The organism is Thermococcus sp. MV11 (assembly GCF_012027285.1).
Classification (GTDB): domain Archaea; phylum Methanobacteriota_B; class Thermococci; order Thermococcales; family Thermococcaceae; genus Thermococcus; species Thermococcus cleftensis.
Genome location: NZ_SNUD01000001.1, coordinates 1 through 106,068, shown reverse-complemented (window position 1 = coordinate 106,068; position 106,068 = coordinate 1). Strand labels below are relative to the sequence as shown.

Genomic DNA, 106,068 nt, shown 5'->3' with positions numbered 1-106,068 from the left:
TCGCCCTTCTTGAGGTTGCAGAGCTCGCTTACCCTCAGCCCGGCCCCGTAGAGGAGGAGAACGATAAGCCTGTCACGTCTCCTCGTCGGCGGAATCACCGAGAGGAGTCTCTTGACCTCCTCACGCGTTAGGGCCTTCGGCAGACTCTTCGGCACCTTCGGCGGCTTGAGCTTCTCGGCCTCCTCGTCGTAGCCCTCAAAGCGGAAGTAGGACCGGAGGGCCTGGACGACGAGGTTTAGGCTCCTGCTAGAGTACCCCTCCCTCCTGAGCCTCGCCAGAAAGCGGAGGGCGGAGCGGGCGTTTAGCCTCCCGCCCCACTCGAGATAGCGCCGCACGTAATAGGAGTACATTCTAATCGTGTTAGGGCTCTTGCCCTCGAGGTCCAGGTAGGTCTCGAACTCCTCTATGATTTCCTGGGCTTCCATTTTACTGGCCCTTTAGGAGATTCTCCAGATCTTCGGGCTTGACCTCAGTACTTTCAATGACTTCCAGATCCTCCTCAACCTCCGACGTCGGCTGTTCAGGTCTTGGAGGCTCCGGCTCTTCCGCTATGCTGAGGCTAAGGTAGACCGTCCTAAGGAGCTCGTCCACCAGGTTTCTGTCCTCGGCGAAGATGTACCCCTGGCCGACTATGACCTTGCCGGCCAGACCGAGCTTCTCGACGGCCCTTCCAATGTATGCCTCGTCTGGAACCGGCTCGGCCGGGAAGAGGGACTTCCAGGCCTCGTCGATACGGTAGACGTTTCTGCTGTTCTCCAGGAGGGCCTTAAGACTCTCGTTCTCCTCCCTGAGCCTCTCGTTCTCGGCCCTCAGCTCCTCGTTGGTCTGAATCAGATTCTCGTGCTCCTCCTTGAGCCTCCTGTGCTCCTCGGCAAGTCCATCATAGCGCCCCTTGAGGTCAAGAAGCTGGTTCCTGAGGGCCATGTACTCGGGGAGTACCTGAAGACTCTTCAGTCCCGCCCTGACGAGTGTGTTCTTGAGCTCCTTCTTCACAAGCTCCACATCAACGTGCTCCAGATCGTGGCCGAGGGGAAGCTTCATTCTCTCGACATGGCCAACCATCTCGCTCAGCTCGCCGTAGAGCCTCTCGGCGAGGTCCCTTCCAACCCTATCCGCGTCGGTTGCTATGATGAGCAAATCGGCTCCGGCGGCCGCGCTCTTTGCTATCTCCACGTTAGTCGTTGGGATTATCGCGGAGATCGTGATGTTGTACTCGCTCCCCAGGGCCAGCCCCTGGAGGGCCTTGCTTACGACCTCAACGTCGCTCGCACCTTCCACGAGGATTCTAACATCGACTATCGCCATACCCATCACCGTAAACTCTCACCATCTCGACCTTAAAACGGTTCCCATCGGGAGGCTTATAAGATCAAACTCCCAAATACTATTAGGGGAGAACGGTGCAGGTCTCTGGGTGGCTAGTGGAGCCGTTGCTTGGAATCCTGGAGATCGTGTGGGTACTCACTGTCATCGTGATATACCCCATCTTCACTTACTACATCGTTCTGACCCTCGAGGGTCTCAGGTACAATTCGAAGTTCAACCCCCCAGACGTTCCAAAGGATCTCCCATCTGTTACGGTTCTCATTCCAGCGAGAAACGAGGGTGTGGTGATAAGGGACACGCTCCTGGCGATGGCAAACCTCGACTATCCCAAGGACAAACTGGAGGTTCTCCTGCTCGACGACGGTTCCACGGACGAGACTGTGAGGATAGCGGAGGAGGTGGCGAGGGGGCACCCCTTCATCAGGGTGATCCGCGTTGAGGGCGGTGGAAGGGGGAAGAGCTACGTCCTGAACTACGGCCTTAAACTGGCGAGGGGAGAGGTCATAGCGGTCTACGACGCCGACAACAGGCCGGAGCCGGGGGCGCTCAAGGGGCTGGTGGCAATGCTGAGCGACGAGACGCCTGCAGTAACCGGAAAAGTCCGAACAATAAACTGGAACCGGAACGTACTCACGCGCTTCATATGCATGGAGTACCTCTACTTCCAGCTGGCCGGCCAGAGCGGAAAGAGCAAGCTGTACAAAACCGCCATACTTCCTGGGACGAACTTCGTAATAAGGAGGGACCTGCTCGAAGAGCTGGGCGGCTGGGACGAGAATGCCCTCGCGGAGGACCTGGAGCTTTCCTTCAGGGTAATAGCCCTGGGAAAGAGGATAGCCTACAACCCACTCGCGGTCACCTGGGAGCAGGAGCCGGAGAGCTGGCGCGTGTGGTTCAGGCAGCGGACCCGCTGGGCGGCCGGAAACGTCTACACCGTGAGGGAGCACGTAAAGAGGTTCCGCGAGATAAAGGGCTGGGGCCTGCGCTTTGACCTGCTCCTCACGCTGATGGTGTACTACCTCCTGGCGATAGCCGTCATAGTTGCGGACGTGGCCTTTGTGGCACTAATGATGGCTTCAGGAAACGTTACATGGTTCACGGGACTTATCCTGAGCTTTGTGTACCTTTCGTTCCTGCTGGAGATTTTCGCCGGCCTTTACGACGGGAAGATAAGGAGCATCGGCTGCTGGCTCCTCGCACCGTTCATGTACTACACATACTCTCAGATGTGGATATTAATCTCCCTCGCCGGTCTGTGGGAGGCGAGAAAGGCCAAGAAGGTGTGGTACAAGACGCCTAGAACGGCGGTTTAGAGCTCCACCCTAAGAACAGGTCTCTCCAGGATCACCTCGCCGGTGGGAAGGAGGGAGATGCTGAGCGCCCGGATTTCAACGCCCGCTTTGCTGGCTTTCTTCAAAAGCCTCGCTATCTCAGGGTCGCCCCCCTCGTAGGGCCTGAACTTCTCTACACCGGGCATCGCTCCGACGAAGAAAATCATCGCCTTTTTCCCTGCCCTTGCGAGCCCTATCAGCTCCCTGACGTGCTTCTGACCCCTGACGCTTGGGCAGTCGGGGTACATCGCGTACTCGCCGCTCTCACCGCCCCTGAGAACGGCGCTCTTCATCTCGGCGTATATCTCTCCCTCGGGACACTCGAAGAGGTAGTCGAGGCGAGATTTGCCGACGCGGACTTCCTTCCTTTTTATTGAGCAGTCCCTCAGCCAGGGGATAAGGTTGAGCTCAACGGCCCTCTCGAAGGCCTTCGCCTGAGTCCTCGTGTCTATCACCGCTCCCTTTCCGCCCCGGTCCTCGAAAGCGAGCAGGACGAAATCGGTCTTGCCCCCGCTCTTCGGGAGGCAGAAAACCCTCCTTCCGGGAACCATGAACTCCTCCAGACGACCGGTGTTGGTTACGAGGGCTTTTCTAATTTCTCCATTGACCTCAACCAGCGCCACGAAGCGGTTGAGCCTCTCGAGGAAGACGCAGGGAACGACATTCAGTTTCAGCAGGACCTCCCTCATGGGAGTGTTCTATGGGTGCGGGGAATATAAACCTTGGCCGTCACCCTTTATCCAGAACTGGGCAATCTATCAGTTGGAGGATAATGAGGTTTACGACAGGAATGACGGGATAACTAATCGCCAGGGGCTTCCGGCGGAAGTGCGACGACTGCATGGCCATTGAGGAACTTTTGCTCACCTAAACCCTTAAAAGCCCATTATGATGACTGTCTAAACGGTGGTGCCGATGGTGGACTTTGAACTGCTCAAGAGGATTGTAGAGGCGCCGGGCGTTTCCGGCTACGAGTTTCTTGGCGTCAGGGACGTCGTCATCGAGGCCTTCAAGCCCTACGTTGATGAGATTAAGGTTGACAAGCTGGGCAACGTCATAGCCCACAAGGAGGGCAAGGGCCCAAAGGTCATGCTCGCCGGGCATATGGACCAGATTGGCCTCATGGTGACACACATCGAGAAGAACGGCTTCCTCCGCGTTGCACCGGTTGGAGGGGTGGACCCTAGGACGCTCATCGCTCAGCGCTTCAAGGTCTGGGTTGGGCCGAACGAGTTCGTCTACGGCGTCGGTGGAAGCGTTCCGCCCCACATTCAGAAGCCGGAGCAGAGGAACAAGGCCCCGACCTGGGAGCAGATCTTCATTGACATCGGTGCCGAGAGCAAGGAAGAGGCAGAGGAGATGGGGGTTAAGATAGGCACAGTCATCACCTGGGACGGAAGGCTTGAGAGACTCGGCAAGCACCGCCTAGTCAGCATCGCCCACGACGACAGGATAGCGGTCTACACCCTCGTTGAGGCCGCGAGACAGTTGAGTAAGACCGATGCCGATGTCTACTTCGTGGCAACGGTTCAGGAGGAGGTAGGGCTTCGCGGTGCAAAGGTTTCAGCCTTCGGCATCGACCCCGACTACGGCTTCGCCCTCGACGTAACCATAGCGGCCGACGTTCCCGGAACGCCGGAGCACAAGCAGATAACCCAGCTCGGGAAGGGCGTCGCGATCAAGATAATGGACCGCTCGGTAATCTGCCACCCGACGATAGTGAGGTGGATGGAAGAGCTTGCCAAGAAGCACGAGATACCCTACCAGTGGGACATTCTCACCGGCGGAGGAACAGATGCAGGAGCGATACACCTCAACAAGGCCGGCGTCCCGAGCGGCGGAATAAGCATTCCGGCGCGCTACATACACTCCAACACCGAGGTCGTGGACGAGAGGGACGTCGATGCCGCCGTCAAGCTGACCGTCAAGGTCCTCGAGGAGATCCAGGGGCTGAAGCTCTGAGCCCTTCTCCGTTTTTCATCGTTTTCCATCGCCAAATTTAAAAACCTGCTTGAGTACATTCCGGGGACGAGTGCACAAGGGTGTGCCCCATGGAGTCAAGGACGGCAGAGGTGCCCTTCTCGGCCGGGTGGGAGGCACTCGTAGGAGTGGCCTCGAGGCCGGAGGGAGTGTTTCCAACGTTTCCGTACGAGGCCAAGGTCGTTAGAATGGGCGAGAAAGTCATAGCCCGACTCTCGGTCAGGAAGTTTCTGTTCAAGTTCGAGTTCGAGGGCGTCCTCGAGTTCACCTTTAACGAGCCCCACGTCACCTACGTTATGAAGGGAAGCAGGGGGCTCCTCATACTCTCCTTCGCCGCCCTTGAAGGAAAACTTGTGGCCAGAGCTTCCGCCGACGTTCCAGGGGAGAGAATGCTGGGCAAGAAGCTGGCCTACCTCGCCGAAGGGGCGGGGCTCAGTTTGGCGAAGATGGCCGAGAGCCACGGCATCATAGCGGCGAGGGCCTTCGGATCACCCAGGGACTTTATAATCAGGAACTTCGAGCCGTCCCTTCTTGCCCACGTGGTAAGGTACGTCCGTCTAAACACGGGAATGAAAAGCTTCACGCTCACCGGGGAGAACGGGAGCGAGAGGTTCACGGTGAAGGTGAAGGACGGGATAGTCGAGAAGGTGGAATACGAGTCCAGCTCAGGAAGCTCCATAATAGAGGTCGGCAGGAGCATTCTGGAAGTCGATGGGCGGGACTTCGCGGGAATAGACACGAGGGGAGAGTACGTCATGAAGGTCAGGGACTGAAATCGCTTTCTTCTGCTGGAGCACTCGTCCCACTCCCGTGCTCTTCTGATTCCACTGGGGCAACGCTCTTCTCCTCCATCTGGAACTTGTTCCACTCGTACCAGAAGAGCAGGGCCCCGACGAGAACGCCCGCGAGGAAGAACGGCCACTTGGAGGGGAGCGGCAAGCCGCGGTGCCAGCGATAGAGCAGGTAGTTCTGGTAGAAGAATAGATAGCTCAGCCAGGCTACCAGGAGCGCCTCGACCGTGTACTCGATGAGTCTTCTAGTTCTCTCTTCCATTACCCTTCACCTGGGGAAAAGTTAAAAGCGGCCCGTTAAAACTCTTTCTCATGAGTGATACCAGCGAGCAGTTCGAATACTTTCCCTACGAGAGCCTGAGGCCCAACCAGCGCGAGTTCATTGAGCTGGTAGCTGAAACCGTCAGGAACGGAGAGAACGCCATAATCGAAGCCCCCACTGGCTTCGGAAAGACCGTGAGCGTCCTGGCGGGAATACTGCCCCAAGCGAAGGAGATGGGATACAAGGTTCTCTACCTCGCGAGAACCCACAGGCAGATGGATAGAGTTATAGAGGAGCTGAAGGTCATAAACCGGAAGGCCAAGGTTTCCGGCGTTGAGCTGAGGAGCAGGAAGGAGTTGTGCCTCCACACCTACCTCACCCAGTTCACGAGCGACGCCTACACGGCCATGGTCGTCTGCAAGAACCTCAAAAAGCTCGGGAAGTGCGAGTTCTACGAGAACGAGAAGAAGAAAAAGGCCGAGTTCGACGAGCTGGTGCACTTCTTCCTCGACGAGCCGAGCCACCCAGTTGAGATCCTGAGCTACGCGGAAACTCTCGAGCTGTGCCCCTACGATCTGACCAAGAGAATGGCGGAGAAGGCCGACGTGATAGTGGCCAGCTACCTCTACCTTCTCAGTCCTTCGATAAGGGAGAACTTCATAAGCTCGCTCGACGTCGATTACTCTGACCTCATAGTGGTCTTCGACGAGGCCCACAACCTACCGGATCAGGCCATCTCCGCCCTTAGCGACAGGATAAGCATCAACACCGTGAACAGGGCAATAAAGGAGGCCGACGAGTACAACGAGCACGAGATAGCCAACTTCCTCAGCATCTTTGGCAGGGGACTTGAGATTCTCTTCCAGGAGAAGCTCGCGAGCAGGGACGTCCAGGAGACACCGGTTCAGCCCGAGCTGGTCTTCTCTCACGTCGTAGATGTGCTAGGCCTGGACACGAGGTGGCTCGTCAAGACCCTCAACGACATGGTGGCCGTTGGCGACGCGATAAGGGAGGACAGGATAGAGAAGGGCAAGCCCCCAAGGAGCTACATCGGCCGCGTTGGAGAGTTCCTCCTCCTGTGGCTCTCGCTCATAGGCAGGGAAGATTACCTCTTCCTCCTCAGCAGGGAACGGGGGCTGAGCCTCGAGCTTGTGGCCCTGGACCCCTCCAAGGCGCTGGGATTCCTGAGGGAAGTTCAGAGCGCGATATTCATGTCCGGAACGCTCACCCCGCTCGAAGCTTTCCGCGACGTGATGGGCATCGAGAGGGCAAGGTTGAAGAAGTTCCCGAGAATGGTAAGGCGGGAGAACGCTCAGGTCTTGGTGGCTAAAGACGTCTCAACGCGCGGTGAGGAGCGCTCCCTTCAGGTTTACAGGAAGATGGTGGACTACATAGTCGAAGCGGCAAAGCTTATCCCCAGGAACGTCGGCGTTTTCGCGGCATCTTACGAGGTTCTCCAGGGCCTGCTCTCGGCCAACCTCCAAGTCAGGCTTGAGGAGACCGGAAAAGCCGTGTTCATCGAAAAGCAGGGGGCCAGCTCGGCGGAGAACGACGCGATGGTGGCGAGCTTTAAAGCCCACGCAAAGGGCAAGGGCGCGGTTCTGCTGGGAGTCATGGGAGGGAGGAACAGCGAGGGGCAGGATTACAGCGGGAACGAGATGAACGGTGTAGTCCTCGTGGGAATCCCCTACGCGAGGCCGACCCCGAGGGTTCAGGCCCAGGTAAGGTACTTCGAGCGGAAGTTCCCCGATAAGGGGCGCTACTACGGGTATTACTTGCCTGCCCACCGGAAGCTCGTCCAGGCCGCGGGGAGGGTGCATCGCTCGGCAGAGGAGAAGGGGAGCATAATAATACTCGACTACCGCGTCCTCTGGAGGGGAATAAGAAAGGACCTGCCCGACTGGATCGTCGAGACGATGAGGCCCGTCGATCTGGCCAGAATGAGGCTCTACCTAAGGAGGTTCTGGTCAGGGGGCGAAAGATTTAAAAAGACCCTGCGGGAGGTATAGGTCGGGCGCTCGGGCAGTGCCGGGGTAGCTTAGCCTGGTCAGAGCGCTCGGCTCATAGGGCCGCTCCCCCTCGGGGGAGCCTGAGAAACCGAGAGGTCCGGGGTTCAAAGCCCCGCCCCGGCACCACAGAAACTTTTGACAGACAAAAGTTCCACCAAAGCTCGTGGCTCTTTTTGGAAAGCCGAATTTTAAAGTGATTTTCCTACCAATCGGCCGTTTGAGTTGAGAACTTTTTGACTTATTTCTTGGGTGTGGGTTTGCTTTTAAATCGACGCCCGAAGGGCGTCAAGGAGAGAGTAACCCCGTTTTGAGGCTTATTCTCAACGTGTTCTCTCTTAGAAACGAGCACTGGGGGTAAAAATCCTCGCATTGGAACCTTTTTAAGAGGGGCTACGTGCTTTTGGTGAAGCCTTTCCAAAAGTTTCAGCGCTGGCGAAAGATCAGGTGCCTTATCTAAGAGTCTCCGTTTAACGCGGGTTTATTCTCGAGTTGCCCTTGGGGAGTGCTTCACTCTAAAAACGGCTCCATCGAACGTCAATAACGAATTTTCTCCTTGGATTCAAGTTTCAAGTATGGTTTCAGAACCCCTCCCAGCGGGAATCAAAAACATAGAAAAGGCTACCAGTAGCCATACATCTGCGCCATCAGGCGGCGCTTTATCCGTTTTCCGTAGTAGTAGCCTATCGCCATTCCGACGAGAAGCCCTCCCAGGTGGGCGTAGACGTTGACGCTCGGCATGATGCTGTTTATTAGGAAGAGGACGAAGGCGTTCACCAGGGCCGCCTGCATGTTGCCACCAACGACGCCGGTTATGATTATCAGCGTTCCAACTATGCCGAAGAGGGCCCCGCTCGCGCCTGCGCTCACCGAGTTGGCCGGAAGCAGGAAGAGCGTCAGCAGATTGCCGGCCAGACCAGAGACAAAGTAGACCATGACGAGCCTTTTCGGCCCGAGGATTCCCTCGAGCTGCCTGCCCATCATAAGGAGGAAGTACATGTTGAAGGCTATGTGGAGTATCCCGACGTGGACGAACATCGCCGTGACGAGCTGCCACCAGTAGCCGTAGTTGAGGACGGCGTAGTTCCACTGGCCGAACCTCGCCAGGACGTCGATGCTTATACTAAAGGGGTTCCCGCTGAGGATTGCCTCGACTATGTAAACGGCCACGTTTATCAGGAAGAGTGTGAAGGTTGCCTTCCCGTAGCGGCGGAAAGAAGCATCAAGGCCCATTTTCCAGTTCCTCCAGGATTATATCGAGCAGGTAGCGGTCGTTAACGGCTATGACGTTCGTCTTGGTCGTCGCGTCGAGCCTCAGCTCCAGCTCCTTCCCCCTCTCGTCCACAACTATGGCTCCGGCTTCCCTGGCTATGAGCACCCCCGCCGCTATGTCCGTCGTCCTCACGTAGTTCCTTATGTCCAGGACGCCGTCGAGGGCACCCTTGGCGAGGTACGTCAGCTCCACGGCTATCGCGCCCAGGACGCGAACCCGTTTGACCCTCCTTATTAATCCAAGACACCTGCCGCGCGTGTAGAAGCTCAGCGCCTCCTTCCCTCGCTCGGGTTTTCTGACCTTTATAGGTTTTCCATTCATGTAGGCGCCCCCTCCCGGAAGGGCCTCGTAGAAAGTTCTCGTAACGAACTCGTATATCGCGCCGTAAACGGGCCTGTTCTTCCTGAACACAGCGAAGCTAAAGGCGAATATTGGTATCCCCGCGGCGAAGTTGTAGGAACCGTCTATCGGGTCAACGATGACCGTGTAGTCGCTCCCGTTGTCTATGAAGCCTATCTCCTCGCTGACGATGTTGATCCCAAGAGGCTGGAGCCTGGCAAGGACGACATCCTCGGCGACCCTGTCAACGTACTTCGTAACGTCTCCGCTGACGTTTTCTCCTATGGTCTCCCCCGCCCTGGGGGTGCCGAAGAGGGGCATCACTTCCTTCTCAACCTCCCTCGCGGTTTCGAGGGCAATCTCGTTCCATGGAATCTCCATATCAACCACCCATGAGCATTATCAGCAGGTTTCTCGTTCCCGGCCCAAAGCCGAGTATGAATATCGTGAGCTTCACAAAGTTTATTAAATCGGGATCCTCTTCCTTCATCTCCCGGTCGAGTATCCAGACTACGGGGAGGAGGATAAGGAACTTCTCGAGGTACATCACCGCCGCGGTCCCAAAGGCGTCTATGAGCCACCTCGCGAGGACGTGCTGCTCCCAGAAGCCGAGGAACTGGATTCCAACGAAAGTGGTCGTGGCATCGTAGAAGTGCGTGTAGAAGAGGATCGAGTTATCACTGACGAGGGCGAACTTCCTTGAGAGAAGCCATATGAAGGCCTCGGAAACCAGTAACGCGGGGATAAAGTACCTGAACACCGCGGGGTTGAAGCTCACGTTGTCGAGGTTTATCACGAGCACGAACAGCAGCCCACCAACGAGTATCCAGCCGAAGTCCCGGTAGAGGGGATAGAGCCTCTCGCCGGGGCAGTGCTTCCAGACCGCAAAGAGGGAAGCTATAGCAAAGGCCGCTATGACGAAGTAGCCGCCGGGGCTGACGGTTAAATAGGTCCTTGGCAGTATTCCCACGTCCGTCATGCTCCTCATCAGCGGGCCGAGGATTATGTACGGAATGAGGGCCCTGAAGAAGCGGTTGTCAACCTTTATTTCCATTCGCTTGAGCATTCTGTACAGCAGGAGTACTGCTATGCCAAGGATTATCGCGTAGGCAATAGTGTTCACGGGATTGTAGCCTTGATTCTCCTTGATGGGAAGCACGAAGTACTCGTAAAAAAACTCGTAAAGCCCCATTCGACCACCATAGACGGTTGTTCCGATAGCCTTAAAGCTTTTCCCACCTTAAGGTTAAGGGTGGTGAGAAAAGTGCACCTGATGCAGCTCCCGCGAGAGGTTTTGCTCGGCGAGAACCTCAAGAGAGAGGTCGTGAACGTTGCAAAGAGGCTCGGTTTGGGGAGAAAAGCGCTCGTGCTCTATGGAAAACACACGAAAAAGATAGCGGGAAGGGAGGTCGAGGAGAACCTCTCGGCGGAGTACGAGGTGGAGGGTCTCACCGTCAAGGGCGCCACGATGGAGGAGGTGACCCGAGCCCTCAATAAAATCAGAAGCGGGAGCTTTGACTGGCTCATAGCGGTCGGCGGCGGGAGCATAATAGACGTCGCCAAGCTCGCCTCCTTCAAGGCGGGAGTTCCCTTCATCAGCTTTCCGACAACGGCCTCCCACGACGGCATAGCTAGCGCCAACGCCTCCATCAGAGACCTCGGAACCAAAACCTCGGTCAAAGCAGTGCCGCCGGTGGCTGTCATAGCGGACGTCCAGGTGATCAAGACCGCCCCCTACCGCTACCTCGCGGCGGGCGTGGGCGACATGATAAGCAACCTGACGGCGGTGAAGGACTGGCAGCTGGCACACAGGATAAAGGGCGAGTATTACAGCGAGTACGCCGCCTCGCTCAGCCTGATGAGCGCCAAGATGGTTATGAAGAACGCGGACATAATAAGGTTGGGCAACGAGGAGAGCGTGAGGAAGGTGGTGAAGGGCCTCATCTCCTGCGGCGTTGCGATGAGCATAGCGGGCTCTTCGAGACCTGCCAGCGGGGCGGAGCATCTCTTCAGCCACGCACTTGACGCAATAGCGCCAAAGCCAGCCCTCCACGGCGAGCAGGTGGGCGTTGGGACGATAATAATGGCCTACCTCCACGGCCTCAAGTGGGAGAGGATTAGGGAAACCTTAAAGAGGGTGGGGGCGCCAACTAACGCATACGAGCTGGGAATCGATCCCGAGCTGATCATTGAGGCACTCACCATAGCCCACACAATAAGGCCCGAGCGCTACACGATCCTCGGGAAGGACGGCCTCACGCGAGAAGCGGCTGAAAAGGCCGCTAAAATCACGGGAGTCATCTGACTATCATCACTCATGGAGGTGTTTGGAATGGCGATAATCACGTTAGTTGGGGAAAAGCTGGCAAGACCAGGGGTTGAGTTCATATTCTACGGGCCTGCAGAGCCGTGCAGAACCTGCAAACTGGCCGGGGTCTGCGTCGGAAACCTGGAGCAAGGAAGGCGTTACAAGATACTAAGGGTAAGGAGTATGCCCTCCCACTCATGTCCGCTCCACGAGGGGAAAGTAAGGGTCGTCGAAGTCGTCGAGCCGAGCATAGAGGTGGCGATAGAGCCCAGGCTCGCTGTGGCGGGCTCGGTGATAAGGCTCAGGTTCGAGAACTGCAACGATCCCGAGAAGGCCGAACTCTTCAGGCCCGAGGGCCTCTTCGAGGGCGACCACGTGAAAATAATCGAGGTAACCGGAGAAGTCGAGTGCGACGGAAAGACCTACAAGGTAGTCAAGGTAATGCGCAAGAAGGATTAACCTTCTTTTTCCACTTTTGCAAACGTTACGATTTCTTCTCCCGCAATCCTAACCCGGTATGCCCTCATATTCCCCTCGAGGAAGAGCCTTATTGCCCTCAGCGTTCTCTCCCGCCTCAACAGCTCTTCTCTGGCCTCCTCAACGTTTACCTCCCTGAACCTGACTCTGAAGCCGGGCCTCATCTGGGCCAGCATGGACAGGTGGGCGCTGATAACGACGCCGATCCTCGCGTAGCCACCCGTCGTCTGCGCGTCCTTCATCATGACGATGGGCCTCCCGCTGGCGGGAACCTGCACCGTGCCCGGGACTAGGGGGCCCGTCACTATCCCCGCACCCTTTCCCGAGTGCTCTATCTCCTTTCCGTCGAGGCGGTAGCCCATTCTATCGGACTCGGGCGTTACGGTGTAGGTCTCGCTGAGGAAAGTCCTAATTCCTTCCTCCGTGAAGTGATCCAGGTCGGGACCGGGAATGACGCCAACTGCTATCTCCTCAGCCGAGTAGTCAGGCCTCAGTTCCTCGGGCAGGTACCTACCATCTTTCTCCGTCAGGATCGCGTGGCCGAGGTTCAGCCTATCGCCCGCCTTCAAGGGCCTTCCGAGGCCTGCCCTCGCGTAGGTCGAGCAGCTCCCGAGGAGCTTCTCGCATTTCACGCCCCCGGCGAATGCGATGTAGCCGTAGAGGCCATTGTTGAGGGTTCCAACTTCAAGGACGTCGCCCCTCTTCGCCCAGTGGCTCGTCCAGGGTTCGATTGGGACTCCGTTGAGCATTAAGTCAACGTCTCCTGCAACCGCAAAGACCGCCGAGGCGTTGAACTTCAGCGTCGGCCCGCCGAGGAGGAACTCGAGGAGCGGAGAGTTTCCGGGGTTTCCAACGAGGTAGTTGGCTATTCTAGCTGAGAAGTCGTCCATGTAGCCAGATACAGGAACGCCGAGCTTTCTGTAACCTTTCCTCCCGCCGTCCTGAACCGTCAGAAGGGAGGGAACGCGGAGGAGCTCAATCATCGCCCCATTCCTCCCGATAGAGTCTCAAAAACTCCCCCTCATCAATCGGCACAAACTTGACCCTGTCGCCGGGTTTGAATAACGTCGGTGGCTCTTTCTCCGGGTTGAAGAGCCTCAGCGGGGTTCTGCCTATGAGACGCCAGCCGCCGGGGCTTTCGAGGGGGTAAATCCCGGTCTGCTTTCCCGCTATCCCGACTGAGCCAGCGGGAACCCTCAGGCGGGGCTTCTCCAGGCGTGGTACGGCTATCCTCTCGTCCATTCCACCGAGGTAGGCGAAACCCGGCAGAAAGCCGAGGAAGTAGACGCGGTAAACCGGTTTGGAGTGGATCTCTATGACGTCATCGACGCTCAGGCCGCTGTGCTTCGCCACGAACTCCAGGTCCGGGCCGTACTCACCGCCGTAAACGACCGGAATCTCCACGAGCTCTCCCTCAAAGCTCTCAGCCGAGGCCTCAACGCCTTCAACGGCCCGCTTGACGCCCTCGAAGTCTATCAAGGTCGGGTCGTAGATCACCGCGAGGGAGGAGTAGGCCGGAACTACCTCCACGAGCCACTCAAAGCCCGCTTTCTCTATCGCCCTAGCGAGGGCGTGAACGCGGTCGTTTATTCCCTCGTTTATGACTTCCCCAAAGGAAATCAGAAGGGCCGAATCGCCGAGGGGTTTGACCTTCATGCTCTCACCGGACAACATCTTTCATTGGCACTATTCTCACTCCTTCCTCCTCGAGAACCTTCCTGATGTGGCTCGCTATCTCCACCGCCTTGGGGTTGTCGCCGTGAACGCAGATGGTATCAGCTTTCAGCTCGACCCACTCGCCGTTTATCGCCCTAACGCCACCGTCCTTGACCATTGAGATAACGCGCTCGGCTATCTCTTCCTTGTCGTGTATGACCGCTCCCGGCCTCGACCGGGAAACTAGAGTGCCGTCAGGGTTGTAAGCCCTGTCTGCAAAGACCTCGTGGGCGACCTTAACCCCCATCTCCTCCGCCATCTCCGCCGGCCTTGAACCGGAGAGGGTAACGAATATCAGGTTCCTATCGAAGTCCGCTATCCCCTCGATGACGGCCCTCGCGAGCTCTTCCTCCTTGACGAGGGCGTTGTAAAGTGCCCCGTGGGGCTTGACGTGCTGGAGCTCGATCCCTTCAGCCCTGGCGAAGGCGTAAAGGGCACCTACCTGGTAGAGGATGTAGGTCCTCGCCTCTTCCGGCGAAAGCTTCATGTAGCGTCTTCCAAAACCAAGCAGGTCCGGATAACCCGGGTGTGCCCCAACGGCAACGCCTTTCTCCCCCGCGAGCCTCACCGTCTTCCTCATGACCAAAGGATCACCCGCGTGCCAGCCCGTCGCTACGTTCGCGCTCGTGATGTGGTTCATGACCTCCTCGTCGAGGCCGAGCCTGTACCTCCCAAAGCTCTCGCCGAGGTCGGAGTTCAAATCGACCTTCATGCTCCCACCGATGTCATTTCGACGGAAATCTAAAAAAGGGTTTCCCCGAGTTTAGGCCATGAAGGTCCAGGTCATAGACACCGCGATATTCATTCAGGGGGCTGACGTTGAGGGGGTTACAACGCCCAGGGTCGTCGATGAGGTCAAGGACCCCGAGTCGAGGCTCTTCCTTGAGGGCCTGATTGGCGCGGGCAAGGTCAGGGTTCTCCAGCCGTCAAGGGAGAGCATTGAGGCCGTTAAGGAAGCGGCGAGGAGAACCGGTGAGCTCGGCGAGCTGAGTGAAGCCGATATCGAGATTCTTGCCCTGGCGTATGAGCTCAAGGGAGTCCTCTTCACCGACGACTATAACCTGCAGAACATTGCAAAAACCCTGGGGATAGAGTTCAAAACACTCAAGCGCGGGATAAAGCGCGTAATCCGCTGGAACTACGTCTGCATCGGCTGCGGGAAGCGTTTCTCAGAGATGCCGCCGGAAGGCGTCTGTCCGGACTGCGGCAGCCCGGTGAGGCTGATACCGAGGAAAAGACGAAAAAAGCGGGGAAGGCGTCAGCCGTAGACGTCGACCACTATTCTGTCGGGGTTGCTGAGTGTGAAGGAGTTGTAGGGCAGGTACGGCGTGTTGAGAACGAGGACGATGAAGACGTAGCCGTTACTCTCGGTGGCGTAGATGTAGGGAGCCGTTGGGGAGCCGGTGTATGTGTACTGCCAGTCGCCGTAGACCGGCCAGCCCAGGTCTGAAAGCCGGGCGTTGTCGAGCTGGATAACCAGGTGATAACCGCTTGAGTACGAGGTGTAGTAGACGTGGTAAGCAACCGGCTGGCTCAGGTCGAGGACGACGCGGAAGTAACCGTCGTGCTGGGCGAATCTTATACCCGTGACAGTCGGGACGGGGTCATGCACGGGAACACCGAAGTAGCGCTGGACACCGTAGAGGATCGCGTATGCGTAGCGCCACTGGTAGTTCTCGTCGGTCATTATGCTCACGTCGTAGGTGTTCGTGACAAAGCCCGTCTCGATGAGTATGGCGGGCATGGAGGTGTACTTGAGGACGTAGAAACCGGCCTCCTTAACGCCCCTGTTCTTTAGGGGGATAACCTTGGCCATCTCCGCATCAACGTAGGTCGCGAGGAGATTACCTTTGGTGGAACCGTAGTAGTGGTAGACCTCAAAGCCGCTCGCTGAGGTGTCGCTCGCGGCGTTGGCGTGTATGCTGATGAAGATGTCGCAACCGGCGGAGTTGGCTATGCTGACCCTGTCGGAGAGGGAAACGTAGTAGTCGCCGTCCCTCGTGAGGACAACCTTTGCTCCATCGTCTTCCAGAAGCTTTGCAACCTTAAGGGCTATGGCGAGGTTGATGTCCTTCTCCTCAACGCCGTTCGCAACCGCTCCCGGGTCGGTACCGCCGTGGCCCGCATCGACGCAGATGGTATAGCCGCCGAGGTCGGTTCCGGCGGAGGACACCGGGGCCGCTGAAAACATCGCCAGCACAACTAAGATGATTACCAGGGCACCTATCCTTTTCATGGTGCACACCCCCGGCCTTTAAGGTAAAGAAACGTGCATTTGCTTTATAAATTTTTCCAGAATTTGCGGTTTATCCAACGCCCCGGACGGGCTCGGCGCTCATAGGGTACGTCACAACCGCAAAGCGGTTCAGCCCGTCTTGGAATCGTCACGGCCCGCCCGGGACGGCGTCAGGGCCAGTCCTCGTCATCACGATGCTCGGTGCAATTCGCTGTCATCATCCGCGGTTCAACCTTGCAGGTAGTAGGATATAAGCTTTCTCAGCTCGATGTTGCGCTCGGGCTTCCTCCCCAGGAACCTCTTAAGCCCGCTGTTCTCGGCCATCAGGCCAGACAGCTCAATGGCCAAGATTTTATTGTCCTCGCTCAGGCCGTAGGCCTTGAAGCGTAGGGAAGAGTACTTCTTCTCAAGCGCCCACGTTTTCTCCTCGAGCTCCTTCACCTTCTCCTCAAGCTCCTCAAGCTTCCCTTTCGGCTCACGGAACTCGCCGGTTAAAGCTATCTCAACGACCTTCTCGGGAGAAACGCCGTAGCGCTCGGCAAGCTCCTCAATCTTCTTCCACAGGCTCTCATCGAGCTCAACCTCGATTTTCCCGAAGCCCTTCTCGGGCCTGATGATGAGCCTCATTTCGTTCACACTCCATGAACGGCTTGTTCACGATCCGTGAACTTTCTCAAGCTCCCGCGTTCTCTCCTCAACGGCCTTCTTCAGCTCCTCGTTCTCCTTTCTCAGCCTGTCGCGCTCGGCGGTCATGAACTCCTTGTCCCTCAAAGCCTTCTCGTAGAACTCCTTAAGCTCTTCAATCTCCCCCTCCATCTCGCGGAGCTTCTCCTCAAGCTTCCCCATCTTCTCGCGCAGAAACTCCTCGCGCTCCGCTTTGAGCGTTTCTTCAACCCTTGAAAGGTTCCCCTCGATGATGGCTTTAACGTCCCTCCCCTTCAGGGATTTGAACTTCTCTTTGGGGAGAATTATCACAATCTCGTTCATCTCTTCTTCCTCTCCAGCTCGGTTTTCCTGTCGTAGCAGAGGACGTAAAACGCCAGAAGCCCCTTCCACTTCCCGTAGGGTTCAATGACCTCGCGGACGTCCTTTTCCTTAACCTCTTTAACGCTCTTCCCAAAAATCTTTGCTATTCCTCTCCTCAGCCCTAAGTCTCCGGCAGGATAGACGTTCTTCCTGAGGCCGTAGGCCAAGAAAAGCTCCGCCGTCCACTTACCTATTCCCCGGAACTTTGTGAGATACTTAACAGCCTCTTCGGCGCCCCAGTCCCAGAGCTCAAGGTCGAGCTTTCCGCTCAGGTATAGCTCCGTGAGGCCCTTTATGTAGCCGGCGCGGTAGCCGAGCTTCACTTTTTTGAGCCCCTCTTCGCTCAGAGACACTATTCTCTCGGGGCGCGGAAAGGCGTAGATGCCCCCAACGGGCTCCCCCGCCAGTTTAACCAGGTTTCTAATCGTCCTCTGGGCAAACTCGAAGCTGACCTGTTGCTGGGCCACCACTTCAACCAGGGCCTGGTACGGGCTCGGCGCTGCTGGAACCGTCAGGCCGTAGAACTCGTCAATGAGAAAAGCAAAGGGGGAGTCGCCTATCTCGGCGTAGAATGAATCTAGGTCCGTATCGAGGCCGAGAACAAAGGGCAGCATATCCCTCGCTTCTTTTCGCTCCCTCCTCCCCCAATCCCCGGGAAAGTGGAAGTCCCCGTCGTAGGCAACGATTCCGACCCTTCCGGTGCTCAGCCAGATGGCCTGATAGAACGTCCCGTCCTTAAATACCCACGTGCCGTTGCGTATCATCTCGCGGGCCGTTTTTTCGAGATCGATCTCAGCCATCGGTCGAGCCTAACGGGGTTTTCCCTTATATCCTTTAGGGTCGAGACGTACAGCCTCTTCCCATCGACGGAGCGCTTTATCTGAACCTCGCCCGCCTCCTCGAGGAAGCGAAGGGCGTCTTTGATGTCCTCGGCGCGGACGTCGAAGCTCCGCCTGAGGAACTCCCAGTAAGGCTCGCGGCTGGAATATCTCGCTGCCTCCCTCACGAGCTCCCAGGCCCTCGCGACCTTTTCTTCACCCTTAGCAACCCGGTAGAGCTTGGCAAGGGTTTTCAGCCTCATATTGGTGAGTTCTCGGGACAGTATAAATCACTTTTGGCCGGCAGGCAAAAGGTTTAAACCCTCGAGTGGTATTAGTATTTGGCGGTGGATATGAGGCCCAGGCTCGCGCTGATTGCTCTGCTACTCGCCGTGCTCATTCTCCAGCAGGGGGTGAGCGGGAAGGAAAACGTCGTCTACGTCGCCAGAGTGGACGGCATGATAACCGGCTACACGGTGGACCAGTTCGACCGCTACATAAGCGAGGCCGAAAGGGCGAACGCCTCCGCCATAATCATAGAGCTGAACACACCCGGCGGAAGGGGCGATGCTATGCAGGAGATCGTCACGAGGATTCAAAACGCTAAGGTTCCCGTTATAATCTACGTCCACCCCTCCGGGGGAATGGCCGCCTCCGCCGGGACGTACATAGCACTAAGCTCCCACCTCATAGCGATGACCCCCGGGACTGTCATAGGGGCCTGCAGGCCGATACTGGGTTACTCCACCAACGGGAGCATAGTTGAAGCCCCTCCCAAGATAACAAACTTCTACGTCGCCTACATTCGCGAGCTAGCGAGGGTGAGCGGGAGGAACGAAACACTGGCGGAAGAGTTCATAACCGAGGACAGGAGCGTAACGCCCGAGGAGGCGTTGAAGTACGGCGTCATCGAGGTCATTGCGAGCGACGTTGAGGAGCTCCTCCAGAAGGCGGACGGAATGGAGACAAAAGTCCCCGTGGCCGGAAAGGGAAAGGTGACTCTTCACCTCAGGGACGCGGAGCTCATGTACATCGAGCCGTCCTTCAGAGACACGGTCGTCAAGTACATAACAGACCCCACGATAGCCTACCTCCTCCTGAACCTGGGGTTCATAGGCCTCATCTTCGGTTTTCTAACTCCGGGCTGGCACGTTCCCGAGACGGTGGGCGCGATAATGCTTGTTCTTGGCCTCCTAGGCCTGGGCTACTTTGGATACGAGAGCGCAGGACTGTTGCTGGTAGTGCTGGCGATGATATTCTTCATAGCCGAGGCCCTGACGCCGACCTTTGGCCTGTTCACAGTCGCGGGGGTTGTGACCTTCGTCATAGGGGGCATTCTGCTCTTCAGCGGAACCGGAGCCGGAGGTGAGTACCTGGTGACGAGTGAGACGTACTCAGTACTGCGTATAGCGATACTGGTCATGGCAATACTGCTCGGGCTGTTTTTCCTCTTCGGTGCAGCCACTGTGGTCAGAGCCCACCGGAAAAAGCCCGAGGCCGGGAAAGAGGAGCTCATAGGGGAAGTCGGAAAGGTCGTGGAAGACGTAGACCCTGAGGGCGTCGTCAAGCTTCGTGGGGAACTCTGGAAGGCGGAGAGCAGGGACGGGAGGAGAATCCCGGTCGGGGAGAAGGTCAAAGTTGTTGAAGTCAGGGGGTTGACCCTCATCGTCGAAAAAGTTGATGGAGTGAAGGAGGGAGAATGAATGGCCATAACGGCAAGTACCGTGGTTATTTCGATTGTTTTGTTGTTTGTTTTGATTATCCTGGCGACGGCAATAAAGATAGTCAAGGAGTACGAGAGGGCCGTCATCTTCCGCCTTGGAAGGGTCGTGGGAGCCAGAGGGCCTGGACTGTTCTTCATAATCCCGATCTTCGAGAAGGCCGTCATAGTGGACCTCAGGACCAGGGTCCTCGACGTGCCCGTTCAGGAGACCATAACCAAGGACAACGTGCCCGTCAGGGTGAACGCCGTGGTCTACTTCCGCGTCGTCGATCCGGTGAAGGCCGTGACGCAGGTGGCGAACTACATAATGGCCACCAGCCAGATAGCTCAGACCACGCTGAGGAGCGTCATAGGCCAGGCCCACCTCGACGAGCTGCTCAGCGAGAGGGAGAAGCTCAACCTCCAGCTCCAGAAGATAATCGACGAGGCAACCGACCCATGGGGCATAAAGGTCAGCACGGTCGAGATAAAGGACGTTGAGCTGCCGAGTGGAATGCAGAGGGCGATGGCCAGGCAGGCCGAGGCCGAGAGGGAGAGGAGGGCCAGGATAACCCTGGCGGAGGCAGAGAGGCAGGCGGCTGAAAAGCTCCGCGAGGCGGCGGAGATAATCAGCGAGCACCCGATGGCGCTGCAGCTGAGGACGCTCCAGACGATCAGCGACGTCGCCAGCGACAAGAGCAACGTAATCGTTTTGACCCTGCCGATGGAGATGCTCAAGCTCTTCAGGAGCCTCGCCGATACCGCCGAAGTGGCCAGGATAAAGCTCGAGAAGGAAGTGCTCGGGGAGGGAGAGTCAAAGGGCGAAGGGAAGGCCCAGGAAGAGTAAACTGAAGACGGTCTTTTCTCTACCTTTTTCTCCTGTCACTAGATGAACCGCAAAAAATAAAAGCATTGCCTGCATAGTTCATACACGCAAATTGAACACTCCGTATAAAATCGAAAGGCCGCGGAGATCACTGCAAAAAGGCGGTACCGCTTACGCTGGAGGTGTGAACTTTGGAAGGCCGTTCAATTGTTTTTGCATCTGGAAAGGGTGGAACCGGTAAAACAACGACGGTTGCAAACCTGGGTGTCGCATTGGCCCAGTTCGGAAAGGAGGTAATACTGCTGGACGCGGATATAACCATGGCCAACCTGAGCCTCGTCCTTGGAATGGAGGACATTCCAATAACCCTCCACGACGTCCTGGCAGGCGAGGCAGACCTCAAGGACGCAATATACGAGGGACCCGCTGGAGTCAAGGTCATACCGGGAGGACTCAGCCTGGAGAAGATCAAGAAGGCCAAGCCCGAGAGGCTCAGGCAGCTCATCAGGGAAATCGGCCAGATGGCTGACTTCGTTCTCATTGACGCCCCCGCAGGTCTTGAGATGACATCTGTTACAGCCCTCCTCATCGGTAAGGAACTGATAATCGTCACCAACCCCGAGATATCTGCCATCACGGACTCCCTCAAGACCAAGCTCATAGCAGAGAAGCTTGGAACCCTGCCGCTCGGAGCGATACTCAACAGGGTCACCAACGAGAAGACCGAACTCACCCAGGAAGAGATTGAGGCGATCCTTGAGGTTCCTGTCTTGGCAATGATACCGGAGGACCCAGAGGTCAAGCGCGCCTCCGCCTACGGTGTGCCGCTCGTCATCAAGAACCCGACCAGTCCGGCGGCCATAGCCATCAAGCAGCTCGCGGCCAAGCTCGCAGGAATCAAGTGGCAGGCTCCCGAGCCGGAGAGCCCGATTAAGAGGGTCTTCAAAGCGCTCTTCGGAGGGAAGAAATGATGGCCGACGCCCTCGTGTACGGAATAGTGATCATACTGATACTGCTCAACGTGATACTGCTGATGCTCTACTTCTCCGCCAAGAGCAACCCCTACTACGTCGTCTACGACGAGGAGACCAAGAGCGCCCTCAAGAGGCGCGTCTCCAGCCTCAAGGAGGATCTCGAGAGCGAGCTGGTGGACTTCGACGTCGAGGAGTGGGAGAAGACCCTCGAGGAGTCCATAGACGAGGAAGTCAGGAACCTCTGAGCTTTTCAACCCTTTTGTTATTAAACATTTCTGGGGCGTTAAATTTTAAAACTCCTTTTCTGCCAACTTTATATGGGGGGTGAGGGATAATGAAGATTCGACTCGGCTATCCGGACAGGATAGTCGAGGTTAAGGATAGAACCGTTTACGTCTTCAAGGGACGTCTCGTGAGTGCCCCCCTCAACGAGCTCGTGAGCTACTACCTTAAGGGCGATGGACTGCTTCCCCCTGCAATCAGGGAAGTCGCCCGGGACGTGGTGGACGTTCTCCTCAGAACCGGCGAGCTCGAGATGGACTACCAGACAGGAACCCAGTACATTCACGGCCTCAGCGGCTGATTTTTACACCTTTTCTGCAAGGAGCCGGCCCCAGAGGAGGGGGTTTTTCCAGTCCATCAGTTAAAAAAGTTTAAGTATTCTTCGATGCAATAGAGTGAACCAAATCCACCGGAGGGATCAGAGATGAAGGCAAGGGTCAGGATACTGGACGTGTACAGCGGGAGGTACTCGGTTTTTATCAACGAGAGCGAAGCCAAAAAGGCTAAGCTCCACCCGGACGACCTCGTCAAGATTGAGGCGGGCAAAAAGACGGTCTACGGAAGCGTTGTTATAAGCAGCCTCGTCGGGGAAGGCGAGATAGGTGTAAGCAGGGACGTTCTCCAGCTGCACAGCTTCTCCGAGGGGGAGACCGTCACGGTCGTCCCAAGCGGAACCCCCGAGAGCGTCCGCTACATAAAGAAGAAGATGAACGGAGAGAAGCTCAGGAAGGTTGAGATAGAGACGATAATCAAGGACATAGTCGATAGAAAGCTCCGCGACATCGAGATAAGCTCCTTCGTCACCTCACTGGAGATAAACGGCCTGGACATGGACGAAATAGCTGCCCTCACCATTGCAATGGCTGAAACCGGAGACATGCTCGACATCGACAGGAAGCCCATAATGGACGTCCACAGCATCGGCGGCGTTCCGGGCAACAAGACCAACATACTCGTCGTGCCCATAGTTGCCGCGGCCGGCCTGACGATACCCAAGACCAGCTCAAGGGCAATAACCAGCGCCGCTGGAACCGCCGATGTGGTCGAGGTCTTCGCGGAGGTCAGCTTCTCCCTGGACGAGATAAAGCGCATAGTTGAGAAGATCGGCGCCTGTATGGTGTGGGGAGGAGCTCTGAACCTCGCCCCGGCCGATGACATAACCATCAAGGCCGAGCGCGCGCTCAGCATCGATCCGACCGGGCTTATGCTCGCGAGCATAATGTCCAAGAAGTACGCCATGGGAAGCCAGTACGTGCTCATCGACATTCCGACTGGGAAGGGCGTCAAGGTCGAGACGGTCGATCAGGCGAGAGCCTTGGCCAGGGACTTCATAGAGCTCGGCAAGAGGCTCGGCCAGTACGTCGAGGTAGCGATAACCTACGGCGGCCAGCCGATTGGACACACCGTCGGCCCGGCCCTTGAGGCAAGGGAGGCCCTTTCGGCTTTGATGACCGGCAAAGGCCCTGGAAGCCTCATAGAGAAGGCCACCGGCCTGGCAGGAATACTCCTCGAGATGGGCGGCGTTGCCCCGGCCGGAATGGGCAAGAAGATGGCGAGGGAAATACTCGAGAGCGGAAAGGCCTGGGAGAAGATGAAGGAGATAATCGAGGAGCAGGGCGGCGATCCAAACATAAAACCCGAGGAGATACCAATCGGCGACAAGACCTACACCTTCACCGCCCCGACGAGCGGCTACGTAACGGCCATAGACAACAGGGCGATAACGGCCATAGCCAGGGCCGCGGGAGCGCCGGAGGACAAGGGTGCGGGACTCGAGCTATACGTCAAGGTCGGCGAGAAGGTCAAAGAAGGAGACCCGCTCTTCACGATCCACGCCGAGAGCGAGGCCAGGCTCGACCAGGCCATAGTGTTCGCCCGCAGAGCAGAGCCGATAAGGATAGAGGGAATGGTTCTCCAGCGAATCGGGAACATCTGAAGGGTTCCGTTTCCCTTTTCCCTTTCGTTAGCCGAAGTCAGCCGCGCTTCCCGTGTCTCTCGTACCAGCCCCACTCCTTCTTGGGGCCGAAGGCCCTGACGCCTTTCTTTACGAGGGTTATCCTCAGGTCCTTGGCCATCTCGGGCGTTATCTCACCGCGCTCCTCGAGCCAGTTTATTATCTCAAGCGCCTCATCGTCCGTCTCGCACCGCCTGAGGAAGTCTATCACCGTTGGGTTGTAGCCGGAGAAGTCCGTCGGCTCCTCCACCCTCTCCTCGCTGGTTCTGTAGGCCTCTATCGAAATGCCCTCTCCCTCGAGCTCCCTGGCGAGGGCCGGGAAGGTCTGCTCGAACTCCTCCCTGTCGTACTCCTGCCAGGCGAAGTCGTCCACGGGGCGCTTCTTCTTCCGCTCGTCCATTCCACACACCGGAAGGATTTGGAATCAAGGGTTTATAAATGGTGACCAGAACCGGATATCATGAGGGGCTCTTACTTCCTGGTTATCAGGCTGGACGGGGACAAGGAAATACGAACGAAGGGCAGAACGTTCCGGCTCAGGGCGGGCCACTACGTCTACGTCGGCTCTGCCATGAACTCCCTCGAAAAGCGGGTCGCGAGGCACTTCAAAAGGGAAAAGAGGCTCCACTGGCACATCGACTTTCTCCTGAAGGAAGCGGAGCTTCTGAGGGCCTACCTCATTCCAAGCGACGAGAGGCTGGAGGAGAGGCTCTCCCTGGAGGTGGCCAGGCGTGGCGAACCGGTGCCGGGGTTCGGGGCGGGGGACGTGAGGGTAAAGACTAACCTCTACCGCTTTGAAGAAGAACCGGACGAAACCTTGACGGAAATCCTCGAGAACCTCGGCCTCAACTGGAAAATCGTTAAAAGCGAGGCCGACGTAAAGGATATGCGGTGGTAGTATGGGGACGATTATCGAGGCGGCCTATGACGGCGAGACGTTCAGACCTCTCAGGCGAGTGAACATACCAAAGGGGACGAAGGTCAGAATTATCGTTGGCGAGACCATCTGGGACCTGCTTGATGAGATTGAGGGGATTCCCGTCGATGTCAGCGTGGAGGAAGTGCTGGAAGATGTTAGGCAGAGCGTCCAGTAAAGCCCCAAACGGTGCAGTTCCCCCCCGTTCCGCTAGCCGTCCCCCAGTTTTTAGATTCAAAGGCGACACCGCCCACTTTCCTATCAACCTGGCCAACCAAGAGTTTGGAGATTAGAAGCTTTATGGGGGTGTGAAAGATGCTGGAAATTGGAAAGGTCGAGCGCTACATTCACGAGAAGCTCGAAAGGGAGAAGCTCCACTTCGTTCTTCTCGACCCGGACGACGTTACGCCGGAGGAAGCGGCCAAAATAGCGGAGATGAGCGAGGAAACCGGCGTCGATGCGATTATGATAGGCGGCTCCACGGGGGCAGAAGGGGAAGTTCTCGACGGCGTGGTGAGGGCGATAAAGGAATCCTCCGACCTGCCCACGATACTCTTCCCGGGCTCCCACGGCGGGATAAGCAAGTACGCCGACGCGATATTCTTCATGAGCCTTCTCAACTCGACCAACCCGTTCTTCATAACCGGGGCTCAGGCCTTAGGAGCCTTCCAGGTCAAGCGCTACGGGCTGGAGCCGATACCGATGGCCTACCTCATAATCGAGCCGGGGGAAACCGTCGGCTGGGTCGGCGATGCAAAGCCGATTCCCAGGCACAAGCCCAAGATAGCGGCGGCCTACGCTTTGGCCGGCCAGTACCTCGGCATGAGGCTCGTCTACCTTGAGGCCGGAAGCGGGGCGTCCCAGCCGGTTCCTCCGGAGATGATAGCCCTCGTCAAGCACGTCATAGACGTGCCCCTCATCGTCGGCGGCGGCATAAGGACGGCCGAGCAGGCGAGGGCGGCCGTGAAGGCAGGGGCTGACATAATAGTGACGGGGACTGCAATAGAAAAGGCAGGTTCGCTTGAAAAGGCAGGGAAAAAACTCCGCGAGCTGAACAGGGGGATAAAGGGGCGGGATTAAGCCTCGGACAGGACCCTGAGGCTGACCTTACCGTTTTTGATTATCTTCCTGAGTTCTGAGAGAAGCCCCCTGGTGTCGTCCTCGACTACCTCCATCTTTATCTCGCTGAAGCCCTCCGCGTCGGGCGGGAAGAAGTGTATGTCCCTAATCCTGCCCCTAACCGTGGCAAACAAACGGCCCAGAATTTTTCCCCTACCTTCATAGGGCAATTTTATATCGAGTTCGACAATTTGCATACCTATCACCGCTTTGTTTTATGAAAAAAGGCCTATATAACCATTTTCATGAGCGGGAATTATCGAATTTCCGAACCGATATTCCTGAGGGTTATTCCGGTTCCGCAAGACTTATCTTTTATCGCTTCGATTTTTATCTCGGTGATGCAGATGCGCGCATTCATATCCCTTGACCTTGAGGGCCTACCGTACATCGTCAGCAGGGAGCACCTCTTCGTGAAAGGCGCCCTCTACGGGGAGGCCCGGAGGATAGCGACCGAGGTGGTGAAGGTTACGGCCGAGACGCTCCACGAACTCGGCTTTGAGGAGGTCATCATAGCCGACAGCCATGGTCCGATGGTCAATATCCTTCCCGGAGAGATGCCCGAATACGTTGAGCTGGTGAGGGGCTTTCCGAGGCCGCTCAGCATGGTAGCCTTCGCCAGGGGAAGCGACGCCGCGCTCTTCCTCGGCTACCACGCCAAGGCCGGCACGAGCTACGCCACCTTCGACCACACCTACAGCGGGGCGAGCATAGACAGGCTGGAGATAAACGGGGTTGAGGTGAGCGAGTTCCTGCTCAACGCCTACATTTTGGGAAGCTGGGGAATCCCCGTGATCCTCGTGGGAGGGGATAGAAGGCTCCTCGAAACGGACGTTAAGACATTCACTCCCTGGGTAGTTGGCGTTCCCTTCAAGGAGTCTCCCTCACGCTACGCCGCCAAGAGCCCTGGAATGAGGAGAATAAAGACCATGCTGCGGGAGGGCGTGATAGAGGCCGTCGAGCGGCTGAAGATAGGGGAGGCAAAGCCCCTCGTTACCAGAGAGCCAGTCCACGTAAAAGTCCGCTTCCTGAGGAGCGATATGGCAGACACCGCCGAGCTGCTGCCGTTCGTGAATCGCATAGACGGGAAGACGGTCGAGTTCAAGGCGAAGACCGTTGAGGAAGCCTACAAGGTCTTCGAGCTGCTGACCCTGGCGGCAGCTGGAGTGAGCGCGATAGTAACGAGGTAAAAGCTTAAGTCCAACGCTAACTAAAAGGTAACGCCCCCGGGAAACCGCGGGGAATGAGCGCTCGGCGAGCGATGATTTCCCTTCGCTCCCCGGGGGCACAGTTTATAAGACCTACGCTCTATTTTGAGGTATGAGGAGAGCCATCTTAGCGACCCTCCTGGTGCTCATAGTGTTCTCATCGGGGTGCATTGCCCCGTTACATGACACTGGTGAGAGCGAGACCCCTCATTCGTGGGAAACTTCTGAAGTCACGTCTTCTTCCCCTTCGTACACGACACTCCCTGCAACCTGGACAAATCCTCTCGTGAAATGGGAGAACGCAACGATATCCCTGCCAAGCCAGGACGCCGAGCTCAACTGTCCGGGAATTCTCTGGCGCTATCTCCTGAAGGATGCCCTCGAATGCATACTGAGCGGAAAGGAGCTCGATGTGATTTCACCCCTGGCAGAGCAACTGAAGGGCAAATACTTGGTCCAAAGCGCCTGGAACGTTCTGGAGTGGGAGGGGGAGTGGCTGAGCTACGACTGGGAGAAGGCCAGCCAGCCCCTTGCGAAGGCCATAATATACCCCGACGGCAGGCAGGAGGTCGTTGAGGGGCAGAACAACACCATTCAGACCCCCTACGAGACGATAATGCGGAGAAAGGGAGTGTGCACCGACTACACGGTTCTAACCGATGCCCTCCTTCTTGCGATGAACCACTCGCCGGTATATGCGATGGCGATAAACCTCACCGACCTCGGGCATGCAACGGCGCTGGTGAAGATAGGTGGCTGGTACTTTGCCCTTGACCAGCACCTTCCCCCGATGGACCTTGGCGCCTACTACCGCTACTGGGAGAGACAGGGAAGTACGATAATCAACGCCACGCTCTACGAGATAACGCCCAGGGAAAACCAGGCGAACGTGAAAAACCTGGGAACGATCAGAGGGGAGGAGTTCCTCAAGCAGGACTACACGATGACTGACGCTGACGCCAGGAAACTGGCATACTCAATGATGAACGTTTTCTACGGCGATTTTGGCCTGAAAGCCGATGAATCCCTGACCAGTCTCTCGGACGGAAAGCTTCCCGGAGGCTACAAGGCGGGCTGGACGTGGGGAGTCACGTACTATCACCTGGCCGACTACTACCACCCCATATTCCACAAACAGTATGCGGAGTGGCTTACCGGTGAAATGCTATCTGATTCAGGGTTCTTAGGCTACCTAAAAAAGAGCGACACGGTTTGGGTAGAAATTGGGATAGCGGGTGACGATCTCGTCGTCACCGTTTACCTCGGGGAGCTTCAGTAGCGTCTCGAGTAGCCGCGGGAATAGTTTCTCCTTCCCTTTCTGTTGTTTCTGTAGTTCCTCGGACGTTCCTCGCGCTCATACCTCTCCCTGTACTCCTTCGGTATCTCCTCGCTCAGCTCAGACTTCCTTATCTCCACCCCTGCGACCTGGGCGATGTAGCGCAGCCTCTTGAACTCACCGGGCATTATGAAGGTCACCGCCCTTCCGCGCTTGCCCATTCTGCCCGTTCTCCCTATCCTGTGTACGTAGTCCTCAGCCGTCATGGGCAGTGAATAGTTCACTATGTGGCTCACGTCCTGAACGTCCAGGCCGCGCGCGGCGACGTCGGTGGCGACGAGAATTCTCGTCCGCTTTGTCTTGAAGCGCCAGAAGGTTCTCTCGCGCGCTGCCTGGCTCATGTCGCCGTTCAAGGCCTCGGCGCTGTAGCCCTGCCTCCTGAGTTTCTCACTCAGCTCCCTGGTTTCCCTCTTGGTGGCGCAGAAGATTATGCCGTAGAAGTCCCCATCGAGTATCTTCTTTAGCACGGTGAACTTCCTCGCGGGAACGACCTCAACGTACTCCTGATCTACCATTTCGGGGACCAGCTCGTCGCTGCTCACGCTCACGACCTCGTAGTCCCCCATGTAGCGCCTCGCGAGCCTTCTTATCTCCCGCGGCATCGTGGCCGAGAACATCAGCACCCTCTTCCTCCTCGGAGTCTCACGGAAGATCGCCTCTATGTCGTCTATGAAGCCCATGTCGAGCATCCTGTCGGCCTCGTCAAGGATGAAGAACCTGACGGAGCTCAGGTCAAGGGTGCCGCGCCTTATGTGGTCGAGAACCCTTCCGGGGGTTCCGACAACGACGTGCGTGCCCCGCTCGAGGGCCCTTATCTGCGGCCCTATCGGCTGGCCGCCGTAGACGGCGTAAACGTAAACCCTCTTCCTCCCGCGGAGGCTCTTGATTTCATCGGCCACCTGGAGGGCCAGCTCCCTTGTGGGCGTCAGTATTATCGCCTGAACCGCCTTGACCTTCGGGTCGATGGCTTCGATTATAGGGAGTGCAAATGCCGCTGTTTTCCCCGTCCCTGTCTGGGACTGGCCTATTATATCCACGTCGCCCGATAGAAGACGAGGAATGACCTCCCTCTGAATGTCCGTTGGGGTCTCAAAACCCTTCTGCCTGACGGCCACTAACGTGGCCTCGGATAAGCCCAAGCTTTCAAAACTCATTTTCCTAACTCCTTACGTTACTCAAACGCATCCCTTCTCAAACGGAACGCGTCGAGAAGAAACGCGGTCTGGCGGGCCGGGGGGGATTCGAACCCCCGACCACGGGATTAAGAGTCCCGCGCTCTAACCATGCTGAGCTACCGGCCCTCAACCCGAAGTCATAGACGGGAGGTTGCTTTATAAATCTTTCGGTTCCCCCGGGGCAGAGAGGGGATAGAAAAATTTATAAAGGCTCCCCGAGCCTTATAGTTTGGCAACGCGGGGGTTGCCGAGCCTGGTCAAAGGCGCGGGATTGAGGGTCCCGTCCCGTAGGGGTTCCGGGGTTCAAATCCCCGCCCCCGCACCAGAAACGTTTCTGAGCAAAGTTTCATCAAAGCTAGCATGCCTTGTCAGAACATGCAAGTTAGTTAGGGGTTTGTCATTAACTCGCTTGTTTTGGTTGGGGTTTTCTTCTCCTTAGCGCCCTTCGGGCGCTGTTCTTAGATAAAACCCCTTCAATAGGTCTCTAATCAATACAAACCCTCGATAAAATGCCCACTAACGAGGCATGCAACTACCTTCTCCCTAGCATGCAGTCAGAGCCTTTTGGTCAAACTTTGCAAAGCAAAGTTTGTTCGCCTGCGCGACGTCGAGCCTCGCTCGACGCGAGGGACGCCAGTCCCGAAGAGTTTGACCAAGGTTTGTAGCTCCTTCTTGAAGTACCCATCTCCAAGTGGTTTCCCCCATTTTGGAGCGTTTAACACGGAGAACAACTCCAGAATACTCTAATACAGGGGTTTGCTTTCTTTTGACGCCCTTCGGGCGTCTTTTGGAGTTAAACCCCCTCAACAGGAACCCAAAGTGGTTCTCACTTGAAACATCAACCTCAAGTTTGGAAACCACATTTCCAGGTTACAACATAGAGAAGAGCTACAAACTTCCAGCGAAGCTTTCTAAGACAGAAAAATGCTTATCAGGTAAGTTGTTTCCAGGTTTTACTCTCCCAAAGAACGCACAGGCCAAACATATTTAAACCTTCAGTGCGTAAAACCCATCGGTGGCGCAGATGAAAGGAATCTCCCGAGATCTCGTGGTTGGGATTCTCGTGGGAATGGCGATTGGAGCGGTTTTCTCCTACGCTCTCGCCGTCCACGATGACACCTCCGGCGGATCCGCACCTGTCCGGTAGTCAATCACGAAACCCTGATGGGATACCTGGTGAGGGCCAGCCCGACCATCGGTGGGAAGACAACCGCCAGGGCGGTGGAGAGGGCCTATCTCGAGCAGCGCAGTCCTAACTATCCCTTAGAGCTCTTCAGGGAGATGTACCGTGACGTTCCTGGGAGAAAGAAGTTCATCGGACTTTCATACGTTTTCGCCAACGACACCCTTCTCTACGGCCGATTCGCCATCACCAACGAAACGCCCTCGGAGTTCGAGTTCGAGAGTCCGGCTCCGGACATGAGCCAGAGGATAGACGGGGCCGGGATAATTACCCCCAGGTGGGCCGTCATCTTCGTGAGCCTCTACGACCTCGGGGGAAGAAACGACGTTGAGGGGCTCAGCCTCACAGTGCCCGCGGACTGGAAGCTCGAGTACTACGGGGGAACCGGGGAGATTACGACCGGGAGCGCGCTCCGCGTGAGGTTCCCTGACAAAAAGAGGGACAACTATGTGGTTCTGGCCTTCGAGACCAGCGGTATACCCGATTCGCTCGACATTGAGGTCACCGTGGCAGGGGACGACTACCGGCTGATGGGCTACTCCTCCACATAAGGAGCCGTGATGACCTTCCTAATCTCCCTCGCCTTCTTCTCGCCTATTCCTTCAACCTCCTTGAGTTCCTCCTCCGTCGCGGTGAAAACTCTCTCCACGTTGCCGAAGTGCTTCAGCAGTCTCTTGGCGAGCGTTGCTGAAACGTTTGGCAGGCCCTCAACGATTAGCCTCTGCCTCTCCGCCAGGGTTAGGGCCTTCTTCTCGCTCCTAAGGCGGACCTCCTTCTTCCTCTCCTCCTGCTCGCGCTTGGCCAGGAGGTAGATGAAGCTCGCGGTTTCCTCCTTGCCCGAGGAGAAGAGTATCGGCACTCCCCAGTCGAGGGTTACAGCGGCTATGGCACCGCGAATGGCGTTGGGGTGAACGTTCCTTACCCCGTAGAGCTCGCCCTCGATGATTATCATCGGCTTCTCGTAGGCCCTCTTAAGCCTCTCCACCTGGTCAAAGAGCCTGCCGTCTATGATTGACTGTATGAAGTCGTTGGCGCTCTTCCTCTCTATCCCGACCTCCTCGCTGACGACGTAGTCGGCAACGTCGAGCGTCCTGACCTCAACCTCCGCCCCGAGTTCCTTCAACAGCTTCGGAACCCCGCTCCTCAGCTCGCGGGAATCGACGTAAACGACTATTCCCTTCGGTTTCCTCACGAAAACGGGCTTTATCGGGAGTTCCTTCCGCTCCTCGGCCGGTTTCTCCGGCTTCTCTTTTGGCTCACGTCCGGATTTATCGGTCCTTTCAACTCTCTTCGGCTTCAAAAACTGGTCGAGGGAAGTTATCCTACCCCTCGCGGACATCTCAACACTCCCCTTCCGCCCTTCCGGTCTATCTCCTCCGTTACGTGCGCGCTTAAGCTCACCCGCCACCTTCCTTATCGCTTCGAACATTCCCCTCTCCTTCCTCCTGGAGCTCCAGTAGTAGGCCTCATCGCGCGTCCCCTTTGCCATAAGGATTACTACCTTCCCGGGCCTGTGCCTACCGGTTCTACCACGACGCTGTATGCTCCTTATCGCCGAAGGCACTGGTTCATAGAAGACCACCAGATCAACCTCGGGAACGTCTAGACCCTCCTCGCCGACGCTCGTGGCGACGAGAACGTTAAATTCACCCCTGGAAAAGCGCTCAAGAGTTTCCTTCTGCTTCCTCTGGCTCATTCCCTTATCCTTTCCCCTGCTGGCCTGTCCGATGAAGCGCTCGGCGCTTATACCAAGTCCCCCAAGCTCCTCGACGATTTTCCTTCCCGTGTCGCGGTAGTTGGTGAAAACGATTATTTTTGAGTTGGGCTTTCTCTCGAGCTGCCGCGTCACGAGCTCCTTGAGCTTCTCCATCTTGGGGTGGTCCATTCCCATCTCCTTCGCCTGAACGAGGAGGTAAATCACCTTCCTCATGCGGGGGTCTTCCATCAGCTCCCTGCTGGACTTGGTTCTCTTATCCTCGCGGAGCTTCTTCAGGTAGGCCCTCAACGCGGTCAGCCCTTGGGTTTCGAGGAGTTCTATCGCGTGCTGAAGCTTCACCGCCTTCGCCTGGTACATTCTAAGCCGGCCCAGCTCGTAGTTGCCCATGGCAACCTCGCGGTTGATTTTAGAGCCCGCCTGGAGGACTTCCCTCTTGGAGATATCGGGGGAATAGGTCGAGACGAGCTTGAACTGGGCCAGGGGCTTGAGACTCTCCTTCAGCATCTCCCTGAGGAGCGAGCGAACCTCCTTGTAGATACCTGGGAGTTCAACCTTGACCCACTCGAAGGCTATCCTCTGGACGTAAGGCTTGACGTCAGGCGAGTTCTCGGTTCTAACTTCTATGCGCCTTATCCCGAGGTTCCTCACTATCTCGCGTATCTTCTCCTCGTCGCTCCCCGGGGAGGCAGTCAATCCCAGAACGAGCGGGTGTTTGGCAGTTTTAAGGTACTCCTTCGCTATGAAGACGTAGGCGTAGTTTCCAACCGCGCGGTGGGCCTCGTCTACAACCAGCAGAACGACGTCCTCGAGCGAAATTCTGCCCGTCAATACGTCGTTCTCGACGGTTTGAGGCGTGGCGGTTATCACGACGCTCTCCCTCCACACCTCGGCCCTCTTTTCGGGCGAAAGCTCGCCGGTGAGGACGTTGATTTTCTCCGGCGGGAGGTTGAAGATCTTTCTAAAGCTCTCGGCGTGCTGGAGCGCTAGGGGCTTCGTTGGGGCGAGGAAGAGGACTTTTCCACCGTACCTGGAGAGGCGGTAGTCTGCTATGAGCATCGCTATGAGCGTCTTTCCTAATCCAGTCGGCAGAACGACAAGGCAGTTGGTTTCCTTGCACCGGGCGTAGATGACCTCCTGGTAAACGCGAGGCTCGATTATATCGCGACGAAGGTACATATGCCTATATCCTCGGCGAAGTTTATAAATTATGAGACCAACTCAGACCATGCTCCTCACGAGACACGCCAGGGAGAGGCTCGTCAAGAGGCTCGCAAAGAGAAGAAAGCTTGAGAGGATTTACTCGGAGCTGTGGGCCTTCCTCGACCGTTCGCGGAGGATTGACGTGAACGAAAGGGTCGTGATCTTCACAGACGGGAGAAAGAGCCTGGTCTGTGCTAAGCTCGAATGCGAGAGGCTTTCCCTGGAAGAAATCAAAGAAAGGGTTTCGGGTATTTCCAGGGCCTACGAGTGCGTTTTCTTCGACGGGAGAACCGCCAGGGAAACAGTTCCCGGAAAATTCCTGGAGGAAATTCCCGACGGGACGTACTGCTTCTACCTGAACAAGGAAAAGAAAAGCCTCTACCTCGGGAGCGAGGAGCCCCTGCTGGTCATAACGATAAGGCCGGCGAAGAGGGAAGAAAGAAACCTGAGCTAAGCTTCCTCACCTACTGGCACGACCAGTATCTCCCCAAAGGGTTCCTCCTGAATGAGGTCCACCTTCCCCATGTTGGAGAGGAAGAGGAGGTAGAGAAAGGTTCTGGCTATTATCTTCGGCGTCGGGTCAAAAACCAAGTCCCAGAACTTTATGGGCTCCCCCGTTTCCCTGTACATCTCAACGACTATCTCATGGAGACGATAGACATGCTTCTCGATGTCCACGCGGAAGTCATCGACGACGAAGACCTCTTCCTCTATCTCGACCTTCTTTTTCTTCCTGGGCTTTCTCTTCTCCGCCTCCTCGAGGGCGTCCATAAGGGCATCTAAGAGGTCGTCGAAGGTGTAGTAGCGCTCGACCCTCCTGAGCGGCGGGGCCAAAGGTTCGACCTCGACGTGGAGCCTCTCCTCCTTCCGCTCCTCCTCTTCCTCCTCGTCCGCGTGGAGCAAAGCCTCGCTCTTCATTCTCACGAGGATTGATGCAGCCAGGATTGCTCTGGCTGAAACCCTGAGGTCAAGCTCCTTCATCTCCCTGAGCCGTTCGATGTACTTCTCGGTCAGGTCAACGATGTCGATGTTCCAGGGATCGACCTTGCCCATCTGAACGAGCTGGAGGAGAATGTCAACGGGCGTTATCTCCTCCTCGCGACGGGATTCCATCACCATCACCCGCCCAGGTGGCCGAACATCTCGGCGTGCTCGGCCTCGCTCCTCTTCCTTGCTTCTTCCAGTATCTTCATGGCCTTCTCAAGGCTCAGTGCAACGACGCGGGAGACGCCGTTCCTCATGCTGACCCCGATTATCTTGTCCGCGTTCGCCATCATGACGTCCCTGAGTGTAATCACGATGAACTGGCTGTTCTGGGAGGCCTCCTTGATGAGGTCGGCGACGCGCTTGACGTTGGCGTCGTCGAGGTGTGCATCGATCTCGTCGAAGAGGTAGAAGGGAGCCGGCTTGTAGCGCTGTATGGCGAAGACGAAGGCTAAAGCCGTTAGAGCTTTCTCGCCGCCGCTCATGGCCTCTATCCTCTTGACGTCCTTTCCAGCGGGCTTGGCCTCTATCTCAAGACCCCCGGCGAAGGGGTCGTCGGGGTTCTCGAGGATAAGCCTGGCGCTTCCTCCCGGCGAGAGCTTGGCGAACAGCTCCGAGAAGTTCCTGGCTATCTCGTTGAGGGTCTGGAGGAAGACCTGCTTCTTTTGGCCCTCTATCTCCTCGATGAACTCCTCTATGCTCTCCTTCTCAGCCAGAACCTGCTCGCGCTTGCTCTTCAGCTCGAGGTAGCGTCTCTCGACGACTTCGAAGTCCTCTATGGCCTTCATGTTCACGGGCTCGAGGGAGCGTATCTCTTCCTCCATCTTCTCTATCTGCCCCCTCAGGGCTTCGAGCTCGAGCGGCACTTCCTTGATGCTCTTTATGAGCTTGGGGTCAAAGTGCTTCAGCTCGTCCCTCTTCTCCTTCAGCGCGGCCTCGTACTGTGCGAGCTTTATCTTGAGGGTGTTTGCCTCTATGCGAAGCTCCTGAAGCTTGGAGTTCAGCTCGTCCTTCTCGGCGCGGAGGTCTATTATATCGTTCCTGACCTTCTCGCGCCTTTCACGTAGCTCCTTGAGTTCGTCCTTGACGCTCTCCTCCGCCTTCCTGAGCTCCTTAAGCTCAGCCTCGAACTCCTTAATTGCGCTCTCATTCTCCTCGATGTTTGCCTTGAGGGCGTTTATCCTGTTCACCAGCCCCTCGATTTCCTCCTCCAGATCAGCTTTCCTCGGCAGCAGCTCCTCGTTTATCCTCACATCGAGGTTCTCGAGCTTGCTCTCGACCTTGCTCAGCTCCTCGCGGAGCTTGCTTATCTCTGCCTCGACCTCCCGTATGCGCTGGTTCAGCTCCCGGGCCTCAGGGTTCTCGAGGGCCCTCTTGAGCTTCTCCCTCTTCTTCTCCAGCCTCTCTATTCTCCCCCTGAGCCTCGCCATCTCGCCCTTAGCCTCGTGAATCCTCTTTTCCAGCTCCTCGATGAGCCTCTCGCTCTCTTCGATCTCCTCCTTGAGCGCCCTGTCCTCCACAAGGAGGCGATCCATCTCACGCTGGACCACCTGCAGGTCCTTGGCCAGCTCGCTCTTCCTCATACGGAGCTCGAACAGCTCGTTCTCCAGCCCCTTGACCTCGAGCCTGAGGGCATTGACGGTAGATTCCAAAGCTTCCTTCTCATGTTCGAGCTTCTCCACCCTTTTCCTTATCTCGTCCACGTTTACTCCGAGCTTCCCCCTCGGCCGGTAGTGGCCGCCGGTTATCGCTCCGCTCCTCTCCAAAAGCTCGCCGCCGAGGGTCACCATTCTGACCTTTCCTATTCCCACCGTTCTCGCCTCGTCCATGTCGCTCACTATCAGCGTGTCCCCGAGGGCGTAGGCTACGGCGTTCTTGAAGCGCGGGTCGTACTGGACGACGTCCATCGCGGGAATTCCGAGGGAAGGCTTCTCGCGCATCGAGCGGGGCTTTATCTTGTTCAACGGGAGGAAGGTGAGCCTTCCGAGCCTCTTCTCCTTGAGGAGCTTTATCGCCTTCTCCGCAACCCTGTCGTCCTCGACGACGACGTGGTCGTAGCTCCCGCCGAGGGCAACCTCTATGGCCAGCGCGTAGTCCTCGCTCGCAACCGTTATCAGCTCGCCGAGCGGCCCGTAGAGGCCGGGGATGTTCTGGCCCTTGAGGAACTCAACCGCGCGGTTCCCGCGAACCTCGCGCTGGGCCTCGGCCTTTATCAGCTCCTCTCTGGCCTTTGCAAGCTCGCCCTCGACCTTCCTGAGGGCCTTGCTCTTTTCCTCCAGCTCCTTTTCGGCCTTCCTGAGCCTCGCCTCTGCCTTGGACATCTTCCCGTCGATTTCGCCGAGCTCGGAGCGCTTCGCCTCCAGGGACTTTTTGGCCTCCTCGATCTGGGCCTTGAGGGAAATCCTTCTGGCGTTGTTCTGGGCTATCCTGGCCCTGGCCCTCTCTATCTCCTCTTTAAACTTCTTAATATCGCTCTCCTTCATGTAGAGCTCCTTCTTGGCCTCCTCCAGCTCGTCAACGACCTTGTCGAAGTCCTGCTTGGCTATGGCAAAATCCCTGTCTATCTCGCCGAGCTTGACAACCAGCTCGTTCTTGACAACCTCCCTCTCCTTTATCTCGGCGATGAGCTTCTCACGTCTCTTGCTCCAGCGGTTTATTGCGTTCCGCCCTTTCTCTATTTCCTCCGAAACCTTTCTAAGCTCCTCTTTCGCCTTCATCAGACGGTGCTGGCTGTCCTCTATCCCCTTTTGAGCCAGTTCTATGTTCTTCCTGGCCATCTCTATCCTCGACTGAACCTCGCTTATCTTCCTCGTGACCTCCAGGATACCGTCCTCGCTCTTCTCCTCAAGCTCCTTCTCGATGGCGTTCAGTTCCCTCTCCTTCGCCACTATCTCCCTGGCAACCTCCTTGAGCCTGGCCCCCATCGCCGCTATCTCGGCCTCTATCTCCTTGTCGCGCAGGTTGCTTTCCTCTATCAGGCTTTCCAGCTTCCTTATCTCACCCAAAAGAAGCGTTACTTTGGCCCTCTCAACGCGCTCCTTGAGGTCGAGGTAGCGAAGGGCATCGTTGCGCTCCTTCTCGAGCTTGTCGAGCTGGGCCTTCACTTCCCTGATGAGAAGATCAACACGAGCGAGGTTCTCTTCGGCCTGCTTTAATTCCTTCAACGCCTTCTCCTTCTTTGCGTCGTACTCGGCTATGCCGGAGATCTCATCGATTAGCATTCTCCTCTCGGTAGGGCTCATCTTGATGAACTTGGTGATGTCCCCCTGGAGGACGAGGTTGTAGCCCTCCGGCGAGATCATCGCCGCGCTGAGCACGTCAAGTATGTCGCTCCTGCTCGTCCTCTTTCCGTTGAGCCAGTAGGTGCTCCTGCCGTCGGGGTAAACTCTTCTCTTTATCACGACCTCGTCCTCGTCTATCGGAAAACCCCTGTCCTCGTTGTTGAAGTACATCGCCACTTCCGCGTACTTGGCCGGAGGCTCGGTCTTAGTGCCCGCGAAGATGAGGTCGCTTATCCTCGTGGCACGCATGGCCTTGGCGGACAGGCCGCCGAGGACGAAGAGAACGGCGTCGCCAATGTTGCTCTTCCCAGAACCGTTGGCACCGACGATGGCGGTGAAGCCTTTAGAAAGGGGAACGACGACCTTCCTGTTACCGTAGGATTTGAAGCCCTTCATTTCAATTTTCTCGATGTACGGCATGCCCTTACACCTAAACAGGGGAATGGCAAAGATGGTTATATAAGTTTACCCGTGTCACTCAACTATCCTGCGGAGTATGTTCCTGACCCTGTCATCGATGCCGTCGCTGATGGTGACGTAGAAGTCAGAGTTCGCCAGAAGGGCCATGTCCCGGAGCTTGCTGACAAACCTCAGCGTTGGCTCGACGCCGTTCTCTATCATCAAGTATTCGATGGCGTCCAGTATGACGTCCGCCTCACCCTGCTGGAGCTGCTCCCACACCATCTGCTCGATGGCGTGAAGCCTGGAGGGAGAAACGGCGTTGGGGTGGGGGATCTTGGCCACCCATATCGGGTGGACGTTATGCTTATCAAGTTCCACCGGCGGCTTTCGGGTTATGAGAAGCTTCCTTCGGCGCTTATTTCTTTGGAGGAGCTCATTGAGGCGCCTATAATCCACCACTCGCGACCCCTCGTACGTGGGTCGGATCCTCAACATCATACCCACCACTTCTTCACCATTTGGATTGGAGGACGCACTGAACTGTTTCCTCGCCAACCCAACTTCGTATCCAACTTTATAAGTGTTACTGTGTAAAATTGGAAGATTAGCAACATACCAAAAATACCACATGAAACTGAAAGGAAATACAAAATGTTGGAAACTTATGGAAATTAAACCGGCTATTCTGCCTTCCTTTCGCAAAGTTCGAGGAGAACACCGGTCACTGCCTTCGGGTGCACGAAGGCTATCTTGGCCCCGCCGGCACCTATGCGTGGCTCCTCGTCTATGAGCCTGTAGCCGGCTTCCTTGAGCTTCTCCAGGTGCGTCTCGATGTCATCGACGCCGAGGGCTATGTGGTGTATGCCCTCCCCCCTCTTCGCTATGAACTTGGCTATCGGTGAGTCCTCCGCCGTCGGCTCGAGGAGCTCAATCCTGCTCTCACCGACGTGGATTATCGCGGTTCTCACCTTCTGGTCCGGTACCTCTTCAATCTCCTCGACCTTGAGACCGAGGCCCTCCCAGACCTTTATGGCCTCTTCCAGGTTCTTGACGGCTATACCAACGTGGTCTATCTTCTTTATCATACCTTCACCCCCAGTGCTTTCTCCAACACCTTATCCGCGGCAGAGTAGGGGTCGATTTCACGCCTCACAACTCCGTCGATCAGGGAAGCTACCTCCCCCTCGTTGAGCTTCTCGCCGACGATGCGGGATATTCTGCCGGAGACTATGGTCTTAACCTCTTCCTCCGCCCGGAAGCGCCTCTTGCGCTCTATCTCGCCGCTCTCCACGAGGAACTTCCTGTGGTCGTTGATGGCCTTCCACAGCTCCCGGATTCCCTTCATCGTCGTGGCGACGGTCTCGACTATCGGCGGCCTCCAGCCTCTCCTTTCCCAGCGCTCCTTCTCGAGGTCGAGCATGAGGTTGAGCTCGAAGTACGTCGCGTCCGTCCCCTCCTTGTCCGCCTTGTTTATGACGAAGACGTCCGCTATCTCCATCAGGCCAGCCTTTATGGCCTGTATGTCGTCTCCCAGGCCAGGAACCGTGACGAGGACGACGGTGTCAGCAGTCTTGACGATGTCTATCTCTATCTGCCCAACGCCGACGGTCTCGACGAAGATAACGTCGCAGCCGTAGGCGTCGAGAACCTTTATGGCGTCGTTCGTGGCCTTGGCGAGGCCGCCGAGGGAGCCGCGCGTGGCCATGCTCCTTATGAAAACCCCGGGGTCGGTGGAGTGACGCTGCATTCTTATCCTGTCACCGAGCAAAGCTCCGCCAGTGAAGGGGGAGGTTGGGTCGATGGCTATGACGCCTACAACCTTCCCCTCCTCCCTGGCGACCCTGATGAGCTTGTCGAGGAGCGTGGACTTACCCGCTCCCGGCGGCCCGGTTATCCCGACAATGTAGGCGTTGCCGGTGTGAGGGTAAATCCTGGATATTATCTCCCTCGCTTTCTCCTCGTCGTTCTCAACGAGGGTTATGAGCCTGGCAGTTGCCCGCTTGTCCCCACGGAGCATTCTCTCTATGAGGCCCTCTAGCATCGTCACCACTCGGACAAATTATCCAAAAACAGGTTAATAAAGTTAAGCCTCTTTGAAGCGCTTGAGTTTTTCAACCGCGCGGTCTATGAATTCAATGGTCTCTTGGAGTGGTGTTCCAGGGCCAAAGACTTCAGCAACACCCATTTTCTTGAGCTCCTCGGCGTCATCGGGCGGTATGATTCCTCCCGCAAAAACAACCACGTCCTCGTTCAATTTAAGGCCCTTATCCTCCAGTAACTTTAGTATCTTTGGTATCAGCACCATATGAGCGCCGGACAAGATGCTTACGCCCAAGACCGCAGCGTCCTCCTGTATCACGGTTTCAACTATCTGCTCGGGAGTCTGCCTTATTCCAGTGTATATAACCTCGTATCCTGCATCTCTCAAAGCTCTGGCAACGACCTTGGCTCCCCTGTCGTGACCGTCAAGTCCGGGCTTTGCAATGACGACCCTAACCTTGGAGCGCTCGACCATCTCCATCACCGCTTTCTTTTCTCCCCTGCGGTATTTAAAGGTTTGTCAAAACTCAAGGTTGGGCTTTACTTTGGATATTTTGTCCAGAAAGGGTTTTTAACCCCTCGCCGGGAGGTTGAACCATGCCCAAGTTCGCACACGACGCCCACACCCACACCGTTTACTCGGACGGCATCGGGGGGATAGCCGAGAACATAGCGGCCGCCGAAGAGAAGGGGCTTAGACTGCTCGGAATAACCGACCACGTCCACTACCTCTCAGAGAGAACCCTCAGCAGATACGTCAGGGAAATAAAGCGGTGGGGAGGGGAGGCCGAGATAACGGTACTGGCCGGAATCGAAGGGAACTTAACCTTTAACGGCGTGGACGTGCCGGATTTCATGGCCAGAAAGCTCGACTACGTGATAGCCAGCGTCCACGAGTGGCTGGAGAGCCCGAGCCAGTACATCGAGCTGGTGAAGTTGGCCCTCATCGATGAGAACGTGACGGTTATAGGGCACTTCGGGGCGAACTTTCCCCACATCGGATATCCAACTCTGGAGGAGCTCGAGGAGGTTCTCGAGCTGGCCGAGGCCAACGGAAAGGCCTTCGAGATAAGCTCCCGCTACCGCGTCCCCGATTTGGAGTTCGTGAGGGAGTGCATAAGGCGGGGAATAAAGCTCACCTTCGCGAGCGACGCCCATTATCCCCCCGCCGTCGGGAGCGTCTCCTGGAGCGAGAAGATCTTCAGGAAAGCGGGAGGGAGAAAGGAGGACCTGCTCTTCGGGGAGTTCCTGTAGGTTTTCGTTATTTCAGCCCTCCCCGAGGCCGAGTTCAATTTTGAGATCACCAAGGACAAAGAGGCCCAAAATCGCGGGACGTCCTTGTTTCCCTTCCAGATTTAAGCATCTCATGGCCAGAGAACCGAGCCAGTTCAGCGCGACAAGACCTCAAATCCAAGCTCCCGGAGCTTCCAGATTATCTCTATGGGGAAGCCCACGACGTTGTAGTAGTCGCCCCTGATCCACTCTACCAGGAGCCCTCCCAGTCCCTGAATTCCATACGCCCCCGCCTTGTCCATCGGTTCACCCGTTGCCACGTACGCCCGTATCAGTTCCTCGTCCAGTTCGCGGAACTTCACGTCCGTCGTCACGGCACCGCAGAGCTCCTTCCCCCCGTGGATTATGCAGTATCCCGTGGTGACCTGGTGAACCCTGCCGCTCAGCAGTTTCAGCATTCTGACCGCGTGCCCCTCGTCCCTTGGCTTTCCCAGTATCTGACCGTCCACGCTCACCACGGTGTCGGCGCCGATGACAGTGCCGCCAACCCTGGAGTAAACCTCCCTGGCCTTCCTCCTGGCGAGTTCGACGGAATAATCTCCTGGCTCCCTGAGCCGGCACTCCTCGCTGGCGTTGCTTGGCACCACCTTGAACTCATGGACGAACCTCGACAGTATCTCCCTCCTCCGTGGACTGGCGGAAGCTAGCACGAGCATGGTCAATGCTCCGGTGGAGGGTTAAAAACGTTGCGAGGATTAAGTAATCTCCTGATGCTCGAGATTAAAAGGTAGACAAAGGCCATGATCCACAGGAAGTTGCCTGCGATGATACCCCTTGTGCCAACCCACAGCGCGGAGAGGTGAGCCAGCAGGCCACCGATGGCAAGACTCCAGAAAAGTCTATCCCTCCAGAGCACGGGCATCTTCACCACTCCCCGATTCTCCGGGACACGCCTCCATCTCCCTTCTAAGCGATTCGATTTCCCCTCTAAGCTCCCTCCGAACCTCGCCCATCTTCCAGATGACGATACCAAAGACAATCACAAGGAGGCCAAACCCCAGGACACGTCCTTCGGTTACTATAATACCCGCCAGCCCGAGGGCGCTCAGGATCGCCCCGAGGGTTTCCATGGGGTCATAGCGGCTTTCCATCTTCTTTCTCCCTCCTGAGCGACTCGAGTTCCTTCCTCAAAACCTCGACCTCATCACTGAGCTGCCACACTTTGACTAGAAGGACTACCAGAATCGCAAGGGGTAGGAGCCCGAGCAGGAGGAGCATCAGCGCTGGGCCGCCAGGAACGAAAGGGGCAAGTATGAGGGCGAGGAAGAACACCGCCACTAGGGTGGCCAGGACGTCGGCCGCTCCCAAGCTTACCACCATAGAAAAGAAGAAAACAAACTATAAAAGATTTTCTCAAGCGCTTGCCCAGATGGGTATCCCAGCCTCAAGGAGCCTCTTGAGTTCCTTGCCTATCGGTGTGCTCTTGCTGACCTTGACGAGGCCCTTCTTGCTCGGCGTTGCCGTGAAGACGTACTGCTCGCCACCGTAGAACTTGAGGGGTTTTTTGGCGTAGTCTGGGGAAACGCGGAGCACTATCGTTTTCTTCTTCTCCTCGACTTCCACCGGTATCTTTTCCTTGGGTTTCTCTGCTTCCCTCTCGGCGAAGCTCTTGACGTCTATGCTTATCCCTATCCTCTTCTCCAGCTCGGTTATGCGCTTGCCCTTCTTGCCGATTATGGCCGGAATGTCGAACTCGTCCGCGTAGATCACCGCCTTGTGCGGGCTGACTATCTCGACCTCGGCGTAGACATCTGGTAGGAACTTCTTGATCTCCTGCTTGAGCCTCTTCTCGGCGAGCCTCAGCGCGGGGGCCTTCTCCTCCCTCTTCACCGGGACGACGCTTATCTCCTCGCCGTAGGTGTAAATCTCGTACTCAAGCTCGCCCGTCTCGAAGTCCCTGACCTCTATGACTGGCCTCGCTAAGTCCTCCTCCTTCATTCCGCTCGGCACCTTGACGAGGTACTCGAGCGTCAGAACCTTGGCAACCCTTCCGGCCTTGATGAATATCACCGTATCAACTATCTGGGAAATCATTCCCAGCTCGACCCTTCCGATGAAGCGCTGGATTGCATCTATCGGCTTCGTTGCGTGCACGACACCGACCATTCCAACGCCGGCAAGCCTTAAATCCGAGTAGATCTTGAAGTCGCTCGTCTTCCTCATCTCGTCGAATATCGTGTAGTCCGGCCTGACGAGGAGCAGTATATCGCCGGTCAGCTCCATTCTACCTTTTAAAGCTGTGTACTGCGTTATCTCCTCACCCACCTGAAGGTCGCGGGGCTTTTCCATCGTCTTGACGATCCTTCCCATTCCGGCGTACCACTCGGCCAAGGCTTGAGCAAAAGTTGTCTTTCCCTCTCCGGGGGCTCCTGCAATGAGCACGCCAGCCGCTTTGTTCCTGAGCCTCTCCAACAGCTTCTCACTCAGCTCGTAGTCCTCTATGCTGAGCTTTTTGACCGGCCTCACGGCGGTGATCTCAATCCTGTCGGCGAAGGGCGGCTTTGCTATGACGATACGGTAGTTCCTGAGCTGGACCACCGTTGCTCCGGGCTCGTCCAACTCTATGAAGCTCTCCGGATCACGCCTTGCGCGCTCGACGATGTCATCTGCAATCTCCTCGAGCTCCTCATCACTGAGCGGTTCGTCCCTAACGGGAACGAGCCGCCACTCTCCCGGGCGGCCTTTCTTCGCTAGGGGCCGGAGGCCAGCCTTCAGGTGGACACTCATGGTGGTCTCGTCGAAGAAGTCCTCGAGACGGTGCCTGACCTCCTTCTTAGCGGTCAGGTAAATGACGTCGATGCCTTTAGCTATCGCGATGTCCCTCTGCACCTGGTCGCCGGTGATGAGGGTCGCCCCAAGGACCCGAGCCGTCTCACGGACGAGGTTGTCTATCTCACCCGACTTGGCAGTTCTTATCTGCCATAGCTCCGGCCTCTCCCCGTGGAACTCGAGGAGAATCCTGTCTCTGTCAGCCATCTCCCGGAGCTTTTTAAGCTCTTCCAGGCCGGTGTGGCCTATCGCCTTCCCCTCGTTGGCCTGGTGCTCTATCTCCGCTATGACCGCCTCCGGAATCACAACCTTGACCTTCTCGTCGAACGCTGAAAGGAACTGCGTGAGCCTCCCATCGACGATAACGCTCGTATCAGCTACGAACACCTTCATCTCTCCCACCTCTTTCCCTCTTAACGTCGGTGTGGCTAAAGGTTCATAAAGGTTTAGCCAGAAATAGAATGGGTGGGAAGATGGGAAGGCTCATCTCCATAGCGAGCGGCAAAGGGGGCACCGGAAAGACCACCACCGCCGCGAACCTCTCCATAGCCCTCGGGAAGATGGGTTACAAGGTGTGCGCCGTCGATGCAGACCTGACGATGGCCAACCTGAGCCTCGTGATGGGAATAGACGACGCCTACACGACCATTCACGACGTCCTCGCCGGACGGGCGGACATAAACGACGCAATATACGCGACCGCCTACGAGAACGTTCACGTTATCCCGGCCGCCATCGACTGGGAGCACGTCATAAGGGCCGACCCGAGGAGGCTTCCCGAGACCATAAAACCCCTCAAGGGCAAGTTCGACTTCGTTATAATCGACTCTCCAGCCGGCCTCCAGATGGACGCGATGAACGCGATGCTGAGCGGTGAGGAGGTTCTCCTAGTCACCAATCCCGAGATTTCCTGCCTAACCGATACAATGAAGGTCGGAATGGTTCTCAGGAAAGCCGGCTTAGCTGTTCTTGGCTTCGTCCTCAACCGCTACGGCAGGAGCGATAACGACATACCTCCTGACGTCGCTGAGGAAGTTATGGAGATTCCTCTCCTCGCGGTTATTCCTGAGGATCCGCCGGTCAGGGAGGCAACGCTTGAGGGGGTTCCTGTGGTAGAGTACAAGCCCAACTCGCCGGGCGCAAAGGCCTTCATGGAGCTGGCCGAGAGGATAACGAGGATAGCGGGGTTCAAGGCGAGGGTGATGCGATGATACTGGTGTTCATAGGCACCGCTGGAAGCGGGAAGACTACCCTCAGCGCGGCCTTCGGAAGGTACCTAGAGGAGAACGGATACTCGGTGGGGTACGTGAACCTGGACACCGGGGTCAAGAGCCTCCCCTACCGGCCGGACGTCGACGTGAGGGAGAGCGTCACCGCATGGGAGCTTATGGAGGAGGGCCTCGGTCCGAACGGGGCCATAGTGGAGAGCTACGACAGACTTCTGCCGGAGGTGGACGAGTACGCTTCCAGAATAGCCAGGCTGGACGGGGAGAGGGACTACATCATGGTGGACACGCCGGGGCAGATGGAGACGTTTCTCTTCCACGAGTTCGGCGTGAGGCTGATGGAGAGCCTCCCGGAGCCGCTCGCGGTCTACCTCTTCGGCCCGGAGATACTGAAGGAGCCCCACGACTTCTGCTTCGTCCGGTTCTTCAGCCTCATGATAGACCTCCGCCTGGGCACGACGACGGTTCCGGCCCTCAGCAAGGTGGACACCGTGGAGGACCTTGAGGGATACAGAAAGTTCCTAGACGATATCGAGTACCTGACCGCAAGGCTAAAGCTGGAACCTTCGACACAGGGGCTTCTAGCTCACAAGATGTGCTCCGCCCTGCCGGAGCTGGCGCCGCCGACGAGGGTGGTCTACCTCTCGGCAAGAACGGGGGAGGGCTTCGACGAGCTTGAAACCCTCGCCCACGAGCACCGCTGCACCTGCGGCGACCTCACATAATTCCAGGTTCAGTTTTTCGTCCCTTTTCTGGACGAACGTTCAGCGTTTCCGGTTCCGTTTCATCACTACACCACATCGAAAGCGGGAAGCCTTATCTCGGCGACTGTGTATTTAACGCGGTGGGAGAGATGTGCCTGATTGCCGGCGGAGTGGGTTCAAATCTGAGGGAAAGGTTCGTCACGATGATACTCGCAGGAAAGCACAGGGGAGAAGACAGCTTCGGCGTCTGGACCGACGGAGGAGTGTTCAAATCAGGCGACTTCTCCAGAGTCTCGGAGATTCCGGACGGAAGGATAGGTCTCCTCCAGTGCAGGCTTGCCATGACCGGCTCCAAGGCCTTCACCCAGCCCTTCGTGAACGAGCTGGCCCTGGTCCACAACGGCGAGATATACAACCACCGTGAGCTGAGGGCCTGGCTGGAGGGAAAGGGCGTCTCCTTCGAGAGCGACGTGGACAGCGAGGTTATTTTGAGGCTCATCGAGTTCTTCCTCGATGGGGGAATGAGCGTTTCTGAGGCCGTCGGAAGGGCGATGGGAATGCTTGAAGGGGACTACGCGGTTGCCTTCTCCAACGGGGAGAGGATATACCTCTTCCGCGACCCCATTGGGATAAGGCCCCTATACTTCTCGCCCAGGGGTTTCTTCGCCAGCGAGAGGAAGGTTCTATGGTCGATAGGCGAGGAGGCGATTCCCGTTAGGCCCGGGGAGCTGGTCATCATCGACAGAAATACCATCAAGCGGGAGACAGTTTTTTCCCTAGCCCGGCTGAGGAGAAAGCCCCTCGACCCGAAAAGGGCCGTCGAAGCGGTTGCCAGAGCCCTTACCTGCGCCACCAGGCACCGGGTTGGGAAGAGAACCGGGATCCTGTTCTCCGGCGGGCTGGACAGCTCGACCATCGCCCTCATCGCTTCGGAGTACTCGGACGTCGTCCTCTACACCGCCGGGGCCGAGGGGAGCCAGGACCTCGAGTGGGCGAGGAAGGTCGCCGACCTTCTGGGGCTTCCCTTGAGGGAGAGGGTCTTCGACATCGACGACGTGAGAGATGCCGTCCCCAGGGTCGCCTTCGCCATTGAGGAGCCGAACCCGATGAACCTGGCCATAGGGGTTCCCCTCTACTTCGCCACGGAGCTGGCCAGGAAAGACGGGGCCAGGGTGCTCCTCAGCGGGCAGGGGGCGGACGAGCTCTTCGGCGGCTACGCCAAGTACCTCGAGAGGCCCGAGCTGATGGAGCGCGACCTGGAGGAAATAGGTGAGAAGAACCTCGCGCGCGACGACAAGATAGCGATGCTCAACTCGGTCGAGGGCCGCTTCCCCTTCCTCTCCCTGCCGGTTGTCTCGGCGGCGCTGAACACGCCACTGGAGGCCAAGATTTCCGGCGGGAGGAGGAAGGTCGTCCTCAGAAAGGCGGCGTTAAAGCTCGGACTCCCAGAGGAAGTGGCATGGAGGGAGAAGAAAGCCGCCCAGTACGGCAGCGGTTCGCAGAAAATCCTCGAGAGGCTCGCAAAAAGCGAAGGGCTGAGGCTGAGAGAATACGCTGAGAAACTTTTCATTGAGACGTTTAAACGGGGATAAACGTTCCTGAACGTTCTTTAATGTTTCCGCCCCAAAGGGGGCATCTCAACGTTTTTTCCCGCTCGCAGAGCTAACCGGGGCAAACGGTTTCGTGAAAAAGGCTTAAATAGGCCCTTTTCGATGGATAGAGTGGTGAGAGAAGGTGAAGGGAAAGGCAACTGGGGTCATTCTCATAGGGTTCATCGTGCTGTCACTGCTCCCCCTGCCGGGCGCATCTGGCGCGGAGAGCGGGATAGTGATACTCGTCACGGACAACGAGGCCGACCTGGCGGTGGCCAAGGGTGCGGCGGAACTTCTCGGGGCGGAGGTTGTGGTAAGTCCCTGGGGAACGTACAGCCCCGAGGTGAGCGCCGAGATACTCAGCGCCGCACCGGGAATGGTGATAATCATCGGCGGTCCCGTGGCCCTTCCGGAGGACTACACGGGCGACCTGAAGGACTTCGGAATACCCTACGAGCGCTGGTACGGTGAGACCAGGTACGGCACGAACCTCGCCGTCATACAAGGACTCGCCAGGGAGTTCCCAGAGGTTCTGAGGGACGTGAGCACGGTGGTCGTGGCCAACGGGAGAGACGCCCTCGCCCTCAGGGAGTACGCAAATTCCATCACCGCTGGCACGGGAGAGAAGCCGCTCCTCGTTCTCACGGACGAGGGGAAGACCAATGAGACCCTCGAAGCCCTATCACGGCTGACAGAAATTAGAAAAATCCGCTACATAGCGACGGAGGACGATGGAAGGCCGATGTTCCCCCTCAACAAGGGGGCAATTCAGGGGTTCGTTAGGGAACACTTCGGTGGAAACGTCAGCGTGGAGGAGAGGACATCTCCTCCTGGACCGAGAGATGCCCTAATACAGCTGGCCGTTGCCGAGAACCGAACCACGAGGGCGGAGGAGCTTCTTGACGGCCTCCAGATACCCCAAGCAAGGGAGAGGCTTGAGAAGGCAAGGGGGCTCCTCCAGAAAGCGAGGGAAGCCTACAGCGCCGGGGACTACGTGGAAGCCTACGCTCTATCCGTCAGGGCAAGTGGTGAAGCGGATTTCGTGATAGCGAGGGCCTACAGCGAGGTCAGGACGATATACCAAGGCTCCGCCAAGATAAAGCTCCAGGTTCAGCTCTCCCAGCTCGAGGCTATGCTCAAAGTTTTAAAAGCCAGGGGCTACGACGTGAGCGAGGCCGAGGAGCTCCTCCAAGAGGCAAGGGGGGCCCTGGAGAGGGGCGACTACTCGTACCTCATCAACGACCTCATACCGATGATCAAGGAGAAGATAGCCGAGGAGACCGTCTGGAAGGGAGGCATTCCGAGGCCTCCGGGGCCGCCATCTGGAAGGGATAAGGGGAAACCATAAGCCTTTTTAAAACCCTTCCCAATTTTTTCCGGTCACAATGAGGATTCTAATGGTCGGCCACTACCCGCCGCACGGGGGAGGAGTCGCTAACCACCTCGACGGCCTCGTGAGGGAGCTGAGGAAGAGGCACGAGGTCCACGTTCTCACATACGGCCCAATCAAGCCGAGGGAGTTCGAGAGGGATTTGGTTCACCAGGTGAAGGTTCCCCGGGTTTACGGTCTCAGGGGGACGAGCTTCGCGTTCCTGGGAGCAGGGAGGATAACGAGGCTCCAGGGGAAGTTCGAATTTGATTTAATCCACGCCCACTTCGTTGGAACAACGAGCTTCGCCGGAGTTCTAGCGAAGGAAAGGCTAAACCTCCCGCTCGTCGTGACCGCCCATGGGAGCGACCTGGAGCACACGGCAAAGCTGAGACTCGGGAGGTTCTACGTGAAAAGAACCCTGGCCGCGGCGGACGAGATAATAGCGGTCAGCCACTGGCTGGCGAGGAAAGCGCTCGACCTCGGAGCTGAGAGGGTCAGGGTCATTCCGAACGGCGTGAGGGAGCTGAGAAGTGTTCCTGGAGCCAGGAGGTACGTAACCTTCATCGGTGCGCTCAGAGAGTACAAATCCCCGGAAACCTTCATCGAGCTTGCCAGACACTTCCCGAGCGAGGAGTTCCTGGTGGTGGGCGACGGCCCGCTGAGGGAGAGGCTTGAGAGGGAAGCGCCGGAAAACGTCCGCTTCCTCGGCTACCGGGAGGACGTTGATAGAATCCTCTCGGAGAGCAGGCTCCTGGTTCTCCCCTCGAGGAGGGAGGGCTTCGGACTCGTTATTATCGAGGCTAACAGCCTTGGGGTTCCGGCAGTTGGAAGGAGGGTGAGCGCGGTTCCTGAGCTGATACGCGAGGGCAAGAACGGACTGACCTTCCAAAGCTTCGACGAACTCATGGAGGCTGTGGGAAAGCTCCTCGAACCAAAGGCAAACAGGAAAGCCGGCTCAACCGGAAGGCACGTTTCAAAGCTCTACTCCTGGGAGAAGGTTGCGAGGGAAGTTGAGAAGGTTTACGAGTCCGTCCTGGGATAGGTTTTTAACCGCTTTTTCTCGCCCTCTCCAGGGTGAGAGAATGACGGTAATAATCAACATGCGAGACGGGATCGATGAGAGAAAGATAAGGGTCGCCGCGAGGTTCATACTGGAGGGCAAGCTGGTGGCCTTCCCGACCGAGACGGTTTACGGACTGGGAGCCGATGCCCTCAACGAGGAAGCCGTGAGGAGAATTTTTGAGGCGAAGGGCAGGCCGGCAGACAATCCCCTAATAATCCACATAGCGGACTTCAGCGACCTGAAAAAGCTCGCGTCAGAGGTTCCGAAGGAGGCGAAACTTCTGGCCGAGGAGTTTTGGCCTGGCCCCCTGACATTCGTTCTTCCCAGGAAGGAAGAAGTCCCGCTCGTGACCACCGGGGGCCTTGACACGGTCGCGGTTAGAATGCCCTCCCACCCGATAGCACTCTCCCTAATAAGGGCCAGCACGCCGATTGCTGCCCCTTCCGCCAACATAAGTGGGAAACCTAGCCCAACACTTGCGGAGCACGTGATTGACGACTTCTACGGAAAAATCGAGGCCATAATAGACGGGGGAGAGACGAGGATAGGCGTGGAATCGACGGTGATAGACCTCAGCTCCGAGAAACCCACCCTCCTGAGACCAGGAGGCCTGCCACTGGAGGAGATCGAGAGGGTGATAGGTCCAGTGGAGATACACCCGGCGGTGAGGGGGAAGCTGATAGACGTCGCCCGCGCCCCGGGAATGAAGTACAGGCACTACTCACCGAACGCCCAGGTCATAGTGGTGGAAGGGCGCAGGGAACGGGTGAGGGCAAAGATCGAGGAGCTGGTGAGGGAGTACCGCTCAAAAAGCTATCGCGTTGGGGTCATGGCGACGGAGGAGTTCGAGGCCGACGAGTTCTTCCACCTCGGGAGGAGCGAGGAAGAAGTCGCGAGAAACCTCTTCAAGGCCCTGAGGGAGCTCGACAGGCGAGGGGTAGACGTCATAATCGCGGAGGGCGTTGAGGAGAAAGGCCTGGGCTTCGCGGTCATGAACAGGCTGAGGAAGGCGGCCGGATACAGGATAGTCTGGGCATAGACAACGCTTAAATATTGTGATTGCCAAGATTTAGGCAACATTCGCGGACTCGAATCATGTGAGGTGAGAGATTTGGTGGGCAATATGGGACTGGAGGGGCCGGAGGACCTCGAGCAGCTCGCCATCAAGAAAATCAACAGCGGCGAGTTAAAAGAGGGCCTCAAGCTCATGCTCCGAGCCGCAAAGGGCTACGAGGAGGAGGGAAAGGCTGAGGACGCCGCCAGGCTTTTCAAATACCTGGGCTACGTGCTCCTCGAGAGAACAGGGTCCATCGAAAAGGCCCGCCCCTCCCTTCTAAAGAGCGCTTACCTTTACTTGGATTTAATCGATAGGGAGATATCCAAGCCGGACGTGGACATAGACACCCTCGACGAGTACTGCTTCAGCGTTCTTGAGATATTCGCCACCCTGAACGACCAGAAGAACCTTGAGAAGTATGCCGAGGAGTTTGCGGGCATATACGAGGAGCTTGGCAACTCCTACCAGGAGAACGACGATCTAGAAATTGCCATACGGGCCTACGAGACGGCCTACAGGTACTACAAGTTGATGGGCAACGAGGAGGCGTACAAGAGGATAGCGGAGACACTTATAACCCTCTACGGCCAGGTGGCCGAGAGCAGGCTGGAGAGCGGAGACACGAAAGGGGCAGCCAAAGCCTTCTACCACCTGGCAGGATTCACAAGGGCGATCTTCGGCTACGACATACACTTCATAGAAATGATGGACACCGCCGCCAAGAACTTCGAGAAGGCCAGCAAAACCGCCTACTCCAACGGCGACCTCGATGGGACGACGAGCTGTCTCGTGAAGGCCCAATATGCGTACCTCCTAGCCAGAAACTTCAACAGGGCCAAGCTCATTGGCCTCAACACGGCAAGAATGCTCTACCAGGTCATAAGCTCCCACCGCTCGAGGGGAGACTATGAAAAGGCGGCGGAGAAGCTCGTGGAGCTGAGCGAGGCGCTGATAGGTATCGGGAAGCTAGAGGAGGCAATGGGAGCATATAAGAGCGCCCTCGAGACGAGGAGCACAATGCCGGCAAGGGTTCGCGTTAGAATAGCCGTCCTCAAGAAGTTCGCCGCCGAGAACAGCAGGGAGGACGTCCTCGACGACATCGAGAACATTGAATACTACCTCGGCAGGAACAAACACACCAAGGCGCTGGAGCTGGCGGAAAAGGCCATGAGAAGGGACGGGCTCGTGGAGGTGCTGGAGAAGATACACGCGGCCGAGGGGTACGGCTGAAAAAGGAGAATCAGGGAGAGGACTTGACCTCAACCCTCGGAATGGGTATGTGGTACGGAAGGCGCATCTCCTTCGCGAGGAGCATAAGCATCGGGGAAACTTCCTTGGTTATGAAGTTCACGACCTCCGCGAAGGTGACGGAGTCTATCTTCTTTTCATCTTCCCACAGGCCAAGTATCTCATCTATCTTGTCCTTCTGCGGCGGAAGGTATAGTATGGCGCCCTCTATGGCACCTTGGGCGATTCTAGGGTTGTAGTCAATCTCGTACCTGAAGAGGACCTCGATGCCGTTCATCTTTCCGGTCGGGGTGCGTATCTCCCCGAGGCGCATCTCCTTAACTTTGGGGGAGAGCCTGACCTCTATCTGGCCCGACGGAGCGGAGACACCGAGCTTTTCCATTTCAACCTTGGTTATGTTGAACCCGAGTACTGGCATTTTCTTTCACCACCCCGAAGTCGATCGGTTTATATAAAACGCTATCGGTAGGGCTTTAAACTTTCCCCCCAACTTCCAGCGATGGCCAGGGAAAAAGTCGTTAGGATCTGGGACGAGAGGGAGGTAATCTACACCCCAAAGAGGTGGCACTACCTCCGGGAGAAGCGCGAGAAGGCGCTCAAGATAATGGAGAGGCTTAGCCAGTTCGACCCCCTCCTCTACGGCAGCGTGGCAAGGGGCGACGTGAGAAAGGACAGCGACGTGGACATCTTCATACCCTACAGGGTCCCGAGCTACCTGGTGGAGCTAGCCCTTGAGGGGCTCGTGAGGAGAAGGAAGATAGTCATGGCGACGCCCTGGCACCTCATCAAGGGGGTCATCGAGATAGACGAGGAAACGACCGTAACGTTCCCGTTAATAGAGCCTACCGACAGGGAGCTCGACTTCTACCGCTGGGGTGGAGCGATAGACCTGTGGGGGCTGAAAACGAAAGAGCGCGTTCCCGGCGTGAATAAAAAGCTCATCTTGATAATTCCGACGGAGAAAGGCCACATCGAGAGGGAAGTGGTCGGAAGGGAAAGTGAAGTTGCCAGAACCCTCGGCGTGAGCGTGGACATCGTCACCGAGCGCGTCCACGTTCTAACGAGGAGGGACGCGATTGGGAGGACTGGCATCTATCTGAACGAAGAGGTCCCAGACTGGCTGACCTTTGAGGAGGCCCTGAAAATCATCGCCGACCGCGACCCCAACGTGAGGAGGAAGGTGAGGGAGCGGGGAGGGGTTTAGCGAAGAAGCCAATCCTGGAGGGGAACGACATCGATTTTTTTGCCCCTCAGCTCAACCCTCTCCCGGTCGGCGAACGTAATCACTGTAAGCCTCTCCGCACCAATCCGCTCCGAGGCACTAACAAGGGCTTTAAGCTCGCGCTCCCGGTTGAGGGGGTGGAGCTCGTAGCTGACCTGAATCAGCTCGTCTCCAGCAAGGAAATCTACCTCCCAGTCATCGCCGGGAACGTAGAACAAATCCTCTCCCGGCTCAAAGCCCCGCCTCAGAAGTTCAACCATGACGAGGTTTTCAAGCAGTCTTCCCCTGTCCTTAACCCCAGTAATCCTCAGCAGGCCGTTATCAACGAGGTAGGGCTTGAAGCCGAGCAGTTCCGCCTTTTTGTAGGACTTCACATAGGGAGGGAGACGGTGCAGAATGAACGCATCGCTCAGGTATTCGAGGTAATCGGCGAGGGTTCCCTTGCCTATCGAAACTCCAAGGCTCTTCATCGTCGAATACGCCTTGGTAAGTGTGAGATGGCTTGAACGGGCCAGGATTTTCAAAAGAAGCCTCAAAGCCGAGACGTTCCTGACCCCCCATCGCTCCACGATGTCGCGATAGATTGCGAGGTCGAGGATTCCCCTGAGGACTTCAATCCTCATGTGGGGGTTGAGCACGACCTCTGGATAGCCCCCCCATTCAAGGTACTCCCGCAGAAGACTTCTAAGCTCCGCTTTCTCAGCACTTGAGAGGTAGCGCTTAACCGCAAATCCCCTCGCCTTCAAAAACTCCCCGAAGGAAAAGGGAAAGACGCGAACCGATACCGAGCGCCCCCTCAACTGGGTCGCTATCTCCTTCGAGAGGAGCTTCGAAGACGAGCCTGAAACAAAAACCCGGTGGCCCGTGTCGAGGAGGTAGCGGACGAAGCGCTCCCAGCCATCAACGGCCTGGACCTCGTCGAGGAAGAGGTGGAGTTTCTCCCCACCCATCTCCCTCAGGACTTCCAGGAGTGTCATCAGATCCTCAAGGGAAGCCCCCACAAGCCTCGGGTCCTCAAGGTTCACGTAGGCGACCTTCTCCTCCGGAACACCCTCCGACCTTAGTTTCTCGATGATTTGACGCATTAGGTAGGTCTTCCCGGCCCTCCTCGGTCCGATTATCGCCAGTGCCATCTGGGTGTTGGGGATTCTCACGTCGATTTCCCGCTCCACCCCATCGAAGGGCAGTGAACGGTAATCGAGAATCACCTCGGCCCAAGTTTCCCTTTCAATCATGGCCCATCATGGACTACATACAGTACAACCCTTTATAAATTCTTGTACTCCGTACAGTACAAGATGCAGAGAAAAGGAAAGGGGAGTCTCAGCCCTCGCAACAGCGCTCCTTCATGCTCGCGGGCAGGATCTCCTTGAAGCCCGTGTACTTCCACAGGGCTCTTGGAAGCTTCACGACGCCCTCTTCCGTCTGGTGGTTCTCGAGGATTGCCACGATGGCCCTCGAGGTGGCTATGGCCGTCGAGTTGAGGGTGTGGACGAAGCGCGGCTTCTCGTGGGTCTTGTCGCGGAAGCGTATGTTTAACCTTCTAGCCTGCCACTCGGTGCAGTTGCTCGCGCTCACAACCTCCCTGAACTTGCCCTGGCCGGCCATCCAGGCCTCTATGTCGTACTTCTTGGCAGCCACGTAGCCCAGGTCGCCGGTGCAGATGTTCACGACGCGATAAGGAATCTCAAGCTCCTGGAAAATCTCCTCTGCGTTAGCTATGAGCTTCTCGTGCCACTCCCAGCTCTCCTCGGGCCTCGAATAGACGAACTGCTCGACCTTGTGGAACTGGTGGACGCGGAATATCCCCTTGGTGTCCTTTCCAGCGGTTCCTGCCTCTTTCCTGAAGCACGGGCTCACTCCGACGTAGAGGAGCGGGAGATCCTTCCCCTCGATTATCTCGTTGGCGTGCATTCCAGCGAGGGGGTGCTCGGCAGTCGGGATCAGGTAGAGATCCTCGCCTTCAACCTTGTAGATGACGTCCTCGAAGTCGCCGAAGCTGGTGACTCCCTCCTCTACAAACCTGCGCACCATGTAGGGCGGTATGACCGGGACGAAGCCCTTCTCGATGAGCTTGTCGAGGGCGAAGCGTATCAACGCCAGATCAAGGATAACGAGCTCGTTCATGAGGTAGTAGAACCTTGAACCGCTCACCTTCGCGGCCCTCTCAAGGTCAGCACCGCGGAGGAGCTCCAGCATGTCCACGTGGAGCCTCGGCCTCCAGCTTAAAACCTCGTAGTCCATCTTTCCACGGCTCTGCTCTTTAAAGCTCTCCAAAAAGCCCTCCCAGACCTTGGCTTTGCCCCAGAACCTTATGGGAACGTTGTCCTCGTCGCTCTCCCCGACAGGGACGCTCTCGTGGGTGATGTTCGGCAGGCGCCAGAGGTAGTAGTCTATCTTCTTCCTGAGCTCTTCAACTTCCTTCTCAAGGGCTTCGATTTCCTTCACTATCTCGTTGCTCCTCGCTAGGAGGTCATCTATCGGCTCGCCGGCCTTCTTGCGCTTGCCTATCTGAACCGCCAACTGGTTGCGTTCCTTCCTGAGGGCGTTTATCTTCCTCAGGTTCTCACGCCACTTCCTGTCAAGCTCAAGGATTTCGTCTATCCACTTGAGCTTTTCAATCTCCCCGCGCTTTATGAGGTCGCCCTTGACCAGGTCTGGATTTTCACGAATGAGCTTTATGTCCAGCATCGCCAACACCTGGGAGAAGAAGGAACGGGAGTTTAAAAAAGGTTTTGATGAGGGATTTGGAAGAACGACAGCCTCAGCCGAAGAACGTAACCTCTACCTCTTCTCCAGCCTCGAGTATCTCGACGTTCTCCGGAACCTCGATGAAGCCGTCGGCATCGATGAAGCTCGTGACCGCCCCGCTCCCCTTGAGTATCGGCACTGCCTTCCCCCCATCTATCCTGACGGGGAGGAACTGACGCCTGCCTTTAACGGAAAAGACCTTGTGGGCGAGCCTTTTTTTCACCTTCCTGACCTCGCTCTCCCTACCGAGGAGCTTCCTGAGGAGCGGTGCAACGAGCAGGGTGAAGTTGGTGAGACAGCTCGTAGGATAACCAGGCAGGCCAAAGACCGGCTTTCCGTTGATTAGGCCTATTATCGTCGGCTTTCCTGGCTGAATCGCTATGCCGTGTACCTTCACCTCTCCGAGCTCCTCGATTATCGAGCTGGTGAGGTCCCTTATCCCACCACTCGCGCCACCGCTGAGGAGGACGATGTCACAGCACTCAACTCCCTTCTCGATGAGGGCCTTGAGGCTCTCGCGGTCGTCCCTTGCTATGCCGAGGAAAACTGCCTCACCTCCAAGCTCCCTCACGGCGTCGGCTATTGCTCTGCCGTTGATGTCGTAGATCTGGCCAGGTTTTAGCTCCTCCCCCGGGAGGACGAGCTCGTTGCCGGTGCTTATCACCGCTACCTTGGGCTTCCTGAAAACGGGGACCTCAAAAATCCCAACGGCGGAGAGGAGGGCGGTTTCCTTGAAGCCAAGCTTTGTCCCCTTCCTTAGGAGGGGCCTGCCCTTCGGAATGTCCGCTCCGGCCTTCATGACGCCGAGACCAGGATAAGCCGGCTTGTAAATGATTACCTCGTCCCCTTCCCTGTCCACGTCCTCGAACTGTATAACCGCATCTGCTCCCCTCGGAATGGGTGCACCGGTGGAGATGTAGACGCTCTCGCCCGGCTTGAGCTCGAAGTCGGGGAAGTCACCGGCGTTCACCTCACCGACGACCCTCAGCCGCACCGGCTCGCCCTCGCTCGCCATGAAGGTATCCTCTGCCCTAAGGGCGTAGCCGTCCACAGTCGCCCTATCGAAGGGCGGGACATCTACTGGGGAAACTACCTCCTCAGCAAGAACCCTGCCGAGGGCTTCGCTCAGGGGGACCTTCTCGGTTTCCGGCTCTAAGGGAAATGAGTCGATTACCTCCAAAGCCTTCTCGAGGGGAACGACCTTCAGGAACGCCATTCTATCACCCGGAGAAAAGAAAACGCGTCTCTATAAATGGGTTGCGTAAGCGGGAGTGTTTAACGGGAAAAGGAAAGCTCACCACTCCTCGTCCTCTTCCCAATCTTCCTCCTCCCACTCCTCCTCCCAGTCCTCAAGCTCGTCCTCCTCGAGCTCCCACTCCTCTTCCTCTTCGAAGAGCTCCTCGTCGAACTCCTCAACGTCCTTCTTTTTCTTGGGAGGCTGCATCACTATCCCCGTTCCCACATTCCGATAATGGCTTATAAACTTTTTTCTATCGAATCAAAGCCTTTCGTCTCCAAATTTTCTGATTGGGACGGTTAGAAAGGTTTTTAATTGGTCAGACTAAGTGAAGACCATGAGGGTTGCTATTGTAACAAGCGATGCTAGGGTTTACTACACCGCCGCGCGGGTGCTGAAGGAGTATGGCATTCCCTTCCACAGCCTCAGGGTTGGTGAGAGGATACCCTTTGACGTCGAGGTTGTTCTCACCGGCGAGAGGGACCGGGATAGTGTTCGCTTTCCTGTCAAGGTCGTCGTGAAGGACGAGAACTTCATAGACGAGCTCTTAGCAAAGCTCGAGGGAAGGGAGAGGTTTAAGAGGATTTACATCGCCATAGACCCCGGGGAGAGGCCCGGGCTGAGCGTCGTCGCCGACAACCGCGTGCTTGAGGTTCACCACCTCAAAAGTCCCCGGGACGTTGGAATAATACTCGACCTGCTGGAGAAGTATCCAGGCGCTAAAATCAAGATTGGCCACGGGGCGAAGAGGCAGAGGGTGCTCATGCTGAAGGCCCTCGCCGACCTGCTGGGTTACGATTATCCCGTCATAGTGGTGAACGAGTACCGGACGACCCCCAAGGTGGGGGGAGTCGAGGTTTCGCAGGTTCAGGACATAGTGGCGGCCATAAACATCGGCCTGCGCGAGGGAAGAACCGTTCCAATCGGCGAGCTGCTCGATGTCAGGGAGCCGACCAAGAGGGAGATAGAGGACATAAAGAGGCGCAGTCGGGAGCTGAGCGGGAACATCACGATATCCTCCAGACTGGCGCGGGAGGTTGCCCTGGGCAACATCACGCTGGAGGAGGCAATAGAAAGGCACAAAAAGGGGATCGGGAGGAGGTCACGATGATATTTGGAAAAGATGAGGAGAGGTACGAGAAGATTAAGCTCCGCGTCGCCGAGGCCCTGAAGAGGGACGTAGGAAGGGGGATAGTACGCTTCGATAGAAAGTACCAGAAGCAGCTTGGAGTCGAGCCTGGAGATATCGTCGAACTGATCGGGGAGAGGACCACAGCAGCGATAGTTGCAAACCCGCACCCGGACGACCGCGGGCTGGACATCATCAGAATGGACGGCTACATCAGGCGGAACGCTGGAGTGAGCATAGGAGACTACGTCACCGTCGCCAAGGCCGAGGTGCAGGAGGCGAAGAAGGTTGTCTTAGCCCCGGCCCAGAAGGGGGTCTTCATTCAGATACCCGGCGACATGGTGAAGCAGAACCTCCTCGGAAGGCCGGTCGTTAAGGGCGACCTCATAGTGGCCAGCAGCAGGAGCGAGACCTACTACGGCGGCTCGCCCTTCGACGAACTGTTGAGAGGGCTCTTCGAGACGATGCCCCTCGGCTTCGGCGAGCTGAAGTTCGTGGTCGTGAACACGAACCCCAAGGGCATAGTCCAGATAACCTACAACACGGAGGTTGAAGTCCTCCCCCAAGCGGTTGAAGTCCGCGAGGAAGCTATCCCCGAGGTCACCTACGAGGACATCGGAGGTCTAAGCGACGCGATTCAAAAAATCCGTGAGATGGTCGAGCTTCCGCTCAAGCACCCCGAGCTCTTCGAGCGCCTTGGAATAGAGCCGCCAAAGGGAGTTCTCCTCTACGGTCCTCCGGGAACGGGTAAGACGCTCCTCGCCAAGGCGGTGGCCAACGAAGCCAACGCCCACTTCATAGCCATCAACGGGCCGGAGATAATGAGCAAGTTTTACGGCGAGAGCGAGGAGCGCCTGAGGGAGATATTCAAAGAAGCCGAGGAGAACGCGCCGAGCATCATCTTCATAGACGAAATTGACGCGATAGCGCCAAAGAGAGAGGAGGTTGTCGGGGAGGTCGAGAAGCGCGTTGTGAGCCAGCTGCTCACGCTCATGGACGGCCTGAAGAGCAGGGGCAAGGTCATAGTCATAGCCGCCACCAACAGGCCCGACGCCCTCGACCCGGCCCTGAGAAGGCCCGGGCGCTTTGACAGGGAGATCGAGGTCGGCGTTCCGGACAAGCAGGGAAGGAAGGAGATACTCCAGATACACACGAGGAGCATGCCGCTCGAGCCGGACTACGACAGGGAGACCGTGCTGAGGGTGCTGAGGGAGCTCGCCAGGAGGAAGGCTTTCGACGAAAAGGCCCTCAGAAAGCTGATGGAGCGCGTCGAGAGGGCCAGGAGCGAGGAGGAAATCAAGGAGATACTCAAGAGCGAGAGCGAGATTTACCCCGAGGTCAGGGCGAGGCTCATCGACAGAATGCTGGAGGAGATAGCGGACAAGACCCACGGCTTCGTTGGGGCCGACCTCGCGGCTCTGGCAAGGGAAGCCGCTATGGTCGTGCTCAGGAGGCTCATCAACGAGGGCAAGATAAGCCCGGAGCAGGAGAGGATTCCTCCCGAAGTTCTTCAGGAGCTCCGCGTTAGGAAGGCGGACTTCTACGAGGCCCTCAAGATGGTGGACCCAAGTGCGCTCAGGGAAGTGCTCATCGAGATGCCCAACGTCCGCTGGGAGGACATAGGCGGCCTTGATGAGGTCAAGCAGGAGCTGAAGGAGGCGGTAGAGTGGCCGCTCAAGTATCCAAAGGCCTTCCAGAGGCTCGGAATTGAGCCGCCCAGGGGGGTTCTCCTCTACGGCCCGCCTGGAACCGGTAAGACGCTCCTCGCCAAGGCAGTGGCGACGGAGAGCGAGGCCAACTTCATCGGCATTCGTGGGCCGGAGGTTCTGAGCAAGTGGGTGGGTGAGAGCGAGAAGAGGATAAGGGAGATATTCAGGAAGGCTCGCCAGGCGGCTCCGACGGTGATATTCATCGACGAGATCGACGCAATAGCCCCAGCGAGAGGAATGGAAGGCGACCGCGTCACCGACAGGCTCATTAACCAGCTCCTCACCGAGATGGACGGCATAGAGAGGAACAGTGGTGTCGTTGTGATAGCGGCAACGAACAGACCTGACATACTAGACCCGGCTTTACTGAGGCCTGGAAGGTTCGACAGGCTCATACTCGTTCCGGCACCCGATGAGAAAGCGAGGCTGGAGATACTCAGGGTCCACACCAGGCGCGTGCCTCTGGCCAAGGACGTAAACCTCCGCGAGCTGGCGAAGAAGACCGAGGGATACTCCGGTGCAGACCTGGAAGCCCTTGTAAGGGAAGCCGCCCTGCTGGCGATGCGCAGGGCGATAGCGGAGCTTCCGGAGGAGCTGGTCGAAGAGGAGAGCGAGGAGTTCCTGGAGATGCTGAAGGTCTCGCGGAGGGACTTCGAGGAGGCCCTCAAGAAGGTCCGCCCGAGCATAACCCCCTACATGGTGGAGTACTACCGCAGCTTCGAGGAGAACAGAAAGAGGGTGGAGGGAAGGAAGGGAGGGCCAGACTACTACACCTTCTGACTTTCCTCACCTTTTGGAAAAAGTTTTATACGTTGGTGCCCAAGAGGCTACACGATTAAACCGAGGGGTGGCGAAGATGGTCAAGATAATGGCTTCCAAGCTTAGGGACGTCGAGCTCATAACCGACACTGGTGTAAGGCTCGGCTGGGTCTACGACCTCAGCTTTGACGAAGAAACCGGCGACATTCTCGTCATAGTTGCCGAACCGGACGAAGACCTCGACACGAGCGAGTTCGTCACCGACCACGAGGGACTCCTCCTCGTCCCGATCAGTGCGGTCAAGAGCATAGGCGAGGTAATAATAATTGACTCCACCAAGCTCGCGGTCAAGTCCAAGCTGAGAAGGCCGCCCTCACCGAAGCCCTCCGAGTGATTCCGGCTCCCCGTTAATATCCTTCGTAGAGCCTCTCCGCAAGGAAGCGGGGAAGTCCCGCCTCCAGTATCTTTCTGGCGGCATCATCAACGTCATACTCAACGCGGTGGAATTCAAGATTGTCGGGGGTCTCTTCTTCCGTGTTGATAAGTGCATAGGCGGCCCTCCAATCCCCATCGCGGGGCTGGCCGACGCCGCCGGGGTTTATTATCCTCCTTCCGTCGATTATCTTGAGCATCGGGACGTGAGTGTGGCCGACCAGGAGATCGTCCTGTTTAACGTAGCTCAGAACGGCGCGGAACTCCCCTTCCGGGAGCCAGGGAAAGAGGTACTCGTCCAGAGGGGCCCGGGGGGAGCCGTGGATCAGGAGGTAGCTCCTCCCGGCATCGTCGGTGAAGAGTTGCCTTACCGGAAGGCGCCTGAGGAACTCGAGGTTCTCGCTCGTCATCATGCGCTGATGCCACCTTACAGCCTGCCTCGCGTAGGGGTTGAAGCCCCACTCTGCGCCGAAGGCTACCGCGTTGTCGTGGTTGCCGCGGACGCAGAGGAAAGTTCTTTTTTCCATCTGCTTCCTTACGAACTCCACAACCTCGTTCGGACTGGCTCCATATCCGACGAGGTCGCCCATGCAGAGGACCGCGTCGGCCCTTCTGACTTCCCGCCAAACGGCTTTCAGCGCTTCAAGGTTGGAGTGAATGTCGCTTACGAGGGCGATGAGCATGACACTTCCCCCGTTTACATGGGAGACGCACGTTAAAAACACTTACCGAATACAGAAGAGAACCGAGAAGAGATGGGAAGGAATGGAAAATCACTCCCTCCTCTGCTTGGCCTTCCACCTGCTCCAGCGGTAGAGCGCTGCCAGAGCCTTTATCGCCCTCTCCGGCTCCGGGTAGGCCGGAATGCCCTCCTCGTTGAGCATGTCTATTGCCTCTTTGGCCTCTATGCCGCCGACGATGGCAACGACGAGGGGCTTCTTCCTGCCGCTCTCGTTGTACTCGCGGATAACTATCTTCGCAAGGTCGCGGGGGTCAAGCACGGCCGTCTGGCAGTAGAGGACGGCTATGCTGTGCATGTTCGGGTTGGCAAGGGCGTCCCTGACGGCACCCTCGTAGCTCTCCGCGCCGGCCATTCCTGTGAGATCGACGGGGTTCTTGTAGGAGCCGAAGGGCGGCATGTGATTGGCGAAGACCTTGAGGTCCTCGAGGTCGTCGTAGAGGTGAAGTCCCTCTTCCTCGGCTGCGTCGGTGGCCATAACTCCGATTCCACCGCCGTTGGTGAGTATGACGAGGTTCTCGCCTTCCGGCTCCGGAAGGTTGCTGAGCGTTCTGGCCCAGTCGAAGGCCTCGCCGATGGTGAGGGCGCGGAGAACGCCGCTCTGCTTGAAGGCCGCCTCGTATATCTTGTCGGCACCGGCGAGGGAACCGGTGTGGGAAGCGGCAGCCTTGGCCCCGCGCTCGCTCCTTCCTGCCTTGATGATGATTATCGGCTTCTCCATGCTGACTTCCTTGGCAACTTCCATGAAGCGCCTTCCGTCCTTGACGCCCTCCATGTAGATGAGTATCGCCTTGGTGTTCTCGTCCTCCTTGAAGAACTCGAGTAAATCAGCGTCGTCAATGTCGCTCTTGTTTCCGACGCTGACAACCGCTGAAAGGCCGACCTTCTCGAGGATAGTCCAGCCCATGAGGGCTATTCCCAGTGCACCGCTCTGGCTGATGAGGGCCAGGTTTCCGGGCATGACGTCGGTCGGACCGAAGGTGGCGTTCATCTTGGCCGGGGTGTAGACGACGCCGAAGATGTTGGGGCCGAGGATCCTCATGCCGTACTTGTGAGCGGTCTCGACTATCTGCCTTTCGACCTTCTTGCCCTCCTCGCCAAGCTCGCCGAAGCCCGAGCTGATGATCGGGAGAACCTTGACGCCCTTCTTGCCGGCCTCCTCAACGACTTGCGGGACGAACTTGGCCGGCACGACGATGACGGCCATGTCCACCTCGTCCGGAACGTCAAGAATGCTCCTGTAGGACTTGAACTTCTTCCCGTTTATCTCTATCTCGACGCCCTTGATGTTCACGGGGTAGATCTTGCCCTCGTAGCCGTACTCCACGAGGTTCTTCATGACGGCGTAGCCAATCTTGCCTGGCTTCTCAGAAGCGCCGATGACGGCGATGCTCTTCGGCCTGAAAAGTGCCTCAAGGTTCCTGTCCATCTCAATCACCTCACTTCGATGAGAGTCACATTTTCCGGTCAGTAAAAGCGGTTATAACTTTTCTCTTCTCGTTTTGACGATAGCCGAATCGACGGACGTTAAAAGAACCGAAGGTTGAGCACCGAAGATTCAGAACCTCTCCAAAATTCTTATTAGCCCGGCCTTCGAATCAAGGAGAGGTGATAACGTGAAAGCGCTTGAAGGCCGAACTGAGAAGAGGGCCCTGCACGTCCTCAGCATTCTCTTCGACTTCGTGGTCATAGCGCTGGGAACGCTCACTATGGTGTACGTCATTCGAATGATCATCGACCTCGCGATAAGTTCCTTCAGGCACTTCGTTCCAGAGGACGCGCTCCAGGGGATCGTGCTGATTCTGATATTCCTGGAGGTTTTCGAGATAATCGTGATGTACATCGCTTACCACCACGTGCCCATGAAGAGCGTCGTCGAGATAGGCGTCCTAGCGCTGGTGAAGGAACTTCTCGTGAACATTGACCTGGCGGAGCTCGGCTGGCAGATGCTCTTCGGGATTGCCGCGCTTATAGCGGCTATGGGCTGGGTCTACACCAGAGAGCGGCAGAGGGAGGACGCCCACACGGAGTTCATGATAGAACACGGGATCGAGGAGAATACGTGAGGGGTGGTGGTATGGGGGTTCAGATTGGCGAGCTGGTTCCGAGGAAGGAGATAGAGCTAGAAGGACTGTACGGGAGGAAAGTGGCGATAGATGCCTTCAACGCGATGTACCAGTTCCTCTCAACGATAAGGCAGCGCGACGGGACGCCGCTCATGGACTCCAGAGGGAGGATAACCTCCCACCTGAGCGGCTTCTTCTACCGGACCATCAATCTCATGGAGGCTGGTATAAAACCGGCTTACGTTTTCGACGGAAAGCCACCAGAATTCAAGCGAAAGGAGATTGAAAAACGCCGTGAAGCGAGGGAAAAGGCCGAGGAGAGGTGGCACGAGGCCCTCGAAAGGGGCGACCTTGAGGAGGCCAAGAAGTACGCGATGCGCGCAACCCGCGTAAACGAGGGGCTCATAAACGACGCCAAGAAACTGCTCGAGCTGATGGGGATTCCGGTGATCCAGGCACCGAGCGAGGGAGAGGCCCAGGCAGCTTACATGGCCGCCAAAAAGAAGGTTTACGCCTCGGCCAGCCAGGACTACGATTCGCTCCTCTTCGGCGCGCCGAGGCTGGTTAGAAACCTAACCATAACCGGTAGGAGGAAGCTCCCTGGAAAGAACGCCTACGTCGAAGTTAAGCCCGAGCTCGTGGTTCTGGAGGAAGTTCTCAAGGAGCTCGGGGTAGACAGGGAAAAGCTTATCGAGATGGCCATACTCGTTGGAACCGACTACAACCCCGGCGGAATTAAGGGTATCGGTCCGAAGAAGGCTTTGACCATAGTCAAAAGAACCAAGGACCCGCTCAGGAAGTACCAGAAGGACAGCGACGTTGATTTGTACGCCATAAAGGAGTTCTTCCTCAACCCCCCGGTCACCGATGAATACGAGCTTAAGTGGCGCGAGCCGGACGAGGAGGGTATCATCAGGTTCCTCTGCGACGAGCACGACTTCAGTGAAGAGCGCGTTAAGAACGGCATTGAAAGGCTGAAGAAGGCGGTGAAGGCAGGAAAGCAGGCAACGCTGGAAAGCTGGTTCGGGAAGCGCTGACCTTTTCTTTTCCTCAAACCGGTATCTTCAGGTTGAGCTTGTCCACTAGCTCCTTGTATCTGTTCCTGACGGTGACCTCGGTGACGCGCGCCACCTCGGCCACCTCGCGCTGGGTCCTCTTCTCGTCCTCCAGGAGGCCGGCTATGTAGAGCGCCGCGGCAACCAAACCTGCAGGACTCTTTCCGCTGGTGAGGCCCTTCTCGTAGGCCTCCTCGAGTATCGCGATGGCCCTTCTCCTCACCCTCTCACTCAGGCCCAGCTCGTCCGCGAACTTGTTCACGTAGTCGGTCGGCTTGACGAAGAGCTTCTTCGGCGTGAGGTTGAGGTTCCTCGCGATAAAGCGGAAGCTCCTGCCTATCTCCTTCTTGTCAACGCGGGAGATGTCGGCTATCTCGTCGAGCGTCCTGGGAACCTTCAAGAGCCTGCAGGAGGCGTAGACGCAGGCCGCTATAACGCTCTCAATCGAGCGGCCCCTTATCAGGCCTTTCCTGACGGCTTCACGGTAGAGCCTTGCCGCTTCCTCCTCCACATGCCTCGGGAGCTTGAGCTGGCTCGCTATTCTATCCAGCTCGCTGAGGGCAAAGGCGAGGTTACGCTCGGCGGCATCGCTCACCCTGAGCCTGCTCTGCCACTTCCTGAGCCTGTACATCTTCTCACGCATCAGCCCGGAGAGATTCCTGTCGATTCCAATGTCGGTTGAAAGGCCCTTATCGTGAAGAAGAATGCTCTCGGGGGCGCCAACACGGGCCCTCTTTTCCCTCTGGCTCGCGTCAAATGCGCGCCACTCCGGCCCCATATCAACGACGTTCTCCTCTATAACGTACCCGCAGACCTTACAGATTATCTCGCCCCTACCCGGATCGTAGATGAACTCCGTCGAGCCGCAGACCGGGCAAACCCTACGATTGCTCACTCCAACACCCCCAACCGGCCGGCTATTTTATATGGCCCTTATAAACCTTCGCCTTTTTTAACCACATAGCGGAGTAACCAGGCAAGGTCCTCACGCTTGAAGGTTATCCTCTCCAGGACACGGACGTCCCAGTCCTCCTCAACGATGTTGGCATAGATCCACAGAAACACTGGGTCGTCATCACTCCCAACGTGAAGGTTGCGGTAGAGCAGATCGACCGTTCCGTCCTTGTTCTTCTTAACCGAGACGGCCTTCCAAGTGTCCAGACTAACCTCTCCCTTCTCGTCGAGAATCTCCACTATCTGCCTGGCGTCCATGGAGTCACCTTCTGGTTACCACTTAATCTTGTAGTCCCTGCGCGTCCTCTCGTCTATCTGGGCCAGAATCCTTTTGAGCTTGGCGTCGTCGATGGGCTCCCTTATCTGGCCCGCCTGGTATAGCTGGACCAGAACTAGCTCAACCTGTCTCGCGAGCTCTGGCTTGACGAGTTTAACCCTGCCAAGCCTCTCCCTGGCCTCAGGAGTAAGGATCCTCCTCATTATGGCATCGAGCTGGGCCTCAAGCTCCATCTCCTGCCTCAAAGCTTCCTCCTGGGCCTTCTGCTGTTCGAGGTACTTCCTCTGGAGCTCCATGAGCTTGCGCTTCCTGATCTCCTCTATGTCCTCGGCCATGGCCCTCACCTCCGGGGTTAAGATTGGGGAGGGGGTTAAAAGGCTTTGCGTTTCAGGGCTTCACCTTCTCCCCAGGACCAGGACGAGAGCCATTACCCCAAGGACCGCCACGATGAGCCACACCGCCGTTGTGAAATCTTCAGAGGGTTCAGGGCCGCTGGGACATAAGGAATAATTGAAACTGACCAATCCGGGCCAAGAAGCCGATAACCCCGTATAAGCGGGTTCTATGAAGGTGTACACCGCGAGAGTTCCGCCGCGATAAAAGAGCAGTGGAACTTCGGAGGAGGTCTCAATGGGAATCGAACTGTTGTCCGGGTGATGACCGGGAACGTAGTAGATGAGCACTCCGCCGGCGACCGGAACCGCCGCGAGATGCTCGAGGTCCTGCCTGGAGTAGTATTCCTCCAGCTCCGCGATGGGTATCTCGTACCGTTCTCCACCGCCCTCAACCACGAGGCTCTGACCGGAGATGCTGACGTTGAACCCGGGTGGAACGTAAGAGACGTGCTCCCCGGCGGGCTCGTTTACCCTGAAGAAAGCGTCTTCGGTAACGCGGTAAACCTCAAACGTCCCGTTGCGGTGGGCAACGTAAACGTCCGGTGGGCTGAGCCTCACGCTTCCGAAACCCGGGCGGAGTTCACCCAGCGTGCGAACGCATTTCTCTTCAGGCATAAACCAGAACAGATGGGTGCCGTTGAAGACGAGCCATGCGTTGGAGGGCAGATCTGGGAAACCCGGAGGTACAAAGGCGACCGGCAAGTCCCCTGCGTATCCCGATCTTCCAACGTAGCTCAGGGAGGTGCCGTTGAAGTGGTAGATGTCAACCCAGGCGGAGACCGGTGCGGGGGAACAGCACGGCTCGGTTCCCGGGCACTGGCACTGATAGTCATAGAGCCACCAGGTGGCCAGCAGGAAAGCGTCCTCGCCGTTGGAGATGACCGTTATGGAGCTCAGACGGAACTCTCCGGCACTCTCAAGAGGGAGGATGAGCAGATACAGCACAGCAAGGACCGTGAGGGTTTTTCTCAGCGACATGTCCTCACCTTAGGTAGCGTTCGGGGTATCAATCGAAATCCATAGAAAAATTCGAGGTGGCCCTAAAAACATTTCCTGGCACAGAAAGCCGGCAGAAGGGGGCAGAGGTTTGAAAAAAGGCCGAGCTCAGTACTTCTTGAGCTCGGGTATCTGCTCCTCGAGCTCCTTCTTGAGCTCGGTGGCAATCTTGTCAAGGAAGCTCTGTCCCTGCGGGGTAACGACCCTTCCCTCGCCCGGAACCTTCTGGACGAAGCCAGCCGCTTCGAGCTGCTGGAGGGCCTTCCTAATGATGCTCCCACCGGCCTTGTAGAAGTGCTCCGGGGCGTGGCCGCGGTTCTTCCTGCCGCCGTACCAGGTCCTGAGCCTCTCGATGCCGACCGGCCCATCGATGTAGACCTTCCTGAGTATGCTGGCAACGCGGTAGTACCACCAGTCCTCCTGCTCGGGAAGCCTCTCCTTGTGCCTCCCGGTCTTGACGAACGGGGCCCACTCGGGCGGCTTTATGGCCTCTATCTCCTTGAGCTTCTGAGCAACCCTCTCAACGAGCAAATCACCGGGAACGTCGTAAACGGTCGCCACTTTCAATCCCTCCCCTTCTTGAATTTCCTCCTGAACTGAGCGATGTCGAGCTTGACTTTCTTAACGGGCTTCTCCTCCCGCTTTTCCTTCGAAAGCTCCTTTCTCTGGAGCTTCCTTAAATACTTTTCCCAACCTTCCCTCGGTTTGAACAATATAAACCTTTTGCCGCGCACGTCGATTAGCTCGCTGTCGGTCAGCTCGGCAACCCTCCTTGCCAGCTCCTGTCTGTCCAGGCCAGTGCTTATGAGCGCGCCCTTCCGAATCTCAACCTTGAGCACACCGTCCTTCTCGAGTTGGGTGTTTATCTCCTCTATCACGCCCTCGTCAAGTCCCCTCTTACCTATCCAGGCTCGCGGGGGAATGTCGTAGTATCTCGCCCTCATGGCGCGTCTCACTTTACCAGGCAAGCGTTTCTCCATCTCTCTCACCCCTAAGCCTCTCGCGGGTGAGGGCCTTATAAAGGTTGGCCTTTTAAAGGTGTTGGCAACAATAACCTACGGAGAAGGGGTGAGGCCATGCTCGTTCACCATCTCTACTCGGGCGGAAAGGACTCAAGTTTAGCCGCGTGGATTCTAACCAGGCTCGGCTACGAGGTGAAGCTCGTAACGGTCAGCTTTGGCCTCCTCGACAACTGGCGTTTCGCCGGGGAAACCGCCGAGAAGCTCGGCTTCGAGCACGATGTCCTCTACCTGCCCAGGGAAATTCTGGAAAAGGCAGCCGAGATGGCCATTAGAGACGGTCACCCGAACAATGCCATACAGTTCCTTCACGAGAGGGCATTAGAAGCGCTCGCTTCTCTCCCGGAGGTCGAAAGGGTCAGCGACGGAACGCGAAGGGACGACAGGGTTCCACTCCTCGACCTGCCGAAGACGAGATCTCTTGAAGACCGCTTCAACGTCGCCTACGTAAGGCCCCTCCTCGGCCTGGGTTACAAAACTATCCGCGAGCTGACGGAGAGGCTTTTCATCGTTGAAATTCGGGAGAGCGAGGAGCTGGAAAAAGCAGACTACGAGGTAGAGCTTCGCTATCTTCTTCGGGAGAGGGGACTTGACCCTCTCAAGATCTTCCCGAGGAGGCATTACCAGTCGAGGGTTATGGGGTGGAAGGAAAAGGAAATTAGAGCTCGAGGCTGAGCTTCCTGACTATCGGGTTCTCGGCCTCTTCGGGCTTTATCTCCTCGACGCTCTCAACCCATATCTTGGTTCTCGGGACGCGGTGCTTGCTGCCTATCTCGGAGTAGAGTATCTCGAGCACGTCCTCGGCCTTGAGGCCGCGGTACTCCCTGGTGAACCTCTCCTTCTTCCCGTTCCTCTCGAAAACGCCCTTAACGCGAAAGACCTTAACCTCCATAGCTCACACCTCCATCATCAGTCAAGGAAGCCCAGGGCTTCCTCAATCTTCACTATCTCCGGACCGGTGGTCAGGTGCCCAACGACGACACCGTGAGAGTTGGCGAGCATGCAGGAGCCAACGAAGGGAACGCCCATGTTGGCGGTTCCGACGTAGATGTCAACCTTGAACAGGTCGCGGAGCCATTCCAGCTCCTCGTCGGTTGCCTCGGGGTGAACCAGCCCGCCCCTGTTGGTCACCACTCCAACGCTCCCGACGGCGTGGTAGTCCCCTATCATACCCCTCTCGACCTCGACGCCGAGTATGTCCTCGAGCTTCCTAGCCTCCTCTCGCGTGAACTTCGCGCTCACCAGCGCGGCCCTGTCGTTGGCGAGGATCAAGTTGCCGAAGGCCGTCAGCGTGCTCTGGAACGGGACTATCTCGGTGTCTATTCCGTACTCCTTAAGCTGACCGTTGATGTGCTCCAGCTCGGCGTCCCAGACGTACCAGGGGACGACTATGGCACTGGAGTTTCCGGCCGCGAATATGCCGACTATGCGGGACTTCATTATGCTCGTTTCAATGAGCGGAACCTTGAGAACCTCCCTGAGAACCCCGAGCTTCTTCTCGCCGAGGCCCTCCCTGATCAGGGCTAACCTGTCGGTGGCGGTACCGTAAACGCCAAGGTACGGAGAGTTCTCAAAATCGAGTCTTTCTATGTGCATCTCGTCACCTCGTTAAATTAAAAGGGATCAGGCGAGGGAGACCTTGGCTATCCTCTTGCCCTCTTCCTCTTCCACAATGACCTTGACGCGGAGCTTGTTGGGCGGCTTTTCCGCTCCGCGTTCCCAGAGCTTCTCGTTGACGTCGGTGCCGATGATGACTTCGTCGGCCTTGGCGTGCCTGGCTATCCACTCGCGGACGAACTTAGCTGCTCTCGGGGCCCTCTTCCAGCGCGGAACGCGCTTCTTTATCTTCTTGATGGGAACGACGAATATGACCTCCTCTCCGGGCTTGATCATCTCAACTCACCTCACTCCTTGAGCTTGGTCCTTCTCCACATTCTCCTCTTGGGGTGGGTCATGACCTTCCTGTTGGTCTTGACTATGACCCAGACCGGAATGCGCCTGTTCTGCTTGGCGGCCTTTGCAAGCCTGAGTTTCTTCGCAAGCGGCTTGTTTCTCGCCATAACTACACCTCCGGGGATTATCATGATGCCTGTTGATGCTTTGGCTATCCTTTTTTAAGCTTTTTCGTGGGGTTTCAGGGTTTCTGGGAGAATGGGGGTAGAAATGGAAAGGGCGGGATCAGAATATCAGCGGCGCCCTGTACTCGCCCCAGACCTCGCGCAGGACGTCGGTGACCTCTCCAAGGGTCGCGAGGTGCCTGTGGGCCTCGATGATGTAGGGCATGAGGTTCTCGTCCTCGCTCTCGGCGGCCTTTCTGAGCCTGTCGAGGGCCTCCTCGACCTTCTTGCTGTCGCGCTCGCTCCTCAGCTTCTTGAGCCTCTCGATCTGCTTCTCCCTGATGCTCGGGTCGACCTTGAGTATCTCGACGTCGAGCGGCTCGTCGACGATGAACTCGTTCACACCGACGATGATGCGCTTCTTCTCCTCGACCTCCTTCTGGTACTTGTAGGCTGACTCCGCTATCTCCTTCTGAATGTAGCCGCGCTCGATGGCCCTCATCATGCCGCCCATCTTCTGGATCTTCTCGATATACTTCAAAGCTTCTTCGTAGATGTGGTCGGTGAGCCACTCGATGTAGTAGGAACCGCCGAGCGGGTCTATCGTATCAACGACGCCGCTCTCGTAGGCGATTATCTGCTGGGTTCTGAGGGCTATCCTAACGCTCTTCTCGGTTGGAAGGGAAAGGGCCTCGTCGTAGGAGTTGGTGTGAAGGCTCTGCGTCCCGCCGAGAACCGCCGCGAGGGCCTGAATGGCAACTCTCACTATGTTGTTCTCCGGCTGCTGGGCGGTGAGCGTTGAGCCGGCCGTCTGGGTGTGGAAGCGCAGGAGCATCGAGCGCGGGTTCTTGGCGTTGAACCACTCCTTCATTATGTAGGCCCATAGCCTCCTCGCGGCCCTAAACTTGGCTATCTCCTCAAGGAAGTTGTTGTGGGCGTTGAAGAAGAAGCTCAGCCTTCCGGCGAACTTGTCCACGTCCATGCCCCTGTCTATGACTGCCTTAACGTACTCGATACCGTCGGCAAGGGTGAAAGCGACCTCCTGGACGGCGTTCGCGCCTGCCTCGCGGATGTGGTAGCCGCTTATGCTTATCGGGTTCCACTTGGGGACGTTCTCGGCGCAGTACATTATGATATCGGTCGTGAGGCGCATGCTCGGCTGCGGCGGGAAGATGTAGGTTCCTCTAGCTATGTACTCCTTCAGGATGTCGTTCTGAACCGTTCCGCGGAGCTGGTGGGGTTGGACCCCCTGCTCCTCCGCAACCAGGATGTACATGGCGAGCAGGTTGGCGGCGGTCGAGTTGATGGTCATGCTCGTTGAGACCTTGTCGAGCGGGATTCCATCGAAGAGTATGCGCATGTCCCAGAGGGAGTCAATGGCGACGCCGACCTTTCCGACCTCACCCTCGCTCATCGGGTGGTCGGAGTCGTAGCCTATCTGGGTGGGCAGGTCGAAGGCGACGCTAAGCCCGGTCTGGCCCTGGCTGAGGAGGTACTTGTAGCGCCTGTTGCTCTCTTCAGCGGTTCCGAAGCCGGCGTACTGCCTCATCGTCCAGAACCTTCCGCGGTACATGGTTGCATAAACTCCGCGGGTGAACGGGTACTCTCCGGGGAAGCCGAGCTTTTCAAGGTAGTCCCAGTCTTCCCCGAGGTCGGCGGGAGTGTAAACGCGCTTTATCTCAAAACCGTCGTCTGTCATGAACTTCTCCTTTCTTTCGGGCCTCTTCTCGATGAACTTTTTAACGGTCGTTTCCTCCCAGCGCTTCTCCTCCTCCCTAATCTTCGCGAGCTTCTCCTTATCGAAGGTCATGCCTACCACCTGCCCCTATTTGGGCGCCGGCCTATAAAAAGCTTTTACATAACTCAAGGCCGGCCTTGATTTTGGATAAATTGTCCATCAGTCCAACGAGGCCGGGCGAAGATAAATAAGGCCGACTAACCCTTATTCAATGTGATGATAATAGGCAACGTAGGCCTCGACAGCTCCGCGCGCTTCGCCTTTCAGAGCCACGCCCACACCGACCACTTCGTCAGCGGGGAGGCCATTTTCGCTACCAAGGCGACCAAATTCCTCAGTCACCTCCGGAAGGGCGGCTTTTACAGGGAAATCGAGTTCGGGAAAACCTTTTACCTCAGCGACTTAAAGGCGAAGCTCTATCCAGCGGGTCATATGCTCGGCTCGGCAGGAATAAAGCTCTGGCTGGAAAACGGGACGCTCTTCTACACAGGTGACACCAAGTGGTTCAAGCTCAGGACGGCAGAAAGGAGCAGGTTTCCGAGGGCGGACTTCCTGGTCATAGAGGCCACCTTCGGCGTCCCGAGCTTCACCTTTCCAGCTCCGAGGGAGGTGGAGAAGAAGCTGATAGCTTTCGTGGAGGAGGCCCTCGACAGGGGAAAAAGGCCGGTTCTCTACGTGAACCAGACGGGAAAGGCTCAGGAGGTCATGAAGATACTGGAGGCACACGGTTACACCGTCAAGACCTCACGGGAGATTCTCAAGGTGGCGCGCGTTTACTCGAAGTTCGGGGTAACCTTTGGAAACATCGATCCCGATGGCGAGGTCGTTCTCCGTTCCTACCGCTCTCCGCGCGTGAAGAACTCCCTATCTCCCTGGGAACTGACGGTTTCAGGCTTTGGAAGATTGAAGCTCAGCAACCACGCCGACTTCTGGGAGCTGATGAGGATTGTGGAGAAGGTAAACCCGGAAAGGATCTTCACGGTCTACGGCTTCGCCCGGGAATTCGCGAGGATACTGAGGGGACTCGGTTATACCGCCGAGTCCATAGAGCCCAACACGGGACTGAGGATTTAGTAACGACCGGGGACTAAAATCGAAAAGTTTATAAAGGGTCAGCTTTTAGTTACTACTGGTAACCAAAAGGGTTGGGGGGTGAGAGCATGGTCTGGAGGAGGGACCGCTACTGGGACCCCTTCGACCTGATGAGGGAGATCCAGGAGGAGATCGACGCCATATTCAGGGACGTCATGCGCGGGCCGAGGCTCTGGGGCTACCGCGAGCCCGGCGAGAGCATAGCCGTCAGCGAGACCTGGCGCGAGCCCTTCGTGGACATCTTCGACCGCGGTGACAGGTTCGTCATAACCGTCGAGCTCCCGGGAGTCAGGAAGGAGGACATTAAGCTCCGCGTCACCGAGGACACGGTTTACCTCGAGGCCCAGGTGAAGCGCGAGAAGGAGCTCGAGGAGGAGGGCGCGATAAGGATCGAACGCTACTACAGCGGTTACAGAAGGGTCATCAGGCTCCCGGAGGAAGTTATTCCAGAGAAGACCAAGGCCCGCTACAACAACGGGGTCCTCGAGATAGAGCTGCCCAAGAAGGCTCCGAAGAAGACCGAGGGAGAGGGCTTCGAGGTGAAGATCGAGTAACGACCCTTTCGTTTTTGAGGGGGACTACCTTCCGTCCTCCCTGTCATCAAACCCGCGCTGCTGCCCGCACAAGCGGGTAAAATAAGAACGTTGAATCTCACGATCATCGGTCACGAAAAGTTTGGAGGTGGTGAATGATGACCGAGAAGAGGGAAGTCAAGCTCAAGGTCGCCTCTGCTTACCAGAGGGACGTTGGGAGGGGAATAGTTAGGATAGACCGCAAGGCGATGCGCGAAATAGGCGTCCAGAGCGGTGACATAATCGAGATCATCGGAACCAAGAACACGGCCGCGGTGGTGTGGCCGGCCTACCCCGAGGACGAAGGACTCGGCATAATCAGAATGGACGGAACCATAAGGAAGAACGCCGGCGTTGGCCTCGGTGACGAGGTGACCGTCAGGAGGGCCGACGTCAAGGAGGCGAAGAAGGTCATAGTCGCCCCGACCGAGCCGATCCGCTTCGGGCACGACTTCGTCGAGTGGTTCCACAGCAGGCTCGTCGGAAGGCCCGTCGTCAGGGGAGACTACATCAAGGTCGGAATCCTCGGCCAGGAGCTGACCTTCGTGGTCACCGCAACGACTCCGGCAGGGATAGTCCAGATAACCGAGTTCACCGAGTTCCAGGTGAGCGAGAAGCCCGTCAAGGAGGTGTCAAAGACCGCAGCCCTCGGCGTCACCTACGAGGACATCGGTGGACTGAGCGACGTCATTCAGAAGGTCAGGGAGATGATAGAGCTCCCGCTCAAGCACCCAGAGATATTCGAAAAGCTCGGCATTGAGCCGCCGAAGGGAGTTCTCCTGTACGGCCCGCCTGGAACGGGTAAGACGCTCCTCGCCAAAGCTGTGGCAAACGAGGCCAACGCCCACTTCATAGCCATCAACGGTCCGGAGATAATGAGCAAGTACTACGGTGAGAGCGAGGAGCGCCTGAGGGAGGTCTTCAAGGAGGCCGAGGAGAACGCGCCGGCGATAATCTTCATCGATGAGATAGACGCGATTGCTCCGAAGAGGGAAGAAACCCACGGTGAGGTCGAGAAGAGGGTTGTGAGCCAGCTGCTCACGCTCATGGACGGCCTGAAGAGCAGGGGCAAGGTCATAGTCATAGGCGCCACCAACAGGCCCGACGCCATCGACCCGGCCCTCAGGAGGCCAGGAAGGTTCGACCGCGAGCTCGAAGTTGGTGTCCCGGACAAGCAGGGCAGGAAGGAGATACTCCAGATACACACGAGGGGAATGCCCATCGAGCCGGAGTTCAGGAAGGGCAGGGTCATCGAGATACTCGAGGAGCTTGAGAGGAACGACGCCTACCGCGAGAGCGCCGAGAGGGCACTCATGAAGGTCAAGGACGCCAAGGAGGAGGAGATTCCCGAGATACTCAGGGGCATAGACGGGAGGCTCTACGACGAGGTCAAGGCCAGGCTCATCGATGCCCTCCTCGAGGAGCTGGCGGAAGTGACCCACGGCTTCGTCGGTGCCGACCTCGCGGCGCTGGCGAGGGAAGCGGCGATGGCAGCGCTCAGGAGGCTCATCAAGGAGGGCAAGATTGACTTCGAGGCCGAGCACATACCCAAGGAGGTCCTTGAGGATCTCAAGGTCACGAGGAAGGACTTCTACGAGGCCCTCAAGATGGTCGAGCCGTCGGCGCTGAGAGAGGTGCTCCTCGAGGTTCCGAACGTCCGCTGGGAGGACATAGGCGGCCTGGAGGACGTCAAGGAGGAGCTTCGTGAAGCCGTCGAGTGGCCGCTCAAGTACCCCGAGGCCTTCATGGGGCTCGGCATAACCCCGCCGAAGGGAATACTCCTCTACGGCCCGCCCGGAACCGGTAAGACCCTCCTCGCGAAGGCAGTTGCCAACGAGAGCGAGGCCAACTTCATCGCCATCAAGGGCCCAGAGGTGCTGAGCAAGTGGGTCGGCGAGAGCGAGAAGAACATCAGGGAGATATTCAGGAAGGCCCGGCAGGCGGCTCCGACGGTGATATTCATCGACGAGATCGACGCGATAGCGCCACGCAGAGGAACCGACGTCAACCGCGTCACCGACAGGCTCATCAACCAGCTGCTCACCGAGATGGACGGAATCCAGGAGAACAGTGGCGTCGTCGTCATAGGCGCGACCAACAGGCCGGACATCATCGACCCAGCCCTGCTCAGGCCCGGAAGGTTCGACAGGCTCATACTCGTTCCAGCGCCGGACGAGAAGGCCAGGCTGGAGATATTCAAGGTCCACACCAGGAACGTGCCGCTCGCCGAGGACGTCAAGCTCGAGGAGCTGGCGAAGAGGACCGAGGGCTACACGGGAGCCGACATCGAGGCAGTGGTAAGGGAGGCCGCGATGCTCGCCATGCGCAGGGCGCTCCAGGAGGGCATTATAAGGCCCGGCATGAGGGCGGACGAGATAAGGGCCAAGGTCAAGGTCACGATGAAGGATTTCGAGGAGGCCATGAAGAAGATCGGTCCGAGCGTGAGCGAGGAGACCATGGAGTACTACAGGAGGGTCCAGGAGCAGTTCAAGCAGGCCCGCGGGTGAGCGGAGAACGGGGGGGCAACCTTATATCCCCCTTCTTCCAAACCCTTAAGGTGGTTCCATGAGAAAGCCCCTTCTGATCCTTCTCACGGTCGTCCTGATGATGTACCTCTACCCGCTGTCCATCGTACCTCTCCTCCTGCTGAGGAGGGAGTGGCCAGGGTTCAGGGAAGAACTGGGCAGGGCCGCGGTGGCCATCGGCCTGTCAATACCCCTATACGTCGCAAAGGTGGCCCTTGGAATATCCGGCTGGAGCGAGACCCTCGGGATAACGCCGCTGAAGGTCTCGCCGGTGGCCTGGTGGGGGGTCTACCTGACCTTCACGGCCCTCCAGACGCTGGCGGTCTACCACATCTACCTCGTATCGAGAGGCCTCGGGAGAACGGCCCGGATCGGGGGCGTTCTGATGCTCGCGGCCGTCCCGCTCCACCTCCTCAGCCTGACGGTCTACTTCGCCCTCACCTGGCTCGGCCTGCTGCTCTTGCTGATCGGAATGGAACGGGGAGGTGATGGGAATGATATACGGCGTGCTGCTCAGCATTCCTGAGAAGCTAGTGCCGAAGTACGAGGACGAGGTTAGAAAGGTCATCGGACACGGCATAGCGAGGGGCGACGTTATAAGCTTCACCGAGGCCCGCTACAAGGGTGACGTCGCCTTCGTCATGCTCGCCCGCTCCAGCAGGGCGGCCGAGAGGATAGCCAACGAGCTGAGGGAGCTCCCCATAAACGTCAAGGTCATAGAGATCGAGGGGGAGAGCTAAGCGATCCACTCGAGCTCGTAGCCCCTCGCGCGGAGCTTCTCCATTTCCTCCCTCGCTATCCTCTCAGCCTTCTTTATGTCGTTGGTGACGACTATCTTCTCCTTGGGAAGGGTGTTGTTCATGTAGTAGACGATCCTCACGAGCATACCATCACCCCAATATATCACTGCGAGTGATAGAAGAGTTCGAGAGATTTAAAAACATTGTTGCACTGATTTCAACAGCAAAGTACACAACAGTACGAACCAAAATATGCATTAATGTACAACATTATCCCAATGATCACAAGTGTCGCTTCACCGCGGAGGGCACCGGTAAGAATAATTGGGGAAGAGAATCACTCAAGCTTCTCCAGCTCGAAGACCCTCGCGTCCTTCCGCCTCATTTCCTGAACGGCAAGTCTTCTTGCCTCGTCGGCGGTTTCAGCCTCGAAGACTATGGTGGTTCCGTGGTGGTCACCACCGTGAAGCGTGAGGGCCCACTTCATCCTATCACCGACAGCCCATTGTCACTTGTTCAAAACTTATAAATCTAACGGGCCAAATTTAGGTATGCGGCTGATGATTCGACAAGGGGATTTAAGTTTGATTATCAAAACGGCAGAAAAGAGCGAGGTTGAGATATGCGGCTTCCTCTTCGGGAAGCGGGAAGGAGAGAACGCGAGTGTCGAGATTGTCAGCTTTATCACCAATCGGCTGGACTCACCCAATGCCTTCGAGATGGAGCCACTGGAGATGGTGAGGGCCATCGATGATGCCGAGGCGAGAGGTCTGCAGGTTGTTGGCATCTTTCACTCCCACTTGAAGTGTCCACCGAGACCTAGCGGCCACGATCTGAAGGGAATGAACCTCTGGCCGGTGGTCTGGCTGATAGTGGACGACAGGGGAAACTACGGGGCTTATGTGCTGGAGGGAGACAAAATCCGGGAGGTGGAAGTTAAACTTGTCTAACTCAATCCTCCCTTATCACTATCTCTATCTTCCTGCCCTCGCGGTAGCCCTTCATAGCCGAGAGCATGCCCTTAATCGTCTTCTCGACGAGCTCCTGAACCCAGTCCTTCATCGGGAGAACCTGACCGTCTATCTTCACCGTGACCTTCGGCTTCGAGCTGAGCACAACGCAGTCCTTCAGGGTTTTCTCACCCCTAACAATCATCTTCGCCATCTCCGCACAGCGGAAGCCGCAGAGGCCGCAGTCTATGTTAGGAAGCATGAAGGCCCTCTTCTCCACCAGATCGGCGAGCTTTTCTGGCTCTTTAGTCGCGTCTATAACGGGCAACCCGTCTATCTCCTCAACGCCGGTTGAAGCTATTATCCCGCTCACCGCTATCGCCAGGCCGCCGTTGAGCTCCCTCACCTCCTCCTCGTTCCTCGCGCATATCACCTTGGGCACGTGCTGGACCGACTTGAAGCCCTCCAGGAGGAGGAAGTCCGCCGAGACCATCGAGAAGAGCGCGTTGATGTCCTTGGCCTTGAAGAGAACTGCATCGGTATCGTGAGCTCTAACCAGAACGGCATCGGCGACCCTTGAGAAGCGCCAGGTGTCGCTCCCTTCCCTGTCGAAGTCGGCGTGCATGCTCTTCGCTATGGCAACGCGGTAGCCGCGCTCCTTCAGAACCCTCGCAACCGCCTCAACCGTTGTGGTTTTCCCGCTCTTCTTGAAGCCAACGAAGGCGACAGCCTTCATGCTCCCACCTCAGAGGAGCATTATCCAGTTGAGGTCGTCTATCTTGATTATCAGCTCCTTCGCCCTGTTCCCGGCTATGTCCACGACGTCGCTCAGGAGTATGACCTCCTCGTCGAAGTCCTTGAGTATTCCCGTGAAGGAGTGATCGTTGCTCACGGCCAAGGCCACCCTCTTCCCCTTCCAGGCCTCGAGGGTCCTGTCAAGGAGGTACTGCTTCTCGCCCATGCACTCACCTCCAGAGACCAAAAGCCTATAAGGCTTTTAACCGTTTCCGGTTCGGTGATAGAATGAGGTTCGTGACCAAGAACGAGGCCGTCAAGAGGTCGTTTCTCGAGGATCTGAAGAGGGAAGGGATAAGGTTCGAGCTCAACGAGAGACTGGGCTACGAGAGCTTCGTGGGTTACATGCTCGAGGGAACGCTGGAGGAGATAAGGTCGCAGATAGATGTCATGGAGGGCGCCGACAGGGAGGCGCTCCTCGAGGGCTTCACGTCCTTCCGTGAGAGCCTGAACCACATACTGGAGCACATCAAGGTCGGGGAGAGGTTCGAGGCTCTCCTGCAGGAGGGCCCCTGGGTGGCTGAACTCCTCGACCAGCTCACGAGGAACGGGGCGATAGACTACGAGGACGGCATGATAAGACTCCGCGATGGGGTGGACGTTACAAAGCTCCGCTTCGAGTTCAAGTTCCCCTTCAACCTCGTCCACAGCCCGGAAAGCGCCGAGAGAATAGCGAAGCAGTTCGCCTTCGCCGACCTCACGATGGAGTACGAGTTCGAGATACTGGAGCTGGACATAGGCAAGATAAACGCCCTCGGGAAGGTGGCGGCGAGATACTTCCCGGAGGAGCTGCTGCTGAAGGTCTACTTCGCCCTCATCGGAAGGGCCATACTGGCGGGGGAGGTTCTGAAGGCCATAGGAGACGAGAGGGTGGAGCTGGAGGAGCTCGTGAAGGGCTTCGTGAGGGCCTCACCGATAGCCATTCCAACCGAGAAGGGAACCCTGGTCATCAACTACTCCCCAAAGGCCCTGGAGGAGGTGCTTCGCTTCCTCAAGAGACAGGGCTACGTCGAGATAAAGGCCGGAAAGGTCAAGAAGCTCAGGGACCTGGTCTGAGGTACTCAACCTTCGCCCTTCCATTCTTTTCCAGCCATTCCAGCAGTTCCTTGGCGAACTCGAACTTCTTCCTCTTGCTCTCCCACACCCGCGCGTGCTCCCTGAGACCCGGCTTGCTCCACCTCCCAACGGTATCGCCGAAGTCGAAGCCCACCAGAACTATCTCCCTTGCGCCCAGCTCCTCGGCCAGAAAAGCGGCCCTGTCGCCGTCGGTGAAGCCGCCGAAGTTGTAAACGATGTCGAGGGGCTCGGTCTGGCACGTGCCGAGTATGCGCGAGAACATGGGCACGTAAACGCCCATCTTCTCCACGTTGTCGCCGTGGGCGTGGACGACCAAAAAAGCGCCCTTATCGTTTGCGAGCTTTATGTCGGGTATCCTGCCGTCGAGATCGGTAACGATAACATCGGGCAGTAGCCCGGCATCGAGGAGTGCCGTTGTCGCTCCGTCGGCAGTTATTAGCGTTCCGTCCGAGAAGTCGAACTCCTTCAAGGCCAGCTCAAGGCTCGGGCCGGCGCCGAAGACGTAGGCTTTCCTCCCAACCACAGCCGCGAGCTCCTCCCGCAGAATGTACTCGTCGCCCTCCAGCAGGAGCGCCCTCAAAAGCTCCGCCGCCTTCCTGTCCTCCTCGACCGAGTAGCCCATCTCCCTCACGATTCGCTCGTAGAACGGCTTCCAGTCCTCCCATCTCATTTCAATCCCTCAGCCTCCTGTCCATTTTTACCATCTCCCCCCACTGCCTCCCGGGCCAGTAGATTTGGCCACATTTGGTGCAAACGTAAAACTCGTCGTACTTCCAATACACCACCTCCGGAACTCTCCCCCTGATTTTTTCCTTCGAAACGCGCTTTATGGGCCCGTTGCACTTAGGACACCGCGCGCTGGCCGGGAAAAGCTCTGGGAAGTCAATGCCGAGCCCCTTGAGCTCTCGAACTTGTCCCCCGAGTGAGTTCGAGGAGAGGAGGATTACCTCTGCGCCGAGCTTTTTGGCTCTCCCGGCTAAACAGGAGTCGCGCGTGAGGATTATCCGGCCTTCTTGGAGGGCAACCTGGATTATCTCGTCATCGTCCTCCACCCCGTAGAGGGTGTCGTGGCCGTAAAGCCGGAGCCACCTCGCGAGCCGGCCGAGCATCATGTCGGCGATGAACCTCATATGCTGAAGTTGGAGGCAACCCTTATAAGGGCCTTATTTCACAGTCGTGAAATATGTGGTGGGTTTGATAGTCTACTTCATAGGCACCGGCGGCAGCGAGGGGATTCCCGCCCACCTCTGCACCTGTCCCACCTGCACCGAGGCGAGGAGGTTCGGCTTCGCCCAGAGGAAGCCCTCGACCCTTGCCGTGATCACCGAAAAGGGGAAAGCGGTTCTCTTCGACGTGGGTACGGACATAAGGGATTACCTCAACGTCCCGCTCGAGGCGATTTTTCTCACTCACTGGCACCACGACCACATCTACGGCCTCTACAAGCTCCGCTGGATGGCACTTGAAACCCCGCTCTACGCCCCGGAGGGGCACGCCGACGCCCTGATCCTCCGCGAGCCCAAGAACCTCCAGCCGAGGGTGGTGAGAGCGGGCGACGTCATCGAGCTGGACACGCTGAGAATAACGGCCCTGAGGCTCAACCACCAAGTCGAAACCCTCGGCTACCTCATCGAGGAGGACGGGAAGGCCATCGCAATCCTCTACGACACCAAGGGCCTCCCCGAAGAGACGGAGGAGTTCCTGAAGGAGAAGGCCCCCCTCAGGCTCGCCATCGTCGATGCAACCTACCCGCCGGGAATTGAGGATCCTTACCACAACAACGTTGATGAAGCCGCAGAGATTGGACTTAGGCTCGCCGAGAGGACGGTCCTGAGCCACATCTCCCACAAGAACTTGCCCTTCCTTGAGCTGTCCGAGTACGTTAGAAAAAGGTGGGGAAACAGGGTTCTCGTCGCCTACGACGGTATGGTGTTCTACGTGTGAACGCAATGCTTAAAAAGTTATAAGTCGAGTATCATACTATGGCAATAACTTTTGTTGACCGGGAGTCCGAGATAGAGTTCATGGAAAGACTCTGGGAGGAGGAGAACGCATTCCTTCCCATCTACGGGAGGAGGCGCGTGGGAAAGACCCGCCTGGTCGGGGAGTTCATGAGGGACAAACCGTCGGTTTATTACCTCGCCAGAAACAGCACCTACCAGGACAACCTGAGGGGGTTCACGAGGGAGGTTCTCAAGGTGCACCCCTCCCCCTTCCTGAACGAATCGTCGTTCTCGAGCTTCGAGGAGGCTTTCAGGTACATCGCGGAGAAGGGGAAGGTTGTGGTTGTCATAGACGAGTTTCCATATCTCATCCAGTCAGACAAAAGGGTTTTGAGCGAGTTTCAGTACATAGTCGATGAAATCGTCAGGAACTCCGGGATTTATCTCATACTCGTCGGTTCGAGCGTTGGTATGATGGAGGAGCACGTGCTGGGCCAGAAGAGCCCGCTCTACGGCAGGAGAGACGGCCAGATAAAGCTCGGCCCCCTCGACTTCTTCAGCTCCTGGAAGCTGCTCGGTGTTGGCGTTGAAGAAGCCGTGAAGATTTACGGAGTGACCGGCGGGGTTCCGGCGTATCTCCTCCTCTTCAGCCACTTTGAGGACGTCAAACGGGTCGCCTTCAGCAAGCACGGATTCCTATACGCCGAGGCGGATTTCCTGCTCTCAAGCGAGCTGAGGGAACCGCGGACGTACAAGCTCATCCTGAAGGCAATCGCCGAGGGCAAAACCCGTTTCAATGAGATAAGCACCTACACAGGAATCCCCCGCTCGAACCTCTTCAAGTACCTGGAAGTCCTCGAAAGACTCGGCTTTGTAAGGAGGGAAACTCCGGTTACCGCCCCACCGAAGACCAAGCACACAAGGTACAGAATATCTGACAGATACCTCGCCTTCTACTTCAGGTTCGTTGAGCGGTACAGGGACGAGATAGAGCTTGAGAGCCTCGACTTCTGGGAGGAGTTTCTGAAGGGATACAGCACATACCTAGGTTCAGTCTTCGAGGAGGTTTCCAGGGAGTTCCTCGTCAGGCTGGGAAGGGAGGGAAAGCTCCCGCTGAGGCCCAGCAGGCTTGGAAGGTGGTGGCATAAAAACGAGGAAATAGACATCGTTGCCCTCGACGAGCGGGAAAAAAGGGCCCTCCTCGTGGAGGTGAAGTGGAAGGAACTTGGCGGGAGGGAGGCCCGAGGAATTTTGAAGGACCTGGAGCGCAAGGCAGGATTGATGGGCCTTGAAGGGTGGGGAAAGGATTACGGGCTCGTCGCGAAAGAGGTTATGGGAAAAGAACGGCTGAGGAGAGAGGGATGGTTCGCATGGGATTTGGAGGACTTCATGGAGTTTGATGGAGCTGGTGGCCATGAGGACCCTTGAGCTCGCCAGGCGGAGGAAGACGGTGAGGAGGTTCCTCCCGGATGGGCCTCCAATGGAGGACATAATGACGGCCATCAAGGTGGCCAAGGAAGCGCCGAGCGGAATGAACGCCCAGCCCTGGAAGTTCGTGGTGATAGACGACCCCTGGCTGAAGGGGAAGGTAAGGGAACTCTGCGAGGAGGAAGAGAGGAAGTTCTACTCCAGAACTAAGGGAGATTTGATGGCGTGGCTCAGCGCGAAGGGCTTCAAGCCGGAGAAGCCCTTCCTCAGCGAGGCCCCCTACCTGATACTTGTCTTCGGGCACACAAAAGCCCCCTACTGGCTCCAGTCAACGTGGATAGCCGTCGGCTACCTTCTCCTGGCCCTGGAAGAGTTAGGCCTTGGGACAGTAACCTACACGCCACCGAACCCAAAACCGGTAGAGGAGCTTCTAAAGGCTCCTACGGAATACAAGCTCCAGACAATACTGCCCGTTGGCTACCCCGCCGACCCGAAGCCGAAGTACGAGAGAAGAAAGCTCGAGGAGGTAGTGAGCTTCAACGGCTTCTGAGGAAGCTTTCCAGTTCTTTTAAAATCTTCATCTGTTCAGGGGTTTCCACGGCCCCGGGCCTTATACTCCTGACCCTCGCGAGGGCCTCCCCCAGCGGGAGTCCCTTGGAGTACATCAGCCACGCCACAGCCACCGTTCCGCTCCTTCCGAGGCCACCGAGGCAGTGGATGAGAACCCTCTTGCCTTGCATCCGTTTTCCTTCAATCCACCCCAAAATTTCAAGGAGCTGGCTCAACGTCGGCGCTGTGAAATCGGGTATCGGGCTGTGGAGAACTTCAACGCCCCTTTTCTTCCATTCCTCGATGGAATAAGGAAGCTCGAACTCCTCGACGAGGACAACTACCGCGTCGAACGTCTCCGCAACCCGATCGATTTCACCCACCGTCGGCATCCTTGAGAAGGCAACGCCCTCATCGATGAACCTGGCAGAGCTCCACATACTACCACCTCTGAACATTCCGGGGACTTACAGATAAATCTTTTGACGGAATACCCATTTCAAATGGGCCGATGAACCAAAAGGTATTTATGAACCTTCGGTAAGATTATTGCGTGGGGACCCACCATGAGAGGAAGGCGTTATCTTGTCGTCTTAACAGTGCTCCTGCTGAGCATCACAGTAGCAGGGTGCATAAGCAGCACCCAGACACCGACCGAGACGAGTCCCTCGCCCACCAACACCGTTCCGCTCGTGGGCGACACCAACGGGGACCTGAACACTCAGGATCTTCAGGAGTATATAGACTCGCTTCCGGCGGAACCTCTTACTGACGCAGAAAAAGAGGGTCTCCTCTATATGGTCGAGGAGGAGAAGCTCGCCCACGACGTTTACACCAAGCTCTACGAGAAGTGGGGGCTTCCGATATTCAACAACATCGCCAAGAGCGAGACCACCCACGTGGAATCCGTGAGAATGCTCCTCAAAAAGTACAATCTAACAGATCCAACGGCAGATGAGGGTATCGGTGAGTTCCAGAACGAGGAGCTCCAGGCCCTCTACGACCAGCTCATCGAGATGGGCATGAAGAGCGAAATTGATGCCCTTAAGGTCGGCGCTCTCATAGAGGAGACCGACATAAAGGATCTCCAGGAGTGGATATCAAAGACAAACAAGATAGACATCATCACGGTCTACGAGAACCTCATGATGGGAAGTAGAAACCACCTTCGCTCGTTCGTCGGCCAGCTGGAGAGCAGGGGAGTGAGCTATGAGCCGCAGGTCCTGCCGAAGGACGAGTTCGAGGCAATAATCAACAGCCCGATGGAGACGGGCCAGGGAATGGGCAAGGGACCGTGACTGGCCGTTCTCTTTCAATTTTCACCCGACCACAAGCAACCGTTCTCCCCGTGAAGAGGCCAGGAGCGTCCCGTTCTCATTGAAGGCCCACGCACCGCCCGGCGGAAAGCTGTTCACAACAAAGGTCCTGACGCCAAGGAGCTTAACGCGCTCAGACATCGCCTCGACATCTTCTGATGTCATTTCTCCATATTCCGGCGAGTACTCCATCGGCACGAAGAGGTAGTCGGGCCTTTTCCGTCTAATCCACTTCGCTATCCTCTTGTTGTAGAGGTCGCCGCAGATTATTATCGTCACCTTTCCGAACTCGGTTTTGGTTGTTCTCACAGTGTTGCCGGTGCAGAACTTCATTGGCTCCTGGAACTTGCGATGCTTGAGGAGCACCTCGCCGTTTCGACCGATCAGCAGGGCGGAGTTGTAGACGCAGTTCTTGTAGGGCTCAAGGAGGCCGAAGACAACGTAAACGCCGTTCTCTCTGGCCAGTTCACTCACCCGCCCGACTATCTCATCGTACAGCTTTGCCCCCCTGAAGTCCCACTCCTCAAAGCCGGTGAGGCAGTACTCGGGGAAGACCACGAAGTCTGGCTCGTACTCCAAAGCCTCATTGAAGCGCTTTTTGAACTCGTTCCAGTTGGCTTTGAAGTTTCCAACCTCAACGCGCATCGGGATTAGGGCGACCTTCATTTTTCAGCCTCCTGAGGGCAGATGCGGTGGCAAGAACGGCAACGAGGAGGAAAAGCCTCACGTCCCACCTCTCCAGCCTCTCCATCAGGAGGTGGGCAGAGGTTAGAACGAAAACCACCGAAACTGCCTCCTGAACCCATTGCGGTGCAAATTTTTCGCAGGCATACAGGACAATAAGGTACAGGAGGACGAGCGCCAGGTAAACCGGCCCGATAATGATGGTGGGGGCAAAGAATACCGCTATCGCCAACAAGACGACAGCGGCGTAGAGGCCTTCCCTCACTGGCTTCACCTGAATTCATCGTCATGGATAAGCCTTAAAAACTTTTTTGAGTGGTAACAACGATGGCCGTTGGAGGGTGAGCCATGAGAACCTACTCCTTCGGCGTTGAGACGGTTCCGGCAGCTCTAGCGGACGACCTGATAGTTGGAAGCGTCCACGACGGGAGGAACTACAGGATAATGCTGGCGAGGGTCGTAGGGGAGGAAATCATTGAAACCCGCTTTCTGGCTGGAGAACACGACTGGGAGGGCCACAGCGCAGCGGAACTGGACAGCGGCTACATCATCGGCGGGGCCGTCGAAGGCGTCGCAACACCGGACGGCGGCGAGGGCTGGAAGGCCTACGTCGCGAGGCTCGACGAAAGCCTGAACGTCCTCTGGGAGCGGAAGATTGATGTGAGGGAGAACGGGGCGGTCTATTCGGTTTTTCCGACAGAAGAAGGTCTCTTCATCGCCGGCGAGACGGGAAGGCCCGGCGACAAGGGCTTCTTCCTCGGAAGGCTCTCACTCGAAGGTGAACTCCTCCTGCTGAGGGACTTTGGGCCCTGGGAAGACGTAGTATTCACGGCACTTCTTCCATCTGAGAACGGCTTCAAGCTCATCGGGAGCGTGAAAACCGGGCGCTGGGAGGTCAGGGTCTTCGATTTTGGCTCCAGCGGAGAGTTTCTCGGAGAGAAAGCCCTTGCGGAGGGGATAGCGCTGACTGCCGGTTTGTGGTGTGAAAAGCTCGTCCTCGCGGGCTACCGCGGCGAGAACTTCTGGGTTCGGGTAGGGAAGAGGGACATCACGCTCGGGGAGGGAACCGCCACTTCGATGTTCGCCACCAAAGACTGCCTTCTCGTCGGCGGGGAGCTCGAAGGAAACGCCGTCATCGTTGAACTCCCCGGAGGGGGAGAAGTGGTGGGCAGGAGAAAGCCCTGGGAGAACGGCTCGGTAGAGGTTTTGGGGGAAGGCGTTGCCCTTGGAGTGAGGGAGGGGGAGAGGATTGAGATGGTCATTGCCACTTTTCCTTAATAATCACAATATCAAAACAACCAGCCCCTGAATTCTACCGAGTTAACGAAGCGGTTGGAGAGGATCAGAAAGGCCAGTGAGACCGTTAGGAAGACTCCCCTTATCCATCTCTCCATTCCCCACCACTGAAAACAACTTCATAGGAAAAATTTAAAACCATTTTGCATTGTTATCTCTGGTGGAATGAATGAAGAGGGCCTTTCCGCTGTTTGCTCTCCTGTGGTTTGTTTTCGCCACATGGGGGCTTGAGCTGGGGGTAGCATTTGTCTACAAGACTTTCGCGGGTTCTTTAACATCCCTACCTCCGACGACCCGGCTGGAAATGCTGTGGACGATAACCATCCTCAGGGCGCTTGCGGTGGCAATCCTCCTCCGCTGGCTTGGGCTTAACTGGAGGGAACTGTTCGCCGGGAGGTTTGGAGCAAGGGAGCTGGCCCTTTCCACGGCGGTGGTTCTGGCCTTTCTGCTCCTTGAGCTGGTGTACTCGGGGTGGGAATACACTCCCCAGGCCATTGGAGAGTTCCGCTACTATCTCAGCCTTTCGGGGGGCAGGGAATCCCTTGCCGCAGTTCTCTTCGCCTCGCAGTACGCGTACTACTTCGTGGAGATTCTGGCGGTGAACCTCCTTTACGCCGGAAGCCTCAGGCTGGCAGGGGAGAGGGCCGCTGTTGTAGCCCCCACGCTTCTGTGGGGCCTTGCCCACGCCATAAACGGCATTGCAATGCCCCTTCAACAGGCGGTTCTCCTCGGGCTCTACGTTGGGCTGTTTGCCTTCGCAATGTACAGCCTCTGCCTCAAGAGCAAGAGCATGAAGGTTCCGCTCTACATCTGGTTTGCAAACCTTGCAGTTTAAAGGTGATTCTATGCGCCCGCTGACCTCCTCCCTGCCGTGAGGGGCGAGGGTTGGCTAACCCCTCGCCATTGACGGAGAGGTTTGAGGGGTTCTCATCAGGACAACCCTCGAAGAGGGTTCTTTGAACCCCTCGGGGAGGGTCTTCCCCCCATTACCCCTCCTTTGGGCGAACAAACCGCCCAAATTCGGGGTTATGGTTTTTACTGCCCTCTTCAAAATATTAAACGCTCCAACTAAATCCGCATTGAAGGTAAGCCCCGTTGCGGGACACTTAAACAAACCACGAACAAACCTCGCCCCATCGTGGGGCTTCCCGCAAACGGGGCACGTTTGCGAAGTGAAAGCCTCACCAACAACCATAACTTCAATACCATACTCCTCAGCCACTTCCTTCAAGCGTTTAATGACTGTGTTAAACCGCCACACGTGAGAGAGGATGAAATTCTGCTTCTTGCCCTTATCAGAGTTTCGAGCTATTCCCTTAGGATAGCCGACGACGATTTTCGAAACTCCCAACTCGTAGAGCCTCTGGACTGTTCCCCTAACTGCGGTATTAATGTAGTGCTTTGCCTGAAGTTTAGCCCTCTCGTGCATTCTCCTGAGCTTTCTGCTCGTCTTCTGGCCACTTTTATTGAGTTTGGACTGGTATTCGGCAGTCCTCTTCCGCCAGTAGAAGTCAATACTTTTGAGAGGCCTGCCATTCACGAGAAAGCTTTCCCCGTTCTCGACATAAACGGCCATTAAATTGTTCACTCCCAAATCAATGCCTGCTGAAAGGCTCCCCTTTGGTTTTCTCGGGAGTTTAACCCATTCCTCGCCCTCAAGTCTTTCTCTGACTTCTGAGAAGGAGATGTGGACATACCACTTCCGCTTTACCTCGTCGTAAGTTATTTCTAACCGCCCCTGCTTGCCTCTCAAGTGTATTCTTCCCTTGAACTGGATTTCCAAGCGTTTGAACTTCCCGAGGCCTTTCAATATGAGTTTGCTCCCTTCAATCCGGTACTGGTCGTTCCTGAGGACGATTAATGGTTTTCTCTTCCCGTCTTCCTTCAGGTAGTTCGGTGGTTTTGGCTTAAGCCATTCGGGGAGTTCTCCATTCCGCTTCTTTCTTGCAAGGGTGAAGAAGCTTCTCCAAGCTTCTGCATTCTTTCTCGCTATTTGTTGGACTGTGGCTGAACCGATTTCTTTCTTAAACTTCTCATAAACAGTTTTTTCCGTCGTGTTGAAGTCCACGATTTGCCCCTGGAAGAACTGTTGCCTACGGAGGTAATTCACCCTGTTCCAAACTTTGGCCCCGGCGTCGGCTAACTGATAGAGTTTCTCCTCTTGCTCCTTTGATGGTTGAAGTTTGACCGTTACCGAACGCTTCATTTCAAGTTATGGTATGAATTTTAAGCTTTAAAAAAGTGTTGCTTTCCTGCTGAATGGCTGGTTGGGTTGATTATTGCATCCCCGCCGTGAACGACGAGGCTTTCAAAAGAAAAATGTAATCCTCAGAGGAAAAAAGGTCTCGCTCGCAGTACTCCTCCGTGAGGACTTAAAGAAAAGCTGGGATTGGTTTAACGACAGGAGCACGGTCAGATACCTCTTCAACTCGGCCCATTTCACCCTCCCCGAGGAAGAAGAGGAGTTCTACTAGGATTTGAAAAAGAACCGGGACAAAGCTCCGATGTTTGCGGTTGTGGAGAACGAGGAAGAAAAGCCAGTCGGTGTGGCGGGCTTCAACTGGATTAACTGGCAGGCTGAGGGAGCACGTATGGAGCGACGGGAGATACATCGACGAGCTGATTTACGAGAGGCTCAGAAGGAACCCGGACGGGTGCCAATCCTTGGACAACTTGCAAGGGAAAGATACTTATAATTTGAAATCCAAAAGTATCCGGGATTCCCTATGAGGCACGTCGAAATTATTGTTTCATTCATCCTCATAATTCTGATCACAATGTCAGGCGGATGCATCAACGGTCCGCCTGGAGAAGGAACCGGAAGCCCTGAAACGGAAACGGCCTTCAAAAGTGGAGAACATGGACCCCCCATGAACATTTCCCCTCCGGAGGCTGTAAAAGCCACGTTTCCGAGGGGAACATTCGAACCGAAAACAGTGGACTGGTTCGCATACCCGCCGGAGTACGCGATCCTTGACGTCGTCTCCAATTTATCGAAACGGTACAACGTCACCGAGGGGAGGATAAGCGTACCCCAACCTCAGAGGAGCCTCTCAAGCTTTACCGGAACGGCGAACGACACCGAGTTCGGCCTCTTTGCCTACCCCAATTCAACGGCGGTCGAAGAAGCCATGAAAGGTGTGGTGGAACTCCTGATGGAGAACGGCTTCCAGCAGGGAGATGGAACCTTCTGGGAGAGGGGAAACGAGACCTACACGGTGTTCTACACCTACGAGCGCTACTTCTATGTCCTGTTCGTGGCGAGGACCGCTGGAGGGAGCGCGGAAGAAAGAACAGAACGCCTCTTCAGATTCACGTGGAGCATTATCACTATTGGACCCAGCCCCGGCAAGGTTCTCGGCCCCTTCCTGCCGGTCAAAGTGATCGCGGAGAAATGGAGTGAGGAGAGGGGTCTGAAGTTTTCGGGCTACCTGGACGCCCTTGAGGGGAAGGTTAAGGGAACCAACGTCAGCGCGGTTTTTCTCGTCTACCGGCCCCGTGAGGGGAGGGAGGTTTACCTCCAGCTCAAGGAGGCGTTTCTCAGGAACGGCTGGGTTGAGGGTGAGTACATCAACACAAACACCCGGGATCCGGCGGGACATCTCGTGGCGAGCGACTACTTCGAGGCCAACGGCACGGGGGCCTACATAGAGCTGGCGAGGATCGCCGGCCTGGAGCGCGTTGCCCTCCTGCTCGGAAAGTCCAGAGAGGTCAAAGCCATCGTAAACGACCTGTGGTCCGAAGGAGACCCGACGGAGGGGCTATCCTTCGAGCGGGGGGCAGAGGTGCCAGGGAGCGTTTTTAGGCCGGTCAGCGAAAGGGGCGTGAGGCCTGAAACGGTGATATCGAGGGTCCTCGATGGCCTCAGGAAGGAGTTCAACATCACGGCGGACTTTGTGGATATCCCCGATGTCCCGGCGGCGGCCTGGTACAGCGGAAGAACTGCCGACGTCGAGTTCATGTTCCTCGTCTATCCAAACGCCACCGCTTACCTCAAAGCCCTCGATGAACTGACCGAAAAGCTCCTGGCTGAAGGCTGGGAGAGAACCGACGACGGAAGGGAACCCTACGCGAGAACCTTCGCCCGGAATTCAGACACCCTAACGGCCTTCGTCCAGTACCGCTACAACCACTACCTCGCCATCGTCATCAAGAAGCCCAGGTACTCGACCAGCGACTTCTTCTGGCACGTGGTCGGCACGGGCGGAGCAAGTCCAGGTGCGCTGCTCTCCTTCGGCAAACTGAGGAACGACGTGAGGCCCTGGAACTGGACGGAAAAGGCGGGACTGAGGTTCGACGGGTACATATACAAGCTGGAGGGGAACGCCTCAGGTGACACGAAAGCGGTGGTGCTGTTCTATCCTGCCCGGCTCGGCATGGAAGTCTACTTCCAGCTCAAGAAAGCGTTCCTCGAAACGGGGTGGGTGGAGAGGGACTACGTCGAGCTTCCCTCCCATGATGAGAGGAGACACCTGGTGGCCAATGACCTCTTCGAGAAAAACGGAGAAGCGGTTTACATCGAGATCTCCACCTACGGGGACATGGACGTCCTGATACTGCTCTACGGGGACAAGCCGGGTGTCAAAACCTCTGCCAGGGCAATGTGGAGGTGAGAGGGAGGTGGCTATCTCCTGGAAAACCTGAAAAGTATCTCCCTGAGCGGCGTGGAGGGGTCAAAGTGCTCCACGAGCACCTCGACAACATCGTCGGGAAGATCGTAATCAGCGAGCGCCCTCCGGAACCGCCGCTTCGCCCTGCCGGTCACCCTAGCTATGCCCGCCACTCTGAACAGAATCACCGGGACGCGAAGAAACAGAAGATAAAGGGCGGAGCGGAGGAACCTCACTCACGCTCCCCCTTTCGTTTATCCCCGGGTTCGCCCTGGACGATGTTAATGGGGCCGAGGTGCCGTCCTCCACCCACCATTTCGCCGAGCATCTCCATCAGCTTCTTGCCGGGGTTTATAGCGTCCATGTACTCCTTCGTCAGTTCAAGGGCAGCGTCCCTATCCATTCCGGCCTCGGCCAGGTTCTTGTAGAACTCCGCCACGCTCTTTCCCATCGCCTGAACTCTCTCCGGGCTGTAGAGCTCGTTGAGGAGCTCCTTGAGCGGTTCGAGTATGTCCTCCACCATCTCGCCAACCTTATCCATGAGGGCCGGTATCTTGTCGAGGTCTTTGTCGCCCTCGTAGGCCTCGATGAGATCCGCCACGATCTCGGCCTTCTTCTTGAGAACCTCTACCTCCTCCACACTCTGGGCGTTCCTTATTTCCTCGACCAGCTCGTCGAGGAGCTCCTCCAGCTTCCTGGCTCCGGTCCTTTCGTCCACCATATCAACCACCTCAGTAATCATTAGTCTGGTCAAACCTAATCGGCATTCCGATTAGTTCGAGCCACCTTTTGACCACTCGCTTTGAGAGGGCGTAGGCCTTTCCCCTCTCGCCGGGAACCTCAACGACGATGCCAAGCTCAACCAGCTCTCTCAGCTTTGCCCGAACCGTGTTCCGCGAGGCCTTTCCGCGCCTCCCCTTCAGCTCCCGGGCTATCTGGCTGACGTTCGCCCTCTTCAGGTCGAAGAGAATTCTGACTATCTCACGCGCTATAGGGTCGGTAACCTCTGGCACGGCCACTTCTATCCCGAGCCCACCGTACTGGGCGTAGAGGTTGATGAGCCTGAGGTAGGCCTGCGCCATCTGAGAAACCACCGCAAAGCTCTCCCTGAGCTCCTCAAGGGCCTTCCTGAGCTCCTGTACCTCCCTGGCGAGTTCCTCGTCGGCCATGTTTAAGGGTAGGGTGGTCAATCCTTTGGCCTTTCCGGTCAGGGGTGAGCAGTTCAATTTCTGCAATCCAGACGTAGCGGTTCGCCCTCTCGAACCGGCACTCCAGCCCGAGCGCGGTGCAGATTTTCCCCAGCCCCTAGACGGTCGCGAAGTACTCGTCCTCCATCTCCTTCTTTAGGCCGTCCTCCGCACTTATACGCCTCTCTTCCTCCTCCGATTCGAACATCACGTCGGCGATAAGGATCTTCCCGCCAGGCTTAAGAACGCGGAGCATCTCCTTTATCGCGTCCGTCTTTTCCCCATCGGGAACATGGTGGAAGGCGTAGGTCGTTATCACGGTGTCCACACTTTCGTCCGTGAGGGGAATCCTTAAGAAGTGCCCGTCGAGGGGCTCGAAGCCGTGCTTCTCCCTGAACTTCTCACGCATTCCGACGGAAGGCTCGACGCCAATGTACTTCTCAGGGTCGAGGAAGCGCAGAACGTTCCCGGTGCCGCAGCCGATGTCCACAACAAGCCCCTAGCTCGTTCAGCAACGAGTTTGAGGACCTTCCAGTAATCCTTGTGTATCCAGTCCTCCCTTTCTACATCTTCATCGTAGCTCCTGGCCCAACCGTCGAAGTTCCAGCGCTCCATGAGGATACCTCCAAAACCTCGCCTCAGCTTGATAGCCTCTGCGTCAGGTTGAACAGCCTCTCCGCGCGGGCGGGGGACAGTTCACCCACCCCTCCGTTTTCGAGCACCGCACCCAGTTCTCTTGAGATTTCATCTAGGAGTTTCACGTCGTCCGAGAGCACTTCATCGGGATTTGGACTGTTCATGGCCGTGTGGAGGTAGACCTCCAGATTACTGGCCGCCACATGGAGCCTCCAGTACCTCTCATCTTCATTCAGCAGATAGAGGGAGAACGCTGCCTTTTCCATCATCACGGAGCAGTAAGTGTACCGGCTCAGCCTTTCCCTAAGGACATCATTGCTCACGTTGCCATCGAGCATTATCCCGATGGTGTTCATGTCTTCCAGGCAGAAGACCGCGATGTTTGAAACATCGAGTATGCCATTCAGAGTGGCCTCAAACTCCCTTTCCTGCTGATGGTATGCGTAGCCGAGGGAGGCGGAAATGATGAGCAACGCGACGGCGAGCGCGAGGAGGCGATTCATTAACACCACCACTCGTAATAACGAAAGAACCTTAAAAGTGTTTTTCCAATCAGGCAACGGGTGGTGGTATGGAACCTCTCATAAGGGAAGCCAGACCTGAGGACAGACCCTTCATCGAGGAGATTTCAAGGCTCACGTGGGGCGGAGAAGACTACCTGGCGGGGGTCTTTGACGAGTGGCTTAGAGACGGCCACTACTACGTGTTGGAGGTTGATGGAAAGGTAATCGGCACGGCGAAGCTGACGCTTCTCCCGGGAAAGGTCGGCTGGCTGGAGGGGCTCAGGGTTCACCCGGATTACAGAGGTAGGGGCTACGGGAGGAAGCTCCACGGCTTTATGCTTGAACTGGCGAGAGGCTCGCCCACGAGAGGAAGATTGAAGCCCTTGAGTTCGCGACTTACTTCCTCAACCGCGAGAGCATTTCGATGGCCGAGAGAACGGGCTTCCACGTCAAGGCCAGGTTCTTCGTCTTCGGGGCAAAAACCGAGAGCTTCGAGCCGGAGGAGCCTGAGCGGATAGAGCCGACCCTTGAGGACCTGACGCTCGGTACCGTTCCCGTCGGCTGGAAGTTCGTCCACAGGAGCGAGGAAGCTTTAGAGTGGATTAAGGAAAACGCCGAGCTCTACGACATCAACGGCTTCCGCTTTTTGGTCCCGAAGGAGGGAGCAACTTTCACGCCTCTGGACGTCGGTCTCGCGACGCTCAAGGCTATCCTTCCAGCGATGGCATGGGTAGCGAGGGAGAGGGGCAGGGAAGAGTTCGACGTGATGCTCCCGAGCGGGGTTAAGCCGCTCCTGCCGGGGTTAAAACGGCTCGGCCTCCTCCTCTGGGACGAGGCGGAGGAGCCGAACGTGCTGGTGTTCAGGAAGAGGCTGGTTTAAGCCACGATGGCCATGAACGCCCGCCTGCGTCCTTCCAGGCCCCACCGGGCGAGTTCCACGCGGCGATATCGAGCTACCGGAAGGTTCTTGGCCTCGTCACGCCGTTCATCGCCGGGGCGCTGGCAAGCGTTCACGCGACGTTGCCATATGCAGTTAGTCTGGGGCTGTTTTTGGTGGCGGGAGCGATGTTCTGGTGGCTGGCGGGGAAACGCCAGAAAGCTCAAGGAGATTGAAAAGAGAGTGAAGGGGATTAGAAACTAAAATCAGACTTCGGAGCGGCTCAAAACTCCGGAATCCTTATCGGTGCCTGAAGCTCCTTCTCGTTTTTCTCGAGGTTTGTGGCGAGCATCTTTATCCTTTCACAGCCCTTTATCTCTCTGATAAACTCGGCCACGCTCCTCGGCACGAGCTCCTCCCAGGGCTGCCCGTCGACCATACGCTTTCTTATCTCGGTCGCCGATAGAATGTCCTTCCTGAACATCGGCTGGACGATTACCTCGTAGCCTTTCTCTCTGAAGAGCTGTGCAACGAGCGAGTTGCCCGTGAAAACCACATCGAAGCGCGGGACCATGCTCACCACGTAGGTCGCCCAGATGGCGTTGAAGTTTATGTCCGGGAGAGGAATCAGGTAGTAGCGTTTCTCAACCCCTGCCTCGTCCAGGGCCCTTATCAGCATCTCCATTCTCTCGCTCGTCGTGAAGGGATTCTTGAGCGTGTGGCTCGCCTGGGCGCTCCCAATTCCGATGATGACCTCATCAACCTGCGAGAAAACGAACTCAAGGGCCTTTATGTGCCCGTTGTGGACCGGCTGAAACCGGCCGACGAAGAGTCCGCGCTTTACCATTCAATCACCTCCAACCAGGGAATTCCCTCACCTTTGGCGGCATCGACGAAGTCGGAATCAAGGGTAACCAGAGTTAGACCGTAGAACTTCGCGGTGGCAAGGATTATGGCATCGTTGGGCAGGAGGGCGTGGTTAAGAACCATCTTGAACGCAAGGTCGCTTATCTCCTCGGTGAGCGGAACCTCCACGAAGTTCTCCCTGAGAAACCTGTAGAGCTTCAGGAGTTTAGCGCCCTGAGCGTTGAGTTCCTTCCTGTTTCCCCTGAGCGTCAGGTAGCTCTTTCCCGTGATGTTCTTCAGGAAGATGAAGAGAACCTCGCTGAAGATCACCGCGTTTATGAACTTGGGCTCATTCCCAAGACCCTTGAGCAGGTCCCTCGCCCTTGGATTGCCCTTTAAAGTCTCCAGTATCACCGAGGAGTCAACCAAATAGCTCTTCATAGGCCTCAAGCCTCATTTCCCTGGCGGATTTTTCAGTAGGCATGATGCCGAAGACGTCATCAACTGTAACCGAGGGCTTTTCCACCAAACGCCTCAGCCCTTTCACCAGCGCCTCCAGCTCCTTTTCAAAGATACCCTCAAGACCCTCGGGAACCGAGACCCTGACCTTTATCTCCTCCATCTTCCCACCGTCTATCACTCGTTTTTACGGTTGATAACCTTTTCTCAGAGCAGTTTCACCCTCACCTTGTCCCCGACCTTCAGACCAAGCATTTCCGCCGCGCTCCCCTGATTGACGGCTATTTCAAGGTAGTCGTGGCTTCCGGGTAGGGCCAAAAGCTCTCCTGGCTTTACGTAGCCGTAGGCGTCGAGGTAGGGGATACTCAAGCCGAAATCCTGAAGTTCAACGGCCTTTGGCCTTCCGTAGTTCTCAAGGTTGAGGATAACGTTGCCGAAGTCGTCGATGTAAATCACCTTCAGGAGCCATGCCTCGCCCTCCTTCTTCGGCTCGACGTCGAGCCTAATCAGCGAGTCGAGAGGAATCTCCTCCGCGAACTCTTCCGGAGAAACGCCCCTCTCGATTAACGCACCCGCTGGACCGAAAACGTCCCTCCCGTGGAAGGTCGAGCTTATCCTCCAGCCGGTGAAGCGCCTTATCCTCTCGAAATCTATGGCCCAGGCCCTTCTGGGATTTACGTGCTTGAGCGGGAGCGTGGCTAAACCGTTGTCGGGAACGACCAGCCACTGGTCGCCTTCGATTATTACCGCCCTCCTCTCGGTCCCGACGCCGGGATCGATGACACCGACGTGAACCGTTCCCGGAGGCGAGTATTTCACCACCTGCTCCATCACAAAAGAGCCCTCAATGATGGAGTGTCGCGTAACAGCATGCGTCACATCGACGATCCTCGCGTCGGGGTTGACCCTCAGCATCGCCACCTTCATCTCGCCGACGTAAGGCCCCTTAAGCCCGAAGTCCGTCGTCAGCGTTATCATTCCCACCACCTAAAGCTTATTAACGGTTCGGGCTTTAAAGGGTTTGGAAGATGACCATGAGAAGGCTCGCCCTCACCCTGCTCCTGATTCTTATCGTGGTTGCCTCGGGCTGTCTCTTCAAACCTCCCGCCGAGGTCAGATTCTCGGTTGATAAAACAGTAGTGGCTCCCGACGGAACGCTCCACGTCATCGTCTTCGTGAACAACACGGGCAAGGTCGGATTGACGGGGGCAACCCTCGTTCTCGGCGACGACAGCTTCCAGATACTCCAGGAGCCAAAGTTCCCGGACGTTCTGCCCGTGGGCCAGTCCGTTCAGCTGGTCTGGATACTCAAGGCCCCTGCCATACCCGGTTACTACAACCTCAAGCTCTCCCTCGAGCTGACCGATGAGCTTAAAAGAACCTGGACGGGCTTCTACGGACAGTTCAGGATCTCCGTCTCACGGGACGTTCTTCCCTCAGAGGAAGTCGAACTGGACGTGAAGAGGCCGGGAGTGCTGGAGGGAGGAGAGGTCTCGATCATAACCGTCACCATAAGGAACCGGCTGGAGGTTCCGGTGGATCTCCTTGATGTTAGACTCGACCTCCTCGATGGAATGAAAGTAACCGCCGCCGACGCGCTGCCGGACGAGCTGAACAGGGAGGAAACGGTTACCCTCAGGTACACCGTCAAGGCACCCTACGCCTACAGAAAGGGATACGTCTCGGCGATACTCAGGTACAGGATAGGCGACGCCGAGAAGAGCGTCGTCGAGAGCGTACCCCTTGAGATAACGTGGAGGCCCTGGGAGAAGAGCGAGGAAACCCTCAGGGAAGCCTACGGATTGAAGTACCACTGGATAACGGACAGGTATCTGGTCGATGGCTACTGGGCAGACCTCTACAACTCAACCCCCTCCTTCGACAGGGCCGAGATAAGGAGTCTTACCCTTAGGATAATCGGGAACACCAGCTCGGAGGAGGGTGCCGCGGAGAGGCTGTTAAGCTGGCTGGTAAGCAACTACTCCCTCGGGGACACCACCTCGACCCTGGAACCGGAAAAGATACTCCTCCAGGACAGGATAAGCTACGCCGAGGGTCAGATACTCCTGACCGCGATGCTCCGCTCCATAGACGTCCCGGCAAGGGTCGTCACGGTGTACAACGGAACGGACTGCACCAGAAGGCCGGTGACGGAGTTCTACACGACCGACGGCTGGTACGTCGTAGACATCAGGCACTCGTTCATCGGCTCCCTGGAGGACTACCTCGCCAGCCCCTACTTTCCGCGGCTGTACCAGATGATAACGGTGGAAGGATACCGGATAGTCGCCCAGAACCCAACGGACCTCAGCGGACACGGCCACGTTGATATAACCGGGGACTTCACGGCCAACCTGGAGGACAGGCTCCTGAGCGTCGTTAGTGACAGACTGAAGCCGGAACTCCGCTCCAAGCTCACTATGGTGCTCAACAACCTGAACGAGAACGAGAGGCTCTACGCCCTCTTCCTCCTGGCCTCGGCCCCGAACGATGAAGAGCTCAACAGGGTGGTGGAGGAGTACAGCACCAAGAGAATGGAGCAAAACGTAAAAACCATGTACGAGTTCTACAGGGACATGACGTGGAGCGACGACTTCACGAAGTACTGGAGGATATTCGCGGGTGATGTGAGATGATAACCGTGCTTCGCCTTGGTCACAGACCTGAGAGGGACAAGAGGATAACGACCCACGTCGCTCTGACGGCGAGGGCGTTTGGGGCGGATAAAATCGTCATAGCTGCGGAAGAAGACGAGCACGTGAGGGAGAGCGTCGAGGACGTTGTGAGGCGCTGGGGGGGACCGTTCGAGATAACCTTCGACCCGGGCTGGAAGCGGCTGATGAGGGAGTGGAAGGAGCGAGGAGGAATGATAGTCCACCTCACGATGTACGGGATCCACATCGACGACGCGATGCCAAGAATCAGGGACGAGCTGAAGGAAGGCAGGGACGTGCTCGTCGTCGTCGGTGCCGAGAAGGTGCCCCGAGACGTCTATGAGATCGCAGATTACAACGTCGGCGTGGGGAACCAGCCCCACAGCGAGGTTGCCGCTTTGGCGGTCTTCCTCGACAGGCTCCTTGAAGGACAGGGCCTGAGGAAGGAGTTCCAGAATGCAAAACTCAAGATAATCCCGCAGGAGAGGGGGAAGAGGGTAATCGAGCTGAAGTGAGGGATGCTCATGGTTCTCAACCGCTACCGCGAGAACGTTAAGGGCTACCTTGAGGCCCTCGTGAGACCCCTCGCGAGGGCGGGAGTGACTCCGAACACGATAACCGTCCTCGGCCTGCTGATAAGCCTCGCCGGGGCGTACCTCTTCTACCGCGGCGAGCAGGTCATAGCGGCTCTCGTTCTGCTCTTCGGCTCTCTCGTCGATGCCCTCGACGGAACGCTCGCAAGACTCACAGGGAAGACGAGCCGCTTTGGAGCGTTCCTGGATTCAACCTTCGACAGGATAAGCGATGGTGCGGTTCTCTTCGGGATAGCCCTGGGCAACCTCGCCGACTGGCGTGTTGCTTTCATTGCCTTCATGGGGAGCTACCTCGTCAGCTACGAGCGCTGCAGGGCCGAGCTGGCCGGCTCCGGAAGGCTGGCCGTTGGGATAGCCGAGAGGGCCGAGAGGCTACTGATAATAATCATCACCGCGCTCTTCGGCCATGTTGAGTACGGCCTCTATGCAGTTGCAGTCCTGGCGTGGATAACCGTCCTCCAGAGGCTTTACGCCGCCTACCAGAGGCTCAGGGAGTGAAGAAGAGGGGAATGACGAAAATTTCGCTAGGCGAGCCGCCAGGGCGATGAAGACCCCTGCCGTTGCCGACCCCTCACATCAACCCCTTCACGATTTCAACGACCTCGCTCAGCTTTGAAACCACGAAGTCGCAGTTGCCCCACAGTTCTCTCTTTGTCCCATTCGGGTCGAGAAGGACGCTGAGCATTCCAACGTTTTTCGCCCCAACGCAGTCCTTTGACGGGTTGTCGCCGACGTAGAGAGCTTCGCTCGCTTCAACGCCGGCCCTCTCAAGGGCGAGCCTAAATGGTCTCTCGTGGGGCTTGTAGAAGCCGGCGTCCTCACTGGTGGTTATCGAGTCAAAGAGGTCGTAGATGCCAAGTGCCTTCAGGTGGGCCTCTATGTAGTCGTTGTCCGAATCGGTGATTATCCCAACGTGCAGGCCAAGGTCTTTAAGTGCTTTAATCGTCTCGACGGCATCGGGGAAGAGCTTGCCATACCTCGCGTGCATCTCAAGACTAATCTCCCAGAAGTCCTCAGGAACTGTGAAGCCATAACGCTCGGCCACTCTTCTCATGGCCTCGATATCAACGTCCCGGATTTTGACGTAGGGCTTGCCTGCGAGCTCCTTGAACATCACCGAGCTTTCCTCCTCGTACTCCTCCCACAGCCGCAGGTAGTCCAGGTCTTCCCTCCCGGCCTTTCTGAGGACTTCCCTCACGATGTTCTGGTGGGTTACGTTTTCGCCCTCCTTGGTTATGAGCGTCCCGACGAAGTCGAAGAAGACTGCCTTCATTTCCACCACCGTTTCCCGTTCTCCTTTAGGATTAAAACGCTTCCCGCCGGGGAGACGAACGGCCATCAAAAAACTTTCGATAAGTTGGACGTCTGACAGAAAAAGTTGAGAAAGGTTTTTATCATAAATCAACTTCCTGTTGTGCAGGAGGTGAGGAAAATCGAGCTATACTCCTCGTCTGGGGGGTTCGAGACGAGGTTCTGGAAAGGCTCCCCGTGAGTGGCTACTGGCTCTACGAGGAGTACGATTTCATAGCCAGTGTGGACTTCGCGAGCGAGAGGGAAATGGAGGAGTTTGAAAAGGTCCTCAGAAGGCTAATCAATGGCAACACCTTCAAGCTCATGCCCGTCAGGCTCTCCGCAATCAAGAGGGAGGTCGGGGGAGAAGAGACGGTTACGCTCCTGGAGAGCGTCAAAGCTTCGGCCCCATGATGCCCTTTCTTTTAAGCTCCTCGTAGGCCCGCCTCAGGGCCTCCCTTATGAGGTGTCTCTTGTTAAGACCGCCGAGTCTGTAGGCCGCTTTTCTGAGACTGCCAGTCTTGAGGAATAGTTCGATTAGCCTCCTGTCCTCCTCGGGCAAATCGAGGTATTTTAAGGCCTTCTCCGCTATCTCGACCGGCAGGTTCCCCTCATAGGCGTAGTCAGAGCTCATAACCGGTTTATCAAAGCGCTCAACGAGGCGGAAGACTATGACGTGGGCCTTCGAGTCGTCGTTCACCCACCTGTAGTGCTCCCTCAGAGCGTTGATTAACTCCTCCCTGCTCGAGAAGCCGTCGAGGAAGGCGTCCTCATCGGTCAGCTCCTTCACCGTCTTGCTCTCGACCCTCTCGATTACGGCCTTCCCTATCGCGTAGCCGCCGGAGTGTATCAGGACAGTGTCGCCCTCCTTCAGGTTCGGCCTCCTGCCGAGCCTCACCGTGGCCCTCTTCCTGCCTTTTAGTATCGCTTCCCTATACCTCCCGTCGAACTCGAGGTGCTTCATCTCCCCTCACCGAGGAGCTTGAACTTTATGGCGATGACGCCGTAGCGGTTCTCCTTCCACTTGGGGTAGAGGTTGTGGAACCGCTTTACGGCCCTCTCGAAGCTCGGTTCATCAGGAAAGATTTTCTTTATCGGCTCCTCCCTCAGCACCTGACGGAAGGTCTCGTAGCGTTTAACTTCAGTTACAACGGCAGGAATCGAGTCGTTGAATATGAGCTTGTCGCCGGGCTGAATTTTCCTGAGCTGGGGATAGGCCACTCGAACCTCTATCCTCTTCTCCCCGGACTTTATGAAGTCGAGGTACTCGTCGCGGACTTTCAGGTGATAAATCCTCATCTTTCATCACACCCCACTTTTCCGCCCCGCTTAAAAGGCTGATGGAAACTTTTAAATCCTTTAGCGCCGAAGTAAAGTCAGGTGTGAGAGATGAGAAGGAGTGCCCAGAGCGCCATCGAGTACCTCTTCATGCTGGCTGCGGTGCTGGTGCTCGTGCTCATGGCCACCAGGGTGGTGCTCAACGGAGTAAAGAACATGAACGAGGCAATAAGCGACTACGTAACCCAGGTCAGGCAGGAGATACTCGAAGACCTTTGAGGTGGAATCATGGAATACGTCCCCCTCCTTCTGGGGCTGGTTATGGGAGCCGTTACTTCTTACACCGATCTAAAGACCGGGTTCATTGACGACATACACGTTTTTCCCACCCTCGCGCTCATCGGGAAGCTCCGCGGCTGGGAGGGCGAGGAGAGCGAGGGAACGCTCGATAGGATCCCCATTCCCGCCGTCGAGGTTGGGGTTCTCTACTACCTCTACCGCGGTCTCGAGGGGAACGACCTCCTTTTGGCCGCCTCCGGAGTCCTCGGATTTCTCCTCGGCCTGACCCTGGGACTGCTTCTCTACTACATCGGCGCCTGGGCGAGCGGTGACGCGATCATTCTGGCGGGCTTCTCGGCCCTCCTGCCCTACCCCCCCGCGAGTGCCTCCACGGTGCCGCCGTACGCCCTAAGCTATCCCCTGTATCCCTTGACAATACTCCTCAACAGCCTGATAGCGGTGTTCCCGTTCGTGTTCATCTACTCCCTCGGCGTTATTCTACTGAGAAAGCAGTTCGACGATCTCAGGAGGATCCTCACCGAGAGAGCGAGGTTTACCGTCGAGGTGTCCCTCTGGATAATGGCCGCCCTGGGATTCAGGCTCGTAATCCATGAGACGGCGGGAATAGAGATAGTGGGACTCTGGTCGTGGATCTTCACGGTGGCCGTGATATACGTTCTGGGCAAGTTCAGGAGGGTTGGAGACCTCGTGGGCCTGGCCGTTCTGGCGTACCTCTTGTATAGGGACCCAGTGCCGATGGCCGAGGCGTTCCTCAGGCTCCTCGCGGTGCTCTACACGTTCAAGGTGTTCTTCTCGCTGGTGAAGTTCATGCGGAAGAACGTCCTCATGGAGGAGGTTCCGGTGGAGGCCCTGGGCGAGTGGGACATACTGGGGGAGACTATTTTCGAGAAAGACGGCGATGTTGGAAGGGACAGGGACGACCTCTTCACGAGGATCAAGAGGGCCATCGCGATGGCCGACCCCTCGCTCCTCAGGCCAGACTACGGAAGGATCATAGCGTCCCCAACCGCCGAGGGACTCAGGAAGGAGCAGATAGAGGAGCTGAGACGCCTCGTTGAGGAAGGAAGGCTGGAGAACAGGTTTTTAAGGAAGAAGTCGATGCCCTTCGCTCCGGCGCTCTTCCTCGGCTTCCTGATAAGCTACTTCTGGGGAGACGTCTTCTGGTGGATACAGCTCAAGATGGCCGGGCTGTGAGGGTAAGTTTTTAATCACCAAACCGGATTAGGGCACGGCCCGGCGCCCGCCCTCCCTGGGGAATCGTGAACCGGGGGTTCCGGCCGGGCCGACAGGGGAATGATGAGCTTTTGCTTTGCCGAGTGGTGAGGAGCACGCCCTTCACTGACCCCCTATTAAGCCCTCGATTATCTCCCTGACCTCGTGGAGGCTCTCGACGACGTGGTCGCCCTCAACGCCCTCGTGCGGGTTTATGGCTATTGCCACGTCCGCCTCGCGGAACATGCTGAGGTCGTTGTAGCCGTCTCCAACCGCCACCGTCAGTTCCGGTTTAAGCTCCTCCTTCAGGCCCCTCAGTATGGCACCCTTGCTCCTGAAGTCCACGATCGGATTCACCTTCCCGGTTATGGAGCCGTTCTCGTCGAATATCAGCTCGTTGGCGAAGACGTAATCGACGCCTAGTTCTTCCCCCACTTTTCTCGCGAGGCACAAGAGGCCGCTGCTCAGAATGGCTATTCTGAAGTCGTTCCTCCGGAGGAAGTCTATGAGCTCCTCCACGCCTTCCATGTACTCAACCGAGCGAACCCACTCCATTATCTCCTCCTTGGTGTGCCCCCTCCAGAGGGACGCGTCGAGCTCGGCCCACTCCGCGTAGTCAATCTTTCCGGAGAAGAAAAGCTCCGCGTACTCCTTCCCCTTCTCCCACGTGCCGAACCTCTTATGAAGCTCCACCCAGCCCGAGATTGACTTGACGAGAGTTCCCTCAAGGTCAAAAGCTATGAGCCTTACCACATTACCACCCTGGAAAAAGGAGGGAAAAAGCTTAAAAGCCTACCCCCGCCAGCCGTGCGCCCCTATGAGGGGCACAAAGACAACGCTGCCCCAGCGCCTTTTTCTTATCCTCCCGTCATCAGTCTTCTCCACAACGTACAGCTCCTGCCACAGGTGGTGGCTTCCCACAGGTATTATCAGCCACCCCCCAGGTTTGAGCTGCTCGAGGAGGGGCTTTGGAACCTCGGGCGCTCCGGCGGTTACAATTATCCTGTCGTAAGGGGCTTTCGGAGGAAAGCCGAGCGTCCCGTCACCAAGGAAAACGTGGACGTTCTTTACCCCCGCCCTTTCAAGGTTCTGCCTCGCGAACTCAACCAACTCGGGAATCCTCTCGATGGTATAGACGTCGGTCCCCACGAGTTCCGAGATTAGGGCCGCGTTCCAGCCACTGCCAGTTCCTATCTCGAGGACGTTCATTCCCGGTTTTAGGTCTGCCAGCTCAAGCATTATTGCAACCATATGTGGGGCACTCACTGTTTGCCCGGCTGGGATCGGCAGAGGCTCGTCGAGATGGGCATACTTTTGATGCCTCTTCTCGACAAAGAGGTAGCGGGGGTACTTTAGAAAAGCCCTCCTAACGGCATCGCTCCGTATCAACCCCTCACTGGAGAGGCTCTCAACGGTCCTCTCCCACAAACGCCTTAACCCAGTCTCGTCAGACATGAAAGGATAACCAACTTGGGAACATTTAAGGATTGCGAAGAGAACCGAGAGAAGTTAGATAGTGGCCGGCGGCGTCCCCGGTTTCCCGCCCCCTCTCGGAGGGCAGTACACCCGGGATCGCTGGCGGGCTTAACTTCCGGGGTCGAAACGAGAC

128 protein-coding genes, 3 tRNA genes and 2 pseudogenes (1 of these 133 only partly in view) are annotated in these 106,068 nt (G+C 56.9%); 60 read left to right on the top strand and 73 right to left on the bottom strand.

Features of this window, described 5'->3' with window-relative positions; all coding sequences use genetic code 11:
- Both xerA and E3E27_RS00650 read right to left on the bottom strand, forming a co-directional pair.
- Window positions 1-425: the 5' portion of a site-specific tyrosine recombinase/integron integrase gene (gene xerA, locus E3E27_RS00655; RefSeq protein ID WP_167773094.1), read on the bottom strand. Its footprint begins 418 nt before the window's first position; the window shows 425 of its 843 coding nt (coding positions 1-425); it begins with the start codon at window positions 423-425; the stop codon falls past the left edge of the window.
- Between the two features lies 1 nt (window position 426).
- On the bottom strand, window positions 427-1,305 hold the full coding sequence (locus tag E3E27_RS00650) for a toprim domain-containing protein (RefSeq protein WP_167773647.1): 879 nt from the start codon (window positions 1,303-1,305) through the stop codon (window positions 427-429).
- A gap of 95 nt (window positions 1,306-1,400) precedes the next feature.
- On the opposite strand from E3E27_RS00650, the gene E3E27_RS00645 reads away from it, so the two are divergent.
- On the top strand, window positions 1,401-2,639 hold the full coding sequence (locus E3E27_RS00645; protein ID WP_167773093.1) for a glycosyltransferase family 2 protein: 1,239 nt from the start codon (window positions 1,401-1,403) through the stop codon (window positions 2,637-2,639).
- Here E3E27_RS00645 and sfsA read toward each other — a convergent pair.
- On the bottom strand, window positions 2,636-3,346 hold the full coding sequence (gene sfsA, locus E3E27_RS00640; RefSeq protein ID WP_167773092.1) for a DNA/RNA nuclease SfsA: 711 nt from the start codon (window positions 3,344-3,346) through the stop codon (window positions 2,636-2,638). The genes E3E27_RS00645 and sfsA overlap by 4 nt on opposite strands.
- Before the next feature lie 226 nt (window positions 3,347-3,572).
- Here sfsA and E3E27_RS00635 point away from each other — a divergent pair, with 226 nt between their 5' ends.
- Together E3E27_RS00635 and E3E27_RS00630 are read left to right on the top strand one after the other, a co-directional pair.
- Window positions 3,573-4,619, top strand: a complete 1,047-nt coding sequence (locus E3E27_RS00635) for a M42 family metallopeptidase (RefSeq protein ID WP_167773646.1) — start codon at window positions 3,573-3,575, stop codon at window positions 4,617-4,619.
- Window positions 4,620-4,708: 89 nt separating this feature from the next.
- A complete protein-coding gene (locus tag E3E27_RS00630) occupies window positions 4,709-5,410 on the top strand; it encodes a hypothetical protein (RefSeq protein ID WP_167773091.1) in 702 nt (233 codons plus the stop codon).
- Here E3E27_RS00630 and E3E27_RS00625 read toward each other — a convergent pair.
- Window positions 5,400-5,690, bottom strand: a complete 291-nt coding sequence (locus tag E3E27_RS00625) for a membrane protein (protein ID WP_014789478.1) — start codon at window positions 5,688-5,690, stop codon at window positions 5,400-5,402. The genes E3E27_RS00630 and E3E27_RS00625 overlap by 11 nt on opposite strands.
- A 50-nt stretch (window positions 5,691-5,740) precedes the next feature.
- Between E3E27_RS00625 and E3E27_RS00620 the strand changes: the two genes are divergently transcribed.
- Together E3E27_RS00620 and E3E27_RS00615 are read left to right on the top strand one after the other, a co-directional pair.
- On the top strand, window positions 5,741-7,699 hold the full coding sequence (locus E3E27_RS00620) for a helicase C-terminal domain-containing protein (protein WP_167773090.1): 1,959 nt from the start codon (window positions 5,741-5,743) through the stop codon (window positions 7,697-7,699).
- A gap of 18 nt (window positions 7,700-7,717) precedes the next feature.
- Window positions 7,718-7,825, top strand: a tRNA-Met gene (locus E3E27_RS00615).
- 492 nt (window positions 7,826-8,317) lie between these two features.
- On the opposite strand, the gene E3E27_RS00610 is transcribed toward E3E27_RS00615, so the two are convergent.
- From E3E27_RS00610 to E3E27_RS00600, 3 genes are read right to left on the bottom strand one after another with little or no spacing between them, the layout of a single operon-like run.
- Window positions 8,318-8,929, bottom strand: coding sequence for a rhomboid family intramembrane serine protease (locus E3E27_RS00610; protein ID WP_167773089.1), 612 nt, complete (start codon window positions 8,927-8,929; stop codon window positions 8,318-8,320).
- Window positions 8,919-9,689, bottom strand: a complete 771-nt coding sequence (locus E3E27_RS00605; protein WP_167773088.1) for a bifunctional fructose-bisphosphatase/inositol-phosphate phosphatase — start codon at window positions 9,687-9,689, stop codon at window positions 8,919-8,921. Before E3E27_RS00605 ends, E3E27_RS00610 begins: the two co-directional genes overlap by 11 nt.
- A gap of 1 nt (window position 9,690) precedes the next feature.
- Window positions 9,691-10,500, bottom strand: coding sequence for a DUF63 family protein (locus E3E27_RS00600; protein WP_167773087.1), 810 nt, complete (start codon window positions 10,498-10,500; stop codon window positions 9,691-9,693).
- A gap of 72 nt (window positions 10,501-10,572) precedes the next feature.
- Between E3E27_RS00600 and E3E27_RS00595 the strand changes: the two genes are divergently transcribed.
- Window positions 10,573-11,613 (top strand): NAD(P)-dependent glycerol-1-phosphate dehydrogenase, encoded by a 1,041-nt coding sequence (locus E3E27_RS00595; RefSeq protein WP_167773645.1) that lies wholly within the window; start codon window positions 10,573-10,575, stop codon window positions 11,611-11,613.
- 27 nt (window positions 11,614-11,640) lie between these two features.
- A complete protein-coding gene (locus E3E27_RS00590) occupies window positions 11,641-12,075 on the top strand; it encodes a UPF0179 family protein (RefSeq protein WP_014789472.1) in 435 nt (144 codons plus the stop codon).
- Here the strand turns inward: E3E27_RS00590 and E3E27_RS00585 are convergent.
- The 3 genes from E3E27_RS00585 to E3E27_RS00575 are packed head-to-tail and all read right to left on the bottom strand — an operon-like array spanning window position 12,072 to window position 14,521.
- Window positions 12,072-13,076, bottom strand: coding sequence for a biotin-dependent carboxyltransferase family protein (locus tag E3E27_RS00585; protein ID WP_167773086.1), 1,005 nt, complete (start codon window positions 13,074-13,076; stop codon window positions 12,072-12,074). The genes E3E27_RS00590 and E3E27_RS00585 overlap by 4 nt on opposite strands.
- Window positions 13,069-13,749, bottom strand: coding sequence for a 5-oxoprolinase subunit PxpB (gene pxpB / locus E3E27_RS00580; protein WP_167773085.1), 681 nt, complete (start codon window positions 13,747-13,749; stop codon window positions 13,069-13,071). Before pxpB ends, E3E27_RS00585 begins: the two co-directional genes overlap by 8 nt.
- Window positions 13,750-13,753: 4 nt before the next feature.
- On the bottom strand, window positions 13,754-14,521 hold the full coding sequence (locus E3E27_RS00575; RefSeq protein ID WP_167773084.1) for a LamB/YcsF family protein: 768 nt from the start codon (window positions 14,519-14,521) through the stop codon (window positions 13,754-13,756).
- Between the two features lie 58 nt (window positions 14,522-14,579).
- Here E3E27_RS00575 and E3E27_RS00570 point away from each other — a divergent pair, with 58 nt between their 5' ends.
- The gene (locus tag E3E27_RS00570; protein ID WP_167773083.1) at window positions 14,580-15,077 is read left to right on the top strand and encodes a type II toxin-antitoxin system VapC family toxin; all 498 of its coding nucleotides are present in this window, start codon (window positions 14,580-14,582) and stop codon (window positions 15,075-15,077) included.
- On the opposite strand, the gene E3E27_RS00565 is transcribed toward E3E27_RS00570, so the two are convergent.
- The 5 genes from E3E27_RS00565 to E3E27_RS00545 form a co-directional block, all read right to left on the bottom strand.
- A complete protein-coding gene (locus E3E27_RS00565; RefSeq protein ID WP_167773082.1) occupies window positions 15,068-16,045 on the bottom strand; it encodes an N-acetylmuramoyl-L-alanine amidase in 978 nt (325 codons plus the stop codon). The genes E3E27_RS00570 and E3E27_RS00565 overlap by 10 nt on opposite strands.
- A 228-nt stretch (window positions 16,046-16,273) precedes the next feature.
- Window positions 16,274-16,672, bottom strand: a complete 399-nt coding sequence (locus E3E27_RS00560; protein WP_167773081.1) for a hypothetical protein — start codon at window positions 16,670-16,672, stop codon at window positions 16,274-16,276.
- A gap of 27 nt (window positions 16,673-16,699) precedes the next feature.
- Entirely contained in the window at window positions 16,700-17,032 is a 333-nt protein-coding gene (locus tag E3E27_RS00555; protein ID WP_167773080.1) for a hypothetical protein, read from the bottom strand.
- Window positions 17,029-17,871 carry a DNA-3-methyladenine glycosylase gene (locus E3E27_RS00550; protein WP_167773079.1) on the bottom strand — a complete coding sequence of 281 codons (843 nt, stop codon included), beginning with the start codon at window positions 17,869-17,871 and terminating at the stop codon, window positions 17,029-17,031. Before E3E27_RS00550 ends, E3E27_RS00555 begins: the two co-directional genes overlap by 4 nt.
- Window positions 17,832-18,152 carry a hypothetical protein gene (locus tag E3E27_RS00545; protein WP_167773078.1) on the bottom strand — a complete coding sequence of 107 codons (321 nt, stop codon included), beginning with the start codon at window positions 18,150-18,152 and terminating at the stop codon, window positions 17,832-17,834. Before E3E27_RS00545 ends, E3E27_RS00550 begins: the two co-directional genes overlap by 40 nt.
- 90 nt (window positions 18,153-18,242) lie before the next feature.
- Between E3E27_RS00545 and E3E27_RS00540 the strand changes: the two genes are divergently transcribed.
- From E3E27_RS00540 to E3E27_RS00515, 6 genes are all read left to right on the top strand, one after another.
- The gene (locus E3E27_RS00540) at window positions 18,243-19,592 is read left to right on the top strand and encodes a nodulation protein NfeD (RefSeq protein WP_014789459.1); all 1,350 of its coding nucleotides are present in this window, start codon (window positions 18,243-18,245) and stop codon (window positions 19,590-19,592) included.
- Window positions 19,593-20,438: a slipin family protein gene (locus tag E3E27_RS00535; RefSeq protein WP_167773077.1), complete on the top strand. Its 846-nt coding sequence runs from the start codon at window positions 19,593-19,595 to the stop codon at window positions 20,436-20,438.
- A gap of 170 nt (window positions 20,439-20,608) precedes the next feature.
- Window positions 20,609-21,388 carry a cell division ATPase MinD gene (gene minD, locus E3E27_RS00530; protein WP_014789457.1) on the top strand — a complete coding sequence of 260 codons (780 nt, stop codon included), beginning with the start codon at window positions 20,609-20,611 and terminating at the stop codon, window positions 21,386-21,388.
- Window positions 21,385-21,636, top strand: coding sequence for a hypothetical protein (locus tag E3E27_RS00525; protein ID WP_014789456.1), 252 nt, complete (start codon window positions 21,385-21,387; stop codon window positions 21,634-21,636). Before minD (E3E27_RS00530) ends, E3E27_RS00525 begins: the two co-directional genes overlap by 4 nt.
- A gap of 89 nt (window positions 21,637-21,725) precedes the next feature.
- The gene (locus tag E3E27_RS00520) at window positions 21,726-21,974 is read left to right on the top strand and encodes a hypothetical protein (protein ID WP_167773076.1); all 249 of its coding nucleotides are present in this window, start codon (window positions 21,726-21,728) and stop codon (window positions 21,972-21,974) included.
- Between the two features lie 123 nt (window positions 21,975-22,097).
- A complete protein-coding gene (locus tag E3E27_RS00515) occupies window positions 22,098-23,609 on the top strand; it encodes an AMP phosphorylase (RefSeq protein WP_167773075.1) in 1,512 nt (503 codons plus the stop codon).
- 37 nt (window positions 23,610-23,646) lie between these two features.
- On the opposite strand, the gene E3E27_RS00510 is transcribed toward E3E27_RS00515, so the two are convergent.
- Window positions 23,647-24,027, bottom strand: coding sequence for a DUF2095 family protein (locus E3E27_RS00510; protein WP_014789453.1), 381 nt, complete (start codon window positions 24,025-24,027; stop codon window positions 23,647-23,649).
- Between the two features lie 60 nt (window positions 24,028-24,087).
- On the opposite strand from E3E27_RS00510, the gene E3E27_RS00505 reads away from it, so the two are divergent.
- From E3E27_RS00505 to E3E27_RS00495, 3 genes are all read left to right on the top strand, one after another.
- The gene (locus tag E3E27_RS00505) at window positions 24,088-24,525 is read left to right on the top strand and encodes a DUF123 domain-containing protein (RefSeq protein WP_014789452.1); all 438 of its coding nucleotides are present in this window, start codon (window positions 24,088-24,090) and stop codon (window positions 24,523-24,525) included.
- A 1-nt stretch (window position 24,526) separates the two neighbouring features.
- Window positions 24,527-24,721, top strand: coding sequence for an antitoxin family protein (locus E3E27_RS00500; RefSeq protein WP_167773074.1), 195 nt, complete (start codon window positions 24,527-24,529; stop codon window positions 24,719-24,721).
- Window positions 24,722-24,858: 137 nt separating this feature from the next.
- Window positions 24,859-25,623 (top strand): geranylgeranylglyceryl/heptaprenylglyceryl phosphate synthase, encoded by a 765-nt coding sequence (locus E3E27_RS00495; RefSeq protein WP_014789450.1) that lies wholly within the window; start codon window positions 24,859-24,861, stop codon window positions 25,621-25,623.
- Here the strand turns inward: E3E27_RS00495 and E3E27_RS00490 are convergent.
- Entirely contained in the window at window positions 25,620-25,859 is a 240-nt protein-coding gene (locus E3E27_RS00490) for a hypothetical protein (RefSeq protein WP_167773073.1), read from the bottom strand. The genes E3E27_RS00495 and E3E27_RS00490 overlap by 4 nt on opposite strands.
- 150 nt (window positions 25,860-26,009) lie before the next feature.
- On the opposite strand from E3E27_RS00490, the gene E3E27_RS00485 reads away from it, so the two are divergent.
- Both E3E27_RS00485 and E3E27_RS00480 read left to right on the top strand, forming a co-directional pair.
- Window positions 26,010-26,852 carry a M55 family metallopeptidase gene (locus E3E27_RS00485; RefSeq protein ID WP_167773644.1) on the top strand — a complete coding sequence of 281 codons (843 nt, stop codon included), beginning with the start codon at window positions 26,010-26,012 and terminating at the stop codon, window positions 26,850-26,852.
- A gap of 130 nt (window positions 26,853-26,982) precedes the next feature.
- Window positions 26,983-28,149: a transglutaminase-like domain-containing protein gene (locus E3E27_RS00480; RefSeq protein WP_167773072.1), complete on the top strand. Its 1,167-nt coding sequence runs from the start codon at window positions 26,983-26,985 to the stop codon at window positions 28,147-28,149.
- Here the strand turns inward: E3E27_RS00480 and E3E27_RS00475 are convergent.
- Together E3E27_RS00475 and E3E27_RS00470 are read right to left on the bottom strand one after the other, a co-directional pair.
- A complete protein-coding gene (locus E3E27_RS00475; RefSeq protein WP_014789446.1) occupies window positions 28,143-29,360 on the bottom strand; it encodes a DEAD/DEAH box helicase in 1,218 nt (405 codons plus the stop codon). The two genes, E3E27_RS00480 and E3E27_RS00475, sit on opposite strands and share 7 nt — an antisense overlap.
- A 69-nt stretch (window positions 29,361-29,429) precedes the next feature.
- Window positions 29,430-29,507, bottom strand: a tRNA-Lys gene (locus E3E27_RS00470).
- A 111-nt stretch (window positions 29,508-29,618) separates the two neighbouring features.
- Between E3E27_RS00470 and E3E27_RS00465 the strand changes: the two genes are divergently transcribed.
- From E3E27_RS00465 to E3E27_RS00460, 3 genes are all read left to right on the top strand, one after another.
- A tRNA-Leu gene (locus E3E27_RS00465) sits at window positions 29,619-29,706 on the top strand.
- A gap of 690 nt (window positions 29,707-30,396) precedes the next feature.
- Entirely contained in the window at window positions 30,397-30,528 is a 132-nt protein-coding gene (locus tag E3E27_RS10775) for a hypothetical protein (protein WP_256366085.1), read from the top strand.
- Window positions 30,529-30,545: 17 nt separating this feature from the next.
- Window positions 30,546-31,115, top strand: a complete 570-nt coding sequence (locus E3E27_RS00460) for a hypothetical protein (RefSeq protein WP_240910628.1) — start codon at window positions 30,546-30,548, stop codon at window positions 31,113-31,115.
- Here E3E27_RS00460 and E3E27_RS00455 read toward each other — a convergent pair.
- Window positions 31,100-33,457 (bottom strand): DEAD/DEAH box helicase, encoded by a 2,358-nt coding sequence (locus E3E27_RS00455; RefSeq protein WP_167773071.1) that lies wholly within the window; start codon window positions 33,455-33,457, stop codon window positions 31,100-31,102. The two genes, E3E27_RS00460 and E3E27_RS00455, sit on opposite strands and share 16 nt — an antisense overlap.
- Window positions 33,458-33,506: 49 nt before the next feature.
- Between E3E27_RS00455 and E3E27_RS00450 the strand changes: the two genes are divergently transcribed.
- On the top strand, window positions 33,507-33,935 hold the full coding sequence (locus E3E27_RS00450) for a hypothetical protein (protein WP_167773070.1): 429 nt from the start codon (window positions 33,507-33,509) through the stop codon (window positions 33,933-33,935).
- On the opposite strand, the gene E3E27_RS00445 is transcribed toward E3E27_RS00450, so the two are convergent.
- From E3E27_RS00445 to E3E27_RS00420, 6 genes are all read right to left on the bottom strand, one after another.
- The gene (locus tag E3E27_RS00445) at window positions 33,932-34,594 is read right to left on the bottom strand and encodes a ScpA family protein (protein WP_167773643.1); all 663 of its coding nucleotides are present in this window, start codon (window positions 34,592-34,594) and stop codon (window positions 33,932-33,934) included. The two genes, E3E27_RS00450 and E3E27_RS00445, sit on opposite strands and share 4 nt — an antisense overlap.
- A gap of 5 nt (window positions 34,595-34,599) precedes the next feature.
- Window positions 34,600-38,166 carry a chromosome segregation protein SMC gene (gene smc, locus E3E27_RS00440; protein ID WP_167773069.1) on the bottom strand — a complete coding sequence of 1,189 codons (3,567 nt, stop codon included), beginning with the start codon at window positions 38,164-38,166 and terminating at the stop codon, window positions 34,600-34,602.
- A 54-nt stretch (window positions 38,167-38,220) separates the two neighbouring features.
- Window positions 38,221-38,643 (bottom strand): DUF835 domain-containing protein, encoded by a 423-nt coding sequence (locus tag E3E27_RS00435; protein ID WP_240910627.1) that lies wholly within the window; start codon window positions 38,641-38,643, stop codon window positions 38,221-38,223.
- Window positions 38,644-38,828: 185 nt separating this feature from the next.
- Entirely contained in the window at window positions 38,829-39,233 is a 405-nt protein-coding gene (mce, locus tag E3E27_RS00430; RefSeq protein WP_167773068.1) for a methylmalonyl-CoA epimerase, read from the bottom strand.
- Window positions 39,230-40,189 (bottom strand): methylmalonyl Co-A mutase-associated GTPase MeaB, encoded by a 960-nt coding sequence (meaB, locus tag E3E27_RS00425; protein WP_167773641.1) that lies wholly within the window; start codon window positions 40,187-40,189, stop codon window positions 39,230-39,232. The genes mce and meaB overlap by 4 nt, the downstream gene beginning before the upstream one ends.
- Window positions 40,190-40,231: 42 nt before the next feature.
- Window positions 40,232-40,663 carry a cobalamin B12-binding domain-containing protein gene (locus E3E27_RS00420; RefSeq protein WP_167773640.1) on the bottom strand — a complete coding sequence of 144 codons (432 nt, stop codon included), beginning with the start codon at window positions 40,661-40,663 and terminating at the stop codon, window positions 40,232-40,234.
- Window positions 40,664-40,785: 122 nt separating this feature from the next.
- On the opposite strand from E3E27_RS00420, the gene E3E27_RS00415 reads away from it, so the two are divergent.
- Window positions 40,786-41,442 carry a PHP domain-containing protein gene (locus E3E27_RS00415; protein ID WP_167773067.1) on the top strand — a complete coding sequence of 219 codons (657 nt, stop codon included), beginning with the start codon at window positions 40,786-40,788 and terminating at the stop codon, window positions 41,440-41,442.
- Between the two features lie 134 nt (window positions 41,443-41,576).
- Here E3E27_RS00415 and E3E27_RS00410 read toward each other — a convergent pair whose 3' ends face one another.
- The 5 genes from E3E27_RS00410 to E3E27_RS00390 are packed head-to-tail and all read right to left on the bottom strand — an operon-like array spanning window position 41,577 to window position 44,643.
- Window positions 41,577-42,137, bottom strand: coding sequence for a Maf-like protein (locus E3E27_RS00410; RefSeq protein WP_167773066.1), 561 nt, complete (start codon window positions 42,135-42,137; stop codon window positions 41,577-41,579).
- A gap of 2 nt (window positions 42,138-42,139) precedes the next feature.
- A complete protein-coding gene (locus tag E3E27_RS00405; RefSeq protein WP_167773065.1) occupies window positions 42,140-42,343 on the bottom strand; it encodes a hypothetical protein in 204 nt (67 codons plus the stop codon).
- Window positions 42,321-42,572, bottom strand: a complete 252-nt coding sequence (locus E3E27_RS00400; RefSeq protein ID WP_167773064.1) for a hypothetical protein — start codon at window positions 42,570-42,572, stop codon at window positions 42,321-42,323. The genes E3E27_RS00405 and E3E27_RS00400 overlap by 23 nt, the downstream gene beginning before the upstream one ends.
- Window positions 42,556-42,798 (bottom strand): hypothetical protein, encoded by a 243-nt coding sequence (locus E3E27_RS00395; RefSeq protein WP_167773063.1) that lies wholly within the window; start codon window positions 42,796-42,798, stop codon window positions 42,556-42,558. Before E3E27_RS00395 ends, E3E27_RS00400 begins: the two co-directional genes overlap by 17 nt.
- 36 nt (window positions 42,799-42,834) lie before the next feature.
- The gene (locus E3E27_RS00390; protein ID WP_167773062.1) at window positions 42,835-44,643 is read right to left on the bottom strand and encodes a PINc/VapC family ATPase; all 1,809 of its coding nucleotides are present in this window, start codon (window positions 44,641-44,643) and stop codon (window positions 42,835-42,837) included.
- Window positions 44,644-44,723: 80 nt separating this feature from the next.
- Between E3E27_RS00390 and minD (E3E27_RS00385) the strand changes: the two genes are divergently transcribed.
- The 7 genes from minD (E3E27_RS00385) (at window position 44,724) to E3E27_RS00355 (ending at window position 52,494) form a co-directional block, all read left to right on the top strand.
- Window positions 44,724-45,461 (top strand): cell division ATPase MinD, encoded by a 738-nt coding sequence (minD, locus tag E3E27_RS00385; protein ID WP_014789431.1) that lies wholly within the window; start codon window positions 44,724-44,726, stop codon window positions 45,459-45,461.
- On the top strand, window positions 45,458-46,201 hold the full coding sequence (locus tag E3E27_RS00380) for an ATP/GTP-binding protein (protein ID WP_014789430.1): 744 nt from the start codon (window positions 45,458-45,460) through the stop codon (window positions 46,199-46,201). The genes minD (E3E27_RS00385) and E3E27_RS00380 overlap by 4 nt, the downstream gene beginning before the upstream one ends.
- 128 nt (window positions 46,202-46,329) lie before the next feature.
- Window positions 46,330-47,772 (top strand): asparagine synthase-related protein, encoded by a 1,443-nt coding sequence (locus E3E27_RS00375; protein ID WP_014789429.1) that lies wholly within the window; start codon window positions 46,330-46,332, stop codon window positions 47,770-47,772.
- Between the two features lie 142 nt (window positions 47,773-47,914).
- Window positions 47,915-49,120, top strand: coding sequence for a cell wall-binding repeat-containing protein (locus E3E27_RS00370; protein WP_167773061.1), 1,206 nt, complete (start codon window positions 47,915-47,917; stop codon window positions 49,118-49,120).
- A gap of 37 nt (window positions 49,121-49,157) precedes the next feature.
- Complete coding sequence (locus tag E3E27_RS00365) at window positions 49,158-50,186, top strand: glycosyltransferase family 4 protein (RefSeq protein WP_167773060.1); 1,029 nt, start codon at window positions 49,158-49,160, stop codon at window positions 50,184-50,186.
- A 40-nt stretch (window positions 50,187-50,226) separates the two neighbouring features.
- Window positions 50,227-51,246 (top strand): L-threonylcarbamoyladenylate synthase, encoded by a 1,020-nt coding sequence (locus E3E27_RS00360; protein WP_167773059.1) that lies wholly within the window; start codon window positions 50,227-50,229, stop codon window positions 51,244-51,246.
- Between the two features lie 84 nt (window positions 51,247-51,330).
- A complete protein-coding gene (locus E3E27_RS00355) occupies window positions 51,331-52,494 on the top strand; it encodes a hypothetical protein (protein WP_167773639.1) in 1,164 nt (387 codons plus the stop codon).
- A gap of 10 nt (window positions 52,495-52,504) precedes the next feature.
- Here E3E27_RS00355 and E3E27_RS00350 read toward each other — a convergent pair whose 3' ends face one another.
- Window positions 52,505-52,930, bottom strand: a complete 426-nt coding sequence (locus tag E3E27_RS00350) for a hypothetical protein (protein WP_167773058.1) — start codon at window positions 52,928-52,930, stop codon at window positions 52,505-52,507.
- An 81-nt stretch (window positions 52,931-53,011) separates the two neighbouring features.
- Between E3E27_RS00350 and E3E27_RS00345 the strand changes: the two genes are divergently transcribed.
- Window positions 53,012-53,716 carry a nucleotidyltransferase domain-containing protein gene (locus tag E3E27_RS00345; RefSeq protein ID WP_167773057.1) on the top strand — a complete coding sequence of 235 codons (705 nt, stop codon included), beginning with the start codon at window positions 53,012-53,014 and terminating at the stop codon, window positions 53,714-53,716.
- On the opposite strand, the gene E3E27_RS00340 is transcribed toward E3E27_RS00345, so the two are convergent.
- The 4 genes from E3E27_RS00340 to E3E27_RS10625 all read right to left on the bottom strand — a co-directional run bounded on the left by E3E27_RS00340 (window position 53,713) and on the right by E3E27_RS10625 (window position 57,932).
- Window positions 53,713-54,969 (bottom strand): ATP-binding protein, encoded by a 1,257-nt coding sequence (locus E3E27_RS00340; RefSeq protein WP_167773056.1) that lies wholly within the window; start codon window positions 54,967-54,969, stop codon window positions 53,713-53,715. The genes E3E27_RS00345 and E3E27_RS00340 overlap by 4 nt on opposite strands.
- An 88-nt stretch (window positions 54,970-55,057) precedes the next feature.
- The gene (serS, locus tag E3E27_RS00335; RefSeq protein ID WP_167773638.1) at window positions 55,058-56,425 is read right to left on the bottom strand and encodes a serine--tRNA ligase; all 1,368 of its coding nucleotides are present in this window, start codon (window positions 56,423-56,425) and stop codon (window positions 55,058-55,060) included.
- 73 nt (window positions 56,426-56,498) lie between these two features.
- Window positions 56,499-57,701: a gephyrin-like molybdotransferase Glp gene (glp, locus tag E3E27_RS00330; protein ID WP_167773055.1), complete on the bottom strand. Its 1,203-nt coding sequence runs from the start codon at window positions 57,699-57,701 to the stop codon at window positions 56,499-56,501.
- A 78-nt stretch (window positions 57,702-57,779) separates the two neighbouring features.
- Window positions 57,780-57,932 (bottom strand): hypothetical protein, encoded by a 153-nt coding sequence (locus E3E27_RS10625; protein WP_206204756.1) that lies wholly within the window; start codon window positions 57,930-57,932, stop codon window positions 57,780-57,782.
- 127 nt (window positions 57,933-58,059) lie between these two features.
- Here E3E27_RS10625 and E3E27_RS00320 point away from each other — a divergent pair, with 127 nt between their 5' ends.
- The 3 genes from E3E27_RS00320 to E3E27_RS00310 all read left to right on the top strand — a co-directional run bounded on the left by E3E27_RS00320 (window position 58,060) and on the right by E3E27_RS00310 (window position 61,713).
- Window positions 58,060-58,833 carry a hypothetical protein gene (locus E3E27_RS00320; RefSeq protein ID WP_167773054.1) on the top strand — a complete coding sequence of 258 codons (774 nt, stop codon included), beginning with the start codon at window positions 58,060-58,062 and terminating at the stop codon, window positions 58,831-58,833.
- Complete coding sequence (locus tag E3E27_RS00315) at window positions 58,830-61,340, top strand: CDC48 family AAA ATPase (RefSeq protein ID WP_167773053.1); 2,511 nt, start codon at window positions 58,830-58,832, stop codon at window positions 61,338-61,340. The genes E3E27_RS00320 and E3E27_RS00315 overlap by 4 nt, the downstream gene beginning before the upstream one ends.
- Window positions 61,341-61,416: 76 nt before the next feature.
- The gene (locus E3E27_RS00310) at window positions 61,417-61,713 is read left to right on the top strand and encodes a PRC-barrel domain-containing protein (RefSeq protein WP_014789417.1); all 297 of its coding nucleotides are present in this window, start codon (window positions 61,417-61,419) and stop codon (window positions 61,711-61,713) included.
- Window positions 61,714-61,726: 13 nt separating this feature from the next.
- On the opposite strand, the gene E3E27_RS00305 is transcribed toward E3E27_RS00310, so the two are convergent.
- On the bottom strand, window positions 61,727-62,434 hold the full coding sequence (locus tag E3E27_RS00305) for a metallophosphoesterase (RefSeq protein ID WP_167773052.1): 708 nt from the start codon (window positions 62,432-62,434) through the stop codon (window positions 61,727-61,729).
- 90 nt (window positions 62,435-62,524) lie between these two features.
- Window positions 62,525-63,919, bottom strand: coding sequence for an acetate--CoA ligase alpha subunit (acs, locus tag E3E27_RS00300; RefSeq protein ID WP_167773051.1), 1,395 nt, complete (start codon window positions 63,917-63,919; stop codon window positions 62,525-62,527).
- 187 nt (window positions 63,920-64,106) lie between these two features.
- Between acs and E3E27_RS00295 the strand changes: the two genes are divergently transcribed.
- Both E3E27_RS00295 and fen read left to right on the top strand, forming a co-directional pair.
- On the top strand, window positions 64,107-64,556 hold the full coding sequence (locus E3E27_RS00295) for a phosphate-starvation-inducible PsiE family protein (protein WP_014789414.1): 450 nt from the start codon (window positions 64,107-64,109) through the stop codon (window positions 64,554-64,556).
- 11 nt (window positions 64,557-64,567) lie between these two features.
- Complete coding sequence (gene fen, locus E3E27_RS00290; protein WP_014789413.1) at window positions 64,568-65,593, top strand: flap endonuclease-1; 1,026 nt, start codon at window positions 64,568-64,570, stop codon at window positions 65,591-65,593.
- 13 nt (window positions 65,594-65,606) lie between these two features.
- Here the strand turns inward: fen and E3E27_RS00285 are convergent, their stop codons facing one another.
- From E3E27_RS00285 to E3E27_RS00260, 6 genes are all read right to left on the bottom strand, one after another.
- Window positions 65,607-66,506, bottom strand: coding sequence for a transcription initiation factor IIB (locus E3E27_RS00285; RefSeq protein ID WP_014789412.1), 900 nt, complete (start codon window positions 66,504-66,506; stop codon window positions 65,607-65,609).
- 38 nt (window positions 66,507-66,544) lie between these two features.
- Window positions 66,545-66,823 carry a hypothetical protein gene (locus E3E27_RS00280; protein ID WP_014789411.1) on the bottom strand — a complete coding sequence of 93 codons (279 nt, stop codon included), beginning with the start codon at window positions 66,821-66,823 and terminating at the stop codon, window positions 66,545-66,547.
- Between the two features lie 15 nt (window positions 66,824-66,838).
- A complete protein-coding gene (locus E3E27_RS00275; protein WP_167773637.1) occupies window positions 66,839-67,177 on the bottom strand; it encodes a DNA-binding protein in 339 nt (112 codons plus the stop codon).
- A gap of 60 nt (window positions 67,178-67,237) precedes the next feature.
- Window positions 67,238-68,215: a hypothetical protein gene (locus E3E27_RS00270; protein ID WP_167773050.1), complete on the bottom strand. Its 978-nt coding sequence runs from the start codon at window positions 68,213-68,215 to the stop codon at window positions 67,238-67,240.
- A 126-nt stretch (window positions 68,216-68,341) separates the two neighbouring features.
- Window positions 68,342-68,794 (bottom strand): 30S ribosomal protein S19e, encoded by a 453-nt coding sequence (locus tag E3E27_RS00265; protein WP_014789406.1) that lies wholly within the window; start codon window positions 68,792-68,794, stop codon window positions 68,342-68,344.
- A gap of 2 nt (window positions 68,795-68,796) precedes the next feature.
- Complete coding sequence (locus E3E27_RS00260) at window positions 68,797-69,213, bottom strand: YhbY family RNA-binding protein (protein WP_014789405.1); 417 nt, start codon at window positions 69,211-69,213, stop codon at window positions 68,797-68,799.
- Window positions 69,214-69,309: 96 nt separating this feature from the next.
- Here E3E27_RS00260 and E3E27_RS00255 point away from each other — a divergent pair, with 96 nt between their 5' ends.
- Window positions 69,310-69,927, top strand: a complete 618-nt coding sequence (locus E3E27_RS00255) for a hypothetical protein (protein ID WP_167773049.1) — start codon at window positions 69,310-69,312, stop codon at window positions 69,925-69,927.
- On the opposite strand, the gene rpl18a is transcribed toward E3E27_RS00255, so the two are convergent.
- The 5 genes from rpl18a to E3E27_RS00230 form a co-directional block, all read right to left on the bottom strand.
- Window positions 69,911-70,144 carry a 50S ribosomal protein L18Ae gene (gene rpl18a / locus E3E27_RS00250; RefSeq protein WP_014789403.1) on the bottom strand — a complete coding sequence of 78 codons (234 nt, stop codon included), beginning with the start codon at window positions 70,142-70,144 and terminating at the stop codon, window positions 69,911-69,913. The genes E3E27_RS00255 and rpl18a overlap by 17 nt on opposite strands.
- Before the next feature lie 17 nt (window positions 70,145-70,161).
- Window positions 70,162-70,848: a translation initiation factor IF-6 gene (locus E3E27_RS00245; protein ID WP_167773048.1), complete on the bottom strand. Its 687-nt coding sequence runs from the start codon at window positions 70,846-70,848 to the stop codon at window positions 70,162-70,164.
- Between the two features lie 27 nt (window positions 70,849-70,875).
- Complete coding sequence (locus tag E3E27_RS00240; protein WP_014789401.1) at window positions 70,876-71,145, bottom strand: 50S ribosomal protein L31e; 270 nt, start codon at window positions 71,143-71,145, stop codon at window positions 70,876-70,878.
- Between the two features lie 11 nt (window positions 71,146-71,156).
- Window positions 71,157-71,312 carry a 50S ribosomal protein L39e gene (locus E3E27_RS00235; RefSeq protein ID WP_014013574.1) on the bottom strand — a complete coding sequence of 52 codons (156 nt, stop codon included), beginning with the start codon at window positions 71,310-71,312 and terminating at the stop codon, window positions 71,157-71,159.
- A 118-nt stretch (window positions 71,313-71,430) separates the two neighbouring features.
- Window positions 71,431-73,119 carry a methylmalonyl-CoA mutase gene (locus E3E27_RS00230; protein WP_167773636.1) on the bottom strand — a complete coding sequence of 563 codons (1,689 nt, stop codon included), beginning with the start codon at window positions 73,117-73,119 and terminating at the stop codon, window positions 71,431-71,433.
- A 144-nt stretch (window positions 73,120-73,263) separates the two neighbouring features.
- On the opposite strand from E3E27_RS00230, the gene E3E27_RS00225 reads away from it, so the two are divergent.
- The 5 genes from E3E27_RS00225 (at window position 73,264) to E3E27_RS00205 (ending at window position 77,976) form a co-directional block, all read left to right on the top strand.
- Window positions 73,264-74,121, top strand: coding sequence for an MBL fold metallo-hydrolase (locus E3E27_RS00225; protein WP_167773047.1), 858 nt, complete (start codon window positions 73,264-73,266; stop codon window positions 74,119-74,121).
- A gap of 86 nt (window positions 74,122-74,207) precedes the next feature.
- Window positions 74,208-74,693: an Hsp20/alpha crystallin family protein gene (locus tag E3E27_RS00220; protein ID WP_014789398.1), complete on the top strand. Its 486-nt coding sequence runs from the start codon at window positions 74,208-74,210 to the stop codon at window positions 74,691-74,693.
- Between the two features lie 137 nt (window positions 74,694-74,830).
- A complete protein-coding gene (locus E3E27_RS00215) occupies window positions 74,831-77,218 on the top strand; it encodes a CDC48 family AAA ATPase (RefSeq protein WP_167773046.1) in 2,388 nt (795 codons plus the stop codon).
- A 58-nt stretch (window positions 77,219-77,276) separates the two neighbouring features.
- On the top strand, window positions 77,277-77,762 hold the full coding sequence (locus tag E3E27_RS00210) for a transposase (protein WP_167773045.1): 486 nt from the start codon (window positions 77,277-77,279) through the stop codon (window positions 77,760-77,762).
- Window positions 77,731-77,976 (top strand): hypothetical protein, encoded by a 246-nt coding sequence (locus tag E3E27_RS00205; RefSeq protein ID WP_167773044.1) that lies wholly within the window; start codon window positions 77,731-77,733, stop codon window positions 77,974-77,976. Before E3E27_RS00210 ends, E3E27_RS00205 begins: the two co-directional genes overlap by 32 nt.
- Here E3E27_RS00205 and E3E27_RS00200 read toward each other — a convergent pair.
- Together E3E27_RS00200 and E3E27_RS00195 are read right to left on the bottom strand one after the other, a co-directional pair.
- The gene (locus E3E27_RS00200) at window positions 77,973-78,122 is read right to left on the bottom strand and encodes a hypothetical protein (protein ID WP_167773043.1); all 150 of its coding nucleotides are present in this window, start codon (window positions 78,120-78,122) and stop codon (window positions 77,973-77,975) included. The two genes, E3E27_RS00205 and E3E27_RS00200, sit on opposite strands and share 4 nt — an antisense overlap.
- Before the next feature lie 191 nt (window positions 78,123-78,313).
- Window positions 78,314-78,463, bottom strand: a complete 150-nt coding sequence (locus E3E27_RS00195; RefSeq protein WP_014789394.1) for a hypothetical protein — start codon at window positions 78,461-78,463, stop codon at window positions 78,314-78,316.
- Between the two features lie 64 nt (window positions 78,464-78,527).
- Between E3E27_RS00195 and E3E27_RS00190 the strand changes: the two genes are divergently transcribed.
- Window positions 78,528-78,926: a M67 family metallopeptidase gene (locus E3E27_RS00190; RefSeq protein WP_048152442.1), complete on the top strand. Its 399-nt coding sequence runs from the start codon at window positions 78,528-78,530 to the stop codon at window positions 78,924-78,926.
- 1 nt (window position 78,927) lies between these two features.
- Here the strand turns inward: E3E27_RS00190 and mobB are convergent, their stop codons facing one another.
- A complete protein-coding gene (mobB, locus tag E3E27_RS00185) occupies window positions 78,928-79,662 on the bottom strand; it encodes a molybdopterin-guanine dinucleotide biosynthesis protein B (RefSeq protein WP_167773042.1) in 735 nt (244 codons plus the stop codon).
- Window positions 79,663-79,671: 9 nt separating this feature from the next.
- The gene (locus tag E3E27_RS00180) at window positions 79,672-79,887 is read right to left on the bottom strand and encodes an LSm family protein (protein ID WP_014789391.1); all 216 of its coding nucleotides are present in this window, start codon (window positions 79,885-79,887) and stop codon (window positions 79,672-79,674) included.
- A gap of 62 nt (window positions 79,888-79,949) precedes the next feature.
- Between E3E27_RS00180 and E3E27_RS00175 the strand changes: the two genes are divergently transcribed.
- The gene (locus tag E3E27_RS00175) at window positions 79,950-80,777 is read left to right on the top strand and encodes a hypothetical protein (RefSeq protein WP_167773041.1); all 828 of its coding nucleotides are present in this window, start codon (window positions 79,950-79,952) and stop codon (window positions 80,775-80,777) included.
- Here the strand turns inward: E3E27_RS00175 and E3E27_RS00170 are convergent.
- Window positions 80,761-81,468 (bottom strand): 6-hydroxymethylpterin diphosphokinase MptE-like protein, encoded by a 708-nt coding sequence (locus tag E3E27_RS00170; protein WP_167773040.1) that lies wholly within the window; start codon window positions 81,466-81,468, stop codon window positions 80,761-80,763. The genes E3E27_RS00175 and E3E27_RS00170 overlap by 17 nt on opposite strands.
- 1 nt (window position 81,469) lies before the next feature.
- On the bottom strand, window positions 81,470-81,928 hold the full coding sequence (locus E3E27_RS00165) for a Mut7-C RNAse domain-containing protein (protein ID WP_167773039.1): 459 nt from the start codon (window positions 81,926-81,928) through the stop codon (window positions 81,470-81,472).
- Between the two features lie 64 nt (window positions 81,929-81,992).
- Here E3E27_RS00165 and E3E27_RS00160 point away from each other — a divergent pair, with 64 nt between their 5' ends.
- From E3E27_RS00160 to E3E27_RS00150, 3 genes are read left to right on the top strand one after another with little or no spacing between them, the layout of a single operon-like run.
- Window positions 81,993-82,742: an MBL fold metallo-hydrolase gene (locus E3E27_RS00160; protein WP_167773635.1), complete on the top strand. Its 750-nt coding sequence runs from the start codon at window positions 81,993-81,995 to the stop codon at window positions 82,740-82,742.
- Window positions 82,743-82,780: 38 nt separating this feature from the next.
- Window positions 82,781-84,169 carry an ATP-binding protein gene (locus tag E3E27_RS00155; RefSeq protein WP_167773038.1) on the top strand — a complete coding sequence of 463 codons (1,389 nt, stop codon included), beginning with the start codon at window positions 82,781-82,783 and terminating at the stop codon, window positions 84,167-84,169.
- Entirely contained in the window at window positions 84,156-84,719 is a 564-nt protein-coding gene (locus E3E27_RS00150) for a nitroreductase family protein (protein WP_167773037.1), read from the top strand. Before E3E27_RS00155 ends, E3E27_RS00150 begins: the two co-directional genes overlap by 14 nt.
- On the opposite strand, the gene E3E27_RS00145 is transcribed toward E3E27_RS00150, so the two are convergent.
- Window positions 84,706-85,158: a dual specificity protein phosphatase family protein gene (locus E3E27_RS00145; RefSeq protein ID WP_167773036.1), complete on the bottom strand. Its 453-nt coding sequence runs from the start codon at window positions 85,156-85,158 to the stop codon at window positions 84,706-84,708. The two genes, E3E27_RS00150 and E3E27_RS00145, sit on opposite strands and share 14 nt — an antisense overlap.
- A gap of 126 nt (window positions 85,159-85,284) precedes the next feature.
- On the opposite strand from E3E27_RS00145, the gene E3E27_RS00140 reads away from it, so the two are divergent.
- Window positions 85,285-86,016 carry a DUF2202 domain-containing protein gene (locus E3E27_RS00140; protein WP_014789383.1) on the top strand — a complete coding sequence of 244 codons (732 nt, stop codon included), beginning with the start codon at window positions 85,285-85,287 and terminating at the stop codon, window positions 86,014-86,016.
- A 21-nt stretch (window positions 86,017-86,037) separates the two neighbouring features.
- Here E3E27_RS00140 and E3E27_RS00135 read toward each other — a convergent pair whose 3' ends face one another.
- Window positions 86,038-86,700 (bottom strand): carbon-nitrogen hydrolase family protein, encoded by a 663-nt coding sequence (locus tag E3E27_RS00135; protein WP_167773035.1) that lies wholly within the window; start codon window positions 86,698-86,700, stop codon window positions 86,038-86,040.
- On the bottom strand, window positions 86,669-86,992 hold the full coding sequence (locus E3E27_RS00130; protein WP_371731538.1) for a hypothetical protein: 324 nt from the start codon (window positions 86,990-86,992) through the stop codon (window positions 86,669-86,671). The genes E3E27_RS00135 and E3E27_RS00130 overlap by 32 nt, the downstream gene beginning before the upstream one ends.
- A gap of 74 nt (window positions 86,993-87,066) precedes the next feature.
- Between E3E27_RS00130 and E3E27_RS00125 the strand changes: the two genes are divergently transcribed.
- Together E3E27_RS00125 and E3E27_RS00120 are read left to right on the top strand one after the other, a co-directional pair.
- A complete protein-coding gene (locus tag E3E27_RS00125; RefSeq protein ID WP_167773034.1) occupies window positions 87,067-87,996 on the top strand; it encodes a hypothetical protein in 930 nt (309 codons plus the stop codon).
- 187 nt (window positions 87,997-88,183) lie between these two features.
- Entirely contained in the window at window positions 88,184-88,849 is a 666-nt protein-coding gene (locus tag E3E27_RS00120) for a hypothetical protein (RefSeq protein ID WP_167773033.1), read from the top strand.
- A 54-nt stretch (window positions 88,850-88,903) separates the two neighbouring features.
- On the opposite strand, the gene E3E27_RS00115 is transcribed toward E3E27_RS00120, so the two are convergent.
- The gene (locus E3E27_RS00115) at window positions 88,904-90,220 is read right to left on the bottom strand and encodes an RNA-guided endonuclease TnpB family protein (protein ID WP_167773032.1); all 1,317 of its coding nucleotides are present in this window, start codon (window positions 90,218-90,220) and stop codon (window positions 88,904-88,906) included.
- Between the two features lie 730 nt (window positions 90,221-90,950).
- Between E3E27_RS00115 and E3E27_RS00110 the strand changes: the two genes are divergently transcribed.
- Window positions 90,951-92,627, top strand: coding sequence for a hypothetical protein (locus tag E3E27_RS00110; RefSeq protein ID WP_371731537.1), 1,677 nt, complete (start codon window positions 90,951-90,953; stop codon window positions 92,625-92,627).
- Between the two features lie 11 nt (window positions 92,628-92,638).
- On the opposite strand, the gene E3E27_RS00105 is transcribed toward E3E27_RS00110, so the two are convergent.
- From E3E27_RS00105 to E3E27_RS00085, 5 genes are all read right to left on the bottom strand, one after another.
- On the bottom strand, window positions 92,639-92,860 hold the full coding sequence (locus E3E27_RS00105; protein WP_167773030.1) for a hypothetical protein: 222 nt from the start codon (window positions 92,858-92,860) through the stop codon (window positions 92,639-92,641).
- Window positions 92,857-93,345, bottom strand: a complete 489-nt coding sequence (locus E3E27_RS00100; protein ID WP_167773029.1) for a hypothetical protein — start codon at window positions 93,343-93,345, stop codon at window positions 92,857-92,859. Before E3E27_RS00100 ends, E3E27_RS00105 begins: the two co-directional genes overlap by 4 nt.
- 10 nt (window positions 93,346-93,355) lie before the next feature.
- Window positions 93,356-93,793, bottom strand: a complete 438-nt coding sequence (locus E3E27_RS00095) for a hypothetical protein (protein WP_014789377.1) — start codon at window positions 93,791-93,793, stop codon at window positions 93,356-93,358.
- Between the two features lie 136 nt (window positions 93,794-93,929).
- Window positions 93,930-94,301, bottom strand: a complete 372-nt coding sequence (locus tag E3E27_RS10670) for a class I SAM-dependent methyltransferase (RefSeq protein ID WP_371731535.1) — start codon at window positions 94,299-94,301, stop codon at window positions 93,930-93,932.
- A 148-nt stretch (window positions 94,302-94,449) separates the two neighbouring features.
- Window positions 94,450-94,950 carry a hypothetical protein gene (locus tag E3E27_RS00085; RefSeq protein ID WP_014789375.1) on the bottom strand — a complete coding sequence of 167 codons (501 nt, stop codon included), beginning with the start codon at window positions 94,948-94,950 and terminating at the stop codon, window positions 94,450-94,452.
- 68 nt (window positions 94,951-95,018) lie between these two features.
- On the opposite strand from E3E27_RS00085, the pseudogene E3E27_RS00080 reads away from it, so the two are divergent.
- Window positions 95,019-95,830 (top strand): annotated as a pseudogene (locus E3E27_RS00080) (GNAT family N-acetyltransferase).
- A gap of 50 nt (window positions 95,831-95,880) precedes the next feature.
- A pseudogene (locus E3E27_RS10665) lies at window positions 95,881-96,063 on the top strand (MFS transporter); the annotation flags it as partial.
- 47 nt (window positions 96,064-96,110) lie between these two features.
- Here the strand turns inward: E3E27_RS10665 and E3E27_RS00075 are convergent.
- From E3E27_RS00075 to E3E27_RS00060, 4 genes are read right to left on the bottom strand one after another with little or no spacing between them, the layout of a single operon-like run.
- The gene (locus E3E27_RS00075) at window positions 96,111-96,674 is read right to left on the bottom strand and encodes a nicotinamide-nucleotide adenylyltransferase (RefSeq protein WP_167773028.1); all 564 of its coding nucleotides are present in this window, start codon (window positions 96,672-96,674) and stop codon (window positions 96,111-96,113) included.
- Window positions 96,668-97,087, bottom strand: coding sequence for a type II toxin-antitoxin system VapC family toxin (locus E3E27_RS00070; protein WP_371731534.1), 420 nt, complete (start codon window positions 97,085-97,087; stop codon window positions 96,668-96,670). Before E3E27_RS00070 ends, E3E27_RS00075 begins: the two co-directional genes overlap by 7 nt.
- A gap of 7 nt (window positions 97,088-97,094) precedes the next feature.
- On the bottom strand, window positions 97,095-97,295 hold the full coding sequence (locus tag E3E27_RS00065; RefSeq protein ID WP_167773027.1) for a hypothetical protein: 201 nt from the start codon (window positions 97,293-97,295) through the stop codon (window positions 97,095-97,097).
- A 44-nt stretch (window positions 97,296-97,339) separates the two neighbouring features.
- Window positions 97,340-98,110, bottom strand: coding sequence for an S-adenosyl-l-methionine hydroxide adenosyltransferase family protein (locus E3E27_RS00060; RefSeq protein ID WP_167773632.1), 771 nt, complete (start codon window positions 98,108-98,110; stop codon window positions 97,340-97,342).
- Window positions 98,111-98,160: 50 nt separating this feature from the next.
- On the opposite strand from E3E27_RS00060, the gene E3E27_RS00055 reads away from it, so the two are divergent.
- From E3E27_RS00055 to pgsA, 3 genes are read left to right on the top strand one after another with little or no spacing between them, the layout of a single operon-like run.
- A complete protein-coding gene (locus tag E3E27_RS00055; protein WP_167773026.1) occupies window positions 98,161-99,768 on the top strand; it encodes a transglutaminase-like domain-containing protein in 1,608 nt (535 codons plus the stop codon).
- On the top strand, window positions 99,765-100,301 hold the full coding sequence (locus E3E27_RS00050) for a tRNA (cytidine(56)-2'-O)-methyltransferase (RefSeq protein ID WP_014789367.1): 537 nt from the start codon (window positions 99,765-99,767) through the stop codon (window positions 100,299-100,301). The genes E3E27_RS00055 and E3E27_RS00050 overlap by 4 nt, the downstream gene beginning before the upstream one ends.
- A gap of 9 nt (window positions 100,302-100,310) precedes the next feature.
- Window positions 100,311-100,877, top strand: a complete 567-nt coding sequence (gene pgsA, locus E3E27_RS00045) for an archaetidylinositol phosphate synthase (protein WP_167773631.1) — start codon at window positions 100,311-100,313, stop codon at window positions 100,875-100,877.
- Between the two features lie 73 nt (window positions 100,878-100,950).
- Here pgsA and E3E27_RS00040 read toward each other — a convergent pair whose 3' ends face one another.
- On the bottom strand, window positions 100,951-101,652 hold the full coding sequence (locus E3E27_RS00040) for a TIGR02253 family HAD-type hydrolase (protein WP_167773630.1): 702 nt from the start codon (window positions 101,650-101,652) through the stop codon (window positions 100,951-100,953).
- 215 nt (window positions 101,653-101,867) lie between these two features.
- Between E3E27_RS00040 and E3E27_RS00035 the strand changes: the two genes are divergently transcribed.
- The gene (locus E3E27_RS00035; RefSeq protein WP_371731533.1) at window positions 101,868-102,083 is read left to right on the top strand and encodes a hypothetical protein; all 216 of its coding nucleotides are present in this window, start codon (window positions 101,868-101,870) and stop codon (window positions 102,081-102,083) included.
- Here the strand turns inward: E3E27_RS00035 and E3E27_RS00030 are convergent.
- Window positions 102,064-102,633, bottom strand: a complete 570-nt coding sequence (locus tag E3E27_RS00030; protein WP_167773025.1) for an ASCH domain-containing protein — start codon at window positions 102,631-102,633, stop codon at window positions 102,064-102,066. The two genes, E3E27_RS00035 and E3E27_RS00030, sit on opposite strands and share 20 nt — an antisense overlap.
- Window positions 102,630-102,968 (bottom strand): ASCH domain-containing protein, encoded by a 339-nt coding sequence (locus tag E3E27_RS00025; RefSeq protein WP_167773024.1) that lies wholly within the window; start codon window positions 102,966-102,968, stop codon window positions 102,630-102,632. The genes E3E27_RS00030 and E3E27_RS00025 overlap by 4 nt, the downstream gene beginning before the upstream one ends.
- A 90-nt stretch (window positions 102,969-103,058) precedes the next feature.
- Here E3E27_RS00025 and E3E27_RS00020 point away from each other — a divergent pair, with 90 nt between their 5' ends.
- Window positions 103,059-103,226, top strand: a complete 168-nt coding sequence (locus tag E3E27_RS00020) for a class III signal peptide-containing protein (protein ID WP_014789361.1) — start codon at window positions 103,059-103,061, stop codon at window positions 103,224-103,226.
- 9 nt (window positions 103,227-103,235) lie between these two features.
- Window positions 103,236-104,441, top strand: a complete 1,206-nt coding sequence (locus tag E3E27_RS00015; protein WP_167773023.1) for an A24 family peptidase C-terminal domain-containing protein — start codon at window positions 103,236-103,238, stop codon at window positions 104,439-104,441.
- A gap of 141 nt (window positions 104,442-104,582) precedes the next feature.
- On the opposite strand, the gene E3E27_RS00010 is transcribed toward E3E27_RS00015, so the two are convergent.
- Together E3E27_RS00010 and E3E27_RS00005 are read right to left on the bottom strand one after the other, a co-directional pair.
- Window positions 104,583-105,212: an HAD-IB family phosphatase gene (locus tag E3E27_RS00010; protein ID WP_167773022.1), complete on the bottom strand. Its 630-nt coding sequence runs from the start codon at window positions 105,210-105,212 to the stop codon at window positions 104,583-104,585.
- A gap of 39 nt (window positions 105,213-105,251) precedes the next feature.
- Entirely contained in the window at window positions 105,252-105,914 is a 663-nt protein-coding gene (locus tag E3E27_RS00005) for a protein-L-isoaspartate(D-aspartate) O-methyltransferase (RefSeq protein ID WP_167773021.1), read from the bottom strand.
- Window positions 105,915-106,068: the final 154 nt, after the last annotated feature.

Coding starts and splice junctions, on each gene's coding strand:
- E3E27_RS00280 (WP_014789411.1), bottom strand. CDS start 66,823: ATGGACGCCAGGCAGATAGTGGAGATTCTCGACGAGAAGGGAGAGGTT.
- E3E27_RS00230 (WP_167773636.1), bottom strand. CDS start 73,119: ATGACCTTCGATAAGGAGAAGCTCGCGAAGATTAGGGAGGAGGAGAAG.
- E3E27_RS00100 (WP_167773029.1), bottom strand. CDS start 93,345: ATGGTGGACGAAAGGACCGGAGCCAGGAAGCTGGAGGAGCTCCTCGAC.
- serS (WP_167773638.1), bottom strand. CDS start 56,425: ATGCTGGACATAAAGCTCATTCGTGAAAATCCAGACCTGGTCAAGGGC.
- E3E27_RS00560 (WP_167773081.1), bottom strand. CDS start 16,672: ATGAGGCTCATCATCAGGCCCGAGAAGGGCTTCGGGAAAATCGAGGTT.
- E3E27_RS00480 (WP_167773072.1), top strand. CDS start 26,983: ATGAGGAGAGCCATCTTAGCGACCCTCCTGGTGCTCATAGTGTTCTCA.
- E3E27_RS00635 (WP_167773646.1), top strand. CDS start 3,573: ATGGTGGACTTTGAACTGCTCAAGAGGATTGTAGAGGCGCCGGGCGTT.
- E3E27_RS00040 (WP_167773630.1), bottom strand. CDS start 101,652: ATGAAGGCAGTCTTCTTCGACTTCGTCGGGACGCTCATAACCAAGGAG.
- E3E27_RS00575 (WP_167773084.1), bottom strand. CDS start 14,521: ATGAAGGTCGATTTGAACTCCGACCTCGGCGAGAGCTTTGGGAGGTAC.
- E3E27_RS00420 (WP_167773640.1), bottom strand. CDS start 40,663: ATGGTCGAGCGCTCCAAGGTTAGGGTCGTCATTGCAAAGCCCGGACTT.
- rpl18a (WP_014789403.1), bottom strand. CDS start 70,144: ATGGAGGTTAAGGTCTTTCGCGTTAAGGGCGTTTTCGAGAGGAACGGG.
- E3E27_RS00610 (WP_167773089.1), bottom strand. CDS start 8,929: ATGGGCCTTGATGCTTCTTTCCGCCGCTACGGGAAGGCAACCTTCACA.
- E3E27_RS00305 (WP_167773052.1), bottom strand. CDS start 62,434: ATGCTCATCGCCCTCGTAAGCGACATTCACTCCAACCTTGAAGCGCTG.
- E3E27_RS00310 (WP_014789417.1), top strand. CDS start 61,417: ATGGTCAAGATAATGGCTTCCAAGCTTAGGGACGTCGAGCTCATAACC.
- E3E27_RS00520 (WP_167773076.1), top strand. CDS start 21,726: ATGAAGATTCGACTCGGCTATCCGGACAGGATAGTCGAGGTTAAGGAT.
- E3E27_RS00020 (WP_014789361.1), top strand. CDS start 103,059: ATGAGAAGGAGTGCCCAGAGCGCCATCGAGTACCTCTTCATGCTGGCT.
- E3E27_RS00525 (WP_014789456.1), top strand. CDS start 21,385: ATGATGGCCGACGCCCTCGTGTACGGAATAGTGATCATACTGATACTG.
- E3E27_RS00585 (WP_167773086.1), bottom strand. CDS start 13,076: ATGATTGAGCTCCTCCGCGTTCCCTCCCTTCTGACGGTTCAGGACGGC.
- E3E27_RS00190 (WP_048152442.1), top strand. CDS start 78,528: ATGCGGCTGATGATTCGACAAGGGGATTTAAGTTTGATTATCAAAACG.
- E3E27_RS00260 (WP_014789405.1), bottom strand. CDS start 69,213: ATGGAGAAACGCTTGCCTGGTAAAGTGAGACGCGCCATGAGGGCGAGA.
- E3E27_RS00550 (WP_167773079.1), bottom strand. CDS start 17,871: ATGGCTGAGATCGATCTCGAAAAAACGGCCCGCGAGATGATACGCAAC.
- E3E27_RS00225 (WP_167773047.1), top strand. CDS start 73,264: ATGATAATAGGCAACGTAGGCCTCGACAGCTCCGCGCGCTTCGCCTTT.
- pgsA (WP_167773631.1), top strand. CDS start 100,311: ATGGTTCTCAACCGCTACCGCGAGAACGTTAAGGGCTACCTTGAGGCC.
- E3E27_RS00415 (WP_167773067.1), top strand. CDS start 40,786: ATGCCCAAGTTCGCACACGACGCCCACACCCACACCGTTTACTCGGAC.
- E3E27_RS00495 (WP_014789450.1), top strand. CDS start 24,859: ATGCTGGAAATTGGAAAGGTCGAGCGCTACATTCACGAGAAGCTCGAA.
- E3E27_RS00365 (WP_167773060.1), top strand. CDS start 49,158: ATGAGGATTCTAATGGTCGGCCACTACCCGCCGCACGGGGGAGGAGTC.
- E3E27_RS00165 (WP_167773039.1), bottom strand. CDS start 81,928: ATGAGGTTCATCGCCGACATGATGCTCGGCCGGCTCGCGAGGTGGCTC.
- E3E27_RS00565 (WP_167773082.1), bottom strand. CDS start 16,045: ATGAAAAGGATAGGTGCCCTGGTAATCATCTTAGTTGTGCTGGCGATG.
- E3E27_RS00175 (WP_167773041.1), top strand. CDS start 79,950: ATGAGGTTCGTGACCAAGAACGAGGCCGTCAAGAGGTCGTTTCTCGAG.
- E3E27_RS00320 (WP_167773054.1), top strand. CDS start 58,060: ATGAGGGTTGCTATTGTAACAAGCGATGCTAGGGTTTACTACACCGCC.
- E3E27_RS00455 (WP_167773071.1), bottom strand. CDS start 33,457: ATGTACCTTCGTCGCGATATAATCGAGCCTCGCGTTTACCAGGAGGTC.
- E3E27_RS00055 (WP_167773026.1), top strand. CDS start 98,161: ATGACCATGAGAAGGCTCGCCCTCACCCTGCTCCTGATTCTTATCGTG.
- E3E27_RS00475 (WP_014789446.1), bottom strand. CDS start 29,360: ATGAGTTTTGAAAGCTTGGGCTTATCCGAGGCCACGTTAGTGGCCGTC.
- E3E27_RS00500 (WP_167773074.1), top strand. CDS start 24,527: ATGGGGACGATTATCGAGGCGGCCTATGACGGCGAGACGTTCAGACCT.
- E3E27_RS00075 (WP_167773028.1), bottom strand. CDS start 96,674: ATGGTAAAGCGCGGACTCTTCGTCGGCCGGTTTCAGCCGGTCCACAAC.
- E3E27_RS00155 (WP_167773038.1), top strand. CDS start 82,781: ATGGCAATAACTTTTGTTGACCGGGAGTCCGAGATAGAGTTCATGGAA.
- meaB (WP_167773641.1), bottom strand. CDS start 40,189: ATGCTAGAGGGCCTCATAGAGAGAATGCTCCGTGGGGACAAGCGGGCA.
- E3E27_RS00220 (WP_014789398.1), top strand. CDS start 74,208: ATGGTCTGGAGGAGGGACCGCTACTGGGACCCCTTCGACCTGATGAGG.
- E3E27_RS00150 (WP_167773037.1), top strand. CDS start 84,156: ATGAGGACCCTTGAGCTCGCCAGGCGGAGGAAGACGGTGAGGAGGTTC.
- E3E27_RS00360 (WP_167773059.1), top strand. CDS start 50,227: ATGACGGTAATAATCAACATGCGAGACGGGATCGATGAGAGAAAGATA.
- E3E27_RS00315 (WP_167773053.1), top strand. CDS start 58,830: ATGATATTTGGAAAAGATGAGGAGAGGTACGAGAAGATTAAGCTCCGC.
- E3E27_RS00650 (WP_167773647.1), bottom strand. CDS start 1,305: ATGGCGATAGTCGATGTTAGAATCCTCGTGGAAGGTGCGAGCGACGTT.
- E3E27_RS00180 (WP_014789391.1), bottom strand. CDS start 79,887: ATGGGCGAGAAGCAGTACCTCCTTGACAGGACCCTCGAGGCCTGGAAG.
- E3E27_RS00115 (WP_167773032.1), bottom strand. CDS start 90,220: ATGAAGCGTTCGGTAACGGTCAAACTTCAACCATCAAAGGAGCAAGAG.
- E3E27_RS00410 (WP_167773066.1), bottom strand. CDS start 42,137: ATGCTCGTGCTAGCTTCCGCCAGTCCACGGAGGAGGGAGATACTGTCG.
- E3E27_RS00630 (WP_167773091.1), top strand. CDS start 4,709: ATGGAGTCAAGGACGGCAGAGGTGCCCTTCTCGGCCGGGTGGGAGGCA.
- E3E27_RS00460 (WP_240910628.1), top strand. CDS start 30,546: ATGGGATACCTGGTGAGGGCCAGCCCGACCATCGGTGGGAAGACAACC.
- E3E27_RS00405 (WP_167773065.1), bottom strand. CDS start 42,343: ATGCCCGTGCTCTGGAGGGATAGACTTTTCTGGAGTCTTGCCATCGGT.
- E3E27_RS00065 (WP_167773027.1), bottom strand. CDS start 97,295: ATGGAGGAGATAAAGGTCAGGGTCTCGGTTCCCGAGGGTCTTGAGGGT.
- E3E27_RS00270 (WP_167773050.1), bottom strand. CDS start 68,215: ATGTCGCTGAGAAAAACCCTCACGGTCCTTGCTGTGCTGTATCTGCTC.
- pxpB (WP_167773085.1), bottom strand. CDS start 13,749: ATGAAGGTCAAACCCCTCGGCGATTCGGCCCTTCTGATTTCCTTTGGG.
- E3E27_RS00240 (WP_014789401.1), bottom strand. CDS start 71,145: ATGATCAAGCCCGGAGAGGAGGTCATATTCGTCGTTCCCATCAAGAAG.
- E3E27_RS00555 (WP_167773080.1), bottom strand. CDS start 17,032: ATGAACGAGATTGTGATAATTCTCCCCAAAGAGAAGTTCAAATCCCTG.
- E3E27_RS00600 (WP_167773087.1), bottom strand. CDS start 10,500: ATGGGGCTTTACGAGTTTTTTTACGAGTACTTCGTGCTTCCCATCAAG.
- E3E27_RS00605 (WP_167773088.1), bottom strand. CDS start 9,689: ATGGAGATTCCATGGAACGAGATTGCCCTCGAAACCGCGAGGGAGGTT.
- E3E27_RS00015 (WP_167773023.1), top strand. CDS start 103,236: ATGGAATACGTCCCCCTCCTTCTGGGGCTGGTTATGGGAGCCGTTACT.
- E3E27_RS00215 (WP_167773046.1), top strand. CDS start 74,831: ATGACCGAGAAGAGGGAAGTCAAGCTCAAGGTCGCCTCTGCTTACCAG.
- E3E27_RS00210 (WP_167773045.1), top strand. CDS start 77,277: ATGAGAAAGCCCCTTCTGATCCTTCTCACGGTCGTCCTGATGATGTAC.
- E3E27_RS00125 (WP_167773034.1), top strand. CDS start 87,067: ATGAGAACCTACTCCTTCGGCGTTGAGACGGTTCCGGCAGCTCTAGCG.
- E3E27_RS00120 (WP_167773033.1), top strand. CDS start 88,184: ATGAAGAGGGCCTTTCCGCTGTTTGCTCTCCTGTGGTTTGTTTTCGCC.
- smc (WP_167773069.1), bottom strand. CDS start 38,166: ATGCCGTACATCGAGAAAATTGAAATGAAGGGCTTCAAATCCTACGGT.
- E3E27_RS00490 (WP_167773073.1), bottom strand. CDS start 25,859: ATGCAAATTGTCGAACTCGATATAAAATTGCCCTATGAAGGTAGGGGA.
- fen (WP_014789413.1), top strand. CDS start 64,568: ATGGGGGTTCAGATTGGCGAGCTGGTTCCGAGGAAGGAGATAGAGCTA.
- acs (WP_167773051.1), bottom strand. CDS start 63,919: ATGGACAGGAACCTTGAGGCACTTTTCAGGCCGAAGAGCATCGCCGTC.
- E3E27_RS00625 (WP_014789478.1), bottom strand. CDS start 5,690: ATGGAAGAGAGAACTAGAAGACTCATCGAGTACACGGTCGAGGCGCTC.
- E3E27_RS00095 (WP_014789377.1), bottom strand. CDS start 93,793: ATGGCCGACGAGGAACTCGCCAGGGAGGTACAGGAGCTCAGGAAGGCC.
- E3E27_RS00005 (WP_167773021.1), bottom strand. CDS start 105,914: ATGTCTGACGAGACTGGGTTAAGGCGTTTGTGGGAGAGGACCGTTGAG.
- E3E27_RS00515 (WP_167773075.1), top strand. CDS start 22,098: ATGAAGGCAAGGGTCAGGATACTGGACGTGTACAGCGGGAGGTACTCG.
- E3E27_RS00170 (WP_167773040.1), bottom strand. CDS start 81,468: ATGAGATGGGAGGACTGGAAGCCGTTCTACGAGCGAATCGTGAGGGAG.
- E3E27_RS00030 (WP_167773025.1), bottom strand. CDS start 102,633: ATGAAGCACCTCGAGTTCGACGGGAGGTATAGGGAAGCGATACTAAAA.
- E3E27_RS00025 (WP_167773024.1), bottom strand. CDS start 102,968: ATGAGGATTTATCACCTGAAAGTCCGCGACGAGTACCTCGACTTCATA.
- E3E27_RS00195 (WP_014789394.1), bottom strand. CDS start 78,463: ATGAAGTGGGCCCTCACGCTTCACGGTGGTGACCACCACGGAACCACC.
- E3E27_RS00375 (WP_014789429.1), top strand. CDS start 46,330: ATGTGCCTGATTGCCGGCGGAGTGGGTTCAAATCTGAGGGAAAGGTTC.
- E3E27_RS00205 (WP_167773044.1), top strand. CDS start 77,731: ATGATATACGGCGTGCTGCTCAGCATTCCTGAGAAGCTAGTGCCGAAG.
- E3E27_RS00200 (WP_167773043.1), bottom strand. CDS start 78,122: ATGCTCGTGAGGATCGTCTACTACATGAACAACACCCTTCCCAAGGAG.
- E3E27_RS00050 (WP_014789367.1), top strand. CDS start 99,765: ATGATAACCGTGCTTCGCCTTGGTCACAGACCTGAGAGGGACAAGAGG.
- E3E27_RS00570 (WP_167773083.1), top strand. CDS start 14,580: ATGAAGGTCCAGGTCATAGACACCGCGATATTCATTCAGGGGGCTGAC.
- E3E27_RS00590 (WP_014789472.1), top strand. CDS start 11,641: ATGGCGATAATCACGTTAGTTGGGGAAAAGCTGGCAAGACCAGGGGTT.
- sfsA (WP_167773092.1), bottom strand. CDS start 3,346: ATGAGGGAGGTCCTGCTGAAACTGAATGTCGTTCCCTGCGTCTTCCTC.
- E3E27_RS00390 (WP_167773062.1), bottom strand. CDS start 44,643: ATGAAGGTGTTCGTAGCTGATACGAGCGTTATCGTCGATGGGAGGCTC.
- E3E27_RS00085 (WP_014789375.1), bottom strand. CDS start 94,950: ATGAATCGCCTCCTCGCGCTCGCCGTCGCGTTGCTCATCATTTCCGCC.
- E3E27_RS00340 (WP_167773056.1), bottom strand. CDS start 54,969: ATGATTGAAAGGGAAACTTGGGCCGAGGTGATTCTCGATTACCGTTCA.
- E3E27_RS00235 (WP_014013574.1), bottom strand. CDS start 71,312: ATGGCGAGAAACAAGCCGCTTGCGAAGAAACTCAGGCTTGCAAAGGCC.
- E3E27_RS00245 (WP_167773048.1), bottom strand. CDS start 70,848: ATGCACATAGAAAGACTCGATTTTGAGAACTCTCCGTACCTTGGCGTT.
- E3E27_RS00545 (WP_167773078.1), bottom strand. CDS start 18,152: ATGAGGCTGAAAACCCTTGCCAAGCTCTACCGGGTTGCTAAGGGTGAA.
- E3E27_RS00145 (WP_167773036.1), bottom strand. CDS start 85,158: ATGTGGAGCTCTGCCAGGTTCATCGATGAGGGCGTTGCCTTCTCAAGG.
- minD (WP_014789431.1), top strand. CDS start 44,724: ATGGGAAGGCTCATCTCCATAGCGAGCGGCAAAGGGGGCACCGGAAAG.
- E3E27_RS00485 (WP_167773644.1), top strand. CDS start 26,010: ATGCGCGCATTCATATCCCTTGACCTTGAGGGCCTACCGTACATCGTC.
- E3E27_RS00275 (WP_167773637.1), bottom strand. CDS start 67,177: ATGGCCGAGGACATAGAGGAGATCAGGAAGCGCAAGCTCATGGAGCTC.
- E3E27_RS00350 (WP_167773058.1), bottom strand. CDS start 52,930: ATGCCAGTACTCGGGTTCAACATAACCAAGGTTGAAATGGAAAAGCTC.
- E3E27_RS00435 (WP_240910627.1), bottom strand. CDS start 38,643: ATGTTGAGGATCCGACCCACGTACGAGGGGTCGCGAGTGGTGGATTAT.
- E3E27_RS00135 (WP_167773035.1), bottom strand. CDS start 86,700: ATGAAGGTCGCCCTAATCCCGATGCGCGTTGAGGTTGGAAACTTCAAA.
- E3E27_RS00535 (WP_167773077.1), top strand. CDS start 19,593: ATGGCCATAACGGCAAGTACCGTGGTTATTTCGATTGTTTTGTTGTTT.
- E3E27_RS00510 (WP_014789453.1), bottom strand. CDS start 24,027: ATGGACGAGCGGAAGAAGAAGCGCCCCGTGGACGACTTCGCCTGGCAG.
- E3E27_RS00445 (WP_167773643.1), bottom strand. CDS start 34,594: ATGGAATCCCGTCGCGAGGAGGAGATAACGCCCGTTGACATTCTCCTC.
- E3E27_RS00450 (WP_167773070.1), top strand. CDS start 33,507: ATGCTCCTCACGAGACACGCCAGGGAGAGGCTCGTCAAGAGGCTCGCA.
- E3E27_RS00355 (WP_167773639.1), top strand. CDS start 51,331: ATGGGACTGGAGGGGCCGGAGGACCTCGAGCAGCTCGCCATCAAGAAA.
- E3E27_RS00140 (WP_014789383.1), top strand. CDS start 85,285: ATGAGAGGAAGGCGTTATCTTGTCGTCTTAACAGTGCTCCTGCTGAGC.
- E3E27_RS00380 (WP_014789430.1), top strand. CDS start 45,458: ATGATACTGGTGTTCATAGGCACCGCTGGAAGCGGGAAGACTACCCTC.
- mobB (WP_167773042.1), bottom strand. CDS start 79,662: ATGAAGGCTGTCGCCTTCGTTGGCTTCAAGAAGAGCGGGAAAACCACA.
- mce (WP_167773068.1), bottom strand. CDS start 39,233: ATGATAAAGAAGATAGACCACGTTGGTATAGCCGTCAAGAACCTGGAA.
- E3E27_RS00400 (WP_167773064.1), bottom strand. CDS start 42,572: ATGGAAAGCCGCTATGACCCCATGGAAACCCTCGGGGCGATCCTGAGC.
- E3E27_RS00345 (WP_167773057.1), top strand. CDS start 53,012: ATGGCCAGGGAAAAAGTCGTTAGGATCTGGGACGAGAGGGAGGTAATC.
- E3E27_RS00620 (WP_167773090.1), top strand. CDS start 5,741: ATGAGTGATACCAGCGAGCAGTTCGAATACTTTCCCTACGAGAGCCTG.
- E3E27_RS00505 (WP_014789452.1), top strand. CDS start 24,088: ATGAGGGGCTCTTACTTCCTGGTTATCAGGCTGGACGGGGACAAGGAA.
- glp (WP_167773055.1), bottom strand. CDS start 57,701: ATGGCGTTCCTGAAGGTCGTTCCCCTCGAGAAGGCTTTGGAGGTAATC.
- E3E27_RS00540 (WP_014789459.1), top strand. CDS start 18,243: ATGAGGCCCAGGCTCGCGCTGATTGCTCTGCTACTCGCCGTGCTCATT.
- E3E27_RS00255 (WP_167773049.1), top strand. CDS start 69,310: ATGCTCGTTCACCATCTCTACTCGGGCGGAAAGGACTCAAGTTTAGCC.
- E3E27_RS00060 (WP_167773632.1), bottom strand. CDS start 98,110: ATGATAACGCTGACGACGGACTTCGGGCTTAAGGGGCCTTACGTCGGC.